This is a genomic window from Pseudomonas sp. B6(2017) (genome assembly GCF_002112765.1).
In the GTDB taxonomy this organism is placed as follows: domain Bacteria; phylum Pseudomonadota; class Gammaproteobacteria; order Pseudomonadales; family Pseudomonadaceae; genus Aquipseudomonas; species Aquipseudomonas piscis.
In genome coordinates this window covers 1-111086 of sequence record NZ_NEIQ01000017.1, presented here as the reverse complement: position 1 = coordinate 111086, position 111086 = coordinate 1, and the positions used below count along the sequence as shown (strand labels likewise).

Annotated in this window: 103 protein-coding genes and 2 pseudogenes (1 of these 105 running past the window's edge); 52 read left to right on the top strand and 53 right to left on the bottom strand. The window is 64.3% G+C overall.

Going from position 1 to position 111086, the window contains the following annotated elements; translation table 11 throughout:
- The 8 genes from CAG11_RS26060 to CAG11_RS26025 all read right to left on the bottom strand — a co-directional run.
- On the bottom strand, window positions 1-590 hold the 5' portion of the coding sequence (locus tag CAG11_RS26060; RefSeq protein WP_085598811.1) for a polyamine ABC transporter substrate-binding protein. It extends 517 nt beyond the left edge of the window; the window shows 590 of its 1107 coding nt (coding positions 1-590); its start codon is at window positions 588-590; its stop codon lies off the left edge, out of view.
- A 105-nt stretch (window positions 591-695) separates the two neighbouring features.
- Window positions 696-1727, bottom strand: a complete 1032-nt coding sequence (locus CAG11_RS26055; protein WP_085598809.1) for an AraC family transcriptional regulator — start codon at window positions 1725-1727, stop codon at window positions 696-698.
- A 137-nt stretch (window positions 1728-1864) separates the two neighbouring features.
- Window positions 1865-2143, bottom strand: coding sequence for an Ada metal-binding domain-containing protein (locus CAG11_RS26050; RefSeq protein WP_053131394.1), 279 nt, complete (start codon window positions 2141-2143; stop codon window positions 1865-1867).
- Entirely contained in the window at window positions 2140-2757 is a 618-nt protein-coding gene (locus CAG11_RS26045; RefSeq protein ID WP_085598807.1) for a DNA-3-methyladenine glycosylase, read from the bottom strand. Before CAG11_RS26045 ends, CAG11_RS26050 begins: the two co-directional genes overlap by 4 nt.
- A gap of 88 nt (window positions 2758-2845) precedes the next feature.
- Entirely contained in the window at window positions 2846-3769 is a 924-nt protein-coding gene (locus CAG11_RS26040; RefSeq protein WP_085598805.1) for an alpha/beta hydrolase, read from the bottom strand.
- Window positions 3770-3789: 20 nt separating this feature from the next.
- On the bottom strand, window positions 3790-6027 hold the full coding sequence (locus CAG11_RS26035; RefSeq protein ID WP_371857937.1) for a TonB-dependent siderophore receptor: 2238 nt from the start codon (window positions 6025-6027) through the stop codon (window positions 3790-3792).
- A 127-nt stretch (window positions 6028-6154) separates the two neighbouring features.
- Window positions 6155-7492, bottom strand: a complete 1338-nt coding sequence (locus CAG11_RS26030; RefSeq protein ID WP_085598800.1) for a sensor histidine kinase — start codon at window positions 7490-7492, stop codon at window positions 6155-6157.
- The gene (locus tag CAG11_RS26025) at window positions 7492-8184 is read right to left on the bottom strand and encodes a response regulator transcription factor (RefSeq protein WP_085598798.1); all 693 of its coding nucleotides are present in this window, start codon (window positions 8182-8184) and stop codon (window positions 7492-7494) included. Before CAG11_RS26025 ends, CAG11_RS26030 begins: the two co-directional genes overlap by 1 nt.
- A 194-nt stretch (window positions 8185-8378) precedes the next feature.
- On the opposite strand from CAG11_RS26025, the gene CAG11_RS26020 reads away from it, so the two are divergent.
- The 7 genes from CAG11_RS26020 (at window position 8379) to CAG11_RS25990 (ending at window position 13721) form a co-directional block, all read left to right on the top strand.
- Entirely contained in the window at window positions 8379-9074 is a 696-nt protein-coding gene (locus CAG11_RS26020) for a transcriptional regulator (RefSeq protein WP_085598796.1), read from the top strand.
- 5 nt (window positions 9075-9079) lie between these two features.
- On the top strand, window positions 9080-9865 hold the full coding sequence (locus tag CAG11_RS26015) for a PhzF family phenazine biosynthesis protein (RefSeq protein ID WP_085598861.1): 786 nt from the start codon (window positions 9080-9082) through the stop codon (window positions 9863-9865).
- Between the two features lie 98 nt (window positions 9866-9963).
- Complete coding sequence (locus CAG11_RS26010) at window positions 9964-10608, top strand: hypothetical protein (RefSeq protein WP_085598794.1); 645 nt, start codon at window positions 9964-9966, stop codon at window positions 10606-10608.
- Complete coding sequence (locus CAG11_RS26005; protein WP_085598792.1) at window positions 10605-11084, top strand: surface-adhesin E family protein; 480 nt, start codon at window positions 10605-10607, stop codon at window positions 11082-11084. Before CAG11_RS26010 ends, CAG11_RS26005 begins: the two co-directional genes overlap by 4 nt.
- A 10-nt stretch (window positions 11085-11094) precedes the next feature.
- On the top strand, window positions 11095-11403 hold the full coding sequence (locus tag CAG11_RS26000; protein ID WP_022644035.1) for a hypothetical protein: 309 nt from the start codon (window positions 11095-11097) through the stop codon (window positions 11401-11403).
- A gap of 36 nt (window positions 11404-11439) precedes the next feature.
- Window positions 11440-11784 (top strand): hypothetical protein, encoded by a 345-nt coding sequence (locus CAG11_RS25995; RefSeq protein ID WP_058435957.1) that lies wholly within the window; start codon window positions 11440-11442, stop codon window positions 11782-11784.
- A 329-nt stretch (window positions 11785-12113) separates the two neighbouring features.
- Window positions 12114-13721: an alpha/beta hydrolase gene (locus CAG11_RS25990; RefSeq protein ID WP_085598789.1), complete on the top strand. Its 1608-nt coding sequence runs from the start codon at window positions 12114-12116 to the stop codon at window positions 13719-13721.
- 36 nt (window positions 13722-13757) lie between these two features.
- Here the strand turns inward: CAG11_RS25990 and CAG11_RS25985 are convergent, their stop codons facing one another.
- The 3 genes from CAG11_RS25985 to CAG11_RS25975 form a co-directional block, all read right to left on the bottom strand.
- Window positions 13758-14432, bottom strand: a complete 675-nt coding sequence (locus CAG11_RS25985; RefSeq protein WP_085598787.1) for a hypothetical protein — start codon at window positions 14430-14432, stop codon at window positions 13758-13760.
- A 76-nt stretch (window positions 14433-14508) separates the two neighbouring features.
- On the bottom strand, window positions 14509-15063 hold the full coding sequence (locus tag CAG11_RS25980) for a UPF0149 family protein (RefSeq protein ID WP_085598785.1): 555 nt from the start codon (window positions 15061-15063) through the stop codon (window positions 14509-14511).
- Window positions 15064-15133: 70 nt separating this feature from the next.
- Complete coding sequence (locus tag CAG11_RS25975; RefSeq protein WP_022644041.1) at window positions 15134-15535, bottom strand: hypothetical protein; 402 nt, start codon at window positions 15533-15535, stop codon at window positions 15134-15136.
- A gap of 373 nt (window positions 15536-15908) precedes the next feature.
- Here CAG11_RS25975 and CAG11_RS25970 point away from each other — a divergent pair, with 373 nt between their 5' ends.
- From CAG11_RS25970 to CAG11_RS25955, 4 genes are all read left to right on the top strand, one after another.
- Window positions 15909-16127, top strand: a complete 219-nt coding sequence (locus CAG11_RS25970) for a DUF3079 domain-containing protein (RefSeq protein WP_022644042.1) — start codon at window positions 15909-15911, stop codon at window positions 16125-16127.
- A gap of 106 nt (window positions 16128-16233) precedes the next feature.
- Window positions 16234-16878, top strand: a complete 645-nt coding sequence (locus CAG11_RS25965) for a DUF2239 family protein (RefSeq protein ID WP_085598783.1) — start codon at window positions 16234-16236, stop codon at window positions 16876-16878.
- The gene (locus tag CAG11_RS25960; RefSeq protein WP_085598781.1) at window positions 16878-17777 is read left to right on the top strand and encodes an alpha/beta fold hydrolase; all 900 of its coding nucleotides are present in this window, start codon (window positions 16878-16880) and stop codon (window positions 17775-17777) included. The genes CAG11_RS25965 and CAG11_RS25960 overlap by 1 nt, the downstream gene beginning before the upstream one ends.
- An 83-nt stretch (window positions 17778-17860) precedes the next feature.
- Window positions 17861-18481 carry a LysE family translocator gene (locus CAG11_RS25955; protein WP_085598779.1) on the top strand — a complete coding sequence of 207 codons (621 nt, stop codon included), beginning with the start codon at window positions 17861-17863 and terminating at the stop codon, window positions 18479-18481.
- A 46-nt stretch (window positions 18482-18527) separates the two neighbouring features.
- Here CAG11_RS25955 and CAG11_RS25950 read toward each other — a convergent pair whose 3' ends face one another.
- Together CAG11_RS25950 and CAG11_RS25945 are read right to left on the bottom strand one after the other, a co-directional pair.
- Window positions 18528-19139: an AidA/PixA family protein gene (locus tag CAG11_RS25950; protein ID WP_158091441.1), complete on the bottom strand. Its 612-nt coding sequence runs from the start codon at window positions 19137-19139 to the stop codon at window positions 18528-18530.
- A 224-nt stretch (window positions 19140-19363) separates the two neighbouring features.
- Window positions 19364-20005, bottom strand: a complete 642-nt coding sequence (locus tag CAG11_RS25945) for an alpha/beta fold hydrolase (protein ID WP_085598776.1) — start codon at window positions 20003-20005, stop codon at window positions 19364-19366.
- Window positions 20006-20238: 233 nt separating this feature from the next.
- On the opposite strand from CAG11_RS25945, the gene CAG11_RS25940 reads away from it, so the two are divergent.
- A complete protein-coding gene (locus CAG11_RS25940; RefSeq protein ID WP_085598774.1) occupies window positions 20239-21432 on the top strand; it encodes a PrpF domain-containing protein in 1194 nt (397 codons plus the stop codon).
- Window positions 21433-21552: 120 nt separating this feature from the next.
- Here CAG11_RS25940 and CAG11_RS25935 read toward each other — a convergent pair.
- Window positions 21553-21806 (bottom strand): annotated as a pseudogene (locus CAG11_RS25935) (phosphotyrosine protein phosphatase).
- A gap of 171 nt (window positions 21807-21977) precedes the next feature.
- Here CAG11_RS25935 and CAG11_RS25930 point away from each other — a divergent pair.
- The 3 genes from CAG11_RS25930 (at window position 21978) to CAG11_RS25920 (ending at window position 23740) form a co-directional block, all read left to right on the top strand.
- Entirely contained in the window at window positions 21978-22535 is a 558-nt protein-coding gene (locus CAG11_RS25930) for a helix-turn-helix transcriptional regulator (RefSeq protein ID WP_053130558.1), read from the top strand.
- A 92-nt stretch (window positions 22536-22627) separates the two neighbouring features.
- Window positions 22628-23200: an HD domain-containing protein gene (locus CAG11_RS25925; RefSeq protein WP_085598772.1), complete on the top strand. Its 573-nt coding sequence runs from the start codon at window positions 22628-22630 to the stop codon at window positions 23198-23200.
- A gap of 33 nt (window positions 23201-23233) precedes the next feature.
- Complete coding sequence (locus CAG11_RS25920) at window positions 23234-23740, top strand: GNAT family N-acetyltransferase (RefSeq protein ID WP_085598769.1); 507 nt, start codon at window positions 23234-23236, stop codon at window positions 23738-23740.
- A gap of 11 nt (window positions 23741-23751) precedes the next feature.
- Here the strand turns inward: CAG11_RS25920 and CAG11_RS25915 are convergent, their stop codons facing one another.
- The 4 genes from CAG11_RS25915 to CAG11_RS25900 form a co-directional block, all read right to left on the bottom strand.
- Window positions 23752-26094 carry a penicillin-binding protein 1A gene (locus CAG11_RS25915; protein ID WP_085598767.1) on the bottom strand — a complete coding sequence of 781 codons (2343 nt, stop codon included), beginning with the start codon at window positions 26092-26094 and terminating at the stop codon, window positions 23752-23754.
- A gap of 41 nt (window positions 26095-26135) precedes the next feature.
- The gene (gene mrdA, locus CAG11_RS25910; protein ID WP_085598766.1) at window positions 26136-28058 is read right to left on the bottom strand and encodes a penicillin-binding protein 2; all 1923 of its coding nucleotides are present in this window, start codon (window positions 28056-28058) and stop codon (window positions 26136-26138) included.
- A gap of 157 nt (window positions 28059-28215) precedes the next feature.
- Window positions 28216-29907: a penicillin-binding protein 2 gene (locus CAG11_RS25905; protein WP_085598764.1), complete on the bottom strand. Its 1692-nt coding sequence runs from the start codon at window positions 29905-29907 to the stop codon at window positions 28216-28218.
- 76 nt (window positions 29908-29983) lie between these two features.
- Window positions 29984-30361, bottom strand: coding sequence for a peptidoglycan-binding protein (locus tag CAG11_RS25900; protein WP_085598762.1), 378 nt, complete (start codon window positions 30359-30361; stop codon window positions 29984-29986).
- Window positions 30362-30546: 185 nt separating this feature from the next.
- Between CAG11_RS25900 and CAG11_RS25895 the strand changes: the two genes are divergently transcribed.
- Window positions 30547-31458: a LysR family transcriptional regulator gene (locus CAG11_RS25895; RefSeq protein WP_085598760.1), complete on the top strand. Its 912-nt coding sequence runs from the start codon at window positions 30547-30549 to the stop codon at window positions 31456-31458.
- A 24-nt stretch (window positions 31459-31482) separates the two neighbouring features.
- Here the strand turns inward: CAG11_RS25895 and CAG11_RS25890 are convergent, their stop codons facing one another.
- The gene (locus CAG11_RS25890) at window positions 31483-32376 is read right to left on the bottom strand and encodes a LysR family transcriptional regulator (protein WP_085598758.1); all 894 of its coding nucleotides are present in this window, start codon (window positions 32374-32376) and stop codon (window positions 31483-31485) included.
- 203 nt (window positions 32377-32579) lie between these two features.
- Here CAG11_RS25890 and CAG11_RS25885 point away from each other — a divergent pair, with 203 nt between their 5' ends.
- Both CAG11_RS25885 and CAG11_RS25880 read left to right on the top strand, forming a co-directional pair.
- A complete protein-coding gene (locus CAG11_RS25885; protein WP_371857938.1) occupies window positions 32580-33617 on the top strand; it encodes an alpha/beta hydrolase in 1038 nt (345 codons plus the stop codon).
- Between the two features lie 134 nt (window positions 33618-33751).
- Window positions 33752-34867, top strand: coding sequence for an MFS transporter (locus tag CAG11_RS25880; protein ID WP_256578800.1), 1116 nt, complete (start codon window positions 33752-33754; stop codon window positions 34865-34867).
- Between the two features lie 96 nt (window positions 34868-34963).
- Here CAG11_RS25880 and CAG11_RS25875 read toward each other — a convergent pair whose 3' ends face one another.
- Window positions 34964-36013: a hypothetical protein gene (locus CAG11_RS25875; RefSeq protein ID WP_143494763.1), complete on the bottom strand. Its 1050-nt coding sequence runs from the start codon at window positions 36011-36013 to the stop codon at window positions 34964-34966.
- 143 nt (window positions 36014-36156) lie between these two features.
- Window positions 36157-36459, bottom strand: a complete 303-nt coding sequence (locus tag CAG11_RS33360) for a hypothetical protein (protein ID WP_143494761.1) — start codon at window positions 36457-36459, stop codon at window positions 36157-36159.
- A 642-nt stretch (window positions 36460-37101) separates the two neighbouring features.
- Here CAG11_RS33360 and CAG11_RS25870 point away from each other — a divergent pair.
- A complete protein-coding gene (locus CAG11_RS25870; protein WP_085598752.1) occupies window positions 37102-37551 on the top strand; it encodes a hypothetical protein in 450 nt (149 codons plus the stop codon).
- Between the two features lie 46 nt (window positions 37552-37597).
- Here the strand turns inward: CAG11_RS25870 and CAG11_RS25865 are convergent, their stop codons facing one another.
- The 5 genes from CAG11_RS25865 to CAG11_RS25845 form a co-directional block, all read right to left on the bottom strand.
- Complete coding sequence (locus tag CAG11_RS25865) at window positions 37598-38263, bottom strand: TIGR02466 family protein (RefSeq protein ID WP_085598750.1); 666 nt, start codon at window positions 38261-38263, stop codon at window positions 37598-37600.
- An 11-nt stretch (window positions 38264-38274) separates the two neighbouring features.
- A complete protein-coding gene (locus CAG11_RS25860) occupies window positions 38275-38589 on the bottom strand; it encodes a DUF2388 domain-containing protein (RefSeq protein ID WP_085598857.1) in 315 nt (104 codons plus the stop codon).
- Between the two features lie 305 nt (window positions 38590-38894).
- Window positions 38895-39563, bottom strand: a complete 669-nt coding sequence (locus CAG11_RS25855; RefSeq protein ID WP_177409201.1) for a hypothetical protein — start codon at window positions 39561-39563, stop codon at window positions 38895-38897.
- Window positions 39541-40185, bottom strand: a complete 645-nt coding sequence (locus CAG11_RS25850; protein ID WP_085598746.1) for a hypothetical protein — start codon at window positions 40183-40185, stop codon at window positions 39541-39543. The genes CAG11_RS25855 and CAG11_RS25850 overlap by 23 nt, the downstream gene beginning before the upstream one ends.
- A 68-nt stretch (window positions 40186-40253) precedes the next feature.
- Window positions 40254-40682 (bottom strand): hypothetical protein, encoded by a 429-nt coding sequence (locus tag CAG11_RS25845; RefSeq protein WP_085598744.1) that lies wholly within the window; start codon window positions 40680-40682, stop codon window positions 40254-40256.
- Between the two features lie 180 nt (window positions 40683-40862).
- Here CAG11_RS25845 and CAG11_RS25840 point away from each other — a divergent pair, with 180 nt between their 5' ends.
- Both CAG11_RS25840 and CAG11_RS25835 read left to right on the top strand, forming a co-directional pair.
- On the top strand, window positions 40863-41819 hold the full coding sequence (locus CAG11_RS25840; RefSeq protein ID WP_085598742.1) for an AraC family transcriptional regulator: 957 nt from the start codon (window positions 40863-40865) through the stop codon (window positions 41817-41819).
- 20 nt (window positions 41820-41839) lie between these two features.
- Window positions 41840-42103 carry a hypothetical protein gene (locus CAG11_RS25835; RefSeq protein WP_085598740.1) on the top strand — a complete coding sequence of 88 codons (264 nt, stop codon included), beginning with the start codon at window positions 41840-41842 and terminating at the stop codon, window positions 42101-42103.
- Between the two features lie 91 nt (window positions 42104-42194).
- Here the strand turns inward: CAG11_RS25835 and CAG11_RS25830 are convergent, their stop codons facing one another.
- Window positions 42195-42863 (bottom strand): phytanoyl-CoA dioxygenase family protein, encoded by a 669-nt coding sequence (locus CAG11_RS25830; RefSeq protein ID WP_085598738.1) that lies wholly within the window; start codon window positions 42861-42863, stop codon window positions 42195-42197.
- A 289-nt stretch (window positions 42864-43152) separates the two neighbouring features.
- Here CAG11_RS25830 and CAG11_RS25825 point away from each other — a divergent pair, with 289 nt between their 5' ends.
- From CAG11_RS25825 to CAG11_RS33350, 3 genes are all read left to right on the top strand, one after another.
- Window positions 43153-43467, top strand: a complete 315-nt coding sequence (locus CAG11_RS25825; protein WP_085598736.1) for a DUF3077 domain-containing protein — start codon at window positions 43153-43155, stop codon at window positions 43465-43467.
- A 222-nt stretch (window positions 43468-43689) separates the two neighbouring features.
- The gene (locus tag CAG11_RS25820) at window positions 43690-46161 is read left to right on the top strand and encodes a hypothetical protein (RefSeq protein ID WP_085598734.1); all 2472 of its coding nucleotides are present in this window, start codon (window positions 43690-43692) and stop codon (window positions 46159-46161) included.
- Window positions 46162-46897: 736 nt separating this feature from the next.
- Window positions 46898-47638 carry a hypothetical protein gene (locus CAG11_RS33350; protein ID WP_143494759.1) on the top strand — a complete coding sequence of 247 codons (741 nt, stop codon included), beginning with the start codon at window positions 46898-46900 and terminating at the stop codon, window positions 47636-47638.
- A gap of 238 nt (window positions 47639-47876) precedes the next feature.
- Here the strand turns inward: CAG11_RS33350 and CAG11_RS25815 are convergent, their stop codons facing one another.
- Entirely contained in the window at window positions 47877-48503 is a 627-nt protein-coding gene (locus tag CAG11_RS25815; RefSeq protein ID WP_085598732.1) for a helix-turn-helix domain-containing protein, read from the bottom strand.
- 73 nt (window positions 48504-48576) lie between these two features.
- Window positions 48577-50529, bottom strand: coding sequence for an FAD-dependent oxidoreductase (locus CAG11_RS25810; RefSeq protein WP_085598730.1), 1953 nt, complete (start codon window positions 50527-50529; stop codon window positions 48577-48579).
- A 214-nt stretch (window positions 50530-50743) separates the two neighbouring features.
- Here CAG11_RS25810 and CAG11_RS25805 point away from each other — a divergent pair, with 214 nt between their 5' ends.
- The 12 genes from CAG11_RS25805 (at window position 50744) to CAG11_RS25750 (ending at window position 66336) form a co-directional block, all read left to right on the top strand.
- Window positions 50744-51799, top strand: a complete 1056-nt coding sequence (locus CAG11_RS25805; protein WP_085598728.1) for an ABC transporter substrate-binding protein — start codon at window positions 50744-50746, stop codon at window positions 51797-51799.
- A 73-nt stretch (window positions 51800-51872) separates the two neighbouring features.
- A complete protein-coding gene (locus CAG11_RS25800; protein WP_085598726.1) occupies window positions 51873-52667 on the top strand; it encodes a class II aldolase/adducin family protein in 795 nt (264 codons plus the stop codon).
- Window positions 52668-52948: 281 nt separating this feature from the next.
- Window positions 52949-53587: a TetR family transcriptional regulator C-terminal domain-containing protein gene (locus CAG11_RS25795; RefSeq protein ID WP_085598724.1), complete on the top strand. Its 639-nt coding sequence runs from the start codon at window positions 52949-52951 to the stop codon at window positions 53585-53587.
- 83 nt (window positions 53588-53670) lie between these two features.
- Complete coding sequence (locus CAG11_RS25790) at window positions 53671-54387, top strand: response regulator (protein ID WP_085598722.1); 717 nt, start codon at window positions 53671-53673, stop codon at window positions 54385-54387.
- Window position 54388: 1 nt separating this feature from the next.
- Window positions 54389-55174, top strand: a complete 786-nt coding sequence (locus CAG11_RS25785; RefSeq protein ID WP_022644051.1) for an ABC transporter substrate-binding protein — start codon at window positions 54389-54391, stop codon at window positions 55172-55174.
- Window positions 55171-57441, top strand: a complete 2271-nt coding sequence (locus CAG11_RS25780; protein ID WP_085598720.1) for an ATP-binding protein — start codon at window positions 55171-55173, stop codon at window positions 57439-57441. Before CAG11_RS25785 ends, CAG11_RS25780 begins: the two co-directional genes overlap by 4 nt.
- 274 nt (window positions 57442-57715) lie before the next feature.
- Complete coding sequence (locus tag CAG11_RS25775) at window positions 57716-59056, top strand: amino acid permease (RefSeq protein WP_177409135.1); 1341 nt, start codon at window positions 57716-57718, stop codon at window positions 59054-59056.
- Window positions 59057-59386: 330 nt separating this feature from the next.
- Entirely contained in the window at window positions 59387-60178 is a 792-nt protein-coding gene (locus CAG11_RS25770) for an enoyl-CoA hydratase/isomerase family protein (protein WP_085598717.1), read from the top strand.
- Between the two features lie 52 nt (window positions 60179-60230).
- Window positions 60231-61391 (top strand): acyl-CoA dehydrogenase family protein, encoded by a 1161-nt coding sequence (locus CAG11_RS25765; RefSeq protein ID WP_085598715.1) that lies wholly within the window; start codon window positions 60231-60233, stop codon window positions 61389-61391.
- Window positions 61392-61412: 21 nt separating this feature from the next.
- Complete coding sequence (locus tag CAG11_RS25760; protein WP_085598713.1) at window positions 61413-63512, top strand: acetate--CoA ligase family protein; 2100 nt, start codon at window positions 61413-61415, stop codon at window positions 63510-63512.
- Window positions 63513-63522: 10 nt separating this feature from the next.
- The gene (locus CAG11_RS25755; RefSeq protein WP_068587061.1) at window positions 63523-65133 is read left to right on the top strand and encodes a 5-guanidino-2-oxopentanoate decarboxylase; all 1611 of its coding nucleotides are present in this window, start codon (window positions 63523-63525) and stop codon (window positions 65131-65133) included.
- A 27-nt stretch (window positions 65134-65160) separates the two neighbouring features.
- Window positions 65161-66336, top strand: a complete 1176-nt coding sequence (locus CAG11_RS25750; protein WP_068595681.1) for a pyridoxal phosphate-dependent aminotransferase — start codon at window positions 65161-65163, stop codon at window positions 66334-66336.
- Window positions 66337-66365: 29 nt separating this feature from the next.
- On the opposite strand, the gene CAG11_RS25745 is transcribed toward CAG11_RS25750, so the two are convergent.
- A complete protein-coding gene (locus CAG11_RS25745; RefSeq protein WP_085598711.1) occupies window positions 66366-66803 on the bottom strand; it encodes an Rrf2 family transcriptional regulator in 438 nt (145 codons plus the stop codon).
- Window positions 66804-66934: 131 nt separating this feature from the next.
- Here CAG11_RS25745 and CAG11_RS25740 point away from each other — a divergent pair, with 131 nt between their 5' ends.
- Complete coding sequence (locus CAG11_RS25740) at window positions 66935-67639, top strand: NAD(P)H-dependent oxidoreductase (protein WP_085598709.1); 705 nt, start codon at window positions 66935-66937, stop codon at window positions 67637-67639.
- Between the two features lie 150 nt (window positions 67640-67789).
- On the opposite strand, the gene CAG11_RS25735 is transcribed toward CAG11_RS25740, so the two are convergent.
- From CAG11_RS25735 to CAG11_RS25705, 7 genes are all read right to left on the bottom strand, one after another.
- Window positions 67790-68575 (bottom strand): hypothetical protein, encoded by a 786-nt coding sequence (locus CAG11_RS25735; RefSeq protein WP_085598707.1) that lies wholly within the window; start codon window positions 68573-68575, stop codon window positions 67790-67792.
- Between the two features lie 68 nt (window positions 68576-68643).
- Complete coding sequence (locus CAG11_RS25730) at window positions 68644-68991, bottom strand: DUF2493 domain-containing protein (protein WP_022644062.1); 348 nt, start codon at window positions 68989-68991, stop codon at window positions 68644-68646.
- A complete protein-coding gene (locus tag CAG11_RS25725) occupies window positions 68979-70688 on the bottom strand; it encodes a Na/Pi cotransporter family protein (protein ID WP_085598705.1) in 1710 nt (569 codons plus the stop codon). Before CAG11_RS25725 ends, CAG11_RS25730 begins: the two co-directional genes overlap by 13 nt.
- Before the next feature lie 27 nt (window positions 70689-70715).
- Window positions 70716-70916 (bottom strand): hypothetical protein, encoded by a 201-nt coding sequence (locus CAG11_RS25720; protein WP_085598703.1) that lies wholly within the window; start codon window positions 70914-70916, stop codon window positions 70716-70718.
- A gap of 125 nt (window positions 70917-71041) precedes the next feature.
- On the bottom strand, window positions 71042-73753 hold the full coding sequence (gene mgtA / locus CAG11_RS25715) for a magnesium-translocating P-type ATPase (RefSeq protein WP_085598701.1): 2712 nt from the start codon (window positions 73751-73753) through the stop codon (window positions 71042-71044).
- Window positions 73754-74043: 290 nt separating this feature from the next.
- Window positions 74044-74328, bottom strand: coding sequence for a hypothetical protein (locus tag CAG11_RS25710; RefSeq protein WP_031321607.1), 285 nt, complete (start codon window positions 74326-74328; stop codon window positions 74044-74046).
- 411 nt (window positions 74329-74739) lie between these two features.
- Window positions 74740-75090 (bottom strand): hypothetical protein, encoded by a 351-nt coding sequence (locus CAG11_RS25705; protein WP_022644067.1) that lies wholly within the window; start codon window positions 75088-75090, stop codon window positions 74740-74742.
- Between the two features lie 348 nt (window positions 75091-75438).
- Here CAG11_RS25705 and otnI point away from each other — a divergent pair, with 348 nt between their 5' ends.
- The gene (otnI, locus tag CAG11_RS25700; protein WP_085598699.1) at window positions 75439-76221 is read left to right on the top strand and encodes a 2-oxo-tetronate isomerase; all 783 of its coding nucleotides are present in this window, start codon (window positions 75439-75441) and stop codon (window positions 76219-76221) included.
- Window positions 76222-76235: 14 nt separating this feature from the next.
- Here the strand turns inward: otnI and CAG11_RS25695 are convergent, their stop codons facing one another.
- Together CAG11_RS25695 and CAG11_RS25690 are read right to left on the bottom strand one after the other, a co-directional pair.
- A complete protein-coding gene (locus CAG11_RS25695) occupies window positions 76236-76505 on the bottom strand; it encodes a hypothetical protein (protein WP_085598697.1) in 270 nt (89 codons plus the stop codon).
- A gap of 152 nt (window positions 76506-76657) precedes the next feature.
- Entirely contained in the window at window positions 76658-77395 is a 738-nt protein-coding gene (locus CAG11_RS25690) for an ABC transporter substrate-binding protein (protein ID WP_177409130.1), read from the bottom strand.
- Between the two features lie 184 nt (window positions 77396-77579).
- On the opposite strand from CAG11_RS25690, the gene CAG11_RS25685 reads away from it, so the two are divergent.
- Together CAG11_RS25685 and fabV are read left to right on the top strand one after the other, a co-directional pair.
- The gene (locus tag CAG11_RS25685; protein ID WP_085598692.1) at window positions 77580-78611 is read left to right on the top strand and encodes a lysozyme inhibitor LprI family protein; all 1032 of its coding nucleotides are present in this window, start codon (window positions 77580-77582) and stop codon (window positions 78609-78611) included.
- 209 nt (window positions 78612-78820) lie between these two features.
- Window positions 78821-80017: an enoyl-ACP reductase FabV gene (gene fabV, locus CAG11_RS25680; protein ID WP_022644073.1), complete on the top strand. Its 1197-nt coding sequence runs from the start codon at window positions 78821-78823 to the stop codon at window positions 80015-80017.
- Between the two features lie 58 nt (window positions 80018-80075).
- Here the strand turns inward: fabV and CAG11_RS25675 are convergent, their stop codons facing one another.
- The gene (locus tag CAG11_RS25675; RefSeq protein ID WP_068586723.1) at window positions 80076-80516 is read right to left on the bottom strand and encodes a hotdog fold domain-containing protein; all 441 of its coding nucleotides are present in this window, start codon (window positions 80514-80516) and stop codon (window positions 80076-80078) included.
- A 307-nt stretch (window positions 80517-80823) separates the two neighbouring features.
- On the opposite strand from CAG11_RS25675, the gene CAG11_RS25670 reads away from it, so the two are divergent.
- From CAG11_RS25670 to CAG11_RS25645, 6 genes are all read left to right on the top strand, one after another.
- Window positions 80824-81441: a TetR/AcrR family transcriptional regulator gene (locus CAG11_RS25670; protein ID WP_085598690.1), complete on the top strand. Its 618-nt coding sequence runs from the start codon at window positions 80824-80826 to the stop codon at window positions 81439-81441.
- Between the two features lie 83 nt (window positions 81442-81524).
- Entirely contained in the window at window positions 81525-82223 is a 699-nt protein-coding gene (locus CAG11_RS25665; protein WP_022644076.1) for an AzlC family ABC transporter permease, read from the top strand.
- Window positions 82223-82534, top strand: coding sequence for an AzlD domain-containing protein (locus CAG11_RS25660; protein ID WP_177409136.1), 312 nt, complete (start codon window positions 82223-82225; stop codon window positions 82532-82534). The genes CAG11_RS25665 and CAG11_RS25660 overlap by 1 nt, the downstream gene beginning before the upstream one ends.
- Before the next feature lie 67 nt (window positions 82535-82601).
- Entirely contained in the window at window positions 82602-83576 is a 975-nt protein-coding gene (locus tag CAG11_RS25655; RefSeq protein WP_085598686.1) for an SMI1/KNR4 family protein, read from the top strand.
- Between the two features lie 8 nt (window positions 83577-83584).
- Window positions 83585-84538: a GDP-mannose pyrophosphatase NudK gene (gene nudK / locus CAG11_RS25650; protein WP_085598684.1), complete on the top strand. Its 954-nt coding sequence runs from the start codon at window positions 83585-83587 to the stop codon at window positions 84536-84538.
- A gap of 218 nt (window positions 84539-84756) precedes the next feature.
- Complete coding sequence (locus CAG11_RS25645) at window positions 84757-87327, top strand: EAL domain-containing protein (RefSeq protein WP_085598682.1); 2571 nt, start codon at window positions 84757-84759, stop codon at window positions 87325-87327.
- A 28-nt stretch (window positions 87328-87355) separates the two neighbouring features.
- Here the strand turns inward: CAG11_RS25645 and CAG11_RS25640 are convergent, their stop codons facing one another.
- From CAG11_RS25640 to CAG11_RS25625, 4 genes and pseudogenes are all read right to left on the bottom strand, one after another.
- On the bottom strand, window positions 87356-88768 hold the full coding sequence (locus CAG11_RS25640) for an ATP-binding protein (protein WP_085598680.1): 1413 nt from the start codon (window positions 88766-88768) through the stop codon (window positions 87356-87358).
- Window positions 88768-90573, bottom strand: coding sequence for a DAHL domain-containing protein (locus CAG11_RS25635; RefSeq protein ID WP_085598678.1), 1806 nt, complete (start codon window positions 90571-90573; stop codon window positions 88768-88770). Before CAG11_RS25635 ends, CAG11_RS25640 begins: the two co-directional genes overlap by 1 nt.
- Window positions 90570-91556, bottom strand: a complete 987-nt coding sequence (locus CAG11_RS25630; protein ID WP_085598676.1) for a cytochrome-c peroxidase — start codon at window positions 91554-91556, stop codon at window positions 90570-90572. The genes CAG11_RS25635 and CAG11_RS25630 overlap by 4 nt, the downstream gene beginning before the upstream one ends.
- A pseudogene (locus CAG11_RS25625) lies at window positions 91546-91863 on the bottom strand (EAL domain-containing protein); the annotation flags it as partial. The pseudogene CAG11_RS25625 and the gene CAG11_RS25630, both read right to left, overlap by 11 nt.
- A gap of 421 nt (window positions 91864-92284) precedes the next feature.
- On the opposite strand from CAG11_RS25625, the gene CAG11_RS25615 reads away from it, so the two are divergent.
- Both CAG11_RS25615 and CAG11_RS25610 read left to right on the top strand, forming a co-directional pair.
- Window positions 92285-93643, top strand: a complete 1359-nt coding sequence (locus CAG11_RS25615; RefSeq protein ID WP_085598672.1) for an HD domain-containing phosphohydrolase — start codon at window positions 92285-92287, stop codon at window positions 93641-93643.
- Window positions 93644-93858: 215 nt separating this feature from the next.
- Window positions 93859-94515 carry a ribonuclease T2 gene (locus CAG11_RS25610; RefSeq protein ID WP_085598670.1) on the top strand — a complete coding sequence of 219 codons (657 nt, stop codon included), beginning with the start codon at window positions 93859-93861 and terminating at the stop codon, window positions 94513-94515.
- 45 nt (window positions 94516-94560) lie between these two features.
- Here the strand turns inward: CAG11_RS25610 and dapA are convergent, their stop codons facing one another.
- Window positions 94561-95421, bottom strand: coding sequence for a 4-hydroxy-tetrahydrodipicolinate synthase (dapA, locus tag CAG11_RS25605; protein WP_085598668.1), 861 nt, complete (start codon window positions 95419-95421; stop codon window positions 94561-94563).
- A gap of 600 nt (window positions 95422-96021) precedes the next feature.
- Here dapA and CAG11_RS25600 point away from each other — a divergent pair.
- Both CAG11_RS25600 and CAG11_RS25595 read left to right on the top strand, forming a co-directional pair.
- Window positions 96022-97587, top strand: coding sequence for a PAS domain-containing methyl-accepting chemotaxis protein (locus tag CAG11_RS25600; RefSeq protein ID WP_053131389.1), 1566 nt, complete (start codon window positions 96022-96024; stop codon window positions 97585-97587).
- A 93-nt stretch (window positions 97588-97680) separates the two neighbouring features.
- Window positions 97681-98265: a LysE family translocator gene (locus tag CAG11_RS25595; RefSeq protein ID WP_085598666.1), complete on the top strand. Its 585-nt coding sequence runs from the start codon at window positions 97681-97683 to the stop codon at window positions 98263-98265.
- Here CAG11_RS25595 and CAG11_RS25590 read toward each other — a convergent pair.
- Window positions 98258-99094, bottom strand: coding sequence for an AraC family transcriptional regulator (locus tag CAG11_RS25590; RefSeq protein WP_085598664.1), 837 nt, complete (start codon window positions 99092-99094; stop codon window positions 98258-98260). The genes CAG11_RS25595 and CAG11_RS25590 overlap by 8 nt on opposite strands.
- Before the next feature lie 47 nt (window positions 99095-99141).
- Window positions 99142-99645, bottom strand: coding sequence for a VOC family protein (locus CAG11_RS25585; RefSeq protein WP_085598662.1), 504 nt, complete (start codon window positions 99643-99645; stop codon window positions 99142-99144).
- Window positions 99646-99868: 223 nt separating this feature from the next.
- On the opposite strand from CAG11_RS25585, the gene CAG11_RS25580 reads away from it, so the two are divergent.
- Both CAG11_RS25580 and CAG11_RS25575 read left to right on the top strand, forming a co-directional pair.
- On the top strand, window positions 99869-101956 hold the full coding sequence (locus tag CAG11_RS25580; protein ID WP_085598660.1) for an EAL domain-containing protein: 2088 nt from the start codon (window positions 99869-99871) through the stop codon (window positions 101954-101956).
- A 110-nt stretch (window positions 101957-102066) separates the two neighbouring features.
- A complete protein-coding gene (locus CAG11_RS25575) occupies window positions 102067-103041 on the top strand; it encodes a sensor domain-containing diguanylate cyclase (RefSeq protein ID WP_085598658.1) in 975 nt (324 codons plus the stop codon).
- On the opposite strand, the gene CAG11_RS25570 is transcribed toward CAG11_RS25575, so the two are convergent.
- From CAG11_RS25570 to CAG11_RS25545, 6 genes are read right to left on the bottom strand one after another with little or no spacing between them, the layout of a single operon-like run.
- Entirely contained in the window at window positions 103032-103520 is a 489-nt protein-coding gene (locus CAG11_RS25570; RefSeq protein ID WP_085598656.1) for a hypothetical protein, read from the bottom strand. The genes CAG11_RS25575 and CAG11_RS25570 overlap by 10 nt on opposite strands.
- A gap of 57 nt (window positions 103521-103577) precedes the next feature.
- Window positions 103578-105188 carry an ABC transporter ATP-binding protein gene (locus CAG11_RS25565; RefSeq protein ID WP_085598654.1) on the bottom strand — a complete coding sequence of 537 codons (1611 nt, stop codon included), beginning with the start codon at window positions 105186-105188 and terminating at the stop codon, window positions 103578-103580.
- A 1-nt stretch (window position 105189) separates the two neighbouring features.
- Window positions 105190-106209, bottom strand: a complete 1020-nt coding sequence (locus tag CAG11_RS25560) for an ABC transporter permease (RefSeq protein ID WP_085598652.1) — start codon at window positions 106207-106209, stop codon at window positions 105190-105192.
- A 1-nt stretch (window position 106210) separates the two neighbouring features.
- Entirely contained in the window at window positions 106211-107284 is a 1074-nt protein-coding gene (locus CAG11_RS25555; protein ID WP_085598650.1) for a microcin C ABC transporter permease YejB, read from the bottom strand.
- Window position 107285: 1 nt separating this feature from the next.
- Window positions 107286-109139 (bottom strand): extracellular solute-binding protein, encoded by a 1854-nt coding sequence (locus tag CAG11_RS25550; RefSeq protein ID WP_085598648.1) that lies wholly within the window; start codon window positions 109137-109139, stop codon window positions 107286-107288.
- Complete coding sequence (locus CAG11_RS25545; RefSeq protein ID WP_085598646.1) at window positions 109136-110965, bottom strand: extracellular solute-binding protein; 1830 nt, start codon at window positions 110963-110965, stop codon at window positions 109136-109138. The genes CAG11_RS25550 and CAG11_RS25545 overlap by 4 nt, the downstream gene beginning before the upstream one ends.
- Between the last annotated feature and the right edge of the window lie 121 nt (window positions 110966-111086).

Below are 111086 nucleotides of genomic sequence, written 5' to 3'. Positions count from 1 at the left end.
GGGTCAAGGCCCAGGTAGTGCAGGGCCAGGGGCAGCATCTCGGTAGGCGAGTCGAGGAAGGTCACGCCGCACTGGCTGAGCTTCTTCAGGTTTTCTTCCTTGAACACCAGGTCCCAGCTGTTGACCGGCGCATCGTCGCCCAGCAGTTGGCGAACCTTGTCACGGTCATAACCGATCAGGTTGGTGCCCCACATGTAGGGGATCACGTAGCGGTTGCCCGGGTCGCTCTGTTCCAGCAGCTTCATCACCGCCGGGTCGAGGTTCTTCCAGTTCGGCAACTGGGCGCGGTCCAGGGGTTGGAAGGCCCCGGCACTGATCTGCTTGCTGACGAAGCCACTGGAGGGCACCACCACGTCGTAGCCGCTATTGCCGGTGAGCAGCTTGGCCTCGAGCACTTCGTTGCTTTCGAAGATGTCGTACTTGACCTTGATCCCGCTGCTGGCCTGGAAATCCTTGATGGTGTTGGGGGCGATGTATTCCGACCAGTTGAAGATGTTCACCGTGCGCTCGGCGGCTGCCATGGCACTGGAGGAACAGGTCAGGGCCAGGCCCAGGGCCAGGCTGGTGAACGCGGTATGCAGCGATTTCATGCGACAGCTCCATGTCTTGAAGAAAGCGAAACCTTCCGTGCGTTATTTTTCGCCGGAAGTGTCCCACAGAGAATGTTGGCAACGGTCAATAGGGGATATTTGACGTCATTCTTGCGAATTGTCTGACAGCGGACCCAGCTGGCCGGCCAATTGCCGGAAACGCCCCGGAGCGACGCCGCTCCAGCGTTGGAAGGCATGGCGGAAGCTGGCGGTCTCCTTGAAACCCAGGGCCTCGGCGATGCGGTAGATGGGCAGGCTGTGCTGTTCCAGCAACTGGCGGGCCCGGGTGTAGCGCAGCTCGTCGAGCAATTGCTGGTAGCTGGTGTCCTGGGCCCGCAGGCGCCGGCGCAGGGTGCTGGGCGAGCAGTGCACCTGGCGCGCCAGGCTGTCGAAGTCCGGCACGGCGTGCAGCTGTTCGTTGAGGATGCGCCGCACCTGGTCGATCCAGGTCGGGCGGGCGCTGAGTTCCTCGTTCAGGCGGATGCAGCGTTGCAGCATGTCGTTCTGGGTCACCAGGTCCGCCAGGGGCAGGCGCCGGTCCAGCCACTCCGGGTCGAAGCCGATGGCGTTGCGCCCGGCATTGAATTGCACCGGGCAGTTGAACGCCTGCTCGTAGCTGTCCAGGTAGGGCTGAGGCCCGTGCTTGAGATGCACTTCGCGCAGTGGCAGCGAACAGCCCAGCAGGTCCTGGCAGGTGACCCGGTAGGACGACATGCAGAAATCGGTGTTGAACACTTCCAGCTCGCTCTCGCTGTACTGGTCGGCGGTGAGCCAGGCCAGGCCGTCGCGCAGTTCCAGGTCGAGGTGGAAGAAGGTGCCCAGCAGCAACGGATAGCGCAGCGCCAGGGACCAGCCCTCGCGCAGGGTGGCGCTGGTCAGCAGGGTCAGGCCGAACATGCCGTAGGCGCAGATGTGCAGGTTGCGCCCCAGCACCAGCCCGAGGTCCGGGCGCAGGGCCACGGCATTGCCGAAGACGCGCATTTCCTGGCTGATATTGATCAGGCTGTTGGGCAGCTCCAGGTCTGCCAGCTGGATGCCGCTGCCCTCCAGCAACACCTGGGCCGGGACGTCGCTGTCGCGAAAAGCGTCCAGTACTGCTTGGGTGGTGTGCAGGGTGGTCAGGCGAAGGGCAGCCATCGACGATCTCGAAGCAGGAATCGGAAAGGCGAGACTTTAGGGGTTACGCAACGGGGGTTCAATCGACGATGCGACTTTTGTCGACCGATACCGGCATGTTCCGCTCGTATCGCCCCGTGCTACCGCCCGGAACCTGCCTATGGGCTCGCGCCCGACTCGCGCCAGGCGCGGTAGGCCTGGGGCAGGCAGCGAGCGCAGGGACGGTAGCCGGCGGCGAGCGCGGTCTGGGCATCGAGGAAGAACACTCGCTGGCGCACGTAGCCGCCCCGGGCGATGGCGGCCAGGGCGCAGGGGCAATCCAGGCGGCCATAGATCCGGCTGCGCCGATGACCGCCCAGGGTCCCGGGGCAGGGGCTGGACCAGGGCTGGCCGTGGCGGTCCAGCAGGGTCCAGTGCCGCGTTGCCTGGTCGCTCATGGCGCCGGTACCCGCCACAGGTACCAGGCGGCGGTGGTGCGCCAGGGGCTCCAGGTTTGGCCCAGTTCACGCATCAGGCGCGGGCTGGGCTGGCGCTCCAGGCCCTTGAGGCGCCGGTAACCCTCGCGTACGCCGAAGTCGTCCACCGGGAGTACGTCCTGGCGCTCCAGGCTGTAGATCAACAGCATCTCCACGGTCCAGCGACCGATCCCGGGCAGTTGCGTCAGCCGTTCGACCAGTTGTTCGTCGTCCAACTCCCGTGCAGCGTCCGCCGACGGCACCAGGCCGTCCAGGGTGGCCTGGGCGATACCCTGCAGGGTGGCCGCCTTGCGCGCGGAAAAACCGCAGCCGCGCAGCTGTTCGACGCTGCTCGCACAGAGCTGCCCGGGGCTGGGAAAGTCCTGGCCGGGAAACAACGCCCGCAGCCGGGCGAGGATCGCGTCGCCGGCCTTGGCATGCAATTGCTGGTAGGCCACGGCGCGCACCAGCGCCTGGTAGGGTTCGCGCTCCGGCCGGGGCTGGTGCAGGCAGGGGCCGATGGCGGCGATATGCCGGGCCCAGTCGGCATCCAGGGCGGCGAGGAAGGTGCTGGCAAAGTCAGGGCTGGCGGGCATCGGTGATCCGGGGCAAGGGTCGGGACGCCTGGCAGGTTAGCCGCTGCGTCCCGTCCTGGCACCCCGTCCCTTGCGCTGGAACTGGGCCTCAGTCCTTGTCCGGGGACAGGTACAGGCGCTCCAGCACATAGTGCAGGGACGCCGCCAGGGTCTGGCCGTGGCTGAGTTTCTCGAAGCTGTGGTACTCAAGGGCCAGCCCGGGGACCTGGGCCAGTTGCGTGCGCAGTTGCCGGGCCCGTTGGTCGGCGTCGGGGGCCGGAATCGACGTGGCGGCCTGGCGTGGGTCCCCCGGCTCGGCATCACCGCGCATCAGCAGCAGTTGCGCCCGATGCCCCTGCATGTGCTCAGCCAGCCCCCGGGCCTGGTCGAGGATCAGCCCATCGCCCCACCACAACGACGGGCTGGCGGCGGCGTAGTGGCGAAACTCCCGGGGCTGCTTGAACAATGCCTGCAGCACCAGCAGGCCACCATAGGAGTGCCCCCACAAGGTCTGCTGCGCAGGGTCGATCGGTACCCGGGCGGCCACAGCTGGGCGCAGGCGCTCGCGCAACAGTTGCAGGAACGCTTCGCCGCCACCGCTGGGTTGTCCGGTCAAGGGGTCTTGCTGCACTTCGCGGCCAGGCTGGCGTGGGGTGTAGTCGTAGGTCCTGGCGGTACGCTCGATGCGTAGCGGCGTCTGGTAGCCCACCGCCACCAGCAACGGCGCCTGGCCCTGGTCCAGCTGCTTGAGCTGCTGCGGGTCGAGGGCGCCGACGGCGGCGTTGCCATCGAGCATCCACAGCACCGGATAGCCGTGCTCGGGGGCGGCCTTGAGTGGTTGGCCGATCCATACCTGGTAGTGCCGCTGGCCGTCGGTGGAATCCAGTTGCAGGCTGCTGAAGCGATAGGGCAGGTCCTGGCGTTGCAGCAAGCTGCTGTCCATCCGCTGTTCGGGAGCCGGTTGGGCCGTCGCCAGGCCACTGGCGGCGGCCAGCGCCCAGCCCAGGGCCAGGCGCAAGGTCGTGGTTCTCATCAGGCTTTCTCGTTATGGGCTTAGAACGAAGCACTCAGGCTGGTGTACAGGGTGCGTCCCGGTTCGTTGTAGGTGGCGGCGCCGGCCCCGGCGATATCCACTACGCCCTGGGCATTGCCTTCGCGGTACAGGCGCTTGTCGAACAGGTTGTCGACCCCGGCGGTCAGGCTCAGGTTGCGGGTCAGGGCGTAAGTGCCGCTGATGCCGGCGATGGCGTAGGGGGCCAGTTGCTGGGTGGCGCTGCCGGTGACGCGGTCGCCGTGGTAGTCGAATTTCTTCGGCGTCTGCTTGCCGTACCAGGCCACGTTCATCTGCAGCGACAGGTCCTGGGTGGCTTGCCAGTCGAGCATCGAGTTGAGGGTGAAGCGCGGAGTCACCGAGAGGTAGTCGCCGGTCTCCTTGTTCTTCGATTGCAGCATGTAGGTGAAGTTGTTGTTCCAAGTCAGCTGGCTGGCCAGGGGCACGGTCAGGGTGCCTTCCAGGCCTTCGACCACGGCCTTGGGCACGTTTTCCCACTCATACACCGCGGCGTTCTTGTATTGCGCCGAACTGCCGCCGCTGGCCCGGCCGGTGGGGGCCAGGCCCGACTCGACCTTGTTCTTGTAGTCGTTGCGGAAGTAGGTCAGGCCGGCCACCCAGCCGTCGGCCTTGTACTCCAGGCCCAGCTCCTTGTTGACGCTGGTTTCCGCCTCCAGCTTGTCGTTGCCCCGCAGGTAGCAGCTGGTGGTCTGGCCATAGCAGCCCTGGCCACGGCTGTAGAGCAGGTAGTCGGGGTTGAGCTGGTACAGGTTCGGCGCCTTGTAGGCCCGGGCGATACCGGCCTTGAGGGTCAGGCTGTCGCTCAGGGCATGGGACAGGTTCAGCGACGGGCTCCAGTTGTCGCCGACGATGCTGTGGTGATCGAAGCGCAAGCCGGGGGTGAGCATGGTGCCGGGCGCCAGCTCGATGTTGTCCTCGGCGAACAGCGAGAAGATCTGCGCGCTGATCTGGCTGCTGCGGTTGTTCGAGGCCAGGCCGGGGATGGCACCGGCTTCCTTGGTGTCCTGGGTGTTGGAGCTGGGATCGTCGAGCTTCTGCTGCGTCCACTCGCTGCCCAGGGTCAGGGTCTGCTCGAAGCCTGCGTGCAGCGGCAGGTTGAGCTCGCCATGGGCGGTCAGGTCGCGCAGCACCGAGGTGTAGAAGTTGGCGTCGCTGAAGATGCCTTCGGTACCGCCGGCCAGGCCTTCGTTGATCCGTGTATTGCGGGTCTTCTCGTATTGCAGGTAGGCCATGGAACTGCCGAAGTCCCACTCGCCGCGGTGGGTCAGCGAGTAGGTCTGGCGGTAGGTGCGGTTGGTCTCGTGGCCCAGGAGGCTCTTCACGTTCTTGTTGCTGTTGGTGTTCTGGGTGTCGCCGGTATAGATGTTGCCCTGGCGGCTGAAGCCGGCTTCGAAGTCCAGGCTCTGGTCCGGGGTCAGTTGCCAGCTCAAGAGGCCGTTGAGGTCCTTGTTGCGCACGCCCTCACGGCCGGCGGGCAGGGTGCCGGCCTGCTTGCCGGTGCGCAGCGACTCATGGCCGGCGTTGATGTCGGCGTCGTCGGAGTCGGTGCGGGCCACGTTGCCATAGACCCGGTAGCTGAGGGTGTCGGTCAGTGGCCCGTTGAGGCCAAAACTCATGCGCTGGGTCGCGCCTTCGTCCTTGTGGGCGGGGAACGAGCTGTAGAGCGTGGCATTGCCGTGGGTCTGGCTGCCGGCCTGCTTGGTGATGATGTTGATCACCCCGCCGGCAGCGCCGTTGCCGTAGCGGGCGGCGGCCGGGCCGCGGATCACCTCGATGCGCTCCACCTGGTCGGCCGGCACCCAGTTGGTGTCGCCCCGGGTATCGCGCTCGCCGCGCCAGCCATAGCGCACCGAGTTGCGGCTGCCCACCGGCTTGCCGTCCACCAGGATCAGGGTGTTCTCCGGACCCATGCCGCGGATGTCGATCTGCCGGTTGTTGCCGCGCTGGCCACTGGTGGAGTTACCGGTGAGGTTGACCCCGGGCATGGTGCGGATGATCTGCGACAGGTCGTTGGCCGGCGGGCGCTTCTGGATGTCCTCGGCGGTGATCACCGAGACCCCAGGGGCCTGCTTGGTCTCTTCCTTGGCGGTGGCGACGATGCTCTGGGGCTGGAGTTCCAGGACCGGCTGCGGCGCCTCGGCATTGGCCGCCTGGACGGCATGGCTGAGCAGGCAGCAGCTGGACAGCAGGAAGGGCGCGAAAGGACGCATCGAGCGCATGGACATCGGTGATCTCCGGGACGAAAGCTGGAACAGGAAGATCACGAATGATAATGAATGCTATTTGCGAGTAAAGCGCATTAACTTTCTAAACACTTCGGCGGCGACGAGGTGGCAGCGCCTGCCTTCAGGCGGCCGGCAACAGCAGGTGCATGCACAATCCCGGATGGCCGTTGCTGGCCCAGATCCGCCCCTGGTGCAGCTCCACGGCGCGCTGGGCGATGGCCAGGCCCAGGCCGAACCCCTCGCCCTGGGCCGAGCCCAGGCGCTGGTAGGGCTGGAAGATCCGCTGCAGGTCCTGTTCGGCGACCCCCGGGCCCTCATCTTCCAGGCACAGGTGCCAGTGGCTGCCCTCGCGCCAGCCGCGCAGGCTGACCCGGCCGCCCTCGGGGGAGTAACGGATGGCGTTGCGCAACAGGTTCTCCAGGGCCTGGGCAATGCTGTCCAGGTGCACCTGGACCCGGCAATCGGCGTCCAGCAGGCAGGGCAGGCGCTCGAGGTTCCAGCCGCTCTCGAAGCAGGCGTCTTCGCGCAGGGCCTCCCAGATCGACAGCACCTGCACTGGCTCGGTGGACAGTTGCGGGCGTTCGGTGTCGAGCCAGGCCAGGTCCAGGGTGTCTTCCAGCAGGCGCTGCATGTCGAGGATCTCGCGGTCCAGGCGCTGGCGCAGTTGCTCCGGCGGTAGCCGGCTGTCATGGGCGATACGCAGGCGGGCCAGGGGCGTGCGCAGCTCATGGGACAAGGTCCGCAGCAGCAGGCGTTGCTGGGCCAGGCTCTGGCGCAGGCGCTCGGCCATGTGCTCGAAGGCCAGGGCCAACTCGCCGAGTTCGTCGCTGCGCCGGGCCAGGGGCGTACCCAGGCCCGGGCTCTCCAGGTCGTCGGCGCGCAGGGCATCGGCACGGTCGCGCAGGCGGTTCAACGGCAGCACCAGATGACGGTAGAGCAACAAGCCGAGCAGCGCGGCCAGCAAGGTCGGCACCACCCCGTGGCTGAGCACGTGGGTCCAGGGCGTGAGGCCGCTGGGCAGCAGGCGTTCGGGCAGCTGCAGCACCAGCCGGCCCTGCTCGGGATGCTCCGGGAACTGGATGCTGACGTAGGGCAACTCGTCCTGCAGGCGCCGGCTCATGGGCCAGTCCAGCTTGCGCATGAAGGTCAGGTGGCTGGCTTCCTCGGCGCTCAAGGGCGTACTGCCGAGGCTTTGCAGGCGCTCGCCGATCACCGCGACCCAGGTGTGTTCCCGGGCCGCCAGCTGGCGCTGGAAGGCATCGACGCCGCTGGTTCCTCCCTGGCGCCAGGCAGTTTCGGCCTGCTGAGCGTAGCCGGCCAGGTACTGGCCGTCGGCCGGGTCGAGAAAGTAAGTGCTGCGCTCGGCCGACAGGCCCCAGGTCCAGATGATCCAGGTCAGCAGCAGGCAGAAGCCGATCTGCAACAGCGCCAGCTTCCACAACAGGGGGTGGCGGCGCATCAGCCGCGGTCCGCTTGTACCAGGATGTAGCCGGCACCGCGCACGGCCTGGATCTGCAAGTGCTGTACGCCAATTTCGGCCAGCTTGCGCCGCAGGTTGCAGACGTGCACGTCCAGGCCGCGATCCAGGCGGGTGTAGATGCGGTGCAGCACCTGCTGGTAGAGGAAGGGTTTGCTCAGGGTCTGCCCGGGATGCTCGCGCAGGGTCACCAGCAGGCGGTATTCGGAGCCGGTGAGGCCGGCGGCGCGGCCTTGGCTGAGCACGTCCTGGGTCTGGTCGTCGAAGGCGAGCAAAGGGTCCTGGCGTTGGCTGGGGGCCGGCTGGACCCGGGCCATGCGCCGCAGCAGCGCATCGACCCGGGCATCCAGTTCGGCCAGGCTGAAGGGCTTGGGCAGGTAGTCGTCGGCGCCCCGGGTGAACCCGGTGATGCGGTCTTGTTCGGCGCCCAGGGCCGACATCAGCATCACCGGGATGCCTTGTTCGTGGCGCAGGGTATCGAGCAGGGCTAGGCCATCGAGGCCGGGCAGCATGATGTCCAGCAGTACCAGGTCGAAGTGCCCGGCGCGCAGTGTCGCCAGTCCTTCGTGACCATCGATGCAGGCACTGACGGCGAAGCCGCGCTGGCGAAAATGCCGGTCCAGGTCCTGGCGCAGCCGGGCGTCGTCTTCCACGAGAAGCAGATTGGGGGTCATGGGGTGGGGTACTTTGCGCAAGCGGCTGGAGAAAAGGCTTAAATGAGAACGTTTAACATCCGCGAATATTGCAGTAATGCCCCTGGCGATGCAATTGCCGTGATGGCCAGGGTTGATCGAGGTCGGGTAAACAAAAAGTTGAATATTCAACATTGCGTTGATATTTTTCGCCGAAGATTTTTCCCGGAGTGTCCATGAGCCAGCCTTCTTCCGCTGTCCTGGCCGAGCGCCAGCTGGTCTTGCAGGTACTGCGCAGTACCTTGCAGATGCTGGCCGGTGTGGTGGGGCCCCATGCGGAGATCGTCCTGCACGATCTCGACCAGCCCGAGCGCTCGATCATCGCCATCGCCAACGGTCATGTCACCGGGCGCCGGGTCGGTGGCCCGGTGCTGGGCGGACCGCGCCAGGACCTGGGCTTCGCCGCGGTGCTGCGGGCCTTGCACGACCGTTCCGGCAGCACCCCGCTGGTGCTGGAGAACTACCCGACCCTGGCGCCCGATGGCCGTGAGCTGCGCAGCTCCACCGTGGTCTTTCGCGACAGCGGCGGACAACCATTCGCCAGCCTGTGCAGCAACAGCGACCTGAGCGGGATCGCCGCGGCCCATGCCTGCCTGGGGCAGATGCTGGGCCTGGGCAGCGCGCCCGAGCCACGGGGCGATGAGCCCCAGGACATGGAGCAACTGCTGGCCCAGATCATCCAGGCGGCCTGTCCGGAGCCCGGGGCGCGGTTGACCAAGCAGCACAAGCTCGAAGCCGTGCGCCAGATGCAGGAGCGCGGCCTGTTCATCGTCAAGGGCGGGATCGAGAAGGCCGCTGCGGCCCTCGGCGTGACTCGCTACACCATCTACAACTACCTGGACCAGATCCGCGCCCAAGGCGCTGAGGAATGACCGCGATGCAGATCGATATCTTTCAAGTGGATGCCTTTACCTCCAGTGTCTTCGGCGGCAACCCGGCGGCGGTCTGCCCGCTGCAGGCCTGGTTGCCGGACGCGGTGCTGCAACGCATCGCCGAGGAGAACAACCTGTCCGAAACCGCCTACTTCGTGCCCAAGGACGAGGGATTCGAGCTGCGCTGGTTCACCCCGACGGTAGAGGTCGACCTGTGCGGCCATGCCACCCTGGCAGCGGCCTGGGTGCTGTTCGAGCAGTTGGGCGAGCAGCGCGACGTGCTGCGCTTTTTCACCCGCAGTGGCGAGTTGCGGGTCAGCCGCGAGGGTGGCTTGCTGTCCATGGACTTCCCGGCCAAGCAGCCCGAAGCGGTGGAGATCCCCGCGGCCTTGTTGCAAGCCCTGGGCTTGAGTCGGGCCGAGGCGTTGTATCGCACCGACGACTACCTGCTGGTGGTGGACGACGAGCGCCTGCTGGATGAGCTCAAGCCGGATTTCGTGGCCCTGGCCCAGTTCGGCGTGCGCGGCATCGCGGTGACCGCGCCGTCCCGGGAGTTCGATTTCGTTTCCCGCTGGTTCGGTCCCAGCGTCGGGGTCAATGAAGATCCGGTCACCGGTTCCGCCCACACCTCGCTGGCTCCCTATTGGGCCGCGCGCCTGGGCAAGAGCCAGTTGCGGGCGCAGCAGGGCGGGGCGCGCAAGGGCCAGTTGCAGTGCCAGGTGCTGGACAACGGTCGGGTCATCATCAGCGGCCATGGCGCGCTGTACCTGCGTGGCAGCATTTTCCTCTGAGGCGGTTCCCGGGAGCCTGGGCTCCCGGGATTATTTGTGTCGGAAGCTGGCGAGGTTTAGAGTCGCGATTTTTTCGCCTGACCCGGAAGCTTCTGACAATGGATTTGATCCGCGCCATCTCCCGCCATTCACCCAAGCCCCTGGCCCTTGTGTTGAGCCTGTGGGCCGGTAATTCGCTGGCGGCCAGCCTGAGCGACAGCCTGATGCAATGCCAGCCGGCGTTCTTCAAGGACCTGTACCAGCAGCGCGCTGAACTCGGCCGGGTAGTGGCTCTCAAGCACGATGACCAGCAAGGCATCGCCTGGATTCCGGTGCCCGACCGGCACGACAATGCGACCTCCACCGCCACCTTCTCCCGCCCACTGCAAGACAAGGGCCTGAAGTTGACCGGCTACTACGACAGCGTGTTCGACCTGGGCAGCGAGGGCATCTACTACTTCTGGGGCCTGGAGATCGATGCCAGCCGGGAAGCGGTGATGGCCGCCATGCCCCAGGCCGGCTGGCAGGAGGCTGGCGAGTACTTCATCTCCCGGCCGCAGATCAAGCCCAACGCCCAGGCGCCCTGGCAGGACAACCCGGCGGCGGTTTCCGAGATCGCCCCGGCCCCGGGCTCCGCGGAGAAGATCCTCATGCTCAGCGTGGAGCACGGCAAGACCCGCATGCTCTGTTCGTTGCAAGGCAGCGTCGATGCCACGTTGTTGCGCCAGGAGCGGCCAGACATGGCCCAGGGAGCAGCGCAATGAAGCGCCTGTGGTGGCTCGGTGGCGTGCTCCTGCTGGCGGGCTGTGCCCATGACCAGGCCGGCGATGCTGGCGCGGCACGTCCCGAGGCCATGTTCAAAGTGCTGGACACTCCAGAGTCGGCGACTTACTTCGCGGCCAACTCCCTGGCCCTGTACCAGAACAACCCGCATCTGCGGCAGTTCTACCTGGTCAACAACTACAGCAAGCCCACCGCCCCGGGAGATTCCAAACCCCTGATCCACAGCTCGCGGGTGGTGCGGATCATCAACTGCGAGCGCGATGAATCGGCGCAACTGGGCCGGGTGTATTTCTCCGAACCCTTCGCCCAGGGCGTGGAGGTCATGCGCAAGGAGGCCCACGCGCAATGGGCGGCCTTTCCCCGGCAGTCGGTGATCGGCGAGCTACGCAACATGGCCTGTGGCATCGATGCGGCACGCTTGGGCGCGCCGCCGTTCAAGGGCCCCCAGGGCGATTGAGGGCAGGGCGATGGCAGCAGGACCGATACGCGAGAACAACCGCAAGATCACGCTCACCGCAGACCAGGCGCTGCAAGCCCTGGCGCAGCTGGAGTTCATCGTGCTGTCGCTGCACCGCATGGGCAGCCATTACGTGGACAAGCCCGTGGCGGACTACCAGCGCGCGACCACCGACTTCATCGACAACGAGCGCGTCACCGGGCGTTTGGCGCAGGTGCGCAGGATCCTCACCGAGCCCTTCGACCTGACCCTGGGCGAGGACGACATGGATGACATCGAGCGGCATCTGCAAGGTGTCAAACCCTGGCGTCCGGACTAGGGTCGAGCCCCACCGACTTTTTCGCAGGATCAGGACATGTCCAGAATCAGCATCGCCTTGATGGCCCCCAGCACCGACCTGGCGCTGGTGAAGTTCCTCCACCAGCGTCTGGGCATGTCGCTGCGTATCGCCCGCGAGCACTTGGGACAGGGGCCCCAGGGGGTGTTCTACAGCGCCTGGCTGTTCCACAACGACCATGTGCAGCGGGAACAGGAAGTGCGCGACATCCTGGCTTTTTTCGGCGCTGCCCAGCTGCCCTTGCGGGTGCTGGAGTGCATCTCGGACCCGGACCAGGCCGGCCCCGTTGGCCTGGACGACGAGCAGATCGATGAGCAACTGCTGCTCAACCTGCTGGAGGCCTGCGATGGCTGTTATGAATGATTGCGCTCGCCTGCGACTTGCGGTCTCTGTGTTGCGCGGCATGAATGATCAAGTTGATTGCCAGCTAATTATAAGTTGGCTATTCGCTTCTGCTTAAGTTGCGTTGTTTACCAGTTTTCATATTCGACATTTCAGCATTGCATCAAACTATCAGTGTCGTTGCTTTGATTTTATTTATTTTTCTTGGATGTTTTCTGGTTAATGGCTATTTGATATTTGCTGACTATATTCAGGCTGTGGTCAACGGTGCGTGCAGTTGCTGCACGTCAGCCAAGAATAAAAAATACAACTGTCAGCAGCCGGGTCAAACATGACCCAGGGAGTCAGTCATGGCGAGTCTGAAGTGGGCGGGTATCTGGATCCTGGGTATCAGTATCGCCGGTTGTTCCGGGCCCGGTACGGTCATGGAACCCTATGAGTCGGCGTTGGACGTCGAGAGCACCAATGCGCAAGGTTTTCATTCCAGCTTGTACTTTCCCTCCGGCACGGCCCTGCATTACCCGGGCTACGTAGTGGCCCTGGAAAAGAGCCCGCAAGCGACGGTGGGTGGGCCCAAGCCCTATCCCCAGGTCAGTTTCGTCAAGAGTGGCCGGTACATCCAGGCCGAACAACCCAGCCGCTGGGGCACGTCCAGCCAGATCGAGCGCTTCCAGAACAGCGATCCCAAGGCGATGTTCGTGTCGCACATCATCAAGAACTCGGTAGCCAGGGACGATCGTGGCGGTAATGTTCCTTACTTCTCGAAAAGCCACTGCTTTGTATATAACGCTTATGCCGCCAAGCCCATATCCTTGACGCGAAAAGACTACGACCTGGCCAAGGTCAGCGATTGGCACGCCTGCGAAATCTCGACCAATCTCGACAAGGTAGATGCCAAGAAGTATCAACTTTATGATTATGGAAAGTACGCGCTGGTGTCATTGCAAGACAACTTGACCAAGGACCTGAAACAGGGCAACTACACCCATGTCCTGGTAATAGTGATGGGTTGGAACACCGCGCAACAGGAAGCCATTCGCAACTTCAACGACCTGACCGGCAACTTGATGGCGGCTTCGCTCGAAGCGGCCAGTGGCCAGCAGGAAAGTCCCATCGACCGCACCAAGGCGATCCAGCCGCTGGCCAAGGACCGTCCTGCAGGCAGCTTCCGCCCCCTGGTGATCGGGGTGACCTGGCCTTCCTACTGGTCCAACTCGTTCGGCAACGTGTTCAGTTACTCCAACAAGGCCAACGATGCCGACGAGATCGGTTTGTCTTGGTTGAACAAGCTGCTCAACGAAACCATCCCGCTCAGCCTCCAAGCTTCCGGCAGCCACGCCCGGGTGGTGGCCCTCGGGCACAGCTTCGGTGCTCGCGCCATGACCCGGGCGGTGTTCAGTTCGCCGGCACTGGTGCCCTTGCAGGGCGGCTTTCCCGACCAGTCCATGGTGAGCAGCCCGGTGGACTTGGCGGTCGGTCTGCAGGGAGCCATGAGCATCAACCGGTTTGCAGCGCAGCTAGGCAGTGAAGGCGCCCCTTACCGTGACTTCGCACGGCTGGACAAGACCAAGATCGTCTTGACCGCCGCCACCGAAGACTCGGCCACCGGCGCGCCTTTCGTGGTCTGGACCGACCCGGCCGGTTCCATCGGCTCCTACCGCAAGGCTTGCGCTGCGCCGGGCTCGCTGTATCAGCCGATATTCGATTGCATGACCGCCTCCGATACTTCCGCCACTCCCGGTGGCCGGTTCGAGGTCTGCAAGTATGGCCAGGCGGGATGTGTCGACCCGTTCGACGGCGCCGGCCAGGGGCACAAGGTGGCCTATATCGATGCGTCGAACGGCATCACCCAGTTCAACTCGCCCGGATCGGGTGGCGGTGCCCACAGCGATATCTACCGCCTGCCCATGGGGCGCCTGTTGTGGAAGCTGGTGGAGCAGTACGCGCCTGCTCGGTGAGGCGGCAGCAACGAGGCGCTGGGAGAGGGCGAGTGTTCAGACCTTCAGCGCCTTGAGCAGCGTTGCGAAGGCTGTCTTGCGCAGATGGGCCTCGTTCTTCCAGGTCGTCATGATGGTGCTCAGGGTGAGGTCGTCGATGGCGGGCAATGGGTACCACTGGCCCTCCAGGTACAGCTGGATGTCTTGCCGGGGAATGTGCAGGTTGTTGGCATTGCAGATGATGTACTGGCAGCTCTGATCGTTTTGGGTCAGGTCGACATGATTATGTCGGCCAACCAAGGCTGCAGTGGTCTTCCTGTAGCGGGTCAGCAAACACAGCAACATCTTGTCGGCACAAGTCACTGGCATGCCGTTATCGGCACGGACGACCTGGCGATGAAAACTGTTGATCTTGGCCTGCCCGTCGTTGAACGAGGCGTAGTAATAGAAGGCATGCACCAGGGCGCCGCCTGCGGCGGCCTGTAGAAGAGGCGGATTCTTCCTCAAGTCTTGGGTGATCCCGCCATCTGGGTTACGACAGGTCACGCGAAACTCGGTGGTAAAAAAATCTCCCCACCTATTGGCGGCCTCGGTTCTGTAGTAGAAGTCGCCCGCTGGATCCTGAGCGCAGGTCTGCATGGTTGCCAGCAAATCCGTGAGCGTCGGTGGGGCGGGCTCGGTGTGTGTTGCCGAGGCATTACGGCCAAACAGACGCTTGATCCATTCGATCATCGGGCATTCATCCTTGAAGAGCCGGGCTCGCCAGAGGGGCCCGGTGGGTGTGCAGGCCAGAGAGGCGGCGGTGGGATTAGCGCTGGCTCGACCAGTACTGGTGCAACTGGCGGGCGGCCGGTTCGATGCTCGCCACCTGCTGCTGGTGCAGGGCGATATCCAGGTCCGCCGGCAGCTCGAAGTGGTCCTGCTCGGCGCAGTCGATGATGGTCTGCAGCAAGGCGGTCTGCGGCGCCGGCATCTGCGGCCAGTTGCCCACCGCGACCCCGCGCAGGTAGCCGAAGCACCATTCCTCGGCCAGCAACAACGATTGGCCCTGGTGCTCGGTGGCTTCCAGGCGCGCCTTGAAGCCTGCGGCGTCGCTGTCCAGTTGCACCGCCAGGCTGTTGATGTGGCGCACGCACAGGTCGATGAACTGCCGGCATTCCTGCGGGGTTTCCCAGGCCGGGTTCTCGCCGCCCCAGATCGCCGGGAACCATTCGGCGATATCGACCTGGGCCGGGCCCGACACCAGGGCGGTGAAGTAGCCGTCCAGCTCGCAGGGGTTGAGTACCGAGTGGTCGTCGCCGTACTTGAGCAGGGTGTCTTCGAGCGTCTCGAAGTCGGCGGCGTTCAGGGGAGTGTTCTGCATGATGGGCATTCCAGGGAAAAACAGCGGCGATTCTCAAGCCTTGGCGTTGTGGCTGCAAGCACCGGGCGTTTCAGGCGTCGCGCAGCAGGTCTTGGGAGTCGAGCAGGCGGTAGGCGATTTCCGGACGGATCTCCATGGCCCGGCGAATTGCGGCGGGTATGTTCTGCCGGGTCTTGCGGCACAGTCCGGGATGCTCGACCAGGACGATGGCGATGCCGCGCATGCTGCGCACTTCATTGTCGCTGGGGGTGATTTCCAGGCGGATTCCCAGTTGCTGGTACATCCGGCGTTGCATGTGCTCCAGGTCGGCCAGGTCCTTGAGATTCTCCAGGCGCTGCACCAGGCGTTTTTCTTCCTGGCGCGTGAGATTGAGGATGCGCAGGTCGGCTCCGGGAGTGTCCAGCAACTGCTCGCGTTGGCAGACGCAGGCACCGGGCGGGCAGGGTTGGCGGATCGCGGGGCTTGGATTCATGGGGATCCATCATAGCGGCGGCGTTCCGGCTTTCGCAGCTAAATCTGCACCGGGCCGGCAACGGCTCGGCAGTCTTGGAAAAGGGGGGAGGGAACCCTCGCACCGCAGGGCTGCGGTGAGAGGGAGGTGGAACACAAGGAAGGGGTGTGGGCAGGACTATAGCGACGCCGAAAACGGCTCGTCATTAGTACAGATGGACTAGTTCGCGGACCGGTTCTGCCGATATGCCCAGTGCCAGGGCCGCTGTGCCCCGGGAAACCCCGACAGTCTTTACGGCCTCGCCACACTGGCAGGCCGGGCTTGATCGGGATCAAGGTCGCGGCGCATGGGACGTTTTAACGTGAAGCTCCTTTCCCCGGCACCGGGAGTTCCCATGGCCAAGCCCTTTCCCCTTTCCCCCAAGCATCCCGAGCGCATCTGCTGGGGCTGCGACCGTTACTGCGCCGCCAATGCCTTGTCGTGTGGCAACGGCTCGGATCGCACCATGCATCCTTCCGAAATGCTCGGTGAAGACTGGTATCTGCATGGCGACTGGGGTTTCGACATCCCGGCCAGCGCCGAGCCAGCCCCGCCGGAGCGCGATACCCACTGAACCGGGAAGGGCCGGAGACGGCGGATCGAATATTTTTACCCGGGTATATTGATCGGGTTTTTATTACCCGGGTATTATTCGGCTTCATCTTCATGAGACCGTTGCCATGTCCGACATCCTCACCAAACCTGTCACCGCCTTCCAGGCCCAGCGCTTGCTGGCCCGTGGCCCGTTGCTGGAAGTGGCCCTGGCGGTGCGCGACGCGTCCCGGGATCCGGCTTGCGCCAGCCTGCTGGTATTCGACGATGCTACGGGGCGGGTCATCGACCTCGACCTGCGGGGCAGCGAGGCCGAATTGACGCAACGCCTGGCACAGGCCCCTGCACCGGGTCGCGGGCGTTACCGGTCCGCCGCGGCTACCGAGACCGAGGTGGAGGTTGCGGCCGATTCGCCCCGTGGCCGTGGGCGGCCCAAGCTGGGGGTGATCGCCCGCGAGGTGACCTTGCTGCCACGCCAGTGGGACTGGCTGGCCAGCCAGCCCGGTGGTGCCTCGGCGGTGCTGCGGCGGCTGGTGGACGAGGCCCGGCGCAACCCCGATGCGGCGCAGCAACGACGCATGGCGCAAGAGGCTGCCTATCAGTTCATGCTGGCGCTGGCCGGGGATTTGCCCGGCTACGAAGAAGCCACCCGCGCCTTGTTCGCCGGTGATCTCGAGGGCCTGGGCCAGCAACTGCAAGGTTGGCCCGAAGACATCCGCGAACATGCCCTGCGCCTGGCCAATGGGGCCCAGCTCGCCGGGGCAGGGCAGTGATGGCCCGGCCGGGTGCCGGCCTGCAGTATGCATTGGTCAATGGCATCGAACTGGCCTGGGACAGTCATGGCGACGAGACCGCCGAGGCGATCCTGCTGATCGCCGGCCTGGGCACCCAGATGGTGCGCTGGACCTCGGACTTTTGCCGGGCCTTGGCCGCCCGTGGGTTCCGGGTGATTCGTTTCGACAATCGCGATGTTGGCGCTTCGACGCATCTGGTCGAGGCCGATGTTCCGGATCTTGCGGCACTGCTGGCCGGTCGGCCGTTGGCGCTGCCCTACAGCTTGCAAGACATGGCCGCCGATGCCCTGGGATTGCTGGATCACCTGGGCATCGAGCGAGCCCATGTGGTGGGGCGTTCCATGGGCGGGGTGATCGCCCAGGTCCTGGCCTGCGAATATCCGCAGCGGGTGCGCTCGTTGACCTCGATCATGGCCAGCAGCGGCAACCCGGCCTTGCCGCCGCCCGCGCCGCAGGTCATGGCCTTGCTGACGGCACCGGCGGCAGACCCGGCGCTCGACCTGGAGGGCCATGTTGCCCAGCGCCTGGCCCTGGCCCGCTGCATCGCCGGCAGTGTCCGGGCATTCGACGAAGCGGCCCAACGCGAGCTGGTGCTGGAGGAACTGCGCCGGGGCTGGAACCCTGCAGGTTTCATGCGCCAGCTGGCGGCCCTGGCCTGTGCTGACGATCGCCGGGCTCGGCTGGCCAGCATCCAGGCGCCGACCCTGGTGGTCCATGGCAGCGACGACCCGCTGGTGCCCGCGGCCTGTGGCGAGGACACCGCGCGTTCGATCCCCGGTGCCGAGTGGTTGCTGATTCCCGGCATGGGCCATGACCTGCCACCGCCCTGCCAACCCCAGGTGCTGGCGGCCATCGAGCGTACGGCGCGCCAGCGCTAGGGATGGCAGGTTGTGTGGCGCCCTGGCGCTCTTTTATACTCGCGGCTGACCCGCTTCGAAGCCCAGCCCAAGGTGCACCACCAATGAACCTCACCACCCTGGTTTTGTTCCTGCCTGCCTGTTTTGCGCTGAATATGGCGCCCGGCCCCAACAACCTGCTTTCGGTGAAGAACGCCACCACCTTTGGTTTTCGGGTTTCGTGCCTGGCCGGGGTGGGGCGCTTGCTGGCCTTCATGCTGATGATCGGCCTGGCCTCGGTGGGGCTGGCGGCGGTGCTGCAGGCCTCGGAGCTACTGTTCCACGGGATCAAGATTCTTGGCGCTGGCTACCTGCTGTACCTGGCATATCGGCTGTGGACGGCCGATACCCGCGTCGAGGTCGAAGGCCGGGACGCTGCAGGCGGACTGTTGGCCCTGGCCCGACAGGAGTTCCTGATCGCCATCGGCAATCCCAAGGCGATCCTGGTCTTCAGCGCATTCCTGCCGCAGTTCATCGATCCCACGGCGCCGGTGGCCGGGCAGTTCCTGATGCTTGGGGGCTTGTTCCTGGTGCTGGAGTGCGTGGCCATCGCCGCCTATGCCGGCATGGGCCTGCACATGCGCCGCTGGTTCGGCCAACCCGCCGGGCGCCGCGTGTTCAACCGTGGTTGCGCGGTCTTGCTTTCGGGGGCGGCGTCATTGTTGCTGCTGGCGCGGCGAGCCTGAGGCCAGCCCCTCTCCCAGGCGCAGAGAGGGGCTGGGGGCTGGAGAATTAGCTGATGACGAAGTAGGGATCCCAGGCGCAATAGCCGAGGATCTTGTCGTTGCCTACGATCATGAACGACCAGTTGTACCTCAGGTTGCTGCAGGCCTTGGCGGCACGCGCGCTCCAGTAGTAGGCCGTGACCTTCTGCGGGAACGGCTGCTCGCAGTAGCTGCCCGGAGGGTTGCTGTTGTTGATGATGGGCATCGGGGTGTTCGGCGAGACATTGGCGGTTATTTGATCCAGGTAGACATTCCTGTCTGTGGCGGGGTCAGGATTGGTCTGGGTGTACTGGTAGAGGATTGCCGAGTACTTCATGTCCTTGGTCAGGGTGGTGGTGCGCCAGTGGACGTAATCATCCTGGTTCAGGTCCACCGAGAGCTCGGCGGTGCCTTCACTGTTGCTGCCGCCGCTGACGTAGTTGCGGGTGGTGTACATGCAGACGACCTGGTCGGAAACCCGGGTGGACGAGTTGGGCATGTAAAAGCTGTACAGCTGAGTCGGTTGGTCGGGGTGTGGGCTCAGGCCGCCCGGGAAAACGCCCTGTTCGGCGCACTGCAAGATGGTGAGGGCATCGATGACGATCATGATGTCCACGACTTTTTCGTTTTCGTAGCTCATATCCAGCTCCCTGCTGTCAGGTTGGGCACCCGGTTGTCCAGGCGCATGGTTGATCACCTTTTCCGGGGGGCGACCACCGAGCATCGGGTCTCTGGCCCGGTATGCCGACAGCGGGCTGGATGCACTTCCATGAAGTCGCGAGTGGAATCTAGATCCTCAAGATGGTTAGTCAAATGGCCAGCCCCAAAAAGCGCGAGCGCAAGACGAGCGGTGCAAGGCCAGGGTTAGGCGCTCGCTGTGGCGCCCTCGGTCCGGTGGTTGCCCAGGAACTGATCGAGCCACTGCGCCACCTCAGTGGCATGGGTCAGGCCCAGGTCGTGCTCGGCCTCGGGCACGATGCGCAAGAGGGCCTGTGGCAACAGGCGGGCCAGACGCTGGCCTACCGCCACTGGACTGATGGGGTCGCGGTCGCCCCAGAGCAGCAGCACCGGCATGCACAACTCCCCCAGGCGCGGACCAAGGTCGCTGTGATCGTCGACAAACCAGCGGGGCAGTTGCGGGTAGGCCGTGCGGTAATCGTTGCGCCAGTCGGCGGCGTCCAGGTCGCTCATGTCCACGCCGCCAGAGGTGACGCTCAAGACCAGGTGGGTGACCCGCTCCGGTCGCTCAAGGGCCGCACGCACCGCAATGATGCCGCCCATGGATTGGGCCACTAGCGCTGTCGGCTGGTCGATGCGTTGCAGCACCAGGTCCACCAGATCGTCCATGCCCTGGACGTCTGGCTGTGCCGGGGTATCGCCAAAACCGGGCCAGCCCAGATGCACTTGGCGCGCCGGATGGCGCAGCTGCGTGGCCAGGGGTTGCCAGAATTGACGATTGCCCGAGGCTCCAGCCAGAAACAGCAGTTGTTGGGGGGCTTGTGACATGACATCGCTCCTGGTCCATGGGCGGCGGATAAAGCCTCGCGCTGACAGCAGGGCCGCGCGGCGGCGCTAGAAAATACGGTGCTCGGGTCCTGCGAGCAAGCGCTGCCGCAGGCGACAGCGGCTTGCCATGCTGGCGCCCCGGGATCGGCTGCCAGGGTTTATCATGCTGCGCCGCCGCTTGTTGCCTGCCCGACAAGGGGCGGCTCCTTTCGCCCACCGTGGAGGTGCCCGCCATGTCCGATCTGCACAAGCTGCCAGCCTGCCCAGCCAGCCTCCTTGAATTCCCGGTGTGCCACGCCCGTGGCGGCACCTCCACCGGGTTGATCCTGGCCCGGGAAGACTTGCCCAAGGACGAGGCCCTGGTGGAGGAACTGCTGCGCCACCTGATGGGCGTACCCCTGGCTGGCGAGTGGCCGGGCAACAGCCAGATCACCGGCCTGGGCCGGGGCGGCCCCACCAGCAACAAGGTGTTCATCGTCGAGCGTCGCCCCGGCCAGACGCGGATGATCAGCACCCTGGCGCAGCTGGCGGCGGGCAAGAGCACCATCGACTGGAGCGTCAACTGCGGCAACATGTCGGCGGCCCTGCCGTTGTACGCCTGGCAACGGGGCTGGTTGTCGCCGGAGGTCGATGACGGGCAGATCGAGATCTACAACAGCAATACCCAGACCACCCTGCGCGCGCGCCTGGGCTTCCACGCCGGCCGGCTGCTCAGCGACACGCGGATCCCCGGGGTCAATGGCCAGTTCCCCGGGGTCGATCTGTTCCTCGATGACCCGGTAGGCGCCAAGACCGGGGCGCTGTTTCCCACCGGGCAGCGCATCGATCTGCTTCAGGGCATCGCCGCCACCTGCATCGATGTGGCGGTGCCCATGGTCATTGTGCGGGCCACGGACTTGGGCAAGACCGGCCAGGAAACCCCGGCACAGCTGGACGCCGACCCGCTGTTCAAGGAGCGCCTGCTGGGGCTGATGGTCGAGGGCGGCCTGCGCATGGGCTTGCGTCGGCGCGACGGTGGCTTGCTGACGGCCGAGGAGCTGCGACGCAGCGAAACCATTCCCAAGATCTGCATCGTCAGCCCGGCCCGCGAAGGCGGTGATATCGCCACCCGCTACTTCACCCCGCAGAACGCCCATCCGTCCCTGGCGGTATCCGGCGGCTGTTGCCTGGCGGCGGCCTGCCTGGCCGAGGGCACCGTGGCCCAGCAACTGCTGGCCCAGCCCCGGCAATTGAACGCGACCCGAAGCGAGTATCCGCTGGCCATCGAAAACCCCGCCGGCATCCTCGAAACCCTGATCAGCGCCCGCGTGCATGGTGGCGAGCTGTCGATCGATGGCGCTGCCTATCGGCGCAGCGCACAGATCCTGCTCCAAGGCCGTACCCCGCTGTACAACGCCTCCCCGGAACTGCTCCAGGCGCTTCTGTAGTGGGTTATACGGTCGATCGCTGAAGGCCCTGCGGGCCTTGTCGCAGCTTCGCAGGCTCAGCAGCGGTTACAGGTTTGGTGTAGCCGCTGCCGCAGGCTGCGCACGGGCGCGCAGCGGCCGTCAGGATTCGGGCAGGAAGGGTGGCACCCGTTGTTGCAGCAACTGGATCAGTTGTGGGTCCATGAACTCGTAGTCATCGGGAATGTTCAGGCACACCACCTGTTGCTGGTGCAGGTGCTGCTTGAAGCGCTTGCGCAGTTTTTCCCGGTGTCGGGTTTCCATCACCAGGATCAGCCCGGCCAATCGGCGAATACCTGTTCGGCGGTGGGGCTGCGCAGCTTGTTCTGGCTGCAGACGAACAACACATTGAGCATTCTGCCGGGTTCCCTGGCTGATGGTGCCGCCGTGATGGCGGGCGAGGGCCGAGAGTTTTCGCGGCTTCGGCCCGCTTGTCCAGCGCTGGTGCGCTCGGTCAGGCCGATTTGCCGGCAGGCTGCGGCCCCGGGCAAACTGTCGCGTCTTTCCAGCCGGGACCTGTCGCTTTCATGTCCGCATCCTTGTTCACCTCCCCGCACCTGGGCCTGGCCTTGCGCCGCTGGCGCCTGCTGCACCGGGTCAAGCAGCAGCACGCCGCCGAGCTGTTCGGGGTGGCGCAGTCGAGCATTTCCCGCTGGGAAAACGGCCAGCAAGCCATGGAACCCAGCGAGCGCGCCAAGCTGGAGCAACTGCTGGCGGCCAACCTCAGCGCCGCCGCCGACCAGGCCCTGGCCCGGTTGGTGAACGACAGCCCGCGCGCGGTGCACTTGGTCTGCGACCTGACCCACCGCCTGCTGGCCTGCTCGGCCACTCGCGCCGGGGAGTTCGGCGTGCCCTTGAGCGAGTTGCTGGGGCAATCCTTGTGGGGCTTCTGCACCGAGGAAATCGTGCGCAAGGAGAGGGCCCTCGACGACCTCGGGTGGCGCGAAGTGCTGGCGCCCCCGGCGCTGGAGTTCTTCAGTGGCCACAACGATTCGGCCATCGTGCCCATTGCGGCCAGCCAGTGCCGCTGGACCCGCCTGAACCTGTCCGACGGCAACGCGGTGCGGCTGGTGGAAACCCTCTGACTCCAGCCTGCTCCGGCGCCACGGATATTTTATCCATGGCCTGTCGAATCCGGGCCGGCTAGGCTGGGCTGTCATTTCATCCAGGTTTAGCCATGAACGATCAACTCCTCGGCGGTCGCCTCGAATTCCTGCGCCAGGCGGAGCGCCTCAAGGACGTACTGCGCAGTGCCCACACCTCCAGCGGTCGCCAGGAAAGCACCGCCGAGCACAGCTGGCGCCTGTGCCTGATGGCCTTGCTGCTGGAAGACCAGCTGGGCGAGCTGGACCTTTTGCAAGTGCTCAAGCTGTGCATCGTCCACGACCTGGGCGAAGCCATCCATGGCGACATCCCGGCGGTGCGGCAGGCGGCCCACCCGGACAAGGGCCAGCAGGAGCGCGAAGACCTGCAGACCCTCGCCAGTTGCCTCGATGCCCCGGCCCGCCAGCGCATGCTGGCCTTGTGGGACGAATACGAGAATGCCAGCTCGGCCGAGGCCCGGGCGGTCAAGGCCCTGGACAAGCTGGAGACCCTGATGCAGCACAACCAGGGGCGCAACCCGGCGGATTTCGATTACCGCTTCAACCTCGACTACGGCCGCCGCTACACTAGCGCCACGCCGCTGTTCCGAGCCCTGCGCGAACAGATCGACCACGACACGCGGCGCCACATCGACGCGGCCGGCTGAGCGCCGGTCCCTTCCTGAGAGTATCCGCAGCCCATGAACCCGATCCTGCGCGCCGAACGTCCCGGCGATATCCCGGCCATCGAACAGCTGACCCGCGAAGCCTTTCGCGATGCGCCTCGCTCCAGCCATACCGAGCAGTACATCGTCAACGCGCTGCGCAGTGCCGGCGCGCTGACCCTGTCCCTGGTGGCCGAGGAGGGCGATGCACTGCTCGGCCATGGATCGATCTCCCCGGTGGTCTTCAGCGGTGGCGAGCCCGGCTGGTTTGGCCTGGCGCCGGTGTCGGTAGTGCCGGAGCGCCAGGGCCAGGGGATCGGCTCACGCTTGATCCGCCAGTTGCTGGCGCAGTTGCAGGAGCAGGGCGCCGCCGGCTGCGTGGTGCTGGGCGACCCGGCCTACTACGCGCGTTTTGGCTTCAAGGCCGGGCAAGGACCGGTATTGCCCGGGGTGCCCCCTGAGTACTTCCAGGCGCTGGCGTTCCAGGGCCGTTGCCCGGAGGGCGAAGTGCGCTTTCATCCGGGTTTCGAGGCCCAGGGCTAGGGGCGCGGGGTTTAGAACAGCTCCTGCAAGGTGCGCTCCACGGCCGGGTTCGAGGCGGGCGCGGTATTCTCCAGCGCCGGTGCGCTCTCGCTCTTGAACAGCTCCATGGCCGTGTGCGCGGCGTCCGCGGGCGCGGCCGTGCCATCTTCCAGGTGGATGCGCCGGGTGACGATGCCCGGAGGTTCGGGCTGTGAGTAGGGGGCCTTGCCTGCCAGGGCCTGGCCCATGTAGTCCATCCAGATCGGCAGGGCGATGGTCACCCCCCATTCCCGGCGGCCCAGGCTTTGCGGCTGGTCGAAACCGGCCCAGACGCTGGTCACGTAGTCGCCGTTGTAGCCGGTGAACCAGGAGTCCTTGGCGTCGTTGGTGGTGCCAGTCTTGCCGGCGATGTCCGGTCGCCCCATGGCGGCGGCAGCGCGCCCGGTGCCGCGCTTGATCACGTCCTGGAGCATGCTGGTCAGCAGGTAGGTGGTGCGGCCGTCCACCACCTGTTCGGCCACGACGGCTGGCGCCGGATTGCGCGGGCTGGGGGCGCAGCTCGGGTTGGCGGCGAAGAGCAGCTGGCCGTTGCGGTCCTCGATGCGCTCGATGAGGTAGGGCGTGACCCGGTAGCCGCCGTTGGCGAACACGCTCCAGGCCGCGACCACCTCCATGGGCGTCACCGAGGCCGTGCCCAGGGCCAGGGACAGGTTGCGCGGCAGATCGTCGGCGGCGAACCCGAAGCGCCGGATGTAGTCGAGGGTCGGGTCGATGCCCATGGCCTGCACCAGGCGGATCGCGATCATGTTCCGCGAGCGATACAGCGCCTCGCGCAAGCGGATCGGGCCGAGGAAGGTGCGGTTCTCGTTGCGTGGGCGCCAGGCCGGGCCGGCGTAGTCGCTGCCCAGCACGATGGGCGCGTCGTTGACGATGCTCGCCGGGGTAAAACCGTTGTCCAGCGCTGCGGCGTAGATGAAGGGCTTGAAGCTCGAACCCGGCTGGCGCTTGGCTTGCAGCACCCGGTTGAAGTGGCTCTGCTGAAAGTCGAAGCCGCCCACCAGCGCACGGATCGCGCCATCTTCCGCTGCCACCGACACCAGCGCACCCTGGGCCTTGGGCACCTGGCTGAAGGCCGGTGGCTGTGCATCTTGCTGTTCGACGCGGATCACATCTCCCACCTTGACCAGGTCGGCCGGTCGCGCCGGGGCGCGGCCCAATGCGTTGTGGCTGATGAAGGGCCGGGCCCAGGCCATGGTCGACCAGGGCACGGCGTGTTCCCGGCCACTGCCATCGACGATCACCAGGCTCTGGTCCAGGACCTGGATCACCGCCACCGCCTTCAGGCCGCCCAGGGTCGGGTAGGCCTGCAGCGCTTGTGGCCAGTCCGGCCGCGGCGTGCCACGCAGCTGGGCCTCGGGGCCGCGATAGCCGTGGCGCCGGTCATACACCTTCAAGCCCTTTTGCAGCGCGCTGTTGGCCGCCGCCTGCAATGGCGCGGTGACCGTCGTCACCACCTGCAGCCCTCGGGTGTAGGCCTGTTCGCCGAAACGCTCGACCATCTGCGCCCGGGCCATCTCCGCCACGTAGGGCGCGTCCACCTCGGGTTCCGGTGCGTGGTAGCGGGCCGTGAGCGGCTCGGCCAGGGCTGCCTGGTAGCGCGCGGCATCGATGCTGCCCAGCTCGTGCATGCGCCCCAGGATCCAGTCCCGGCGCTGCTTGGCCCGGGTCGGGTTGTTGATCGGGTTGAAACGCGACGGCGCCTTGGGCAGGCCGGCGATCATCGCCGTCTGGGCCAGGGTCAGTTGCGCCACCGGCTTGCCGTAGTAGACCTGCGCGGCAGCGGCGATGCCGTAGGCGCGCTTGCCCAGGTAGATCTTGTTGACGTACAGGTTGAAGATCTCGTCCTTGGACAGGCTGCGTTCGATCTGCAAGGCCAGCAGGATCTCGGTCAGCTTGCGCGAGAAGGTCCGCTCCTGGCTGAGGAAGAAGTTCTTCGCCACCTGCATGGTGATGGTGCTGCCCCCGGAGCGCACATGCCCGCTCCTGGCCAGCTCCAGGGCCGCGCGCAGCAGCCCCGAGGGATCGACGCCGACGTGCTGGCGGAAGTTGCCATCCTCGGCGGCCATGAAGGCTGCGAGGAAGTCATCGGGGATATCGGCGTTGGCGATGGGAATCCGGCGGATCTCGCCGAATTCGGCGATCAGCTTGCCCTCGTGGCTGAGGATCTGCAGCGGCTCTTGCAACTGCACGTCCTTGAGCGTCGCCACATCGGGCAGTTGCGGTTGCAGGTACAGGTAGGTGCCGCTGGCGCCGAGCACCAGCAGGCTGGCGATGGCCAGGGCACACCAGCCCAGGTTCTTCAGTAGTCGCATCAAAGGTTCCTCGACTGCGGTTGGCGATGGGCCCGGCATGGGCCTCAAAGGGTTGCGCTGGCGGCGCGCCGTGGTTCGCCGAGCGCCGCCTGCTCCCCGGCGGCCGGCACGGCGTACTCGGCCTTGAGCCGGCCGCTGTCATCCAAGAGCCAGGCGTCCATCACCTGGCGCACCACCGGGCCTGCCACCCGGGCGCCGGCCTCGCCGTTCTCGATCATCACGGCGACCACGATGGCCGGGCGCTGGGCCGGGGCGAAGCCGACGAACAAGGCGTTGTCGCGGTGGCGTTCATGGGTCTTGGCGCGGTTGTAGCGTTCGCCCTGCTTGATCGCCACCACCTGGGCGGTGCCGCTCTTGCCGGCGATCCGGTACTGCGCGCCACGGGCCGCCCGGCGCCCGACCCCGCGTGGGTGGTGCATGACCATCTGCATGCCCTGGATCACCCGGTCCCAGGTCTGCGGGTCCTTGAGGCGGATGTCCGGCAGCGGCTGTGGGTCGGCCAGGGCCTGGCCGCCGACCGACAGCGCCAGGTGCGGCCGGTGCCAGATCCCTCGACTGGCGATCAGGCTGGTGGCCTGGGCCAGTTGCAGGGGGGTGACCTGCATGTAGCCCTGGCCGATTCCCAGGATCAGGGTCTCCCCGGGGTACCAGTCCTGGCGGCGGGTCGCGCGTTTCCACTCCGGGGATGGCATCAGCCCGGGCGACTCCTCGAACATGTCGATGGACACCCGCTGCCCCAGGCCGAACTCGCTGAGGTAGTCGTGCAGCCGGCGGATGCCCAGCTTGTGCGCCAGGTCGTAGAAGTAGGTGTCATTGGACCGCATGATCGCGTCGTACATGTCCACCCAGCCATCGCCGCCGCGATTCCAGTTGCGGTACTTGTGCCGGTAGTTGGGCAGTTCGTAGTAGCCGCGATCGAACACCCGCTGGCTCGGGGTGGTCACGCCGCTGTCGAGCCCGGCGACCACCACCATGGGCTTGATGGTCGAGCCGGGCGGGTAGAGCCCGCGCAGGACCCGGTTGAACAGCGGCATGTCGGCGGAGTCGCGCAGGGCGGCATAGGCCCCGGCACCGATGCCCTTGACGAAGGGGTTGGGGTCGAAGCTCGGACGGCTGACCATGGCCAGCACCTGGCCGGTGTCCGGGTCCAGGGCCACCACCGCGCCCCGACGTTCGCCAAGGGCCGCTTCGGCGGCGCCCTGCAAGCGCACGTCCAGGCTCAGCACGATGTCCTGGCCGGGCACCGGCGGCTGGCGACGCAGCACCCGCATGACCCGACCCTGGGCGTTGGTCTCCACCTCTTCGTAGCCCATGCGGCCATGCAGCGCCTCTTCATAGAAACGCTCGATGCCGGTCTTGCCGATCAACTGGCTGCGCAGGTACTTGGCCGGGTCGAGACGCGAGTATTCCTGTTCGTTGATCCGCCCGACATAACCCACCGAGTGGGCGAAATGTTCCCCCAAGGGATAGACCCGCGAGAACTGCGCCTGGACGTCCAGCCCCGGCAGGTGGAACTGGTTCACCGCGATCAGGGCGATCTGCCGCTCGCTCAGGTCCGGCAGCAGCATCAGCGGCTCGAAGGCCCGCCCACGGCGTTGCAGCAGCTTGGCGATCCGCGCCTGTTGCCCGGCGTCCAGGTCGAGGATCCGGCTCAGGCGGGCGATGACCGTTGCTACGTCGCCGGCCCGCTCGCGGGTGAGGAACAGGTTGAAGGTCGGTACGTTGCCCGCCAGCAGCACCTTGTTGCGGTCATACACCAGGCCCCGGGGCGGCGGGATCGGGCGCAGGTGGATACGGTTCTTCTCGGACACCGCCACCTGGTAGTCGTGTTGCGTCACCTGCAGGACGTACAGCCGGCCCACCAGCGCGCAGGTCAGGACGATCACCAGCACGGCGCTGGCGATGATGCGGCGGTTGACGATCCGCTGGTTGCCGGCCTGATCGTGGAACGGGGTGTGCTCTGGCATCGAAGACTCTTGGGGCTGGGCAGTGACCGGCCAGGCGGATGGCCGGCCAGCATGGGGAACATTGGCGGTGGTCGCCGGGGGCAACCACGATCGTGGGTCGGAGCGCGGCGGGCCGTGGCGGTGGACGGATGCGCACAAGCATGGACATGGGCTGGCCTCAGCCCGGGTCCGGGGCGACCTGATTCAGGCGCAGGGTCTCGGCCATGATCCGGCTGAACAAAGGCGCCGCTACCAGGCCGCCGAAGAAACCGTGCTGGCGCGGGTTGTCCACCACCACCACGATCACGTAGCGCGGCGCGGCAGCCGGGGCGAAACCGGCGAACACCGCCCGGTAGGAGCGCGCCAGGTAGCCCTGGACTCCGGCACCGGTCTTGCGCGCCGTGCCGCTCTTGCCGCCCACCTGGTAACCCGCGACCCGCGCCCGGTAGATACCCCGTGGCCCCTCGACCACCTGCACCAGCATGTCCCGCACGCGGTTGGCCACCTGCGGCGCCATGGCCTGCACGCCCTTGGGCGGCGCCGATAGCCGCAGCAGCGACAAGGGCAGGCGGACGCCACCGTTGACCAGGGTGGCGTAGGCCCTGGCCAGTTGCACCGCGCTGACCGAGAGGCCGTAGCCGTAGGCGAGGGTAGCGGTTTCGCTCGGGCGCCAGGTTGCCCGGTTGGGCAGCACGCCGAGCCGTTCGCCGGGAAATTCAAGGCCCGTTGCCTGGCCCAGGCCCACCCGTTGCAGCAGGTCATGGATGCGTGGTGCGCCGATGTCGAAGGCCACCTTGCTGATCGCCACGTTGCTCGAGCGCACCAGGATGCCGGTCAGGTCCAGGGTTTCGCCGGCGGTCCTGGAGGCATCGCGGATGGTGTAGCGGCCGACCTTCAGGGTGCCGGTGTCGACGTGCACGCTGTCGCCGGGTTTCCAGCGCCCGCTTTCCAGGGCCGCCGCCACCGAGAACGGCTTGATGGTCGAGGCTGGCTCGAACACGTCCACCACGGCGCGGTTGCGCATCATTGCCGGGCTCAGTTGTGCGCGGTTGTTGGGGTTGTAGCTGGGCTGGTTGGCCAGGGCGAGGATCTCCCCGGTCTTGACGTCGAGGATCACCACGCTGCCGGCATCGGCGCCGTTGTCCTCGATGCCCTGGTGCAGCTCGCGATGGGCGATGTACTGCAAGCGCAGGTCCAGGGACAGCGCCAGGTGCTGGCCGGGTCGGGCCGGACGGGACACGCCCAGGTCCTGGATCAACTGCCCACGCCGATCCTTCAGCACCCGTTGCAAGCCATCGTGCCCGCGCAGCAGTGGGTCATAGGCGAGCTCGATGCCCTCGCTGCCGCGGTTGTCGATATCGGTGAAACCCACCACATGGGCCGCCGTCGCCCCGGCCGGGTAGAAGCGCCGCGACTCTTGCACGGCGTGCACGCCGTCGATCTTGAGCGCTTGCACCTGTTGCAGCATGCGCTCGGCGACTTGCGGTGCCAGGCGCCGATGCAGGTAGAGAAACGCCTTGTGGCGATTGCCCAGCAGCAAGGCCTCCAGGCGGGCTGGCGGGATTTCCAGGGCCTGGGCCAGGGCCGGCCAATGCGCGCGTTGTTCGAGCAGCTGCCGGGGGTTGGCCCACAAGGTGGTGACCGGGGTGCTCACCGATAGCGGCTGGCCGTTGCGGTCGGTGATCAGCCCCCGGTACGCGGGCAGGCCGATGTGCCGCAGGCTGCGGGCATCGCCCTGCTTGATCAGGAAGGCCTTGTCGGTCACTTGCAGTTGGATGATCCGCGCGCAGATCGCCAGGGCCATGCCGGCGACGATGGCCACGGCCAGGCTGAAGCGCCAGGGCTGGCGGGTGGTTGATGCTGGAGTCATGGGGCAGTGCTTTGCAGGCCCGCGGCGGGCAGTCGATGGCTTGAAGAGGTCGTACACGGCGGGTCCAGCCGTGGCGTCATTCGGTTAACCAGGCAGGGCTGGGGATGTGCAGCAACTTGAGGATTCGGGCATTGAGGCTGCCGGTCAGCGGCAACTCGCAGTCCATCTGGAACAGGAAGATCGCCTGGGCGGTCTGTTCACCTGCCACGCCATCGACCAGGCCCTGGTAGTAGTCCCGTGCGGCCAGCGCCCGTTGCAACTGGCTGATGACCTGCTGGCCGGATGCCGAGCCTGGGGCCTCCTGCATGCAGTGTGGCTCGGGCGCTGAGCAGGGGCCGGCGGTATCCGTTCCCGTTTCCTGGCTCGCCAGCGTTGCCGTCAACGCCCCGGCAGGCACCACCAGCAGCAGGGCCAAGGCCGCCAGGGCTGCGCCGTGCTTGGCATGCTGTTTCATGTCTAGTCCCCTGGTATCCGTCGTGCCTCCCTGGCGCCCATCGGGCCCGGGTTGCACCGGCTGCGGATATTCCTGTGTCGCTTGAAAAGCCTTATCGCTCAATCGCTTAGTGGGCGATAAAAGGTTATGGGGGACATTTTAAGAAGGCTAGAATATAGAGCAACGCGCTATATGGGCTATCTGATATGAATCCAGTTGATATCGAAGCGGTGGACCTCAACCTGCTTCGGGTGTTCGTCGCCTTGATCGAGGAGGGCGGGGCCAGTCGCGCCGCCATTCGCCTTGGGGTCACCCAGCCGGCGGTCAGCGCCGCCCTCGGGCGCCTGCGGGACATCTACGGCGATCCGCTGTTCGAGCGCACCGGCCGTGGCCTGCGCCCGACTACCCGGGCCAATGAGCTGGCGCCGCTGATCGGCGAGGCCATCGATCGTTGCCGCCTGGCCCTGAGCCTGTCGGTGGGCGGCCGGGAGACCCGTGGCCGGACCATCACCATCGGCCTTTCCGACGACAGCGAAATCGCCCTCGGGCAACAGATCCTGGCGGCGGTGGAGCAGCGCCTGCCCGGGCTGCGGATCATCTTCCGCCAGACCCACAGCGGCGTGGTGCAGGACATGCTCATGGGCCACAAGGTCGATATCGCCATCAGCGCCGGCGGCTTCTCGTCCCAACTGGTGACCCGTACCCGCCTGGGCCGGGGCAACTACCTGTGCATCGCCGATGCCCACAACTCGATCCCCCAGAGCGCCGCAGACTACGCGGGGCGCCCGCACCTGCTGGTGTCCTCGGCCGGCTACGTGGGCGTCGTCGACGAAGGGCTGAACGCCGCCGGCTACAAACGCACGGTCAAGGTCTCGACCTCGCACTTTGCCGCCGTGCCGTTCCTGCTGGTGGGCTCCAGCCTGATCACCACAGTGCCGACCCACGCCGCCCGGGCGATGGCGCGGATCACCTCGTTGCAAACCTTTCCCTGTCCCGTGCCGATGCCGTCCTACGAGCTGGAGATCGGCATGCGCGTGGGCAGCAAGCACGATGAAGCGATGCAGGTGGTCAAGGCCCTGATCCTGGATTGCATCAAGGAGCATTTTTTCCTGCAGTGAGTAGCGGGGGCGGGGCCAGGGGGTTCAGCCGCGGTATCTCAGGGCCTCGACCAACGCAGAGAATGCCGGCGAGGCCTGGCGCCGGTTGGGGTAGTACAGGTGGTAGCCCTGGAACACCGGGCACCAGTCGGCCAGGACTTCCACCAGCCGGCCATCGGCCAGGTACGGCGCGACCAGTTCTTCCGGCACATAGCCCAGGCCCAGGCCATCAACGGCGGCATTGAGCACATGCATGATGCTGTTGAATACCAGCTGTCCATCGGCCTTGACCGTGAACGCCTGGCCATCGCGTTCGAACTCCCAGGCATAGATCGTCCCCGATGGCCGGTGACGAATATTGATGCATTCATGGCGAGTCAATTCATGGGGTGTTGCCGGTGGCCGATGGCTCGCCAGGTACTGGGGCGAGCCCAACACCGCCAGCCGCCAATCGGGACCGATACGTACCGCGATCATGTCCTTGCTGATCGACTCGCCCAGGCGGATACCCGCATCGAATCGTTCCTCGACCACATTGGTGAACCCGTAGTCGACGTAGAACTCCAGGGTGATGTCCGGGTATTGCCGCAGGAAGCCGGCAAGCATGGGGCGCACGCACAGCTCGATCTGATCGTCGGTGCAGGAAATCCGCAGGGTGCCACTGGGCGTGTCACGCAGCTCGCCCAGGGCTTCCAGCTCGGCCGCGAGCTGCTCGAACAGCGGGGCGATCGAACGCATCAGCCGTTCTCCCGCCTCGGTCGGTGCCACATTGCGTGTGGTACGGGTTAGCAGACGGATGCCCAGCCGTTCCTCCAGGGTCCGGATCGTATGGCTCAACGCGGACGGGGTAACCCCGAGCCTGGCGGCGGCCCGGGTAAAGCTCTGCTCTTGTGCCACCGCGAGGAAGGCTTGCAGGTCATTGACTTTGGGAGAGGCCATTACTGAATTTTTCTCATAACTGCATAAAGATTATGCCTACTAATCAAGTTATCGCCGATGGGTCAAGCTCCGTTGACTGAAGTTCGAACGGAGCACTGACGATGAGCGAGACACCACTATCCCTGCTTGACGCGGACGGGGACTTTTGCCCTCAAGGGCTTGGGCGACGCGAGCTGGTAAAGACCGCAGGTGTCAGCATCGCCCTGAGCCTGCTGTCGGTTGCCGATGGTGCTGTCAGCGCCGCCGATGTGCGCTCGCCAGTCGACCTGCCGCAGGACGCTGCCAACTTTTATCAGAGTGACCAAGTCACCGTAGGTAGGGTGAGTTTCAGGAATTCATACAATCTCACCCTCGTAGGCAATCTGGTGATGCCCAAGCGGTTGGCCCATAGCGTCCCGGCGCCGGCGATCATCGTGGGCCACCCCATGGGGGCGGTCAAAGAACAGAGCGCCATGCTCTATGCCCAAAAACTGGCGGAGCGAGGTTTCGTCACCCTGGCGATCGACCTGCCGTTCTGGGGCGAGAGCGAGGGCCTGCCGCGCAATCAGGTAGCTCCGGAAATCTATGCCGATGCGTTCAGCGCAGCGGTTGATTACCTGGGCACCCGGGGTGATGTTGATCGTGACCGGATCGGTGTACTGGGGATCTGTGGCAGCGGCGGGTTTGCCATCAGTGCGGCCAAGATCGATCTGCGCTTGCGTGCCATTGCCACGGTGAGCATGTACGACATGGGGGCGGCGACCCGTCATGGCCTGGGCCATTCGGTCAGCGGCGAGCAGCGCCAGTCGAGGCTGGCCAGGGCCGCAGAGCAACGTTACGGCGAGTTTGCCAGCGCAACGATGCAGTTCCTGAATTACCTGCCGGCGCAGCTTGACCCGCAAACCGACGAGGTCACTCGGGAGTTCTGGGCGTTCTATCGCACGCCACGCGGCATGCATGTTCCCAAGGGTAGGACGCTGGAGCTGACGCAGAATCGGGCGCTGACCAGTGAGGTCCGATTCATGAATTTCTATCCCTTCAATGACATCCAGACGATTGCCCCACGCCCATTGCTGTTCATCACTGGCGATCGTGCGCACTCCAGGGAATTCAGCGAAGACGCCTACCGGCGTGCCGCCGAACCCAAGGAACTGGCTTGGGTTCCAGGTGCTGGCCACGTGGATCTGTACGACCGCGCGGGCCTGATTCCCTGGAACACACTCAGCTCTTTTTTCACCCGCCACCTGGCTCCGGTTGGTTGAAAAGCCTTGCCGACACACCCACCACTGGATGAGGTATGCCGATGACGGCTCAAGTATTCGATAGGCCGCCAGACGCAGCACTCGGCCGGTCTGGAACCCACACGCAGCCAGCCTGCTGGAGTGGCATCTGGGCGATGACGCTGTGCGTATTCGTGCTCATTGCTTCGGAGTTCATGCCCGTCAGCCTGCTGACGCCCATCGCCGCGGACCTGCATATCAGCGAAGGCCTGGCCGGTTACTGGATAGCCATTTCCGGCGTCTTCGCCGTGCTCACCAGCCTGATGATCCCCAGGTTGGCGGGCACGATGGATCGAAAGACGCTGTTGTTGCTGCTGACCGCCACCATGTGTGTATCAGGACTGGTTGTGGGCCTGGCGCCCAATTACGGGGTGTACTTATTCGGACGCGCCTTGATCGGCATCGTGATCGGCGGCTTCTGGTCACTGTCGGCGGCGACGGCCATGCGCCTGGTACCCGCGCCAAGCGTGCCCAGGGCCCTGGCGATCTTCAACGGCGGCAATGCGCTGGCCACTGTGGTGGCCGCGCCATTGGGCAGCTACCTGGGAAGTGTCATTGGCTGGCGAGGGACGTTCTGCTGCCTGATCCCGGTCGCGCTCATCGCCCTGGTCTGGCAATGGTTCAGCCTGCCCAGCATGAGGGTGGAGCCGGGGAGGGCGGCGGGCCCGGTCTGGCGACTGTTCAGCCGTCCCTTGGTGAGGTACGGGATGCTGGGTGCGGGGCTGTTCTTCATGGGGCAGTTCGTCCTGTTCACCTACCTGCGCCCGTTCCTGGAGATCGTTACCGGCGTGGACGTTGCCACGCTGTCGAGCCTGTTGCTGGTCATCGGCCTTTCGGGTTTTGCCGGAACCGTCGTGATCGGCGCGGTATTGAAAACCGGCCTATATCGTGTCCTGATCGGCATCCCGCTGCTGATGGCCGCCATTGCCCTGGCCCTGATTGTCCTGGGCAGTACAGTGCAAGCCGCTTTTGTCCTTCTGGCGCTGTGGGGCATGGTGGCTACGGCAGCGCCAGTGGGCTGGTGGTCGTGGCTGGCCGAGGTCTTGCCCGAAGATGTCGAAGCCGGTGGCGGCCTGATGGTGGCGGTGATCCAGTTCTCCATCGCGCTGGGCTCCACCCTCGGTGGCTTGCTGTTCGATGGCAGCGGTTATCGCCTGACCTTCCTGGCGAGCGCGATGCTGTTGCTGCTTGCAGCAGTTCTGGCCTGGTTGACCTCACGCCGGGCGCGGTAGGAGCGGGGAGAGTGGCCGGCCGTGTCCATGGCTTGCCCCATGATTGAGGTGGGGATGCCGGCTTTCGTCGGCATCCCGTGGTGCCGGGAAACATCCCTATTTTAGAAGATCATTGACGTCAGTGACCTGAATGGCAGTGACGGTGCCTTTCGCGCCATCGGCCCCATCGCCCCTGGTACCCAGGTTGATGGGATCGGGATATTCACCCGCAGCACCGGGCTGGCCGGGCTTGCACCATCCATTGGAGCCCGCCGCTCGACCTCCGGCACCATAGATGCCTCCCCGCCCGGGCATGCCGGCACTGCCACCCAGGCCACCTGCATTGACGATGTTCGCGTAGCTGAACAGCTCAAGCCCGGCTTGGGTCGAAACGATGACAATGTCCGCGCCGTTCCCACCGTTCCCGCCCTGGCCTCCCTGTCCTCCTTGCCCGGCATTGCCGCCGCGGCCGCCTCGACCGGGACCTTCCTTGCAGTCAAAAGCGCTGGTTGCTCCTTCCTTGCCAGGTGCTCCTTTGCCACCGTTGCCGCCCAGCCCTCCCTTGCCGCCACTGCCGCTGTTGATCCCCCTGACGATCAGGTTCAGGTTGATGAAACCGGGTTTTGGCTCTCCGTCGGGGCTGCTGATCTCGCCTGCGATGAGATAGATGACTGGCAGGTTCTTGCTTTCACCGTCCGTGCCCGGGCCTCCAGGCAGTCCCGGAGCACCCGGGTTGCCCTGCCTGTTGACTTCACCTGTGCCATTGGCGCCGTTGGGACCGGTGTCGCCGTCTCGCCCGTTCTGCACGGATGTATACCGGTCACGTTCTATCTTGGTGGGGCTGTTGGGTTTCAGGAACTTCCACTTCTTGGCTGCGATCACGATCCAGGGTGCCTCCAGTGACTTGAGCATCAGACGTGAGTCTTGCTGAAAGACCAGTTCATCGGCCTTCAGGATCTGCCCTGAAAAATTTTCCTCCCCCGACACGGGATAGATCGTGCGAGTCAGCGGTGCGTCTTTAATGGCTTTCGCGATTTCTGGTGGCAGTGCCTGCTCCAGTTTGGCGAAGTTCGAGAAAGTATTGGTTTCTTCTGCTAATACCCATTGACCAGACATCCACTGGCTCAATAGCAATGCCAGCAGAATCCTCGGTTGAAGAATGGCCATCATTTTTCTCCCCGGGCATGAAGTCATACATGCCCTCTGTGGTTCAAGTTGCAGTTGTGTCGATCTTTTTGATATGAGGTTTGCGATGAGGAAACACTGTCAGTGGTGATCCTCCAGCACTGACAGTGCATACGCATGGGTGTCTACTTGCTATCCAGCGGAATACTTACCCCTACGCCATAGCTGGTGTTGGACTGGGAACCTATTGTTCCATCGGGAATGGGAGCGCCTGAGCCGTTGACCGATGAACCGCCCGTTACGGTCGTGGAGCTGAATCCATTGATGGATGTTCCGCCATCGGTTGTGTAAATGGGCACGCTTGTTGTCTGGTTCACGATCTCCGTGCCACCGGGACCCGCTACGCCGTAGTTGGTGGTTGTGCCCAGATCATCTGCCGTTGCGGACAGAAGCGGCAAACATACCAGGAAGCCTGCTAAGTATTTCATCAGATGCTCCTTTCTTTTAACCGATCATCGTTAAGTAACTAACTCTCTCGCCGATCGGCAAGGTGGAGAGTAGAGGTAGTGCATTCGGGTTATATATTAAGTTTTGTCAGGTTGTAGGTTTGTTTGTGGTTACTATTTAAGAGCATGGGATAAAAAATTCCACTCTGCTTTTATTTGAAGTGAATTTTATTTTTTTGAATATTTTTTAGCTGCCGGCTAACTTGTTGAAAGTGTTAAGGGTTTCAGGTTTTAGTGGTGTTTTGTGCGTGAGGTCGATAAGGAAGGCTATAGGTCAAGGGTTTTTAAAAGTGAAATAATATATTTTGATGCATGGGATGGCTTGGGTAGGAACTTTGATTTTCAGTGTCGGATTTTATATACAAAGTTTTATTGCTTTTGTCGGTACCTTCTCGGGGGAGTAGATGCCAGTTGCATGGGGGCAGACTCGTCAATACCCGCTTAGGTATGTTGCAGGGTTGAAGCAACGGCTACTGATGGCCAGAAGTAGCTTTAGATGCATATTTGCTGGCACAGGCCGGTGGTCAGGGCGGCCTGTGATGGCCGGAGTGGGAAATGCTCGAGACCAGCTAGGCTTCGAGCAAGAGCGATGCAGGGTGCTGGATATCACGCAAGGAGCTGCCAATGACCGCTTTATCCTGGACCCAGGTCCGTGAAATGCCCGGCGAATCACTGGAGTTCGGCGCCGCCCATGTGCGTTGTGCCTGGCGCCGCCACACCCTGGCGGCGCACAAGTTCGCCAGCCTGGAGCATGCTTTCGTCAGCAGCCCCCACGCGCTGCCGAGGCTCTTGCAGGACGTGGGCGGCAACCCCAATGCCCGTCAGCACGAGGAGCGTGGAACAGCGGTGTTTGCCACGGTGTGGTACCCGACAGGGCAGTGGGCGATCTTGTGCGACGCGACCCGCGCCACCCTGGTGCCTCGCGCCGCAGTCGAGGCACTTGCGGCCTGCGGGCAACGCGATGACCGTGTTACCGAAGCGCTGCGGGTACTTTTTGCGGCAGCGCCGGCGAATCTTCTGCGGACGCTGGACGAGGCTTTTTATCATTTGAATATCGCGCGACCTACTGCCTGAAAGTTGCACCTGCCTGCCGATCAACGCGGTTAAATCGCACGTTGTTTCAAACACCGAAGTTGAAAGCGATGGATATTCTTGGCCGGTTGCCTGAATAGCGCTGTACCGAATGCAAAAGCCATGAGGGAAACATCAGGAAGGTGCCACTTTCCGGAACTTGGGTGATGCCAAAGCCCGCTGCCAGACAGTCCTTGATGCGCATGCGCAGTGCCGGGTTGTAAGTCGAGGCGATCATGCCCCTGGGGTCGATGAATTCGATATCGCCTCCCACCTGCAGTTGCTCTTCGCGCCCGCCGGTATCGACCCAGTAGACCCCGGACCAGAATGCCCCGGGATGCCCATGCAGTGCATTGGCATGGCCTGCCTGATTGACGTTGACCCAGGCGTTGATCTTCCACTCGAAGTTGGGTTCGACCAGGCCGTATTGTTCGCTGTGCACCGCAGTGAGTTGGCTGGCGAAGTCCTTGGCGAATTGCACCAGGGATTCGCAAGCCGTTCCTCCCCAGAGGTTGAAATCGCTCGCCGATTGCCAGCCGCCGTCGTTGCTGTGCTGCGTGCCGTGCAGGTCCTGGGCCATGCGGCTGTCGATCAGGGCCTTGAGTTGCACATTCAGCGCTTGGGCATCGGGGTGGCGCAGGCTCGCTACCGGCGTGGCGAACAGATGGCGGATATTGATCAGTTGCGGGTCCACGAGGGTGTTGGCGAAAGGCATGTAAATTCCATTTAAAGCGCCAGGATGGCTCTGGCTAGTTGCTGGTCCGAGAGTTGCGAGTCCCCCGTTACTTGGCGAATCCTGGCGAATGCCGCTTCAATGCGGCCCCCGCGAATATCGCCGTCACTGGCGACGAATGCCGCTGCGTCATCCTTGGCCGCCAGCACGATCTTGTCGTCCTTGAACGAGCCGCTAGTGCCTTTGGACGCACTCATGGTGAGGCTGACCGAAATATCGGTGGTCATGACGAAACTGGTGGCGTGGGCATGCATGCTCATCAGGCCACAAACAACACATAACAGGCGGGGAAAGTTTGGCCGTTTCATTGGATCTACGAAGGTTAAGTTGGGGTTAAATTCGGGGGTGAACCCTACCAACGGGTAACCTTCGGCAACCTCAGGGCTTTTGCTAAAGATTGTTAAAAAGTGCGATGGGCGGGTCTTTCTTGAACTTTGCAGGCAACTTTCAAGTTGCCCTCAACAGCCAGGAATTGATTATCGGCAACCGCCGCCTCGCGCGGCGAATTAAGTGCCGGATCGCCTATTTTCAGCGCTGTTGGCTGAGCGTTCACCGCCGCCTCTGCTGGTAGAGCAGCGGCGGGGCGCGGCAGCGGTTTCAGTCGGGGTAGGGGCTATGGCCTGGCGCCCAAGCGCTGCACCTCGGGGAACAGCTGGCCCAGGGTGCGGCGGGCCTGGGCCGCCTCCAGGTAGGCGTAGAGCAGGTCGGTCAGGTCTTCGAAGCCCAGGCGTCGGCCGTCGAGCATGGGATTGCACAGCCACAGGCGGACCCGCATGCCCGCCGCCACGCTCCGGGCGTTGGGCGCGGCCAGGGCCTTGAAGCCGGCCGGGGCCAGCTCTGGCGCGCGCTGGCCGGCGCTCACCGAGAACACCACGGCCAGGCTCAGGTGGCGCTGCTCCAGTTCGAAGGCATCGAAACAGGTCCAGGGCGTGGGTTCGGCGGCGTTGGCGAACTGCAGGCTGCCTGCGCTCAGTGCCAGCACCCGCTGGCCGTGGCGCCGGCGCAGGGCCTCGGCCCCCATCAGGCCGGCGAGCCCGGCGCCGAGCAGCAGCGCGCCAGGCCCCCAGAACAACAGCAGGGCCGAGTGCAACTGCCAGGCCGTGGGCAGGCTGGCCAACCAGCCGCCGATGGCCAGCAACAGCACCGAGAGCAGGGCCAGCAGGGCCGCCTGGCCCAGGCAGCGCTCATGAATCTCGCACTGGCCCTGGGGGCCGTCGGCGGCCGCTTGCAGTTGTTCCAGCAGCGCTTCCTTGCCGGCGTTATCCACGGCCTTGCAGCTCATCCAGTTGCTGCTGGGCGTTGGCGGCCTGGCAGTAGGCGTCCAGCAGGGCCGAGATGTCATCGACGCTGAGTTTTTGCCCGGCGCGCATCAGGCCGGCGGAGTGGATGCGGATCTGCGGTTGCGGGTCGCGCAGGGCCACGGCCTGGTTGCCGAACAGCTGGCGCACCGGGCGATGGCTGGGCAGCGGGGCGTCGGCGCGCAGGGTCAGTTGTTGCAGGGTTTGCAGCAGCTCGTCCTTGACCTGGATGTCCACCACGTCGGTGAGGTTGACCGGCGCGCTCAACGGCTCGGCGAACAACTGGCGCCGGGTCAGGCGCATGAAGACCTGCTGGCCGGCGTTGCGGTGCTGCCAGCTGACCACGGCGAACAGCAGGGTCAGGAACAGGCCGCAGAGCAGCAGGCCGGTCTTGCCCTGGTGCAGGCCCAGGGCCAGGGCGCCGAGGGACGCGAGGGTCAACAACGGGCCGAACACCTGGTAGCGGCGGGTGTTGGTGAACTCGCTCTGCTCGGGCACGCGCTCGATCACCTGTTGCAGCTCGGCGATCACTCGCTGGCGCTGGGCGGCCTGGGGATGCTCGGCCATGGGCGGGAGGGTGGAGTCGGGGTGTTGGGCATCGGTCATGGGGGAGCCTTGGATCAGGGGAGGGAACAAGCACGGGCTGCGCGCAGGAGCGCTCGCCCGCGTGAGGGTCATTGCGCCTTGAGGTAGTCGTTGAGGAAGGCCTGGGCATTGCCATAGCTGGACAGGTTGTCGTTATAACCCACCTTCAGCGGCTTGGCCTGGCCCGGCAGGTACAGCTCGCCATAGCCATCCTGGAGCACCAGCACCACGAACTTCTGGCCGTCGACCTGGGTGGAATAGCGCGTGTCGCGGGCGGTCTGTTCCACGTTCATTTTCTGGATGCGCATGTTCCAGTCGTGGTCGACGTCTTCCACCTGCACCAGCGCCTGGTTGGCGCTGCGCTCGCCGATGCGCAGGGTCCAGACCTTCACCCCATGCGGGCCGTTGTAGGCCACCATCTTGTCCGCCACCTGCGGACGTTCCTCGGCCTGGGCCATCCCGGCCACCAGGGCCAACGCCATGGCCCATGCGGCCGTCCATCGGCTATACAAGTGCATCCTTCACGCTCCTGAGAAATTGAAAAGGGGCAGCTATTGAAGTCGGCGCTGGCCGCGCTGCCAAGCACTGTGACCGTCGCGCACACTAAAAATGCCGTCGCTCACAAGTGGCGATGGGCAAAGTGTGAGTGGGTTACCATTGCCCCCCGCACACCAGGCAGTCATGGACACGCTTTACCGATGGAATGCTGGAACCCCTATCTCGACACCCAATTTCGCTTCGACCGGCCCGGCGCCCTGGCCCGTGCCGGGGTCTTCGATCCCACTGCCCGCCGAGTGATGGGCAGCGCCATCGGCCACTACCGCGCCCGCACCGTGCGCGCCCATGTGCAGTACTTCGACTGCAACCTGCAATTTCCCGAGCCGCTGCGCATCCACAAGGTGCTGCCAGACAGCCTGTGCATCGTCCAGGTGCTCGGCGGCCAGTGGCGGCACCGGGTCGATGGCCAGCTCAACCACTACACCCCCGGCGCGCCCCACGCCCTGGGCCTGAGCGAAACCATGGAAGCGGTGGACCAACTGCCCGCCGGCAGCCACGCCTGCCTCTCCGGGCTGCGCATCGCCGGGCATTACCTGCGCGAACTGGCCGAGGAAGACTCCAGCCTGCAACCCTTGCTCGGCCTGCTGGACGACGGCATGTGCTTCAGCGAATTCCAGCGCTGCCAGGCCCTGGGCAACCTGCTGCGACGGCTATACCAGTCGCCGTACCAGGGCGCCCTGGAGCGCCTGCACCAGGAGAGCCTGAGCCTGGCGGTGCTGGTGGAGCTGGCGGCGCACCTGCAAGGCCAGCGCCCCGGGCCACCGCCAACGGTACGTGGTCGCCTGGACCTGGCCCACGAAGCCCGGCGCCTGCTCGACGCCCAGCTGATCGAGCCGCCCGGCAGCCAGGCCCTGGCCCAGCAACTGGGCGTGGGGGAAACCACCCTGCGCCGGGCCTTCGTCCAGGTCTTCGGCCAGTCGATGCTGCAGTACCTGCGCCAGCAGCGCATGGAACTGGCCCGCACCCTGTTGCGCCAGGGCAAATGGCAAGTGGCGCAGATCGCCTATCGCCTGGGCTACGCCAACCCCGCCAATTTCAACCACGCCTATAAAGCCCACTTCGGCCATCCGCCAGGGGCGGAACGCGGCAAGCCCTAGTCTCTTGAGGATGACGAACCATGAGCAAATTGACTGCGCTGATCGCTGAAGCCAAGGCTGGCCTCTGTGTGCAGCAGAACATCCCCCAGGCCGCCTGGGAGGCCATCGCCCGGCAGTGTGGCGAGGCGGAAATCGTCGAGATCGAGGCGCGCATCGCTACGCTGACCGCCCAGCGTGAAGCGGTGGAGGAGTGGGATGGCGACACCCTGGATGACCTGTATTTCGCCATCGCCAACTTCACCCGCTTGTTGGCACTGGCCGTGGCCCATGGGCGCGGAGAGTGAGCGTGCCGGTTGACCGCGCAACGGATTAGTTCAAGGACAGCCTGAGTGAACGCCACACTTTGGCTGACGCACCCCAGGCGCCCGAGCCCACTCAGACAAAGTCCGCAGGCTCGAAGCGCTCGCTGGTATCCATGCGCACAAAGCGCAGGCCCAGCGTTTGCAGATGGGCCTCATACAACCCCTGGGCGCAATAGCTGATCAGCAAGCTGCGGCGGCGCGCGCCGCTGGGGTTCAGGCTGGCCCCATGCACCAGATCGGCATCGAACAGCAGAATGTCTCCCACAGCGCCCGAGAGCTGCACCGCATGGGACTCATCACTGAAATCAAAGGGCGCCAAAAGCTCCCCCGGGCGGTGACTGCCGGGCACGATGCGCGTGGCGCCATTGGCCGGTCCATAGTCATCGAGATAGACCAGGGCAATGGCCCGATCCCCGAGGCGCTGCTCCGACAGATCCCGATGCAGCGCCTGATGACCGCCCCCCGGCAACGGCTCGCGGCCCTCCACCTGAGCCAGAAAAAAACGCTCCCCAATCAACTCGCCGGCCACCGCCAGCACCGCTGGCAACCGGCAGACCGCCTGCACCCGCGCATCCAGATCCACCAGCGCATGACGCCAATCGTGGCCCCGAGGCACCGGCCATTGCTGCGGTGCAATCACCCCCGCCTCGAGCGTGGCCCGCAACTCATCCAGCCAGTTGGCGGGTACCGCCTGGCGCAGCAACTGGTAGCCGTTTTGATGGAGTTGTTCGCGGTCGATCATGAGGGGGCAGATGTCCTTATCCGGGCAGGGGCAGAGCATAACGGCTCGCCTATCCGAGCGACATAACCCGCTAAGGTTTAGTGGTTGCCGGACCCTAAGCAGAGCGCCTAGCCTGCTGCGGTCGCTGCAAAATCAGCGACCGGGCCTGAGAACCCGATCAGATACAGGCACATTGTTGATCAGGAGTTTCAATCATGTTTGCCGGTCATCTGTCTGAAATTTACTGCTATTCCTTTCGCCTTGCTCCGCTCAAAAACCTCTGCTGCCAGACCCTGGCGGGAGGTGCACGATGAGCCATTCAAACTCAATCAAAACCCAGGGTTTTGTCACCTTTGGCCAATGTGCCGATCCTGAACTAACGTTGTTTCGCGTCAATGCGGATGTGCCTTTGCAGCAGGCGCTGGAGCAGGCTTCGACGCTGTTGTACTACGCCCAGAAGTTAGCGCTGGATGCGGCTATGGAAGAGCAGGGGGAGCGGTATGCGTGGGCTGCGTACTTTTTGGCGGAGATGGGGAAGGCGGTGATTGATGATGCGGGGTTGGGGCTGCCTGAGGGGAGGAGGTGGGGTGGTGAGTTCAAGCTAGGGGAGGCGCGGAGCGGATAAATACTGTCGATGCTAGGCAGCAAGTGATGTTGTTTCGCAGTTGAGGTAGCTATTCGGCCAACATTAGGAGCTGGCTGTGTAGGTACCAAAATTGCTACTACATAATCCTCTCCCTAGAGTCTGATGTCGCGGTCACGCCGTTGAGTAAATAGCGTTATTTTCTTTTATTCAGTTTGGTCTAGAGTAAGTAAAACGATGTTCAACCAACCAAGGAGACAGAGCATGCGAGCACCGTTCGAAATGACTGAGGGCTTGGTTCGTCTTCGTAAGATTTTAGAAGAATTTCCTGTAGAGAGCCCATTCTGGAGCGAAGCTAATAATCGTTTCCAGTTTGTCGATAGGTTATTGATGGAATGCCTTGGTTGGGAGCGTCCGCATATAAAAGTTGAGCTTTTAGATGAGCTGAATGGAAAGGCGGATTATACTTTGGGTATGCCGATTAAGGCGATACTCGAGGCAAAAAAAGAGGCAATTAAATTTAATATACCTCCTTCAGGTTCAGCCAGTGCAGTTCGAAAGATCCAACCTCTGATTACATCCTCTAAAAGTTTTAAGGAGGCAGTAACTCAAGTTATTCCGTATTGCGCAATTCATGGGGCGCAGATAGCTATCGTTTGTAACGGACCTCAGTTGGCAATATTTCAAGCTATATCTCCTGGCTTTCCCCCTCTCGAAGGAGAGTGCTATTTTTTTAATGGCTTTCAAGCCTATATAGATTACTTTTCTCTGCTGTGGAAATTGCTTTCTCCAGAGGGTATCAATGAAAATTGTGCCAATCGAGATTTAGCTCTGCATCGTAATCCACGTATACCGCCAAAGGCATCTACAGTAATAGCAGAGCCTTTCAAATATCGTTATCGAAGCGACTTTCAAGAAAATCTGAGGTCGCTTTCCTCTCTGTTGTTAGAAGAGATTGAAGATAATCCAGATTTGAAATCTGATTTTTATAAGGAGTGCTATATTGGGGTTGAAGCAAATAATCGTCACTTGTTGCTGAGCAAAAATATTATTGCTGCACGTTATCGGCGCGCCGGGGAACAAGGTGTCGCACCATCAGCTTTAGATGAGATTACTGGGGTGGATGATAATGGTAATTTGCGAATTAGTGATCCGGCTCTACTCGGAAAAATGGGCTCGCGTCCGATAGTGGTAATAGGTGATGTTGGAGTAGGGAAAACATCTTTTTTTGAAAACTTATTTGAGAGTCTTTCGAGTAGTGATAAAGCGAGCACTTACTTTCTTAATATAAATTTAGGGATTAAGGCGACTTTGAGTTCTGATATAAAGTCGTATATTTTAAATGAAATGCCAAGAGTCCTGAAGGTGAAGTATGATGTGGATATTAATTCGGTGGCCTTTGTTAATGCGATTTATCATAGGGATCTGATAGATTTTGATAGTACGGTTAACGGAGAACTGAAGGATTTAAATCCACAGCAGTATAATCTTGAGCGCGCTAAGTTTCTGTCAGAAAAAATAGACCAGAAAGATATGCATCTCCAGGCATCTTTAGGGCACCTTTCTCGAGGCAGAGGAAAGCAAATAATACTGGTTCTAGATAATGCAGATCAACGATCTTTTGAAGTTCAGCAGGAAACATTTTTAATTGCTCAAGAGTTTGCTGCCTCTCGGAATTTATCAGTGTTCATAGCTTTGAGGCCTAGTACTTTTTATCTGTCTAAAACAACAGGTGCGCTATCCGCTTATCAAAATAAAGTATTGACAATTTCACCCCCGCCAGCCGATGAGGTTGTTCAAAAACGTTTAGTGTTTGCCGTTCGGGTAGCAGAAGGAAAAGTAGCTCCTGCTTCTTTACAAGGTATAAGATTGAACCTGAAAAACGTAGTTTTTTTTCTCAGTGCTACATTGAGGTCGATTAGGTCCAGCGACTCAATTAAACAGTTTCTCAGCAATGTGACTGGTGGTAATACTCGCTCGGTTATTGAATTGATTACTGGTTTTTTTGGTAGCCCTAATGTCGATTCTCAAAAAATAGTAAAGATCGAAGCGGAAAAGGGCGGATACAAAATTCCATTACATGAGTTTACAAAACACAGTTTGTTGGGCGAGTACGCATATTTCAATGCTCAATCGTCCTTTGTTGCCTGTAATGTATATGACGTTGTGAGTGCCGCTGATCCTCGTGAGCATTTTTTAGCATGCTTGATAGTCGCATATCTTAGTTCAAATGTCGGGGTTGTCGATAATGATGGCTTTGTAAGTGGTAGGAACATAATCACAGAGTTTTTGCGGCAGAACTATATTGAAGATCAAGTTAATAGGGTTTTGAAAACTCTAGCATCAAAAAGGTTGATTGAAACTCCGTATGCTCACTATCGTGAAATTCAAGTTTCAGAGCAAGAGCGCCCTGATCAACTCCACTACAGGGCAACTTCAGTTGGGATCTATCATGTGCGTCACTGGGCGGGCTCCTTTGCTTTTTTGGACGCAATGTCTACTGATACTCCTATTTTTAGTGAGGGCGTGCGGGATATTGTCTGTCAGTTGGCATCCTCTTTTTCGATAAGTGATAGGTACAAAAAAACTTTTGCTTTTAGAGAGTATTTAAAGGAGCAGTGGCTGCTATCTAGTATTGGTGTGAGTTATTTTGATTTTACAAGTCTTCTTAATGATCAGGAAAATTCGTTTCTAACGGTGCAAAGGCATATGGAAGGTCGGTCAGTATATCGATAGTTGTTTGGAGTGTGGATGTTTTGGGTGTGTTGAGTCTCGTTTTTTAGTTTGGGGCTTAAGGAGGGTTAAGTTTTTGGTTAATATAATTTTTGGTAAGTGTTTTTTGAAGGGGTACGGGTCTTGCGTTATTGATATGTTTTTAATTAACTTGATTGAGTTTTTGTCAAAAAATTTGGTGTTAGTGAAAGTTTGTTTTTAATGGGTTTGACATTGTTCAAAAATATGGTCGTATTGAATGGGTGGCTATTTTTTATGTAGGGTGCTCTTTAAGTCATGGCCTGCAATATCGATGGCGATTAGGTGACGTGATATTAAACTCGGGTGGCGGAGGAAGTTAAAGCGTCAGCGGCGTTATCACTCACAACACCACCGCATCCTCTTTTCTAAGGTTCCCATATTTATGCGGCTCCTGACTGGAAAAGTTCGTCAGTCTGTTTGTTGTTGGTGTCACACTGTTAAGTTCCAATTTTCCAAGTGTTTCTTGCGGTTTGTGTGTTCTGTTACGGTCTTGGTAGAAGTGTCTGGTTCCTAATTCTCAAAGTGGGTATAGGTGATTAAACTACTTTGTGGGTGTAATTCTAAGTTGAGAATTTGGTCGTCATGCAAATGATTGCTTCAGCTGGGGCAGGCAGTCTGTTTCTACTGTAAATTGTCAAGTCTCTTGAGTTTTTTTCTCTTTTAGCCCAATCTGGTATCCGTATTAGCACAACTAGAACAGTAATTAGACAGGTTTCGAATGGCTAAATGTTACCTCTGCGGTTATGTCAAGCCGCTTTTGCAATCGCACTCAATTCCGAATTCATATTTTAAAGCCATATTTAGAAAAAATAATGGAAAAGGAATATTGCTTAGTTCACAGGGTGATCCGGATCATAAAGCTAGCGATAGCGGAGACTGGGAGTTACTTTGCGAAGATTGTGAGCGTGAAATAAATGAAGGTTGCGAGAAATACGTGATCAATAGATTTAGATTCAAAAAGAATGCTGAGGAGTTCGAGCGCTCGATCAGGTTTGATGATGTGGTCTGCGCTAAGGTTGTAAGATTTTGTATTGCGATTCTCTGGCGGGCATCCATCTCTCCAGCAGTTTTGTTTCGGGGTTTCAAGTTGGGGCGTGATTTGGAGTTGGTGTTTAGGGAGTATTTAAAAAGCAATCTGAACTGTATTGATGAGAAACTTTTCTCTATATATATTTATAAGTTATTTGATCCTGCGGATGCTCTTAATAAGCTTGATGATTCCTTCGTTCTAGCGCCGGTAACGCATAAAAGAAAAAATTATGATCTTCATCAGTTTGTTGTTGAGGGATTTCTTTTTAATGTGGCTATCCCTGGTCTTAGGAGTAAAGAGAGGAGGAGTATTAATCTCGTAAAGTCGTGTAATAGCTTTATAATTACCCCGCGACGATCTTGGTTTGAAGAGAAGGAGCTGGCGGCTTTTTTGGCATTAAATGTCTATCGGGAGCGTCAAAATCTCTAGCTTTATTTGGTAACTATTTTTAAAAGGTTCGAGAGAGCAGCGGGTTGTGCATTATTGAGCAAATTGGAATTGTTTCAATTTGCTTATCTGGTTCTCTCGCGTCTGTGTTTAGTTGGTGCTAGCCCTTCGGTTAGTACCCTGCTGTAGCATCAACCTGTGCTGTTATATTTCGATGTATATATATTTCTCGCTTCGTGTCGCCGTTGTACAGCTCAATTTCCTCCTATACAACAATTCCTCAAAACGTCGGCGGCGTAATCACCCACAACACCACCGCATCCTCTTCCCCAGGGTTCCCATACTTATGCGGCTCTTGGCTGGAGAACCTGAAGCTGTCCCCCTCGCTCAGCTGGAAATAGCGCTCGCCCACCCACAGCTCGAAGTTCCCCGACAGCACATACCCGGCTTCTTCGCCCTCATGGCTGTAACTCTCCTTGCTGTAGGTGCCCGGGGGAAAGCGTGAGTGCAAGAATTCCAGTTGCTGGGTCGGTTGCGGGGTCAGCAGTTGGTCGACGATGCCGTTTTCGTAGTTCACCTGCAGCCGCTGTTTCTTGCGCACCACGTAGCCCTGGTCTTCGGGGGCGGTCTGGGTTTCGCTGGCGAAGAACCACTGGATGGTCACGCCCAGGCTGCGGGCGATGTTGAACAGGGCGGGGATGGAGGGGTAGGCGAGGTTGCGTTCCAGCTGGCTGATGTAGCCGGCGGTGAGTTCGCTCTGCTGGGCCAGTTCGCTCAGGGTCAGGCCGCGGCGTTTGCGCAGGCCGCGGATGCGCGTGCCAAGGAACTGCGGGCCGCCGGGGGCCTGGTGGTCGCCGCCGGGCTCGGGCAGGTGGCTCGCGGGCGGCGTCTTGCTGCTTTGGGTCATGGCGGGCTCCAGGCTTGGAAGGCGGGCGCGTCCCAGCGCCCGTCCTGCAAAAGCCCTGGAGTATAAAGCAGCCTCAAAGCGCCCAGGCGACTTTCAAGCCTTCGTGGATGGCTTCTTCGACGGTGCGCGGGGCCAGGCAGTCGCCGATGCGCTGGAAGGCCATCAGACCCTTGAGTTGCTCGCCCAGGTCGTCCACCGGCTGGTGGCCCTGGCACAGCACCAGGCTGTCGACGTTTTCCAGCAGCATCGGCTCGCCGCTGGCGGTGTGCTGCAGGTACACGGTGTTGTCGTCGCAGCCGTAGAGGCGGGCGTAGGGGATGATCGGCAGCCCCAGCTTGTGCAGTTCGCCGGCCAGTTGGTCGCGCACGTACAGCGGCAGGCTTTCGCCGCAGTGGGTGCCGTTGACCGCCAGTTGCACCTGGTGCCCGGCGCGCAGCAGGCGCTCGGCGATGCCCGGGCCGATCCAGTCGCAGCGCCAGTCGGCCACCACCACCGAGCGCCCGAGCTGGACCTCGTCGCGCAGCACTTGCCAGGCGTCCACCACTTGCAGCTCGCCGGCGCGCTCGAAATGGGGCCAGTAGGGGCGGGCGCCGGTGGCGATGATCACGTGATCGGGCTGTTCGCGCTCCACCAGGGCGCGATCGACCCGGGTGTTGCGCACCACCTCGACCCCGGCCAGTTGCATTTCCCGTTGCAGGTTGGTGCTGGCGCCGCCGAATTCGCTGCGCCGGGGCAGCAGTTGCGCCAGCAGCACCTGGCCACCGAGCTGGGAGCCGGCTTCGTAGAGGGTTACCTGGTGGCCGCGCTGGGCGGCGACGGCGGCGGCCTTCATGCCCGCCGGGCCACCGCCCACCACCAGGATGCGCTTGCGCTGTTGGGCCGGCCGAGCCTGGGCGTACAGCAGTTCGCGGCCGGTTTCCGGGTGCTGGATGCAAGAGATCGGCAGGCCCTTGTGGAAGTGGCCGATGCACGCCTGGTTGCAGGCGATGCAGGCGCGCACGTCGTCGACCCGGCCGCTGTCGCTCTTGTTGGGCATTTGCGGATCGCAGATCAGCGCCCGGGTCATGCCGCACACGTCGGCCTGGCCTTTGGCGAGGATGGCCTCGGCTTCCTGGGGCTGGTTGATGCGCCCGGTGACGAACAACGGGATTTGCAGCGCGGCCTTGAAGGTCCCGGCTTCGCGGGCCAGGTAAGCCGCTTCCACCGCCATGGGCGGGACGATGTGCACGGCGCCGCCGAGGGAGGCCGAGGTGCCGGCGACGATGTGCAGGTAGTCCAGTTGGTCTTGCAGGTGTTGGGCGGCGGCCAGGGACTCGTCCTCGGTCAGGCCCTCGGGGTCGCGTTCGTCGGCGCTGATGCGCAGGCCGATGATGAAGTCGTCGGCGGTGCTGGCGCGCATGGCCGCCAGCACCTCGCGGATAAAGCGCAGGCGCTGCTCCAGCTCGCCGTTGTAGCCGTCGCTGCGGCGATTGACGCGCGGGTTGAGGAACTGCGCCGGCAGGTAGCCGTGGCTGGCCACCAGCTCCACGCCGTCCAGGCCAGCCTGGTGCAGGCGCCGGGCAGCGTCGGCGTAACCCTGGATGATCGCGTCGATCATCTCCTGGTCCAGGGCCCGGGGCATGACCCGGAAGCGCTCGTTGGGCACGCCCGAGGGGGCATAGGCCACCGCCAGCAGGCCGTCGGCAGACTCCATGATCTCGCGCCCCGGATGAAACACCTGGGACAGCACCAGCGTGCCGTGGGCATGGCAGGTCTCGGCCAGGCGCCGGTAGCCGTCGATGCAGGCATCGTCGGTGGCCATCAGCACATGGCTGGTGTAGCGCGCACTGTCGTGGACCCCGGCCACCTGCAACACGATCAGCCCGGCCCCGCCTTCGGCCCGGGCCCGGTGGTAGGCGATCAACTGCTCGTTGACCAGGTTGTCGGTGGGCATCGAGGTGTCGTGGCCGCTGGACATGATGCGGTTCTTCAGGCGCTTGCCACGGATCTGCAACGGCGCGAAGAGGTGCGGGAAGGCGGTGGTCATGGCGCGGGCTCCAGGCTGGCCAAGGGCAGGGCGATGCCTTGGCGTTGTTATTGTTTGTCTATAAAAATTTACCGGTAGTAAAAAATCAACTTGTTTTTTTACTGATCCTTGCAGTAGCTTCGATTGGCGCCCCAGCCTGCGGGGCGCCCCTCACAACAATAAAAAAGGGCCGTGCCGGAGCTGTCCGGCAGGGCACCGTCACGAGGAATCACCGATGAAAGCGCTCACCCGCAAGCATGGTTGTTCGTTCCTGGCCCTGAGCCTCGCCCTGGCATTGGGCCTGGACAGTGCCCGGGCAGCCCCCGACATGGTCGTGGTGGGGTACGGCGGAGCCGGCCAGAAAGCCCAGGATGTGGCGTTGTTCCAACCCTTTGCCAAGGCCGATGGCAGCAAGCTGATCCAGAGCGAGTACAACGGCGAGATGGCGCGGATCAAGGTCATGGTCGACACCGGCAACGTCGATTGGGACGTGGTGCAGATCGAAGGTCCGGACCTGATGCGCGGCTGCGACGAAGGCATGTACGAACCCCTGGACTGGAAGGCCCTGGGCCACGCCGACGAGCTGATCGCCGATGCCGCCCAGCCCTGTGGCTCGGCTGTGCTGGTGTGGAGCGTGGCCATCGCCTACGACCGCAACAAGCTGGCCAGGGCCCCGGCCTCCTGGGCCGATTTCTGGGACGTCAAGCAGTTCCCCGGCAAGCGCGGCCTGCGCAAGCGCGCGGTGTACAACCTGGAGTTCGCGCTGCTGGCCGATGGGGTCAAGGTCGAGGACGTGTACAAGGTCCTGGCCACGCCTGAGGGGGTGGAGCGGGCCTTCGCCAAGCTCAGCCAGCTCAAGCCGTACATCCAGTGGTGGGAGGCCGGGGCGCAGCCAGCGCAGTGGCTCAGCGCCGGCGATGTGGTGATGACCTCGACCTACAGCGGCCGCATCGCCGCGGCCGCCCAGGACGGCGCGCCCCTGGCCGTGGTCTGGCCCGGCAGCCTGTATGGCATGGATTACTGGGCGATCATCAAGGGTTCCAGGCACGTGGCCCAGGCCAAGCGCTTCATTGCCTACGCCAACCGCCCCGAGGCCCAGGTCGACTATGTGCGCGCCATTCCCTACGGCCCCACCAACACCCTGGCCGCGGCCCGGCTCGACCCGGCGCTGGCCCAGTGGGTGCCGACCTCGGAGCAGAACCTCAAGGGCGCCCTGGCGATGAACGTGGAGTTCTGGGTCGATCATGGCGAGGAGCTGGAAGAGCGCTTCAACGCCTGGGCCAGCAAGTAACCCCAACGGGCTGGACGTCGGCGGACGTGCGGCCCTATCGTTTGCCAGCCCAACAGCCTGGAGGACTCCAATAATGAACAAGATCGTGCCCAGCCCCCACGCCCTGACCGAGCGCAGCGCCACCGAGCAGCGCCTGCGCGAAGAGCTGGCGGCCTGCTACCGCCTGATCGCGCACTTTCGCATGACCGATTTGATCTTCACCCATATCTCGGTGCGCCTGCCCGGGCCCGAGCATCACTTCCTGATCAACCCCTACGGGCTGATGTTCGAGGAAATCACTGCCTCCAACCTGGTGAAGATCGACCTCGATGGCCAGGCCGTGGAGCCTTCGCCGTACCCGGTGAACCCGGCGGGGTTTCTGATCCACAGCGCCATCCATGGCGCTCGCGATGATGCCCAGTGCGTGCTGCACACCCACACCAAGGCCGGTTGCGCGGTGGCGGCGCTCAAGTGCGGCCTGCTGCCGGTGAACCAGATATCCATGGAGTTCTATGGCCGGGTGGCCTACCACGACTACGAAGGCGTGGCCCTGGACCTGGCCGAGCAACAGCGGCTGGTGGCTGACCTGGGCGACAAGAGCGTGCTGATGCTGCGCAACCACGGCCTGCTCACCGTGGGCGAAACCGTCAGCCAGGCATTCTTGCGCATGTATTACCTGGAGAAGGCCTGCGAGATCCAGTTGGCGGCCCAGGCGGCGGGGGAGATCGTGCTGCCACCGGACGCGGTCTGCGCCCACACCGAGCGCCAGTTCAACGACCCGGGCCGGCCGTTGCAGGAGGGCGAACTGAGCGACCCGGACGCCATGCAACTGGCCTGGGCCGCGCTGCTGCGCCTGCTCGAGCGCATCGCCCCCGACTACCGCGATTGACCCTCCACCCCAGCGGCCGCAACACCAAGCACCGCAGCGCGGCAGGCAAACCGTGGATAACGATTGGCGGCTAGTGCCGAGCCGTGCGCAGCCTGCGACAGCGGCCACACGAGGCCTTAGCCGCTGTCGAGCGCAGCGAGGCTGCGCCAAGGCCCGCAGGGCCTTCAGCGATCGATCGGCCAACACCGTCCCGGCACCGCTGGGAATCTGGCCAGTTCACAAAGGCTTGTTGTACAGTCGTTCAACTGTCATTTCCCGCCATTGCCAAGGAGTCATGCCCCATGAACCAGCAAGCGCGCTTTTCCCGCCTGGAACCCGGGTTGCGCAAGGCCGAGCTGATCGAGGCGACCCTGACCTGCCTCAAGCTCCACGGTTTCCAGGGCGCGTCGATCCGCAAGATCAGCGCCGAGGCCGGGGTCTCGGTGGGGCTGATCAGCCATCACTATTCCGGCAAGGACGAGCTGGTGGCCGAGGCCTATCGCTCGATTACCGGGCGGGTCATGAACCTGCTGCGCGAAGCCATGGACCAGGCCGCGCCGGCGCCCCGGGAGCGTTTGTCGGCGTTCTTCCGGGCCTCGTTCTGCGCCGAACTGCTGGACCCGCAACTGCTGGACGCCTGGTTGGCGTTCTGGGGCGCGGTGAAGACCGCCGAGGCGATCAACCAGGCCCACGACCATTCCTACGCCGAATACCGCAACGAACTGGCCGGGCTCCTGGCCAGCCTGGCCGGGGACCAGGCCTGGGCCGACTTCGACGCGGACCTGGCGGCCATCAGCCTCAGCGCCTTGCTCGACGGCCTGTGGCTGGAGTCCGGGCTCAACCCCGGGACCTTCAGCCCGCAGCAGGGCGTGCAGATCTGCGAAGCCTGGGTCGAGGGCGTGCTGGCCAGCCAGGGGCGGGGCTTTCGCCAGCCGACATAGGGCTGTTGATCGGTTGTTCAGTAATGGCTAGGCTGCTGCGCACAAGGCGACACCTCTAATAAAAATAATCAGGAACACAGGCGATGACTCCTCGGGTATTGATCGTCGACGACGATCCGTTGATTCGCGAACTGCTCCAGGCCTATCTGTCCCAGGAAGGCTACGACGTGCATTGCGCCGCCACGGCGGAACAGGCCGAGAGCTTCCTCGACCAGCACACGGTCGATCTGTTGATGCTCGATATCCGCCTGCCCGGCAAGGACGGCCTGACCCTGACCCGCGAGCTGCGGGTGCGCTCGGAGGTGGGGATCATCCTGATCACCGGGCGCAACGACGACATCGACCGCATCGTCGGCCTGGAATGCGGCGCCGACGACTACGTGATCAAGCCCCTCAACCCCCGCGAGCTGGTGTCCCGGGCCAAGAACCTGGTCCGCCGCGTGCGCCATGCCCGCCAGCCGCCAGCGCCGGCCAGCCATCCCAGCCCGATCAAGCAGTTCGCCGACTGGGCCCTGGACACCGACCGCCGCCGGCTGATCGACGCCCGGGGCGGCGAGACCCTGCTGACCCACGGCGAATACCAGCTGCTCAGCGTGTTCCTGCGCAACAGCGGCCACACCCTCAGCCGCGACCAGTTGATGGACCAGATCCGCAACCGCGAGTGGGTGCCCAGCGACCGTTCCATCGACGTGCTGGTGGGCCGCTTGCGGCGCAAGCTGCATGACGACCCGGCCGAGCCGGAGCTGATCATCACCATCCACGGTGCCGGCTATCTGTTCACTGCCAGCGTGGCCGCCTGAGGTGCTGCGCCGCGCCTGGGCCCTGGGGCTGATGCTGCTGGCCGGCGCGGCGCTGGCCGAGCCCCGGCCGACCCTGAAATATTGCGACTACCCGGTGTACCCGCCGATCTCCTGGAGCGACGGCAGCCAGGTGCGCGGCCTGGCCCCGAGCCTGGTGCGCCAGGTGCTGGGGGACTTGGGCTACCAGGTGCAGGTGGTGGTGCTGGGCAACTGGAAGCGCTGCCTGCTGGATGCGGCCGCCGGCCGCGTGGACGTGGTGCTGGCCTACCGCACCGGCCAGCGCCAGCAGGGGTTGCGGTTCTCCCGGGTGCCGGTGCTGCGCGAGGAGGTGGCGCTGTTCGTCAACCGCCGCCACTTGCCGCGCTTCCAGCAGTTGCAAGACCTCACCGCCTATCGCGGCGGCCTGCTGTTCGGTGAGAGCTACGGCCAGGATTTCGACCGTGAGGTGGTGCAGCACGGCAACATCGAGTGGGTGTCCAGCAGCGTGCAGAACTTCGGCAAGCTGATCCGCCAGCGCATCGATTTCATCCCTCACGAGCGGCGTACCGGGCAGTTGTTCATCGAGCGCCTGCCGGGCGCCGAGGACATCGTCGCCTTGCCCCAGGCGATCAGCGTCGACTACCTGCGCCTGGCGGTGTCGCGCCAGTCGCCCTTGGCGGCGCGCATGGACGAGATCGACGCGCAGTTGCAGCGCCAGGTCGACAGCGGCGCGGTACAGCGCTGGCTGGACCAGAGCCAGGCCGACTACCGCGCCATGCTCAAGGCCCAAGCCGGTGCGGCGCCATGATTGGCCCACGGCCCGGCGGCCTGCTGCGGCGCCTGTTGCTGTTCATCCTGCTGTTCAGCCTGTGCTTCACCGTGCTGGCCAGCGCCGTGCAGCTGTACTTCGAATACCGCCGCGAGATGCGCGACATCGACAGCCGCATGGAGCTGATCCGCGCCGGTTACCTGGGCAGCCTGGAGCGCAACCTGTGGGACCTCAACCAGGAACAGCTGACGGTGCAGTTGCAAGGCCTGGTGGACTTTTCCGATGTGGCCCGGGTGCACCTGCTCAGCAGTGATTTCGACCTGCAACAGGGCAGTGCCGAGCTGATCGGGCCTTTGCGGGTGGAGCGCTTCGCCCTGAGCTACCAGCCGCCGTCCGGGCCGCGTCGCGAGCTGGGGGAGTTGCAGGTCAGCACTGACCTGGGGGCGGTGTACCGGCGCCTGTACACCACCGGGCTGGCCAGCCTGCTGTGGATGAGCGTGTTTCTCTGCGGCCTGGCGGTGGCGCTGTCCGGGCTGTTCTATCGCCTGGTCACCCGGCACCTGCAAGTCATGGCCGAATTCGCCCGCCGCGTGGCCGGCGGCGACTTGCAGCAGCCGCTGCACCTGGACAAGCGCCAGCACCCGAGCGGCGATGAGATCGACACCGTGGCCGGGGCCCTGGACGACATGCGCCGGGCGATTCTCGATGACATCCAGCGCCGCGAGCAGGACCGCCAGGCCCTGCAGGACAAGCGCGACGAATTGCAGAAAATGGTCCAGCGCCGCACCGCCAGCCTGATGCACGCCAAGGACGAGGCCGAGGCGGCCAACCTGGCCAAGTCGCGCTTTTTGGCCACCATGAGCCACGAACTGCGCACGCCGTTGAACGGCATCCTCGGCATGGCCGAACTCTTGCGCGGCGCGCCGCTTGCGCACCAGGACCGCCAGCGTTTGCAGGCCCTGCACAAGGCCGGCGAGGGCCTGCTGACGATCCTCGACGAGGTGCTGTCCTTCGCCCGCCTGGAGGAAGGGCAAAGCCGCCCGGAGGCCCGGGATTTTTCCTTGCGCCAGTTGCTGGAGGAGGTCAGCACACTGCTCGAACCCCGGGCCCGGGAGCACGGCACGCAGTTGCAGGTGCACGTCGACCCGCGCTTGGCCCCGGGGCAGCATGGCGCCGAGCAGTACCTGCGCCAGGTGCTGAGCAACCTGCTGGCCAACGCCATCCGCTTTACCGAAGGCGGCTGGGTGCGGGTCGAGGTCCAGGTGCTGGAGGACGGACCACAACGGCAACGGCTGCGCTGCTCGGTAGCCGATAACGGCATCGGTATCGCGGCCTCGATGCGCGACAAGATCTTCGAGCGCTTCGTCCAGGCCAGCGACGCGGTGAGCCGGCGCTATGGCGGCACCGGCCTGGGCCTGGCGATCTGCAAGCACCTGGTGCAGCAACTGGATGGGCGCATCGGCGTGGACAGCGAGCTGGGGCAGGGCAGTCGTTTCTGGTTCGAGCTGGCCCTGGGGGTCGGCCTGGGGCTGCCGGCGCCACCGCCGGTCGCGGCACCGGTGCCGGGGCTGAAGATCCTGGTGGTGGAGGACGTGGCGCTCAATCGCGAGGTGGCCCAGGGCTTGCTGGAGCGCGACGGCCACCAGGTGTGGCTGGTGGAGGACGGCGAGGCGGCGCTGGAGCTGTGCCAGCGCCTGGGCTTCGATTTGTTGCTGCTGGACGTGCAACTGCCGGGTATCAGTGGCATCGAGCTGTGCCGCGAACTGCGCCGGCGCCCGGGGCCCAATCGCCAGGCGCGGATCTTCGCCCTGACCGCCAGCGTCCAGCCGGCCCTGGTGCGCAGTTACCTGGAGGCGGGGATGCAGGGCATCCTCGGCAAGCCCTTGCAGATGGACAGCCTGCGCCAGGTCCTGGCCACTGCGGAGCAGGCCAGCGAGGAATTGGCGGCGCCAGCCCGGAGCGCCGAGGGCGTGCTCGACCAGGAACTGCTGGACACCCACCGCAGCCTGCTGGGGGAGCAGAAGTTGCAGGGGCTGTTCAAGGTCCTGGCGAGCACCCTGGACCAGCAACGGCCGTTGCTCGATGACGCCCTGGCGGCGGCCGACAGTACCCACGTGCAGCACCTGGCTCACCGCCTGGCCGGCAGTGCCGATTCCCTGGGCTTTTGCGAACTGGCCCGGGTGCTGCGGGCGCTGGAGGATGCGGCGGGGCAGTCCGGCGTCGCGGTAATGGCCGCCCAGGTACCACACCTGCAGCAGGCCTGGCAGCGGGCGCGCAGGGCCCTGGAACAACTGCTGGCGGCCTGACGTACAAAAACCTTACGACTTTTTACATCTTCGATCTTTTGCTTCAACGCGAACTTACATGGCTTTCCAATAATCGGTCGAGCCGCGCCCGCCGCGGCCTTCGAAGCTTATTGGAGATAATAATAATGAACCGCCTGCAAGCTGCTGCCCCATCCCGTCGTACCCCTTCCCAGCGCGCCCTGCGCCTCACCGACTGCTGAGGTGCGCCGTGACGACCACTACTGAACGCAAAGGCATCCAACTGACCCGGGCCTTGAAGAGCCGGCACATCTTCATGTTGTCCCTGGGAGGGGTGATCGGCACCGGGCTGTTCATGGGCTCCGGGGTCACCATCAACCAGGGCGGCCCCTGGGGGGCGATCCTGTCCTACCTGGTGGCGGGCTTCCTGATGTACCTGGTGATGGTCTGCCTGGGTGAGCTGTCGGTGCAGATGCCGGTGTCCGGCTCGTTCCAGGCCCACGCCACGAAGTACATCGGCCCGGCCACCGGCTTCATGATCGGCTGGGTCTATTGGATGAGCTGGGCCACCACCGTGGGCCTGGAGTTCACCGCGGCGGGCATGCTCATGCAGCGCTGGTTCCCCGGGGTACCGATCTGGTACTGGTCGGCGTTTTTCGTCGCCTTGCTGTTCGGCATCAACGCCCTGGCCACCCGCGCCTTCGGTGAGGCCGAGTACTGGTTCGCCGGGATCAAGGTGCTGGCGATCCTCAGCTTCATCGTGGTCGGGGTGCTGGTGATCTTCGGCGTCATCGACCTGCCCGGTGGCGCCCCGGCGCCGATGTTCGACAACCTCACCGGCGATTCGCTGTTTCCCAACGGCCTGCCGGCGGTGTTCGCGGTGATGATGACCGTGGTCTATGCCTTCCAGGGCTGCGAGATCATGGGCGTGGCAGCGGGGGAGACCGACCAGCCGGAAAAGAGCATTCCACGGGCGGTGCGCAACGTGGTGTTCCGAGTGCTGATCTTCTACGTGCTGGCGGTGATGGTGCTGGCGGCGATCATTCCCTGGCAGCAGGCCGGATTGGTGGAGAGCCCGTTCGTCCAGGTGTTCGACATGGTGGGCATTCCCTATGCCGCGGACCTGATGAACTTCGTGATCCTCACGGCGATTCTCTCGGTGGGCAACTCCGGGCTGTACGCCTCGACCCGCATCCTCTGGGCCATGTCCAAGAGCGGCATGGCGCCCAAGGCGCTGTCGCCCCTGAGTAAGCAGGGCGTGCCGCTGCGGGCCCTGGCGATCACCCTGTGCTTCGCCCTGATCTCGCTGATGACCAGCTTCATCGCCGCCGACACCCTGTTCATGGTGCTGATGGCGGTGAGCGGCATGGCCGGCACCGTGACCTGGATCGTCATCGCCCTGGCCCAGTACCGCTTCCGTCGCCAGTTCCTGCGCGAGGGCGGGCAATTGGAGCAGCTCAAATACCGCGCGCCGTGGTTCCCCCTCGTGCCGCTGCTGTGCATCGTCCTGTGCAGCTCGCTGTTCGTGTTCCTGGCCCTTGATGAAACCCAGCGCCCATCCTTGTACTGGGGCTTGGGTTTCATCGCCCTGTGCTACGGCGCCTACTACCTGGTGAACCGCAAGCGCCAGGCCCAGCCATTGGCCGCCGCCACCTGATAGCCGAAGGCCCTGCGGGCCTTGGCGCAGCCTCGCTCCGCTCGACAGCGGCTACAGGGTTTTGTAGCCGCTGCCGCAGGCTGCGTACGGGGGCGCAGTGGCCGCAAGGTCTGCATCTTTACCGGGTTGTAGTGGCTTGTTCGAAGTTGTAACAGCCGCTCGGTCACAAATCGTTCAAATCACTATTTATTCAATAAAAACAACAGGATGGATAGGTAATCCGGCCCTGGTCGGCGTACCCCTCGAGCAATTGCCGTCTTGTTGAACAGTCGTTTAGCATGGTTCGCAACTCACCTCCCTCATGCCAAATACAATCATTCGAGGACGCCCATGAGCACTTCATCGTCGCTGCTTTGCCAGATCGAGGCGGGTATCGCCTGGATCACCCTCAACCGCCCGGACCAGCGCAATGCCCTGGACATTCCCGGCCTGCGCCAATTGCACGGCTTGCTCGAGCGCTGCCAGGACGACCCGGCGGTGCGGGTGGTGGTGCTGGGCGGCAGCGGCCGCAGTTTTTGCGCCGGCGCCGACCTGGCCGAATGGGCCGAAGCCGAAGCCCGGGGCGCCCTGGAAAGCTACGGCTGGACCGAAACCGCCCACGCCCTGATGAGCTGCCTGCACAGCCTGGACAAACCCACCATCGCCGCCATCAACGGCACGGCCGTGGGCGCCGGCATGGACCTGGCGCTGTGCTGCGACCTGCGGGTTGCGGGGCAGTCGGCGCGGTTCAAGGCCGGCTACACCGGCATGGCCTATTCGCCGGATGCCGGTGCCAGCTGGCACCTGCCAAGGTTGATCGGCAGCGAGCAGGCCAAGCGCCTGCTGTTCCTCGATGAGCTCTGGAGCGCCGAACGTGCCCTGGCCGCCGGGCTGGTGGGCGAGGTCTGCGCCGACGAGCAACTGCACGCCACCGTCAGCGAACTGGCCGGCCGCCTGGCCAACGGCCCGACTTTCGCCTTCGCCCAGACCAAGCGCCTGCTGCGCGAAAGCGCCGAGCGCGACCTGCCCGCGCAACTGGCCGCCGAACTGGCCGCCGGCTTGCTGTGCGGGCGCAGTGCCGACGGCGCCGAGGCCCTGCGCGCGGCGACGGAAAAACGCCCGCCACGCTTTATCGGTCGCTGAGCCGCGACCCAATCCACTTATTTCGCACCGTCAACCCGCCACAGGTAGCGCCATGAACTTCCAACTCAGCCAAGAACAAGAAATGTTGGTCGATGCAGTCCGCAGTTTTGTCAGCAAGGAGTTGCTGCCCCACGAAGAAGCGGTGGACCGCGCCGACGAGGTCCCGGCGGAACTGGCCGCAGAGATTCGCAACAAGGCCGTCGCCGCTGGTTTTTATGCCTTCAACATGCCCGAGGAGGTCGGTGGCGGTGGTCTCGATTACCTGTCCCAGGCGCTGATCGAGCGCGAGCTGGCCAAGTGTTCCTGGGCCCTGCATGTGTTCGTCGCCCGGCCGTCGAAGATCCTCATGGCCTGCACCGGCTCGCAGATCGGCGACTACCTGCTGCCTTGCGTGCAGGGCAAGAAGATCGACTGCTTCGCCCTCACCGAACCCGGCGCCGGCTCCGATGCCAATGCGATCAAGACCCGCGCCGTGCGCGAGGGCGGCGACTTCGTGATCAACGGCGCCAAGCACTTCATCAGCCACGCCGGGCATGCGGATTTCGCCATCGTCTTCGCCGTCACCGGCACCTACGAGCACAACGGCCGCCAGCGCAATGCCGTGACCGCATTCCTGGTGGACCGCGACACCCCGGGCCTGACCATTCGCCGTGGCCCCAAGTGCGTGAGCAACCGTGGCTACCACACCTTCGAGATGTTCTTCGACGACTGCCGGGTGCCGGCCCACCAGGTGCTGGGGGAGGTGGGCAAGGGCTGGGAGGTGGCCAACGCCTGGCTCACCGCCGGTCGGGTGATGGTCGCGGCCAACTGCGTGGGCCAGGCGCAGCGGGCGCTGGATGCCTCCCTGCAATGGGCGGCGGACCGCAAGCAGTTCGGCCAGGCCATCGGCAGCTACCAGGGGGTGTCGTTCAAGCTGGCGGACATGGCCACGCAGATCCGCGCCGCCGAGCTCTTGACCCTGCACACCGCCTGGAAGATGGACCAGGGCAGCATGACCGACGGCGAGGCCGGCATGGCCAAGCTGTTCGCCAGCGAAGTGCTGGGCAAGGTGGCCGACGAGGCGGTGCAGATCTACGGCGGCATGGGCCTGATGGACGAAGGCCCGGTGGAGCGCATCTGGCGCAACGCGCGGATCGAGCGGATCTGGGAGGGCACCTCGGAGATCCAGCGGCACATCATTTCCCGTGAACTGCTGCGGCCGTTGCTGCGCTGAACCGCCTGGAGAACCTGCGTCATGTCCCAGACCCTACGTGACAACCTCAAGCGCCTGCTGGCGCCCCGGCACCTGGCCTTCGTCGGCGGACGAAGCATGGCCCGGGCCCTCAAGCGCTGCGCCGAGGGCGGTTTTGCCGGCGACCTGTGGCTGGTCAACCCGCAGCACGCGCAGATCGACGGCGTGCCCTGCGTGGCCAGCATCGACCAACTGCCTTGCGGCCCGGATGCGGTGTTCGTCGCCACCCACCGCGAGCTGACCCTGGACTGCGTCGCCCAGCTGGCGGCCAAGGGCGCGGGCGGGACTATCTGCTACGCCTCGGGGTTTGCCGAGACCGGCGCCGAGGGCCAGGCCCTGCAACAGCGATTGCTGCAGGCCGCCGGCGACATGGCCCTGCTGGGGCCCAACTGCTACGGCCTGCTGGATTACCTGCACGGCGCCGCCCTGTGGCCGGTGGCCCACGGCGGCCAGCAGGTCGAGCGGGGTGTGGCGGTGCTGACCCAGAGCGGCAACTTCGCCTACAACCTGTCCATGAGCGACCGTTCGTTGCCGGTGGCCTACATGGCCTCGGTGGGCAACCAGGCGCAACTGGGCATCGCCGAACTGATGGACGTGCTGCTGGACGAACCCCGAGTCACCGCCATCGGCCTGCACCTGGAAGGCCTGAAGAACGTGCCGGGGTTCGCCAAGGCTGCGTACAAGGCCCTGGAAAAGGGTATTCCGATCATCGCCCTGAAGACCGGGGTGTCGCAGATCGGCGCCGAGTTGGCCCTGAGCCACACCAGCTCGCTGTCCGGCTCCGATGCGCTGTACGACGCCTTGTTCCAGCGCCTGGGGGTGATCCGCGTCAGCGGCCCGGTGAGTTTTGTCGAGACCTTGAAGGCCGCGTCCTGCGGCCAGTTGCCCGCGGGCCCGCAGTTGATGGCCCTGGCCTGTTCCGGGGGCGATGCCGGGTTGATCGCCGACTACGCCGAGCGCAATGGCCTGGAGTTGCCCAAGCTGGCGAGCGAGCAATGCCAGGCGCTGGCCCAGGTGTTGCCGGGGTACGCCAACCTGGTCAATCCGCTGGATTTCACCACCGCGATCTGGGGCGATGCCCAGGCCTTGCAGCAGATGCTCGATACCGTGCTGGGCAGCGCAGCCGACAGCGCCATGCTGGTGCTGGATTACCCGGCCGAGTTCACCGGCGAGCGCAAGGAATGCGACCTGCTGCTGGAGCTGTTCTGCGCCGCGTTGCAACGCCATGGCAAGCGCGGTTTCGTCACCTCGGCCTTCCCCGAATTGCTGCCGGCGGCGGCCCGGGAGCGCCTGCATGCCCTGGGCATCCCGGCCTTGCAGGGGGTCGAGGACGGCCTGGCGGCCTGGGGCCGGATCGCCGCCTACCAGGGCCGGCGCCAGGCCTTGCTGGAACTGGGCGAGGCGGCCCTGGTGCCGCTGTGTCCCGAGGCCCTGGAGGGGACGGGCCAACTGCTGGATGAGTGGCAATCCAAGCAGGCCCTGCGCGAATTTGGCCTGCGCATTCCCGAGGGCCTGCTGAGCACTCCCGAGCAGGCGCTGAGCGCTGCGGCGGCGGTGGGTTATCCGCTGGTGCTCAAGGCGGTCAGCGTCGAGCTGCCGCACAAGACCGAAGCCGGCGCGGTGGCTCTGAACCTCAAGGACCCCGAGGCGCTGGGCGCGGCGCTGCGGCAGATGCGCGCGCGGATCGCCGAGCATGCCCCGGGGGTGGCCTTCGACCAGGTGCTGCTGGAGCCCATGGCCGCGCCGCCCCTGGCCGAGCTGATCGTCGGCATCAAGCGCGAGGAGCATTTCGGCCTGGCCCTGGTGATCGGCGCCGGCGGGGTGCTGGTGGAGCTGCTCAAGGACAGTCGCAGCCTGTTGCTGCCGACTCATCCGGGGGCGATCCGCCAGGCCGTGCTGCAACTGCGCAGCGCTGCCTTGCTGCAAGGCTTTCGCGGACGCCCGGCGGCCGACCTGGACGCGCTGGTAGCGGCCATCGGTGCGGTGGCCGACTACGCCTGCGAACACGCGGCGACCCTGCTGGAACTGGATGTGAACCCATTGTTGGTCGGTGCCCGCGGCACCGTCGCGGTCGATGCGTTGATTCGCCTTGGCCGGGTATGAGGAGAGAGACATGCACGAACAGACCTTGACCGGTGGCCAGGCCCTGGTGCGGCTGCTGGCCGGCTATGGCGTCGACACGGTATTCGGCATTCCCGGGGTGCACACCCTGGAGTTGTATCGCGGCCTGCCCGGCAGCGGCATCCGCCATGTGCTGACGCGCCACGAACAGGGCGCCGGGTTCATGGCCGACGGTTATGCCCGGGTCAGCGGCAAGCCCGGGGTGTGCTTCGTCATCAGCGGCCCGGGGGTGACCAACGTCGCCACGCCCATTGGCCAGGCCTATGCCGATTCGATCCCGCTGCTGGTGATTTCCAGCGTCAACCACAGCGCCAGCCTCGGCAAGGGCTGGGGCTCGCTGCACGAAACCCAGGACCAGCGCGCCATTACCGCGCCGATCACCGCGTTTTCGGCCCTGGCCCTGAGCCCCGAGGACCTGCCCGAGCTGCTGGCCCGGGCCTTCGCCGTATTCGACAGCGAGCGCCCGCGGCCGGTGCATCTCTCGGTGCCGTTGGATGTGCTGGCGGCCCCGGTGGCCCGGGACTGGACTGGCGAAGTGCGGCGGCGCCCGGCCCGTGGTCCCGCCGCAGCGGCGGATGTGCACCAGGCGGCGGACCTGTTGCGCCTGGCCAAGCGGCCGATGATCATCGCCGGCGGAGGGGCTTTGCACGCCGGCGCGGCCCTGCAGGAGTTGGCGACCCGGCTGGGCGCGGTGTGCTTCAGCAGCGTGGCCGGCAAGGGCCTGCTGGCGGACCGGGCGCCGCTCAATGCCGGTGCGACCCTGTGCGTGGAGCCCGGCTGGCAGTTGATCAGCCAGGCCGATGTGGTGCTGGCGGTGGGCACCGAGATGGCCGACACCGACTACTGGCGCGAGCGCCTGCCGCTCAACGGCCAGCTCGTGCGGCTGGACCTCGACCCACGCAAGTTCAACGACTTCTACCCCTGCGCCGTGGCCTTGCACGGCGATGCCCGGCAGACCCTGGAGGCCTTGCTCGAGGACCTGGAGCAACCGCCGGCGGACTCCAGCTGGGCGGTGGCGGCGGTGGCCCGGTTACGCCGCACCGTGGACGAAGGGCAGGGCCCCTTGCAGCGCATTCACCAGCAGATTCTCCAGCGGGTGGCGGCCGAGCTGCCCGAACGCGGCTTCATCAGCAGCGACATGACCCAACTGGCCTACAGCGGCAACTACCTGTACCCCAGCCAGGGGCCGCGCAGCTGGTTGCACCCCACCGGCTACGGCACCCTGGGCTACGGCCTGCCGGCGGCCATCGGCGCCAAGCTCGGCGCGCCCGGTCGCCCGGGCCTGGTGCTGGTGGGCGACGGTGGTTTTCTCTACACCGTGCAGGAGCTGGCCACGGCGGTGGAGGAACTGGACAGCCCGCTGGTGGTATTGCTGTGGAACAACGACGCCCTGGGCCAGATCCGCGATGACATGCAGGCCCTGGACATCGAGCCCATCGGGGTCTTGCCGCGCAACCCGGACTTCATCGCCCTGGCCCGGGCCTTCGGTTGCCCGGTGAGCCAGCCGGCCAGCCTCGACGAGCTGCAACAGGCGCTGCGCCGTGGGTTCGCCCAGCCCGGGGTGACGCTGATCGAGCTCAAGCACGCCTGTGCCCAGGCCTGACCTACATTTTTTGCCAGGAGTTTCGCCATGCGTTTTTCCAAGCTGACCCAACGTATCGCCGGCGATGGCGCCGCCGCCTGGGACATCCACTACCGGGCCCTGGCCAAGCGCGAGCGGGGCGAGCCGGTGTGGCTGCTGTCGGTGGGCGACCCGGATTTCGACACCCCGCAGCCCATCGTCCAGGCGGCCATCGACAGCCTGCGCGACGGCCATACCCATTACGCCGACGTGCGCGGCAAGCGTGCACTGCGCGAGGCCATTGCCCGCCGTCACCAGTCGCGTAGCGGGCAGGTGGTGCAGGCCGATGAGGTGGTGGTACTGGCCGGTGCCCAGTGCGCGCTGTATAGCGTCGCCCAATGCCTGCTGGACCCGGGGGACGAGGTGATCGTCGCCGAGCCGATGTACGTCACCTACGAGGCGGTGTTCGGCGCCTGCAATGCCCAGGTGGTGCCGCTGCCGGTACGCGCCGAGGAGCGCTTCCAGGTGCGCCCAGAGGACGTGGCCGCGCGCATCACCGGCAAGACCCGGGCACTGGTGCTCAACAGCCCGCACAACCCCACGGGGGCGAGCATTCCCCGGGCCACCTGGGAGGCGTTGGCGGCGCTGTGCATCGAGCATGACCTGTGGCTGATCTGCGACGAGGTCTACAGCGAGCTGCTGTACGAGGGCGAGCACGTCAGCCCGGCCAGCCTGCCGGGCATGGCCGAGCGCACCGCGACCCTCAACAGCTTGTCCAAGTCCCATGCCATGACCGGCTGGCGCCTGGGCTGGGTGGTGGCCCCGGCGCCCCTGGCCGCGCACCTGGAGAACCTGGCGCTGTGCATGCTCTATGGCTCGCCGGAGTTCATCCAGGACGCCGCCATCGTCGCCCTGGAGCAACCCTTGCCGCAGTTGGCGGCGATGACCGAGGCCTACCGCCAGCGGCGCGACCTGGTCTGCGATTGCCTGGCCGACTGCCCGGGTGCCCGGCCGCTGAAGCCCGATGGCGGCATGTTCGTGATGGTCGACATCCGCGCCACGGGCCTGAGTGCCCAGGCCTTCAGCGAACGGTTGCTGGACGAGCAGGGGGTGTCGGTATTGGCCGGTGAAGCCTTCGGTCCCAGCGCCGCCGGGCATATCCGCCTGGGCCTGGTGCTGGAGCCCGAGGCACTGCGCGAAGCCTGCCGGCGCATCGCCCGCTGCGCCAGCGATTGCCTCGCCTAGGCGGAGGATCGTCGGAAGGTCCTGTGGGGTTATGCGCGGTCGGTTTCCAGGGGCGGGTCGAAGGCCACGAACAGCTGGTCGGCGGTGATGTTGGCCAGGTCCTGGCGCATGTTGCGCTCCAGCAGGCTGAACAGCCGGGTGAAGACGTCGAACACCTTGCAGTGCTCTTCCATGCCAGAGAAGGGGTTGTCGATCTTCTCGGCGATCAGCGAGCTTTCCTGCACCGCGTCGTAGACGTCCTGCAGAGTGATCTGCGCTGCTGGGCGGGCCAGGGTCAGGCCGCCCTTGGGGCCACGGCAGGAGGCGAGGATGCCGGCCTTGACCATCTGCGACACCAGGTTGCGCACCCGCGCCGGGTGGATCTTGACCCATTTGGCGATGGTCTCGGTGCGCAGCTTCTGCGGCGCGTTGGCGGCCACGAAGGACAGGATGTAGGAAGCGGTGATCAGGCGGGTCGACTGGCTCATGGGTGTCTGCAAGTCCCTGGGAAGGCGCCAGTATGCCAGCGCTGGCCGTTCAACGACGCGATGAAAGCGATTGTGTGGAAAATAAAGTATTTGTTACGGTAACAATTATAAATAAACCCCGAGGAACCGCCATGAATGTGCTGATCGTCCACGCTCACCCCGAGCCGCAATCCTTCACCGCCGCGCTGCGCGACCAGGCTCGCAGCACCTTGGAGGCCCTGGGGCACCAGGTGCAGGTCAGCGACCTGTACGCCATGGACTGGAACCCGGTGGCCAGCGCCGCCGACTTTGCCCGGCGCGATAACCCCGAGTACCTGGTCTATGCCCTGGAGCAGCGGGTGGGGGTGAAGAACGGCGGGATCGCCGCCGACATCCAGGGCGAGCTGGACAAATTGCTGTGGGCCGATCTGCTGATCCTCAATTTCCCGGTGTACTGGTTCTCGGTGCCGGCCATGCTCAAGGGCTGGATCGACCGGGTGCTGGTGTCCGGGGTGTGCTACGGCGGCAAGCGTTTCTACGACCAGGGCGGCCTGGTGGGCAAGAAGGCCCTGCTGAGCCTGACCCTGGGCGGGCGCGAGCACATGTTCGGCCAGGGGGCGATCCACGGTCCGCTGGAGGACATGTTGCGCCCGCTCTTGCGCGGCACCCTGGCCTATGTCGGTTGCCAGGTGCTGGAGCCGTTCGTGGCCTGGCACGTGCCCTATATCAGCCAGGACGCGCGCGAAGGGTTCCTGGCCCAGTACCGCCAGCGCCTGGAGCGCATCGAAGAGGAGCAACCGCTGGTGTTCCCGCGCCTGGAACAGTTCGACGAGGCCCTGTACCCGTTACCGGCGTGATGGGCTTCGTGTAGCCGCTGCCGCAGGCTGCGCATGGGCGCGTAGCGGCCAAGGGGTTGGTGATTGCTGGAAGGACCTGGGGCCTTGGCGCAGCTTCGCAGGCTCAGCAGCGGCTACAGGGGTTGTAGCCGCGGCCGTGGGGGGATCGGCTCAGAAGCGCAGGGTGACACCGGTGGTCAGCCAGCGGTCGCGCTGGTCCGTCAGGTGCTGGCCCAGGATCAGGTCCAGGTCCAGGGCGTGGCCGATGTGCAGGCGCGGGCCGGCTTGCCAGGCTTGTTCGCCGCCGCGCTGGCCGTAGCGTTCGGCGATCAGGGTCAGGCTGGGCAGCAGTTCGTATTCCACCCCCGTGCCCCAGGTCCAGCGATGGTGCTGCTGGCCGTCGTCATAGGCGTGGCTCCAGCCGGTACTGAGGTTCAGGTGCAGCGCGTCGCTGGGGCTGAAGGTCAGCGGCAGGCTGAGGTCGCCGCCGTCGAAGCTGTGGCTGCGGTTCAGTGCCCAGTGGGCGGAACCGGCGAGCGCCAGTTGCAGGCCCAGGTCGTCGCGGTCCAGCAAGGCCAGCTTGACCTGGGGGCTGAGCTGGGTTTCGCCGTGCTCATCGGTTTCCTGGCGTTGCAGCGCGGCGCCCAATTGCACCCCAGGCAGTTGGCTGAAGGTGCAGGCCGGGACCAGCACGCTGTTGTGGTTCGAGCCTTGGCGGCGATCGACCTGGTACCAGAGGTCGACATTGCATTCGCCGGGGGCGTTGATCCCGCCGTTGTCCACCACGTAGGCGCCACCGGCCGCCTGGGCCTTGGAGCACAGGGCCAGGGTCGCGGTGGCGCCGGCGGTGATGGCCAGGAACAGCAGGTTGCGCTTGAGCATGCGGCTTTTGGCGACGGGCAGCGGTTGGCCCCAGGCGCGGGAGCGGGAGGAGCGATGCGGACGATGCTGGGTCATGGCGGATCTCACGGCTGTGGGCGCCGGGTTGGCGGCGCCCGGGGTTGGAGTCATGAAGTGGCGGGTGATCACTCACCCAGGCCCAGGGTCTGGATGCCCTGGGTCCGGGCTTGGGCCAGCAGTTCCTCGGTGTCGTCGCCACCGGGCAGGGCGAGGACGATGTCGGGGCGGCTGTCGGCCAGCATGAAGCGGTTGCGCAGGCGCTCGGCGTGCTTGCCGTGCAACTGCCAGTTGGGCGGGTAGCGGACGAGGTCGGCGCCGATCTCCCGGGCCCAGTCCTCGATCTGCGCCCCGAGGAACTGGCTGCCGCCATGGATCACCACCCGTACCGGGTGCAGGCGCTGGAAGGCCTCCAGCACCTGGCGGCAGCGGCGGCTGTCGGTGTAGTGGCGACCGGCGCAGATCAGGACGCGCATCGGCTGTCCTCCCGGGTGTCGTGCGATTGGCCGGGCAGGGTCTCGGCCAGTGGCTCGCCGAGATAGCCGTGCTCGATGTCACGCTCGCCGGCCCGCTCCAGCACTGGGTAGGCCAGGGCGGCGATGTGGTGGTGGACCCGCCGGTAGTCGCGCAGCAGGCGCTGGAAAATGTCCCCGGACTCGGCCCAGGCGCTGCGGTCTTCGCGCAGTTGGCGAAAGTGCTCGCGGCCGGCGGCGGCTTCCAGGCGGCGCACGTTCTCCTTGCGTGCCACCAGTTGATGGGCGGTGGCCAGGTCTTCGCGCAGGAACACCGTGACCGCCAGGCTAAGGCTGGCCAGCAGTTCCTGGTGCAGCGGCACCAGGGTCCCCAGCTCGAAGGCGGAGAACGGCTCGCTGCGGCGCAGGCGCCGTACCGCCAGTTGCGCCAGGCTGCTGCTGAGGATGTCGCCGGCGTGCTCCAGGTTGATCACCAGCAGCAGGATTTCCTGGGAGCGGTCGGCGTCCTGGTCGCTGATGCCTTCCTTGCCGATGTCCGCCAGATACGCGCGGATCGCCGCGCTGAGCAGGTCCAGGGACTGGTCGATCTGGCGGATCTGCTCGGCGTTGGCCACCTGCGAGGTGCGCAGCAGTTGCAGGACCCGGTCGAGCATGCCCGAGAGCATGTCGGCCATGCGCAGGGCCTCGCGGGCGGCATTGGCCAGGCCGATATTGGCCACTTCCAGCCCGGCCTCGTCCAGGTACAGCGGCATGCCCGGGTCGGTCACTGGCGGCGGGGCCGGCAGCAGGCGGGTCAGCAGCTTGCCCATGGGCTCGGTGAAGCCGATGAACAGCAGCCCCAGCACCAGGCTGAAGACGCTGTGCAGGTAGACCACCAGCAGCGCCCCGGGCAGCTGGCGCACGCCTTCGAGCTGGGCCAGCGGGCCGATCCACGGCAATACCAGCGCCACCCCGGCCAGGCGCACCAGCAGGTTGCCCAGGGGCAGGCGCCGGGCGACGTTGCCGCTGGCGCCCAGCAGCGAGGGCAGGCTGCCGCCGAGATTGACCCCCAGCACCAGGGCCATGCTGGTGGCCGGCGACAGCAGCCCGGTGCCGGCCAGCGAGGCGACCAGCAGCACCACTGCCACGCTGGAGTGGCACATCCAGGTCAGCACGACCGCCACCAGCAGCGCCAGCAGCAGGTCGCCATCCAGGCTTTGCATCACCAGGCGCAACACCGGGGTGTGTTCCACCGCACCCAGGGTGGCGCCGAGCGTGCCCAGGGCCAGGAGCATCAGGCCCAAGCCGATCAGCGCGGCGCCGATGCTTTCAAAGCGCGAGTCATCGCGCAGGCGCAGGCACAAGAAGCCCGCCAGCAACGCTACCGGGGCGGCCAGCGAGAGGTCCAGGCTCAGCAGCTGGACCACCAGGGTCGAGCCGATGTTGGCCCCCAACATCACCGCCAGCGCCGGGGCCAGGCCCAGGGTGCCGGCGGCGGTGAAGGAGCTGGCCATCAGGCTCACTGCGGTACTGCTTTGCAGCACCCCGGTGATGCCGACGCCGCACAGCAGCGCCAGCCAGCGGTTGTTCAGGTGTTGCCCGAGCCAGTGGCGCAGCGGGCTGCCGAAGCCGCGCAGCAGCGAGTTGCAGATCATCTGCGAGCCCCACAGCAAGAGGGCGATGGCGCCGGCCAGGTTGATCAGAAGGGTGGTTCCCGACATGAGGGTTCTCCCGGGACGGGTGCGGGTTCAGGCGATTGCCAGGCGCAGCGAGGCGCGGTTGATGGCGGCGCTCAAATCCAGCACGAAACGCATTTCCACGGCGCTCAACAGGCCCCGCACATAGAGACGGCAACCCAGGCGGGCGAGCAGCCGGGCACAGGCGCACAAGGCGCAGACCAGCAAGGCCTTGAAGCCGCGTTGCAACGAAGAAAAAGGCTTGAGGGACATGGCGACGCTCCTTTGGGACGAGCGCTGTCGGCGTCGGCACGGCGCGGGCCGCGCCGACGGTGGCAGCAGTGGGCTGGATGATCGCAAGCGACCGCCGGCGGGCGGCCGCGCCACGTTTCAGGCCCTTAGAACCACTGCTTGAAGCGGCGGATGTACAGGGTCTTCATGGTCTGGGCGACCACGCAGTAGCTGAGCAGGGTGCCCACCAGCCAAGGGAAGTACTCCCACGGCAGCGGCACCAGGCCGACCATGCTGCCCAGGGGCGAGAAGGGCACGTAGATCCCCAGCGCTATCACCAGTCCAGTAGCCAGCATCACCGGCAAGGCCGCGGTGCTCTGGATGAACGGGATCTTGCGGGTGCGCAGCATGTGCACCACCAGGGTCTGGGACAGCAGCCCCTCGATGAACCAGCCGGACTGGAACAGCGCCGCCATCTCCACGCTGTTGGCGGCGAACACGTACCACATCAGGGCGAAGGTGGTGATGTCGAAGATCGACGAGGTCGGCCCGATCCAGATCATGAAGCGCCCGATGTTGTTGGCGTCCCACTTGCGCGGCTTGGCCAGGTACTCCTTGTCCATCTTGTCCCAGGGCAGGGCCAGCTGGGAGAAGTCGTACATCAGGTTCTGCAGCAGCAGGTGGATCGCCAGCATCGGCAGGAACGGGATGAAGGCACTGGCCACCAGTACCGAGAACACGTTGCCGAAGTTGGAGCTGGCGGTCATGTTCAGGTACTTCATGATGTTGCCGAAGGTCTCCCGGCCCTTGATCACCCCTTCCTCGAGCACCATCAGGCTCTTTTCCAGGAGGATGATGTCCGCCGATTCCTTGGCGATGTCGGTGCCGCTGTCCACCGAGATGCCGACGTCGGCATCGCGCAGAGCGGGGGCGTCGTTGATCCCGTCGCCGAGGAAGCCCACGGTGTGGCCGTTGGCCTGCAGGGCCTTGAGCACCCGCGACTTCTGCAGCGGGGTCAGCTTGGCGAACACCGTGCGTTCTTCCACCAGCCGGCCCAGGACTTCATCGTCCATGTGCTCGATGTCGCGGCCCAGCAGTGGCTCGCCGGCTTCCAGGCCGACCTCGCGGCAGATCTTGGCGGTGACGATGGGGTTGTCGCCGGTCAGTACCTTGACCGCCACCCCGTTGTCGCGCAGGGCGGCGATGGCCGGGCCGGCGGTTTCCTTGGGCGGATCGAGGAAGGTCAGGCAGCCTTCGATCACCAGTTCGCGCTCATCGCTGGCGCTGTACTGGCTGCGGGTCTGGCCTTTGGACAGCTCCCGGGTGCCCACCAGCAACACGCGAAAGCCGTCGCGGTTGTAGCTTTCGGCCAGGGTCAGCAGTTGTGCCCGGCGCTCGGCGTCCAGGGCCACGGCAACGCCGTCCTGGCGCACCCGGGTGGCGGTCTCGAGCATTTCCTCCACCGCGCCCTTGCACACCAGGAGGTGCTGGCCATGGGCGTCAGCGAGGATCACCGACAGGCGCCGGCGCACGAAGTCGAACGGCAACTCATCGATCTTGCGCCAGGCGGCGGGTGGGGTGAAGCGCGGGTTCTCTTCGGCGAAGGCCACCACCGCGCGGTCCATCAGGTTCTTCATGCCGCTCTGGTGGTAGCTGTTGAGCCAGGCCAGTTGCAGTACCTGGTCGCAGCGTTGGCCGTCGATGCCCACGTGGTGCTCGAGAATGATCCGGTCCTGGGTCAGGGTGCCGGTCTTGTCGGTGCAGAGCACGTCCATGGCGCCGAAGTTCTGGATCGCGTTGAGGCGCTTGACCACCACCTTGCGCTTGGCCATGGCCGCGGCGCCCTTGGCCAGGTTGGCGCTGACGATCATCGGCAGCATTTCCGGGGTCAGGCCGACGGCCACCGCCAGGGCGAACATGAAGGCATCGGCCCAGTCGCCCTTGGTGAAGCCGTTGATCAGAAGCACCACCGGCACCATCACCAGCATGAAGCGGATCAGCAGCCAGCTGACGCTGTTGACCCCGCGGTCGAAGGCGGTTTGCGAGCGCGAGCCGACGATGGAGCGGGCCAGGGAGCCGAAGTAGGTACGCGCGCCGGTGGCCACCACCACGGCGGTGGCGGTGCCGCTGACCACGTTGGTGCCCATGAAGCAGATGTTGGGCAAATCCAGCAGGTCTTGTTGATCGGCGGCCTGGGCCTTGGCGGATTTCTCCTGGACGGCGCCCAAGGTGTCGTACTTCTCCACCGGCAAGGCTTCGCCGGTGAGCACCGCCTGGCTGATGAACAGGTCGCGGGATTCGATCAGGCGGATATCGGCGGGGATCATGTCGCCCGCCGCGAGCTGGATGATGTCGCCCACCACCAGTTCGCGCATCGGTACTTCGCGTACCCGGGCCTGCATGCCCATCTGCTCGCGCCGCAGGACCGCGGCGGTGGTGCGGACCATCGCCTTGAGGGCTTCGGCGGCCTTGGCCGAGCGGTGCTCCTGCCAGAAGCGCATCAGGCCGCTGGCCAGGACCATCACCAGGACGATGATGACGCCGGTGAGATCGGTTTCTTCGCCGGCCTGCAGCGGCAGCCAGAAGTCGGTGAAGAAACTGATACCGGTCAGGGTCATCAGCACATAGATGAAGGGGTTGTTGAAGGCTTGCAGCAGCTGCACCAGGGCGTGCGGCGGACGGTCGTGGGCGACCTCGTTGTGGCCGTCCCGTTGCAGGCGGCCTTCGGCGTCCAGTTCGGTGAGGCCGGCGGTGCTGGAATTGACATTGGCCAGGGTCACGGCCAGGCCGTTCTGGGCTTCACGGGCGGCGCGCATCGACAGCTTGTGCTGGTCGCCGGTGGCGTTGTGGTTGCGCGAAGTTGCGATTTTTACAGTCATGGGTGTGTGCTCCTGCCGCTTGCTGACGGCGCGACACACGAGCTACTCAACTAATCAAAGGCGAGCGAAAGTATGTCGAACCGCAGGTTGGCGATCGATTTTGATCTGGGCGTCTTTCAGGATTTAACGTTCGCTGCCCATGCAATGAAGTTGCATGGACAGCGAACCTACTACTGGCCTCTTCCATAACTTTCTCCAACATTTTCATTAACTTTAAGGCGATAGGGTGCCGACAAGTTCCTATATAAGGAATTCGTCTTTGAATAACGAAAGTTATTGGCGCCTGGAACTTAGGTGCGAGCCCCGAGATACAGGCCAAGGATCAAGGCGGCCTGGGTGAAGAGCCAGGCCGCGCCCCGACTCTGCGGGTCCTGGCTGTCGTCGAAGCTCCAGCGTTGTTGCAGTTGGCCGCTGGTGGGGCAGACACGCCAGTTGGCCCGCAAGTGCGTGGCGCAGGCAGCTGTGGTGCGAGAGAAAGGCGAGCGGGCCTGGGCCTTGGGCTCAGGGCGCAGCTTGACCCGCATGGTCGCGGCAAAGGCGCGAACACCGGGCATTACAGAGGAAGTGAAGGTCATAACAGTTGCCTCGCGACCGGACTGGCTCCGGAGGAGGCAAGTTACGTAGGAGCGTCAAGCTCTAGCGCAGCTCACCCGACCGTGGAGTCGAGTCCCGTCTTGTTCAGGGTTAAGTGCCTGGCGGTGCCCGAGGGCCGCGACCAGACAGCGTCTAGATACTGTGTCCATTGGCTTCTTTGGTGAGTTGGAAAAAAGGCCGGTTTGATCGGCCCGCGCAATTTACTCAGGGCGCTGCGGTGAGTCAAGTTCAAATTGCCCGATAATCAATGTTCGATGATGTTTTTTTCAGCTTAGGTTCAGGCGCGGGATAAGTAACTTGTGAACTTGAACATATGAAGTAGGTGGATAATAAAAAGTGCCCATGATCGAAAAGTATCATGGGCACTCAATAGTCACGAAGTTTCCAGGACCTCAATGGAGCAGGTGCTGGGAAATGTCCTTGTAGGTGGCGCTGTCAGTGGCGGCCATCAATTGCCGGCCATCCTTGAAGGTGCCGATGAAGGTCACCTCGTTTTCCGTGCCCGCGATCAGGTAGCCGGCCAGGGCCCCCACCGGACCCAACAACATGGCGCCGGCCAGGCCGTAGCCCAGGGCGTCGCGGTTGGCCACGGGACTTTCGCTGGCGATTTCCAGGGACTTGAACGCCGATGCCTTGACGTCGACCCCGGCACTGTTGAACACCGTCTTGAGCCTGAAGGTACCGTGCCGGTACTCACCGGTGCCTTGCAGGAAATCACCCGATAAAACCTCGATCTTTGCCATGTTGAATCATCCTTATCCAAGCATAACCAGACAGGCCATTGGGCTCGCTGTCATGGCGAGCGTCAACGGAGTTGCGATGAAGGGCACTACCACCAGTCAGCAGCCCTCGTGCATCCAGCCTCGGCCAGTGCTCCGCTGGCGATGCTGATCCAAGTCAGGGCTGTGAATGTTTGTAGCAGCCAGCCGACCAGTGCCCCGGGGCTTCCGACCAGCGGTGCGGCCAGCGCTGGCAGAAGGGGACGAGCGGTATGAAGAGCCAGTGGCCGGCCATTACCTTGCGGTGATTCGTGACGGTTGTATTACCCTGCGCCACTGATTGTCGTCCGCTCTCGGGTCCCTGGAGTCGCCATGCCTCGCTTCGCCGCCAACCTCAGCATGCTCTACCCGCAACACGCCTTTCTCGATCGCTTCGCCGCAGCTGCCGCCGATGGCTTTGTCGGCGTGGAATATCTGTTTCCCTATGAGCATCGCCCTGAGGAACTCAGGCAGCGCCTGGACGACCACGGCCTGCAGCAGGTGCTGTTCAACGCACCACCGGGGGACTGGGCGGCGGGAGAGCGTGGCACGGCCTCGCTGCCCGGACGCGAGCAGGAGTTTCGCGCAGGGTTCGCCCGGGCCCTGGAGTACGCCGCGGTGCTGGGTAATGCACGCATCCATGTGATGGCCGGATTGCTGGCCGACGAAGGCGAGCGGGCCCGGCACCATGGGGTCTACCTGGAGAACCTGGCCCATGCCTGCGCCCGGGCTGCCGAGGTGGGTATCACGGTACTGGTGGAGCCGATCAACACCCGGGACATGCCGGGGTTCTTCCTCACCCGCCAGGACCAGGCCCAGGCCATCTGCCGCGAAGTAGGGGCCGACAACCTCAAGGTGCAGTTTGACTGCTACCACTGCCAGATCGTCGAGGGTGACGTGGCCACCAAGCTGCGCCGCGACCTGGCGGGCATCGGCCATATCCAGGTCGCCGGGGTGCCGGAGCGCCATGAACCGGATCAGGGCGCATTGCATTACCCCTACCTGTTCCAGTGGCTGGATGAGCTGGGTTACGCCGGCTGGGTCGGTTGCGAGTACCGGCCCCGGGGCGACACCAGCGCCGGCCTGCAATGGCTGCGGGATTGGCAGGCGCGTTGATGCATTAGCCCGGGCTAGGGGCAGAAGGGGCAGTACAGGTTGTCCAGGAAGTCATCGCTGTGGATGTTCGCGTCCAGGACCTGCACCACCACCGGGCCGTGGCGCGGGCACTCCAGCACTTGCCCGGCGCCGCTGCGGGCGGGCTGTTCTGCGCTGAACTCGTTGCAGCCGCACCAGGGGCACTTTTGCAGGGGCTGTTCGTACTGCCCGAGGATCGCCAGTGTCCAGCCGCAGCCGGTGCAGCTCAGGCGGTGAAGGGCGCGGGCAGGGGTGAAGGTGGGCATCGATGGTTCCTCGGTAGGACGCTCCGGGCAGTGGCTTGAGCAAATGGGTCAATGGCTCCCGGGCCTGGCGGCTGTTGAACCGCAAAGAGCCGTGCCGCAAGAAGTGTTGGTGGGGCATGGGGCGATATTGATAGGGGCCGGTCATGCTCGGTTCAATCGGTCGATGTGCGTGGGCGGTCGATCTTCCAGCGCTGCTTGAGCCGTTGCAAGCTGCCATCGCGCTCCATCGCCTCCAGGGCCTGCTGCCAGCGGGCGACCTGGGCCGGGTCGACCTTGGGCGAGAAGGCGATATAGGCATCCTGGTGCATCAGCGGGATCTGGTAGCGCAGTTGTTCCAGCCTCATGCCTTGCTCGGCGGCGAAGGTGCCGACGCTCATGGTGTCGGCGACCACGTACTGCACGCGGCCGACCTGCAGCAGGCGCATCATGATTTCCGGGCTGTCCACGCCCCACAGGTTGGTCAGGCCCTGTTGCCGGAGGAAGCTGTAGACCAGCCACTTGCGCGGTACGGCGATCTGGCCCTGGGTCTGTTGCAGGTCGGTCACTGGCGTGGTGTCGTTGCTGCCGCTGTAGAGCGCAGTCTCGGTCTGCATCAAGGGCCCGACCCACTGGTAGCGGGTTTCGCGCTCGGCGGTGCGCAGGATGGTGAACACGGCGGTGTCGGCTTCCTCGCTGGCATCGCGCAGGGCCCGCAGCATCGGCCGTTGCTGGATCTGGACAGGGTCGCCACTGCGTTGCGCCAGGGCCTGCACCACATCGACGGCGAAACCTGCCATGTGCTCGCCCTGCTGGAAGTGCAGCGGTGGGTGGTTGTCGGTCAGCATGCGCAGCTCGCCAGCGTGGGCCGCAAGGCTCAATAGCGGCAACAGTGCCTGCAGCATCCATTTCATGCAGTGCCCTTGGAGTTTCAAAACGCAGAGCTTAGTACGACTGGTTGCCGCCTGTCGCGATAAACGCTGCCGGCCCTGGGCCTGGCTTCAGAGGGCGATGCCCGGGGCTTTTTTCGTCGGGATATCGCTGAAAACACGCCACTGCGGTTATTCTTGCGCCGCCTTTTCAGAATGGAATCGACCCATGTTCGCTCCCCTTGTTCGTCCCTTGCGAGCCTCTGGCTTGCTGTTCGCCGTCCTGGCCTGTTCCCAGGGCGTGCAAGCCAGCAGTTTCGATTGCGCCAAGGCCGCCAGCGCCAGTGAAAAGGCCATCTGCGCCGACGCTTACACCGCCAAGCTGGACAGCCGGCTGGGCAAGGCCTGGACGGCGACCCTGGGCGAGGCCAAGGACCCCAAGGCGCTGCGCCTGGGCCAGCGGGAATGGCTCAAGCAGCGCGACCAGTGTCAGGCCGACCTGGGCTGCCTGCGCAGCCAGTACCTGAGCCGCCTGATGGTACTGCGCTATGTGAATATTCCGTTCAATTGGCAGGGCACCTGGCAGCGGGTCTCGGTCAGCCCGTTCTACGGCGGTGAGCTGGTGATCCGCCGCGCCGGCGAAGACCGTCTGAGCTTCGACCTGTCGGCCATGGGTGGCGCCAATTCCGGTGCGCTTGCAGGCACGCTGCAGCTCAAGGACGGTGAAGCGCGCTACGGCGTCGAGGGCTGCACGTTGCGCTTCACCCCACGCAACGGCCTGTTGCAAGTGACCCAGGAGGGCGACCCCTATGCCTGCGGTGCCGGTTCGGGGGTGTATTACGACGGGCTCTACGTGGCCTCCCAGCAGATCCTGGAGAATCAGTACGATTTGCTGTCCACCGCGCTGGTGCGTACCGAGGAGGAAGACCAGCGAGCCCGGAAACTGCTGCAAAAGGACTACCAGACCCTGCTCGACAGCGGCTCGGTGTTCTCCCAGGACACCTCGGCCGAGCTCAAGGGCGCCGAGGTTACCGATATGTGGCTGCAGGGGCTGGCCAATACCAATGCGGCGATTTTCGTGCGCGGAGCTCAGGGACAACTGTGGGTCGCGCTGCTGGCGGTGGTGGGGCCCAAGGATGAGGTACGGGTGCGTTACTACACCACCGAGCCTGAGTGGAAGCACAGCCTGCCGGACGTGGTGCAGGCGTGGTACGAAGAGCGCACCAAGGGCAAGCGCCTGGCGCTGGACATGATGCCCTGACCCGGCGCCCTGGAATTTACGCGCGGGGATGCTGAAGCCTGCTCGCGCAGCTGCTAGAGTCTCGCCCCTGGCAGGCGGGACACCCGGTCCTGGCGGACAAATTCCAGCGGTTGGTGACGCGAAGCCCGCGAGAGCGTCTACGACTTGTGCAAGTGACATTGCCGCCGCCGTCATCGGCGCCTGGCACATTTGAAATTGGGAGAATCTGTATGGTCATCAAACCCCGCGTTCGCGGCTTTATCTGTGTGACGACCCACCCGGTCGGCTGTGAGGCCAACGTCAAGCAACAGATCGATTACGTCACCCAGCAGGGCGCCATCGACGCAGGGCCGAAGAACGTACTGGTCCTCGGCGCTTCCACCGGCTACGGCCTGGCAGCGCGGATCACTGCAGCCTTCGGCTGTGGCGCCAATACCCTGGGCGTGTTCTTCGAGCGCGGCAGCGTCGACGGCAAGCTGGGCACCGCCGGCTGGTACAACAGCGCGGCGTTCCACAAGTTCGCCGAAGAAAAGGGCCTGTACGCCAAGAGCATCAACGGCGACGCCTTCTCCGATGCGGTCAAGGCCGAAACCATCGAGACCATCAAGCGCGACCTGGGCAAGATCGACCTGGTGGTCTACAGCCTGGCCGCCCCGCGCCGCACCCACCCCAAGACCGGTGAAGTGCTGAGCTCGACCCTCAAGCCCCTGGGCAAGTCCGTGACCCTGCGCGGTGTCGACACCGACAAGGAAATCGTCAAGGAAACCACCCTGCAACCTGCGACCCAGGAAGAGATCGACGGCACCGTGGCGGTCATGGGTGGCGAAGACTGGCAGATGTGGATCGATGCCCTGCACGAGGCCGGCGTCCTGGCCGAAGGCGCCAAGACCACCGCCTTCACCTACCTGGGCGAGAAGCTGACCCACGACATCTACTGGAACGGCTCCATCGGCGAAGCCAAGAAGGACCTGGACCAGAAGGTCATCGGCATTCGCAAGGAACTCTCGGACCTGGGTGGCGATGCCCGGGTATCGGTGCTCAAGGCCGTGGTGACCCAGGCCAGCTCGGCGATCCCGATCATGCCGCTGTACCTGTCGCTGCTGTTCAAGGTGATGAAGGAGCAGGGCAGCCACGAAGGTTGCATCGAGCAGGTCTACGGCCTGTACAAGGACAGCCTGTACAACCCGAACCCGATCATCGACGAAGAAGGCCGCCTGCGCGCCGACTACAAGGAACTGCAACCTGAGGTCCAGGACCGCGTGAAGCAGCTGTGGGACGAAGTCACCAGCGATAACCTGTACCAGCTGACCGACTTCGCCGGCTACAAGCAGGAGTTCCTGCGCCTGTTCGGTTTCGAGATCGACGGTGTCGACTACGAAGCCGATGTCGATCCGGACGTGAAGATCGACAAGCTGGTCCAGCTGTAACCGCACTGCCCGCGTGACCCAACGCCCCTCCATCGTGAGGGGCGTTGTCGTTCATGGCTCAGGCCAGCTTCACGTTCATGGTGATCTGCGCGGTGAACACCGCTTGCTCCTGGCCATCGAAGGCCGTCACCGCCACCACCTTGTCCCCGGCGCTGGACCAGTCCACCGCGCTGCCGTCGGCCACTGCCCGGATATCGCCCTTGGCCTTGGCCAGGTAGGCCACGGTCATGCCCTTGGGAATCCACCGCGCACCGGCGGGAATCGACACATCGGTCATGACCCCGGCCGCCAGTTCGGCGGCATTGCACAGGGCGATGGCGTGCACCGTACCCAGGTGGTTGGTGATTTCCCGGCGAAACGGCACCCGCACCTGGCAGTGGCCAGCCTGCAACTCATCGATCAAGGGCGTGATGCTGGAGAAGTAGGGCGCCATCTGGCAGGCCATCTGGGTGAATTTTTCCGCCCCGGCGGCGTTGAACATGCTGAGAACCTGGCTCATGGAAATGCCTCGCTGTGGTAGGGAAACAGGTTTACAGAATAATATTCTGTAAAAGAACAATATTCGGTAAAAAGAAAACCTGTCAAGCTATGGGCCTTGGCAGGCCGTTGAAAAACGTCGGCGAGGCAGTCAGCGCAAGGCAAAAGCAGGCGAAAAAGCGCAATTTACGAGTGGTAAATGAGCACTTTGACCGGGCTGGCGCACCAGCTTGTTTTCAACGCAGCGAGGGCAACGCAGGTAGTTTTGAAACGGCCTGTTAGGCTCGTGCCTGCCCCATCCATTGACCCTGCAAGGAGCCAGATCCTACATGCCGGATACCGATCTGCTGGAACGCTGCTACCCGGGCCGTCGCGCCGAACTCAAGCGCAACATCCTCCAGCAGGCCCTGGGCTGCTTCAACCGACTGGGCCTGGAGGCCACCACCATCGAGATGATTCGTGCCGAATGCGAGACCAGCGTCGGCGCCATCTATCACCATTTCACTAACAAGGAAGGCCTGGTCGCCGCGTTGTTCTTCACCGCCCTGGACGACCAGGCGCAATTGCGCGACAGCTACCTGGCCCAGGCGCAGACCCTGGAGCAGGGCGTCCAGGCCCTGGTGCACAGCTATGTGGATTGGGTCGACGCCCAGCCGGAGTGGGCGCGGTTCCAGTTCCATGCACGCTTTGCCGTGACCCGCGGGCCCTTCAGCCAGGAGTTGGCCGAGCGCAACCGCACGCGCAACCGCAGCTTGCTGGAGTGGCTCAAGGCCCGCTCAGCGTCGGACGCTTTGCCGGCCATCCCGGCCGAACTGCTACCGTCCTTGATCATCGGCCAGGCCGAGAGCTATTGCCGGGCCTGGTTGTCCGGGCGGGTCCAGGGGCGTCCCCGTGAGTACCGCGAGCACTTGGCCGCTGCGGCCTGGCGCTCCATCGCCGGCCTGTAGCAGGCGCAAGTGCGCAAGATTGTTCAAGCCAGGACCGGCAGCGGCTGGCACAGTCCGGGTCCATCATTTGCGTGCGGGGTTCCATGTCCAGCGTTCTTCTACCGCGCGCCGCCTTCATCCGCGGCGCCATCGCCATCGTGCCCCTGTCCCTGGCCACCGCGCCCTGGGGCTTGCTGGCCGGCTCCATGGCCATCGAGGCCAATCTTTCGCCGTTGCAGGCCCAGGGCCTGTCGGGCATCGTGTTCGCCGGTGCCGCGCAGCTGGTGGCCATCGGCATGCTCAAGGGCGGGGCGGGGATCTTCTCGATCCTGCTGACCACCTTGCTGCTCACCTCCCAGCACCTGCTGTATGGCATGAGCATGCGGTCGGTGATCGCGCCGTTGCCGGGGCGCTGGCGCCTGGGCCTGGGCTTTCTGCTCACCGACGAGCTGTTCGCCCTCACCAGCGCCCACGACAAGCAGCAGTTCGACCGCTGGTATGCCCTGGGCGTGGGCCTGACCTTCTACGTGGCCTGGAACCTGTTCACCCTGCTGGGCATCGTGCTCGGCAAGAGCATCCCGGGGCTTGAACACCTGGGGCTGGACTTCTCCATCGCCGCCACCTTCATCGCCTTGATCACCCCCCTGGTGCGCAATGTGCCGACCGTGGTCTGCGTCGCGGTGTCGTTGTTCTGCTCGGTGCTGTTGAGCTACTGGCAGTGGGGTTCGGCCCTGGTGATCTCGGGCCTGGCGGGCATGACCGCGGGTTTTGTCTGCAACAAGCTGTATCGGGGGCGCGCATGATGGTCTGGGCAGTGATTTTCGGCATGGGCCTGCTGGTCTTCCTCAACCGCTACGTGTTCCTCGAACCGCGCCTGCCGCTGCGTTTGAGCAGCAATGCGCGGCAGTTCCTCGGTTTCGCGGTGCCGGGCATGCTCACCGCGATCTGCGGGCCGATCGTGTTCATGCCCGAGCACCAGTTGAACCTGCGGCTGGACAACCCCTACCTGCCGAGCTCCCTGGTGGCCATCGTGCTGGTGATCTACACCCGCAACACCTTGCTCAGCATGCTGTTGAGCATGGGCTTCTTTTTTCTCCTGCGCTGGTGGCTGTAGCGACCGATTGCGGTAGCCTGGGCACCTTTGGGCCCAGGCGGCCCGCCAACCGCAACGGAAGCACCGGATGAGCGAATTTCCCCATGACATCGACCTGGACCAGTTCTGGGGCCAGGATGATCCCGCCAAGCGCCTGCCACCTCCCAGCGACCAGCTGATCGCCGAACTGCAAGAGGAACTGGGCTACCGCTTCCCCGATTCCTATGTGGCCTTCATGCGCCTGCGCAATGGCGGGCGGCCCGAGCTCACCTGTTTCCCGGTGGAGCAGGGCACCTCCTGGGCCGAGGATCATTGTGCGATCGACTCGTTCCTGGCCATCTCCCGCGAGGGCGGCGACAGCCTGGGCGGACCCTCCGGCAGCCGTTTCATGATCGAGGACTGGGGCTATCCGGACCTGGGGATCTACATTTGCGACTGCCCGTCCGCCGGGCACGACATGGTGGCCCTGGACTACAGCGAGTGCGGGCCGCAGGGTGAGCCGCGGGTGGTGCACGTGGACCAGGAGGGCGACTACGAGGTGACTGTCCTGGCCCCGGACTTCGAGACCTTCGTCCGTGGCCTGGTGTCCTGGGAGGTCTACGACACCTCCGAGCAGGACTACCTGGATGACCTGGACAAGGTGGCCAACGCCGAGTTCTCGCCGATGCTGGCCGAGCTGCTGGAGCACTTCGCCCAGGTGCCGGACCTGGGCCCGCGCATCCGCCACATCGCCCTGGGCATCGTCCAGGACAAGCGCTACTTCGCCCTGCATGCCGACCCGTTGTCGCAACTGCTGTACGACTTGCAGTTCTGGCTGTACCAGGAACGCCACGGGGTCATCGGCAAGCAGCAGTACCTGCAGGACTACCGCGAGATGATCGCCTTCGCCAAGGGCTTCGGCAGCGGTGGCTACGCCCCTGACTTCATCAACGACTGGTGGCGGGCACGGATGGCCGGTGGCCAGTTGCTCCAGGTCGGTGGCGGTTTTGCCTTCAGTGCCGAATACCGCCAGCACCTGCTCGATCAATTGGCTGGCTTTCCCGCCACCCCACTGGTACTCTAGGAGCAGCCATGAGCGAGGCCTCGATCCGCATCACCGGCGAGCAGACCCTCTCCGACAACTGGTATGTGCTGAAGAAATACAGCTTCGAGCTGCGCCGCCGTGACGGCAGTTGGCAGGCCCAGACCCGCGAGGTCTATGACCGTGGCAACGGCGCCACCATCTTGCTGTACAACCTGGAGCGGCGCACGGTGCTGCTGACCCGGCAGTTCCGCATGCCGGCCTATGTCAACGATCACGACGGCTACTTGATCGAGACCGCCGCCGGGCTGCTGGACAACGCCAGCCCCGAGGTGCGCATCCGCCAGGAAGCCGAGGAGGAAACCGGCTACCGGGTCGGCGAGGTGCAGAAGGTCTTCGACGCCTTCATGAGCCCCGGCTCGGTGACCGAGCGCGTGCATTTCTTCATCGCCCGCTACCAGGCCGAGGACCGGATCGACGACGGCGGCGGCCTGGAGCACGAAGGCGAGGATATCGAGGTCCTGGAACTGGATATCGACCAGGCCCTGGGCATGATCCACAGCGGGGAAATCGCCGACGGCAAGACCATCATGCTCTTGCAGTACTTGCAGTTGCATGTGCTCAAGCCCCGCAGCCTGATGGTGCTGGTGGCCGGCCCTTACCGTTCCGGCACCGGTGACGACCCGGCGCTGCTGGCGCGCAATGTCGAGGCCATGGAGCAGTGTGCGGCGCAGGTGCTGGCCGCTGGGCATTTTCCGCTGCTGGGGGAATGGGTGGCCCTGCCCATGACGCGCCTGGCCGGCTCCACGGCAGTGGGCGATGAGATCTACCAGGCGCGGTTCCATGCCTACGCCGAACGCCTGTTGCAGCGCTGCGACGCGGTATTGCGGATCGGCGGGCCATCGACCGGCTGCGACGCCATGCTCGAGCAGGCCCGACGCCAGGGCCTGGCCATCTACCACGGGGTCGAACAGTTGCCGGTGCTCGGCGTCGAGCGCAACTGAGCCATTCCGGCTGCCCCTCCATCGCGCCAGCGACGCCCGGGTTCGCCCGGGCGTGCCGCCGGGTTCTGCCCATTCGTGTAACGCCAGGTGCGCGGCGCCTGCCAGCCCCGCGGAAAAATACTGTCTATCGTCTATAGGCAAGCGGGAGCTTCGTCGAACGCCGCGCGGGAGCCGCAGGGACGCGCCGGTCGATCTGTCGTCATGGCACCTGGAGCACTATGGAAAACCACGGTCCTGTTCTGCCCCAAGGGTTCAGCCCCTCCAACCAGGCGTTGACCCGGGTCACCTTGCTCAGCTGCTGCGGGTTGTTGCTGGCGCTGTTCCTGTTCACCACGGCGCTCCTGGTGTTCATCGCCCTGGAGCAGAACCGCAGCGCCGAGCAGCACAACCGCCAGGATATCGACAGGGCCCTGCAAACCCTGGCCAGTAACACCCGCACCACCATCAAGGACTACGCGTTGTGGGGCGATGCCTACCGGAACCTGCACCTGACGGTGGATATCGACTGGGCCTTCACCCGGCAGAACTTCGGCTCCAGCCTGTATCGCGACCTGGGCTTCGACGGCGTCTTCGTGATCGGTCCTGCCGGCACCACCCGCTATGCCCTGGTGGCCGGCCAGCTGGCCGCGATGGACGCCGGCGACTGGCTGGGGGCGCAACTCGCGCCGTTGGTGGCCCAGGCGCGCCAGACCCCGGCTGGGCATCCGGTCAGCCGCTATCTGTCCATCGGCGGCACGCCGGCCCTGGTGGCCGCCGATGTGCTGGGCACCGGCGGCGATCCCCAGGTTCGCGCCGACAACGGGCCGCAGTCGGTGCTGGTGTTCGTTGCCCGGCTCAACCCACCGCGCTTGTTGGCCATGGGCCATGGGCTGGAAATCGAGCAACTGCGGGTGGCCGGCGCCACGCTCCCTGGGAACCAGCCCCGGCTGGCCTTGCCCGACGCTGCGGGGTTCTTGCAGTGGCAGCCGGCCCGCCCCGGCCATCAGTTGCTGGTGGTGGTGATGCCGCTGTTGTTGCTGGTCGGGCTGCTGGTGGGATTGCTGGCGGTGTTCCTGCTGCGCCGGACCGCCCTGGCAGCCCAAGTCACGGACCGGCAGATGCACGAGCTGCAGGCCGGTCGCGCGGCCCTGGCGGCCAGCGAGGCGCGCTTTCGCGATGTGGCCGAGGCGGCCTCCGACTGGATCTGGGAAGTCGATGGGCAACTACGCCTGACCTACCTGTCCGAGCGTTTCCAGACGGTCACCGGGTTGTCCCGCGATGCGACCCTGGGCCAACCCCTGGATACCTTGCTCAGCAGCGAGCAGGGGTCGCTGTCGCAATGGCTGGCGGCACCCGGACAGTCCGCGCGGACGGTGCTGCAATGCACCTACCTGGACGGGGGGCGGCAGCCGCGGATCTGCCGCCTGTCGTTGCGCGCCTTGGCCGAAGGCGGGTTTCGCGGCACCGCCAGCGACATCACCGAGGAAGTCGCGGCCCGCCGGCGCATCGAATACCTGTCCCAGCACGACACCCTCACCGGGCTGGCCAACCGGGCGCGGATGCAAGAATTCCTCGAGGGCAAGCTGTTGGTGTCGCCATCCTTGCAGGAGCCGCTGCTGATGCTCAGCGTCGACCTCGATCGCTTCAAGCCGGTGAACGACCTGCTGGGCCATGGCGCCGGCGACCAGGTGCTGCACGAGGTGTCCCGGCGCCTGAGCCGTTGCCTGCGCAGCGAGGACCTTGTGGCCCGGGTCGGTGGCGACGAGTTCGTGCTGGTGGTGCCGGGGCATGTGGCCCAGGTGGAGATCGAGGGCCTGTGCCGGCGGGTGATCGAGCATATCGAGGCGCCGTTCTACGTGGCCGGCCACGAGGTGTTCATCAGCGCCAGCATCGGCATCGCCCGGGCCCCGGCGGATGCGACCCAGGCCGATGAATTGCTGCGCCTGGCCGATATCGCCCTCTACGAGGCCAAGGCCGCCGGGCGCAGCACCTGGCGTTTCTATGCGGCGCAGATGAACGCGCGGATCATCGAGCGCCGGCGCCTGGAGCAGGACTTGCGCCAGGCCATCGACCAGGGCCAGTTGCAGCTGCAGTTCCTGCCGCGCTACCGCCTGGCGGACCATCGGCTGGTGGGCGCCGAGGCATCGGTGCGCTGGGCCCATCCCCGGCACGGGCTGCTGGGGCCGGAAGTGTTCGTACCCATCGCCGAAGACAGCGGGCTGATCCTGCCGCTGAGCAATTGGGTGCTGCAGGCGGCCTGCCAGGCGGCCCTGGACTGGCCGCAAGAGCTGCCGGTGGCGGTCAAGGTGTCGTCCGCGGAGTTCCAGCGGGCCAGGCTGGTGGCGCGGGTCAAGGCGGCGCTGGAGCACAGTGGCCTGGCTGCGGGGCGCCTGGAACTGGAACTGAGCGACAAGCTCCTGCTGGACGACCGGCGCCAGGTGCTGGACATCATGCATGGGCTCAAGACCTTGGGCGTGGGCCTGTTGATGGATGATTTCGGCACCGGCTACTGGGCCTTGCAGCATCTGCAGAGCCTGCCCCTGAATGGCTTGAAGATCGACCGCAGCTTCGTCGCGGGCCTGGCGGGCAACGCTGCCGGGCGTTCGATCGTCCAGGCGATCGTCGACCTGGGCCACGCCTTGTCGTTGCGGGTGGTCGCCGAAGGCGTGCAGGACCAGCAACAGTTCCAGGCCCTGCGTGATATCGGCTGCGATGAAGCCCAGGGGCTCTACCTGGCCGGGCCGTTGACGGTGGACGCCCTGGCGCGCCAGCTCGCCGTGGAGCCGGACCAGTCGCAGTCGATGCATTGAGGCCAGTCAGCGGGGAACCTGGGTGCGATCAGGCCGGATCGGCGGCAGCGCCCTGGTGCACCGGCAGTTCCACGCGGAAGGTGCTGCCGCGGCCCAGCTGGCTTTGGACGGTGATCCGCCCCCCGTGTTTCTTGATGATGCCGTAGGACAGCGATAGCCCCAGGCCGGTGCCCTGGCCGATGGGCTTGGTGGTGAAGAAGGGATCGAAGATCTTCTGCAAATGTCGCTCGTCGATGCCGGACCCACTGTCGCTCACCTCCAGCCAGACCCACTGGCCCTCGACTCCGGTGCGCAGGGTGATGGTTCCGCGTTCCGGACCGATGGCCTGGGCGGCGTTGACCACCAGGTTCATCACCACCTGGTTGAGCTGCGAGGGCAGGCACTCGATGTCCGGCAACGGGTGGTATTGCTTGATCACATCGGCCTTGTATTTGATCTCGTTGGCGACGATGTTCAATGTCGAGTCTATGCCTTGTTGCAGGTTCGCCAGCTGCCACTGCTGGTCGGTGTCGACCCGGGAGAAGTTCTTCAGGTCCTTGACGATCTGCTCCACCCGGCCGATGCCTTCCTTGGACTCCTTGATCAGCAGCGGGATGTCCTGGCGAAGGAAATCCAGTTCGATGCTATCGCGCAGGCTGCCCAGGCGCTGGCGCAAGGCCGCGTCGACGATGGCTTCTTCGCTTTGCCGGTAGGCGTCGAGCATCTGGTCGATCTGTTCGAGGTATCCGGCCAGGCTGCCCAGGTTGGATGAAACGAAGCCGATGGGGTTGTTGATTTCGTGGGCGACTCCAGCGGCGAGCTGGCCCAGGGACGCCAGCTTCTCGGATTGCACCAGTTGGTTTTCCAGCTGCTTGCGTTCGTCGATCTCCTGGCGCAGGGCCGCTCCGGCCCGTTCCAGGTCTTCGGTGCGCTGCTGTACCAGATGTTCCAGATGATCCATTTGCAACTGTGCCCGGGCAGTCATTTCCCACTTGCGGGTGAGGGTGCTGGCCAGTTGCTGGACCTCGATATTGTCGAATGGCTTCTTCAGGATCAGTAGCCGATCGTAGCCTTGCAGGCGCTCCAGCAGTTCTTCCCAGGAGTAGTCGGAATAGGCGGTGCAGACCACCACTTGCAGGCGCTGGTCGCGCAGCCAGAGCTGCTCGATGGTCTGGGCCCCGTCCCAGCCCTGGGGCATGCGCATGTCGACGAAGGCCAGGGCATAGGGCCGCTGCTGTTCCATGGCTCGGCAAAGCTTGTCCAGCCCCTCCTGGCCACCATAGGCCGATTCCAGTTCGAAGGCCTGCTGGCGGCTCTTGCCCTGGCTGCCGAACAACTGGCTTTCGAGGTCGTCCAGGGCGTCGTTCGTAGCCGGCGCGGGAGCGAGGATCTTGCGAAAGTCCTCATGGATCGACGGGGTATCGTCGATGAGCAGGATACGGCGGTTGGTCAAGTCGTCCATCATCGGCCCTCGGCACTGGTCAGGGGGATGTCCAGGGTGAAGGTGGCGCCGGTCCCCGGTCCATCGCTGTGTACGCTCAGTTGCCCATTCATCTCTATCGCGGCCAGGGCGCAGCTGTGCAGGCCGAAGCCGTGGCCTTCCGTGCGGGTAGTGAAGCCGTGGACGAAGATCTTGGTCAGGTTCTGCGCGGTGATGCCTTCGCCTTCATCCTTGACCCGGATACGCAAAGTCCGCTCATCAACCACATGGGCGCTCAGGGTCAGTTTGCGCGAGTGCTCGTCCAGGCTGGACATGGCGTACTTCGCATTGCTGATCAGGTTGATCAGGATGAGCAACAGGCGATGCTTGTCGCCCATGATCGGCGGCACATCGGCATAGTCGCGGATCACCGTGACCTGGTGGCGAGTCAGGGCGCCGGAGTTCATCCGCAGGGCGTCATCCATCAGGTCGGCCACCCGCAGGGGCTCGACCAGGCGCGAGGCTCCGGCATAGGACTGCTGGGTGGCGACGATTTCCTTGATGTGGTCGACACTACGGCCGAGTTGGGCCAGTTCCTCGCCCATGCTTTGCTGTTCGTCGGCAATGGCTACCACCAACTGGTTGAGATAGCCGGGAAGCATCTTGCCTTTTTCGTCTTCGCAGAGGAAATGTCCCAGGTCGTCGCTGTGCTGGTTGATCAGTTGCATGGCCTTGCCCAGGCCCAGGGCCTTGCTGCTACGCAGCTTGCGGCTGAGGATCTCGCTGGAGATATTCACGCTGTTGAGCACGTTGCCAACGTTATGCAGCACATTGGTAGCAATTTCCGCCATGCCGGCCTGGCGTGCGGTATCCAGCAGTTCGCTCTGGGTTTCCTTGAGCTCTCGGGTACGTTCCTCGACCCGCTGCTCCAGATGTTCGTTGGCGCTTTGCAAGTCGGTGTTGACCCTGCGGATCACGGCATAGCTGCGTATCAGGCGCAGCGCCAGGTACAGGATCAACAACACCAGAAGCACCGAAAACACCAGCAGGTATTGATGGGTCCGCTGGTCCTGTATATCCGCCTGCAACTGGTCGCTGTTGAGCAGCACGGTGATGTCATCCAGGCGCTCGGCTACCGGGATCGAGGTGATCCGATCCAGCAAGTCGTTGACGATCGGCTGTTCCCGCAGAATCACCGAGACGTGGTTGCTGAGGATTTCCACCGGATCGTGCATCGCCTCGGGCAGGCGTTCCTTGTTCACCGCCAGCTTGTTCAGGCCCACCAGGATATCCGCCGCCTTGTCGTCGCTGGAGACCTGGGCGAACTCGAGGCTGCTGAGCAGCAAGTCGTAGGTGTCGATCGCGATGTTCTGCTGAGACATCCTTTGCTGGTCATCGAGGTCGGACAATTGACGCTGGATGTCATCCTCGGCACTGGGCAAGAAGGCCAGGGAGTTGCGCAATATCGAATTGTGCGACTTGAAGCGCTCCACCAGTGCGGCCTTTTCCCGGAAGGCCTGGAGAAACGCCTCTTGGCTGGTTCTCCAGGCTTGCGGGTTGCTGTGCGGCTGCCTGGAGACTTGATCGAACTGGATCCAGATCTGGTTGATCTGCTGCACCGGAGACACCAGTGGATCGTAATTGTGGGTGATGGCGATCCGCGCCTTGAGCACCTCGGTTTCCCATTGCGCGTTCAATTGCTTGATGTGCCCGACCAGGTCCCGGGACAAGGCGTAGTTGGTCGATGGGCCTGTCACCATCTTCAGGTAGAAGAAGCCGAGCGCCATGATCAGAGCCCCGGCCAGCAGGATCAGCAGTGTAGTGGGCAGGCGGCGAGACGGTTTCATAGGGGCTTGCCATCCCATTCGCCGGTCAGGGTCTTGAGAAACTTGACGATCAGGCTGGTATCCAGGGGGTTGGGCGGACGGCCAAGCTGGTACTTGAACATCACGTCCACCGCCTGCTCCAGGGTTTGGGCCGAGCCGTCGTGGAAATACGGCGCGGTGATCGCCACGTTGCGCAGGCTGGGAACCTTGAAGACATTGCGGTCCTGCTCGTCGCCGGTGATCAGGAAACGCCCCAGGTCTGCTTCGGTGGGGGAGCCGCGGGCGGCGAAGTAGTCGCCCATCACGCCGAATTTCTGGAACATGTTGCCGCCTATATTGACCCCCTGATGGCAAGCGATGCAGCCATAGTCCTTGAAGCGTTGGTAGCCATATTTCTCCTCCAGGCTGAGGATGTCGGTATTGCCCAGCAGGTACTGGTCGAAGCGTGAATTGCCGCTCAGCAAGGTCCTCTCGTAAGTGACCAGGGCGTTGCGCACATTGGCCGCGGTCAGCGCATCCGGGTAGAGCTTGGCGAAGGCCTGGCGATATTGCGGGTCCTGTTCCAGGGTCTGGAGCAGGCTTTCCCAGTTATTGCCCATCTCGATGGGGCTTTGCAGCACGCCGTCGACCTGCTCCTCGAGGGTTTCGGCGCGGCCATCCCAGAACTGGCGAAAATTCAAGGCGGCGTTGAACACGCTTGGAGCGTTGACCCGGGTGACCTGGCCTTTGATGCCTGGTGACCTGGGCTGTGCGTCGGCGCCACCCAAGTCCAGGCGATGGCAGCTGGCGCAGGAGCGGCTGTTATCCACGGACAGGCGCGGATCGTTGAACAACCGGCGTCCCAGTTCGACCCGCTGGGGATCCAGGGCAGGAGGCGGGGGCAGGGACTTGAGAGGTTCATCCAGGGGCGCTGCCAGCGCAAGCTGGCTGCCCCAGGCCAGCAGCAGGCCCAGCACGACGTGGGCGAAGTACCGGCGGCTGGCCGGCAGGCATTCACTGGGCATGACCGTTCATCCATGGGCGCAATGCCCGGTTGTCGAGCAGGCGGGCAACGTCCTCGGCCGGCAGGGCCCTGCTGAAATAGTAGCCTTGGCCTTCCTCGCAGCCTTGTTGCTGTAGGTAGGTCAGCTGCTGCGCGGTTTCCACCCCTTCGGCGATGACGCTCAGGGTCGCGTCGCGGGGGCCGTGGCTCAAGCCCTGGACGAAGGATTGATCGATCTTGAGCACATCCACTGGAAACTTGCGCAGGTAGCCCAGGCTTGAATAACCGGTGCCGAAATCATCGACGGCCAGGCCTATGCCCATGGTCTTGAATCCATTTCAAAGCCCCCCGCGGACCTGTTGTCCGATGGGCCGAACAGCAGGGCCTCGGTTGCGTCCAGGGGGCCCTGCGCAGTGCTGCACAGGATCTTGGCGAAGTCGTCGTGGATCGACCGGGTATCGTCGACGATGAGTATCCGGCGATTGATCCGTGTACATGGCGTCTTCATGCGGCGACGCTCGCCAGTCCACATCCACATCCGCTGCCAAACGGGCTCATCCTTCTCCCCTCATCCTGGACCTGTGCGCCGGACATCCAAAACGCGGCGTATGGAGCATAGTTAGCTCGCCGTCATTTCGCCTGTGGCCGGCATGGCCGTTGGGGAAAAATCATCTAGCCTTGAGTCGAATGCGGGCCACAGAGGGCGGCCCGTCCAAGGGTTCGCATCCACTCCTTCGTTCGAGGCAAGCCATGGAAGAACAACCAGCCCTGACTCCGGCCGAGCGGCCAAGGGTGCTCTTGGTCGACGATGAAGAACCGATTCTCAACAGCCTGCGTCGCTTGTTGCGCGGCCAGCCTTACGAGGTACTGCTGGCCAACAGTGGCGCCCAGGCTCTGGACATTCTGGCGCAGCAGCCGGTGGACCTGGTGATGAGCGATGCGCGCATGCCAGGCATGGACGGCGCCACGCTCCTGGCGAAGGTTCGCGAGGGCTACCCGGCCGCCCGGCGCATCCTGCTGACTGGGTATGCCGACTTGGACACCATCGTCAAGGCCGTCAACGACGGACAAATCCATCAATACCTGAACAAACCCTGGAATGATCAGGAGCTGTTGCTGGTGTTGCGCCAGAACCTCCAGTACCAGCAGGCCGAGCGGGAGCTCAAGCGCTTGCAGCAGCGGGTGCTGGAGCAGAACCGCGAGCTGAAGGCCAACAACGCTACCCTGGAACAACGGGTGGCCGCGCGGACCGCGGAGTTGCAACAGACTGCGGACATGCTGGACCTGGCCTACGAAGAGCTCAAGCACAGCTATGTGACCGCAACCGAGGTGTTTTCCTTGTTGGCCAATCTGCGCCTCCCGGCGGACAAGCAGACCAACCGCAAGATCATCGAATTGGTCAGGGCCTGCTGCAAGGATCGTGGCCTGGACGAAGCCTCGAGCCGCGACCTGACCATGGCCGCCGCTCTCTACAACATCGCCAAGCTGGGCTGGAGCGATGCCATGCTGACCGCACCGGCGGACCTGCTACGGCATTCCGAGCAGGAGCGCTACCGGGCCTATCCTGGACAGAGCGAATCACTGTTGATGGCCCTGGAACCGATGCAGGATGCCGCCCGGCTGATCCTGCATCACCAGGAGCGCTGGGACGGCAGCGGTTTTCCCCAGCATCTCAAGGGCGAGGCCATTCCCTTGGGGGCGCGACTGCTGAAGCTGGCCGTGGATTTCATCGAACTGCAGTCCGGCCTGGTCCTGGAGCGCCACTTGAACAGCGACGAAGCCTTGTTGTTCATCCGCAAATATTCCGGCCGCCTGTATGACCCGAACCTGGTGGAGGATTTCGTCCGAGTGTGCGCGGCCTATCTCGACGACGTGACGGTCGATGACCCGACGGTCAAGGTTCTGGGAACCCGTGAGTTGAAGGGCGGCATGATCCTGCGACGCAACCTGAATGCCGACAATGGCATGTTGCTGCTCAATGCCGGCAAGGTGCTGAGCGAACCTCTGGTACAAAAACTGATCGCCTTCGAGGCCATGGAGGGCGCGCGGTACAGCGTTTTCGTCGAGGAGCCGGATCCACCGGCGAACGCGAAGAACCTCTCTCCCTAGCCGCGGATCTTGCGCTTAACGCTGGGTTACGGTCCTGCTTTCGTCCGGGATCGCTGGTATCTTGGCGCGCCGGTGCTGGCCGGCTATCCGGGAGCGCCTTGGCGTTCCTGTCATGTTCCTGCAATGCCTGCATGCCAATAAGGATCCGCTATGTTTGATCTGCGCCGCCTCGAGACCGGGGCCGGAACGCGTCCGTTTTCCAAGGAGAGGTCACGATGAGAAAGCTTTTCACCCTGCTGGCAGCCCTGGTGCTGACCCTGGGGATGGTAGGGATCAGCGACGCGCGTTCGTCCAGGCAACAACGCGACTCGGTGGCCGGGAGCTTCGACTATTACTTGTTGAGCCTGTCCTGGTCGCCGACCTTCTGCCTGATGCATCCGGACAACGAGCAGTGCTCGGGCAAGGGCTACGGCTTCGTCCTGCACGGCTTGTGGCCGCAATACAGCCGGGGCGGCTGGCCGCAGTCGTGCCCACCCTTGACCCAGCTCAACCGCGAGGAAATCGCCAAGGGCCTGACCCTGTTCCCCACCGAGAAGCTGCTCAAGCATGAGTGGAGCAAGCACGGTACCTGCAGTGGCCTGGGCGCCATGGGTTACTTGGACAAGGCCGACCAGGCCCTGGGCAAGGTGAAGATTCCAGAAACCCTGCAACCCTCCACCAGCGTGCGTTACTACGAGGCGGCGCAAATTGCCCAGCAGTTGCGCCAGAGCAACCCGGGGATCACCGAAAATGGCGTGGCAGTCCTGTGCAGCGGGCCGGAGCTGTCCGAAGTGCGGGTGTGCCTGGGCAAGGACCTGGAGTTCGCCGACTGCGGCAAGGGCGTGAAGACCCAGTGCCGCTCCGGGCAGATCCGCATTCCTCCGGTGCGCTGAACGAGCTGCCGGCTCCTGCCGCGAGGGCTGGAGCCGGTTTGCGGGCTACAGGGCGGCCAGCAGGCGCTGCAGGCGCTCGGCGGTTGCTGCGCTGCAATCCTCCATCGGGGCCCGCAACTGCGCTTCGAGCAATCCCTGATGGGCCAGCAAGGCCTTGACCGGCGCCGGATTGGGCTCGCTGAACAAGCCCTGGATCAACGGCGCCAGGCGCATGAAGGTGGCGCGGGCGGCGTCCAGCTGCTGATCCGCAACCTGGCGCTGCAGCTGCACGAACAACTCGGGGCGGATATGCGCCGAGGCGGCGATCGCGCCGCTGGCGCCCAGGCAGAGCGCGTTGAACAGTTGCAGGTCCTCGCCGCACAGCACCTGCGCGTCGCCGCTGGCCAGCACTGCCAGGGTCTTTTCCAGATTGCCACCACAGTCCTTGACCGCCGCGACCTGCGGGTGGCGGACGATCGCCAGCAAAGTCTGCTGGTTCAGGGTCACGCCGGTGCGATACGGGATGTCGTAGATGATCAGCGGCACGCTGGACGCATCGGCGACGCAGCCGAAGAAGCTTTCAAGGGCAGCCTGGGACGGGCGGATGTAGTAGGGCGCCGGCACCAGCAGGCCGGCCACCGGACGTTCCAGGATGCGCTGTTGCAGGTCCAGCAGGGCCGGCAGGTTGTTGCCAGCCAGCCCCATGAGCACTTTCCCGGGGGGCGCCAGCTCCACCAGTGCGTCGAGCACCGCCAGTTGCTCGTCCTTGTCCAGGGCGGCGGCTTCACCGGTGGTGCCGCAGGCTACCAGCCCGGCCACGCCGCTCTCCAGCAGGTGGGCGGCGAGGCGGCGCAGGGCGGCGAAATCGATGGCGCCGTGGCGAAAGGGAGTGACGATGGGGACCCAGATACCGTGAAACGATGACATGCATATTCTCCTGGTGCTTGACCGTCGGGTCGTCGTCAGAAGAGTAGAAGGGCGGTCGGCAAGGGGGTGTTCCGTAGCGAGGTCCTGTCAGCTCATCTGACGGGACACAGCGCCCCGGTCACATGAGCGGCTGTTTCTTCGATTTGCGGCTGCAGGCCATCCACGCCGGGGCCTGGGCAACTTGGCCAATGGCGCGCGGAACGTGGAAGGTGGCGTGGGGCATGGTGGTGGCCGGCTCGCAAACAAGGCGCCCAGTTTCAGGAACCGTCCGGCGTTTTGTCAATCCTCCCCGGGTGCGGCGCAGGGTCCCGGGGCCAGGCTTGTGCTACACCATCACGAAGCTTTCTCTGAAAGGTTTTCAGTTGCCAGGCTACGTATTGATCCATGTCAAGAATCTTGCAGATTGTTGCCGGATCGTTCCTGTCCACACCGCACATTCGATAGCGCTCGCCAAGGCGCTATCTACACTCGACTCCACCGGCGCCGACTGCCGGGGAAGTCTTGCCGGGGGCAGGAGCAGTCTTCGAGTCATCGCAGGATGCGCAGTTGCGGTTCGATCATGACGGGCAATCAACAGACTTCCTGCGAGGTTTTTTCAAGGTGAAGAACAATCTCCCAGTGACCCAGCGCGAGCGGGTGTTCCCCGCCGAGCAGCGGCTCATCTCCGCCACCGACTCCCATGGCAAGCTGACCTACTGCAACGACGAGTTCGTCGAGGTCAGCGGTTTCACCCGCGAACAACTGATCGGCAGCCCGCACAATATCGTGCGCCATCCGGACATGCCGCCGGCGGTATTCGCCCATATGTGGTCCTACCTCAAGGACGGCAAGAGCTGGATGGGCATCGTCAAGAATCGCTGCCAGAACGGCGACCATTACTGGGTCAATGCCTATGTCACGCCGATTTTCAGCGCAGGCGTGATCACCGGCTACGAGTCGGTGCGGGTCAAGCCCGAGCGCGAGCAGGTCGAGCGGGCCGCGGCCCTCTACCAGCGCATGCGCGGCGCCGACATGGCCATGCCCTGGAGCCAGCGGCTGCTGGTGGCTGGCGAGATCCTGCTACCGCCGCTGCTCGCCCTGGCAGCCATTGCCCTGGCCAGCTGGCTGGGTGGACCCTGGGCCGGATTGGCTTGCGCCGTGGCCGGGCTGTTCGCCGTGCAGGCCCACGGCGCCTATCGCACCCGGCGGCTGCTGGCGCGCATCAGCGCGGTGTCCCTGGGCAGCTTCGATAGCGAACTGATCGCCCGCACCTATACCGATGAGCGTGGGCCGGTGGCGCGCCTGCAGATGATCCTGATCAGCGAGGCGGCGAAGATCCGTACCGCCCTGAGCCGTCTAGGGGACTATGCCAACCAGGCCGCGGAGCTGGCTTCCACCAGCCAGAACCTGTCGCGCCAGGCGGAGTCGGCCCTGGGCAAGCAGCGTGACGAGGCGGATATGGCGGCCACGGCGATGAACCAGATGGCGGCGTCCATCGCCCAGGTCTCGGTGCATGTGCAGGACACCGCCTCGGCGGCCGACCGGGTCAACGAGCTGACCCATGTCGGTTCCGAGGAAGCCCGGCGGACCCGGGTCATGATCGAGAAGCTGGCCGCTACCGTGGACACGGTCAGCCAGTCGGTCCAGGGCCTGGCCGACGAGACCCAGTCGATCCAGCTGGCGGCGAACATGATCCATTCCATCGCCGAGCAGACCAACCTCTTGGCGCTCAATGCCGCCATCGAGGCTGCCCGCGCCGGGGAGCAGGGGCGTGGCTTCGCCGTGGTGGCCGATGAGGTAAGGGCCCTGGCATCCAAGACCCGGGAGTCGACCCAGAGCATCCAGCAGATCATCGCTACCTTGCAGGAGGTGGCCAGCCAGGCGGTGGAAGTGGCGCGCCAGGGCAGTGTCGAGGCGCGCTCCGGAGTGGCCCAGGTGATCAGCACCGAACAGGCGCTGGACGGGATCAATACGGCGATGGAGCGCATCCAGCAGATGAGCCAGCAGATGGCCGCCGCTTCCGAGCAGCAGGCCCATGTGGCCGAGGAGATTTCCGGGCAGATCACCAATATCGCCCGGGTCTCGGACCAGAACGCCGATATCGCCGTGCACTCCTGCAGCATCGGCGGCGACCTCGAGTCCACGGCCCATGAGCTCAATGCCCTGGTCACGCGTTTCAATAGCTGAAAGACGATTGCAGGGTTGTTTTCTTCAATACGTGATGTTGCTCGCTTCGTAACCTGTGGGCGGTCGATTCGACCCGGACAAGAGAGGCGAGAGATGAGCGTAGTGTTTTCCATGGCGGCCTTTGCCCTGGCCGCGTCCATTACCCCCGGGCCGGTGAATATCCTGGCCCTGGGCAGCGGGGCCCGTTTCGGCTTCAAGGCCAGCCTGAGCCACGTCGCTGGCGCGACCCTGGGCTTTACCTTGCTGCTGGTACTGACGGGCCTGGGGTTGAACGAACTGTTGCGCCAGTGGCCGGCGCTGACCCAGGGCATCCGCCTGTTTGGCGTGGCGTTCCTGCTGTACATGGCCTGGAAGCTGGTCCGGGATGACGGTCGAGTGGCTACCGACGGCCAGGTCCGCGCACCTTCGGCCTGGTACGGTGCCCTGATGCAGTGGCTCAATCCCAAGGCCTGGCTGGCCTGCGTGGCCGGCATCGGGGCGTTTGCCGCCGACGGCGATACGCGGCTGGTCTGGCTGTTCGCCGCGGTGTATCTGGTTATCTGCTACCTGTCGATTGCCTGCTGGGCCTATGCCGGCAGTTTCCTGCGCCACTACCTGGACAATCCTGCGGGCATGCGCCTGTTCAATCGCAGCATGGCTGCGTTGCTGGCGGTCAGCGCGGCGTACCTGTTTACCTGAGGCCTTGCTGGTACTGCCCGGGCGTCGCGGCCAAGTGCTGCTTGAACGCCCGCTGGAAGTGTGCCTGGTCGGCAAAGCCGGCCTCCAGGGCCACCTCGGCGATCGATGCACCGCTGCGCAGGCGAGCCTGGGCGAACTGCACCCGCTGGTTGACCAGGTAGGCATGGGGCGGCATGCCGAACCGCTGGCCAAAGGCGCGGGTCAGGTAGGAGGCCGAGAGTTGGGCGGCCTGGCAGATATCTTCCAGGACCAGGGGCTCGGTGCAGTGCTGGCGGATGTAGCGGGCGGCGCGCTCGAGCTTTTCGTTGCTGTCCCGGGAGAGGCTGTCGGCCGGGTTCAGGCGCTGGTGCAGGTCACTGAAGAACGCCACGGCACAGTTGTGCTTGTGCAGGGTATCGCCGTGTTCGTCCACCAGGACCTGATATAGCGTCTGGAGCTCGGCAAACAATTGCGGATCGTCGCTGTGGGTGGCACTGAAAGGACGAAAACCCGAAGCCGCATCGAAGCCCAGCTCACGCTGCAAGGCGGTCAGCCAGGGGGTGTCGACGTAGAGCATGCGATAAGACCAGGGCTGGTCGTCGATGGGGTTGCAGGCATGCACCACGCCGGGGTTCATCAACACCACGGTGCCGGTTCCGACCCGCCACTGTTCGCCTTCGCTGAGGTAGGTGCTCTGGCCCGCGGTGATGCAACCGATGGAGAACTGCTCATGGGCATGGCGGTTGTAGCAGACCTTGTGTCCATCGGCGATGGACCGGGCCTCGATGAAGGGCAGGGCCGGGTCGCGCCAGAAACGCGGGGCGATGTCAGGGTGCAGGGCGCTCTTCATCAGGGCCGTCCATTGTCCAGGGTGTCGGCGATTGTAGAGGGGATGGCTCAGGATTTGCCATCGAAGGCGCGTTGCAGGCGCTGGATATCCAGTTTCTTCATGCCCAGCAGGGCTTGCATCACTCGTTGTGAGCGGCTCGGGTCGGGGTCGCACATCATCTGTGCCAGGACCTGCGGCACGATCTGCCAGGACAGGCCGAAGCGGTCCTTGAGCCAGCCGCATTGCTGGGCCTGTGGCGGGCCGCCAAAACCCAGGGCACTCCAGTAATGGTCCAGTTCGGCCTGGGTCCGGCAATGCACCTGCAGCGATATGGCTTCGTTGAAGGTGAAGGCCGGGCCGCCGTTGAGCGCGGTGAAGGCCTGGCCGTCGAGTTCGAACACCACGCTCATCACCGAGCCTTCGGGCCGGCCATGGAACTCGAAGCCGGCCTTGCCGTAGTGGCTGACGTGAGTGATGCGCGAGCGCTCGAAGATCGAGCAGTAGAACTGCGCGGCCTCCTGGGCCTGGTGGTCGAACCACAGGCAGGGCGTGATGGTCTGGATACGCTGCATGGCTCCGGCCCTCCAGCGCGAACACCTGCTACAAGCTTAGCCAATCCGGTGACTGACAGCAGTGATGCCTGGCGCCAATGAGAGCTTGCTGGCAGGGGGTTCTTCGGTGGTATCTTCGCGATCAGCTGCTGGTCGCGACAAAGTGCTGCAATGCCGGCTCGGAGCTAGGCAGGAAGCGCCTGCTGGTATCACCAGGTAATGATTGCAAAGGGGGAAGAAGCTGATGCGCGGACCGCGATTCAAGCTGTTTTTCACCCATCGCCTGGCGCTCCTGGCGGGTGCCGAATCCCTGCGTTCGATCCGCGAAGGCCTGCTCTGGCTATTGCCCTGCCTGCTGCTCTCGGCCTTGCTGCTGATCCTTGCGCAATGTGCCCAGGTCCTGGAGGCACCCAGGGAACTGGTGCAACTGCTGGCCGGCCTGCACGAGCGCATCAATTCGATCATTCCTCTGTTGGTGGCAGCGTCCATCGGCTACATGCTGGCGCTCCAGTACCGCCTGCCGCAGCTGCCGGTGGCTTTCCTGTGCCTGTCCTACGTGGTGATCGCCATCTACATGCTGCACGACTACCCGCTGGCGGCGGCGAGCTTCGTGCTGTTCATCGCCATCGCCTCGCCGCTGGTCAACGTGCCCATCATGGCCAGGCTGCACCGCCAGCGCTGGACCAGGCTGCTGGACGAGGACCTGGTGGGGCACAACCTCAAGGGCACCATCAACATGGTGTTGCCGGGGATCTTCACCTCGTTGTTGCTGGTGGCGGTCTTGCAGTCGCTGCTGCAGATCCAGGACTTCGCCTACATCCAGCAGCCGCTGGATCTCAAGGACCTGGGCAATCCCTACCTCAACGGCGTGGCGCTGACCCTGGGCAATTCGCTGTTGTGGTTCTTCGGCATCCACGGCACCCACGCCCTGCAACCCTTCATGGAGGTGATGGACCAGGCGGTAGCGCTCAATGCCGCGGACCAGGCCGCCGGCCAACCGCTGCGTTACGCCCTCAACAGCGGCCTGCTGGGGTGTTTCGCCTTCATTGGCGGTTCCGGCGGCTCCCTCGCGCTGGTGCTGGCTATCCTCGGGTTCTCCAGCATCCGCTCCCTGCGCCTGCTGGCCTTGGCGAGCCTGGCGCTGTCGCTGTTCAACGTCAACGAGCTGCTGTTGTTCGGCCTGCCGATCATCCTCAACCCGAGGCTGCTGGTGCCTTTCATGCTGGTACCCATGGTCAACGTCAGCCTGGCACTGCTGGTGGTGCAGCTGGGCTGGGTGAGCCCGGCGCTGGTGGAAGTGCCCTTCACCTCGCCGGTGCTGCTCAACGCTTACCTCAGCACCCAGGGCGACTGGGGCGCGGTACTCCTGCAACTGGTGCTGCTGGGTGTCGGCACCCTGATCTACATCCCCTATATCAGAAGTCTTGACCATCAGGGCGAGGCTGGCGAGCAGGTCTACCTGAAGACTTTCGACACCACGTTCCGTGGCCTCGAGGAACGCAGCCGGCTGTTCGAACTGGACCCGATGGTCGCGTCCTACAAGGAAACCGCCCGGCAGTCCCTGCAACTGGCGCGGATCCAGCAATTGAGCGAGTACGACTTCCACCTGGAGTACCAGCCCCAGGTGTCCAAGGACACGGGCCGCTGCACCGGTTGCGAGGCGCTGATGCGCGCGCGCGACGGCGATGGCCAGGTGCGCCTGCCCTGGGAGTTGCTGCAGTGGCTGGGCCAGGCCGGGCTGATGCCCGAGGTGGATTTCTGGGTCGCCTCCCAGGCGGTGCGCCAGCACTTGCTCTGGCGCCGCAATGGCTTGGAGTTGCCGATCACCATCAATGTCTCCAGCGCCACCCTGGCCTCGGCGGAGCATGGCGAGCGCTTGCTGGAAATCCTGGGCCGGGCCCGCGGCCAGGTGTCGGTGGAGATCACCGAGGATGCCCTGGTGGGCGACGCGCTGCGTACCTTGCGCTGGATCGAGCAATTGCACGCTCTGGGGGCGAAGGTCTACATCGATGATTTCGGTACCGGTTTCTCGGCCCTGAGCTACCTGCACCAGTTCCCGGTGGACGGCATCAAGATCGATCGCAGCTTCGTCCTGGCCCAGCGTGAGCCCCAGGGCGCCCAGGTCCTCAACGGCTTGCTGCGCTTTTGCGAGACCCTGGGGCTCAAGGTGGTGGTGGAGGGAGTGGAGACCCAGGAGCAGCTGGAGTTCCTGCAGTCGAGCTCGGAGCTGATTATCCAGGGCTGGTACTACAGCAAGGCGCTGCCGGGCGCGCAGGTTCCCGGGTTCGCCAGCCAGAGGGCCCAGGCCTCCCAGGCGCCCGGCGATGACTGATGCCCCGGGCCGTCGTGCCCTGGCCCCCGGGGGCAGGCGCAGGTCCGTTTTGCCCTGGCTCCGGGCATTTTGAACTACCCTTGACGTCTTAGCCGCGAATGGAGTCAGCGATGTTGTACCCAAGCAAACCCAACAATGAGGCCCTGCGGATCCAGACCTTGCGGGCGCTCAATGTCCTGGACACCCCGCCGGAGGAGCGTTTCGATCGCCTGACCCGGCTGGCCAAGCGCTTGTTCAACGTGCCCATCGCGTTGGTCAGCCTGGTGGACGGCGATCGCCAGTGGTTCAAGTCCTGCGTGGGCCTGGATACCAGCGAAACGCCACGGGATATCTCGTTCTGCGGACATGCGATCCTTGGCGACCAGATCCTCACGGTGTGCGATGCCGAGCAGGACGTGCGTTTCCATGACAACCCGCTGGTGGTGGGCGATCCCGGAATCCGCTTCTACGCCGGCTGCCCGCTGACGGTGGCCAACGGCAGCAAGCTGGGCACCTTGTGCCTGATCGACGTCAAGCCCCGGGATCTGGACGACGAGGAGCGGGCACTGCTGCGGGACCTGGCGCGCATGGCCGAGCAGGAGCTGGCGGCGGTGCAGATGGCCAGCATGGATGAGCTGACCCTGCTGTCCAACCGTCGTGGTTTCGAGGCCCTGGCCCGGCATGCGCTGGGCGTCTGCAAGCGCCTGGACAAGCCGGCGACCCTGCTGTTCTTCGATCTCAACGATTTCAAGCAGATCAACGACACCTATGGCCATGCCGAGGGCGATGGCGCGCTGAAGACCTTCGCCGACGTGCTGCGCATCGCCTTTCGCGAGAGCGATGTGGTCGGTCGCCTGGGTGGCGATGAGTTCGTGGTCCTGCTGACCGCCGCCGATCATGTGGAAACGTCGAACATCATGGCCCGGTTGCGCGAAATCCTCGATGAACGCAACGCCACGTTGAAGCGTGGCTACGACATTCGCTTCAGCGTCGGCCAGATCGAATACAACGCCGAGCGCCATCCGGACGTGGGGGCGCTGCTGGCCGATGCCGACAAGGCCATGTACCTGCAAAAGCAGGCCAGCAAGCGCCAGCGTCAAGACTGATCGGCAGACAGTGGCTCAGGCCCCGGAGCCTGGTTCGGCCGCGTCAGGCAGCGTCTTGGGATGTTGCCCTGATAGTAGGTACTGACCAGGAATTTCCCGGGCTTGTTGACCTTGAGATTGAGGAATTCATCACCGCAGGCGGGAAATCGCTCGACGAACTCGCCCTGCGTCGGGTCGTAGATGAACACCCGGTGGATCGTGTAGGTACCCATCCCATCATCGACATGCCAGATGGCGAAGTCGCCGGTCCCATCGAAGTTGAAATCGTCGAGCTCGATGTGCAGCGGCTTTTCGGCCTGCACCCGCAGTTCTCTGGATTGGGTGTGACCGTTGCGTTGTATTTCCAGGCTGACCTGCTGGCCATGCAGGGCAAGCGTGACGGTGGTGTGCTTGTCCGGCTGGAAAGTCGTCGGTTGGGCCTGGACGCTCATTGCGAAAAGACCACCCAGGGCCACCATGGCCCATTGTTTGTTATGCATGGATTCAGCATGTCCGGTGATGAAGGTTGGGGCCTGGCCGGCGGCCCCGGTTGCGGCTCATCCGGCGTTTGTCGGTGCCAGGAACGCGGCTTCCAGCAATTGCCGGGTGTAAGGGTGTTGCGGCGCGTCGAAGATCGTCCTGGCGTCGCCTTGTTCCACCACCTGGCCGTGCTTGATCACCATCAGTTGGTGGCTCAGGGCCTTGACCACCGCCAGGTCATGGCTGATGAACAGGTAGGTCAGGTTGTACTTGCCTTGCAGCCTGCGCAGCAGCTCCACCACCTGGCGCTGGACGGTGCGATCCAGGGCCGAGGTCGGTTCGTCCAGGAGGATCAGCCGGGGCTTGAGCACCAGGGCCCGGGCGATGGCGATGCGCTGGCGTTGGCCGCCGGAAAACTCATGGGGGTAGCGGTGGCGGGTCTGCGGGTCCAGGCCCACTTCCTCGAGCGCCGCGATGATCGCCTGTTCTTGTTCCTGCTCGGTGCCGATCCTGTGGATGCGCAAGCCCTCGCCAACGATCTGGCTCACGCTCATGCGCGGGCTGAGGCTGCCGAAGGGGTCCTGGAACACCACCTGCATTTCTCGCCGTAGCGGTCGTACCTGCTGCTGGGACAGACGGTCCAATTGCTGGCCTTCGAAGCGGATCAGGCCCTGGCTGGCAATTAGCCGCAGAATCGCCAGGCCCAGGGTCGACTTGCCCGAGCCGCTCTCGCCGACGATGCCCAGGGTCTGGCCCTGGGGCAGGCTGAAATGGATGCCGTCCACCGCCTTGACGTGGTCCACGGTGCGGCGCAGCAGGCCCTTCTTGATCGGGAACCAGACCTTGAGGTCATTCACTTCCAGTAGTGGCGCGCCGACCTGGCTGGCGACTGGCAGGCCACTGGGCTCGGCGGCCAGCAGTTCCCGGGTATAGGGATGCTGCGGGGCCCGGAACAGCTCTTCGCAAGGCGCCTGCTCGACGATCCGGCCCTTTTGCATGACGCAGACCCGATGGGCGATGCGTCGTACCAGGTTGAGGTCGTGACTGATCAGCAGCAGGGCCATGCCCAGGCGCGCCTGCAGTTCCTTGAGCAACTGCAGGATCTTCAACTGCACGGTGACATCCAGGGCAGTGGTGGGTTCGTCGGCGATCAGCAGTTCCGGCTCGCAGGCCAGCGCCATGGCGATCATCACCCGTTGGCGCTGGCCGCCGGACAGCTCGTGGGGCAGGGCCTTGAGGCGCTTGCGCGGCTCGGGGATGCCCACCAGCTCCAGCAGTTCCAGGGTGCGCTGGGTGGCGACCTTGCCGGTCAGGCCCTTGTGGATCGCCAGCACCTCGTTGATCTGCTTCTCGATGTTGTGCAGCGGGTTCAGCGAGGTCATGGGCTCCTGGAAGATCATGGCGATGCGGTTGCCACGAATATGCCGGATGCTCTTTTCCTTAAGGGTCAGCAGGTCGTGCCCGGAATAGTTGATGCTGCCCGACGGGTGCTGGGCCAGCGGGTAGGGCAGCAGGCGCAGGATGGAGTGGGCGGTGACCGACTTGCCCGACCCGCTCTCGCCCACCAGGGCCAGGGTCTCGCCGCGCTTGATGTCGAAGCTGATGCCTTCGACCACTCGCTGGCGCTGTTCGCCGGCGACGAATTCGACGGCCAGCTCGCGCACTTCGATCAGGTTGTCCTGGGTCATGTCATTTCCTCGGGTCGAAGGCATCGCGGGCGGATTCGCCGATGAACACCAGCAGGCTCAGCATCAGGGCCAGCACGGCGAAGGCACTCATGCCCAGCCAGGGCGCCTGCAGGTTGGACTTGCCCTGGGCCACCAGCTCGCCCAGGGAGGGCGCGCCGGGAGGCAGGCCGAAGCCGAGGAAGTCCAGGGCGGTGAGGGTGCCGATGGCGCCGGTGAGGATGAACGGCATGAAGGTCATGGTCGAGACCATGGCGTTGGGCAGGATATGGCGGAACATGATGGCGCCGTTCTGCATCCCCAGGGCCCGGGCCGCACGCACGTATTCCAGGTTGCGCCCGCGCAGGAACTCGGCCCGCACCACGTCCACCAGGCTCATCCAGGAAAACAGCAGCATGATGCCCAGCAGCCACCAGAAGTTGGGCTGCACGAAGCTGGCGAGGATGATCAGCAGGTAGAGCACCGGCAGCCCGGACCACATTTCCAGGAAGCGCTGCCCGGCCAGGTCCACCCAGCCACCGTAGAAGCCCTGGAGGGCGCCGGCGGTGACGCCGATGATCGAACTGAGGATGGTCAGGGTCAGGGCGAACAGCACCGACACCCGGAAGCCGTAGATGATCCGCGCCAGGACGTCGCGGCCCTGGTCGTCGGTGCCCAGCAGGTTGTCGCTGGAGGGCGGCGCCGGGGCTGGCACCCGCAGGTCGTAGTTGATGCTCTGGTAGCTGAAGGGGATCGGTGCCCAGAGCACCCAGGCATCCTTCTGGGCCAGCAGTTCGCGGATGTACGGGCTCTTGTAGTTGGCCTCCAGGGGGAATTCGCCACCGAAGGTGGTTTCCGGGTAGCGCTTGAGCGCCGGGAAATACCAGCCGTCGTCGTAGTGCACCACCAGGGGTTTGTCGTTGGCGATCAACTCGGCGCCCAGGCTCAGGACGAACAGCACCAGGAACAGCCACAGCGACCACCAGCCGCGCTTGTTGGCCTTGAAGCGCTCCAAGCGCCGGCGATTGAGGGGGGACAGGTTCATCTCAATGCTCCCGGCTGTCGAAGTCGATGCGTGGGTCGACCAGGGTGTAGGTCAGGTCGCCGATCAGTTTCACCACCAGGCCCAGCAGGGTGAAGATGAACAGCGTGCCGAACACCACCGGGTAGTCGCGGTTGATCGCGGCCTCGAAGCTCATCAGGCCCAGGCCGTCCAGGGAGAAGATCACTTCCACCAGCAAGGACCCGGTGAAGAAGATCCCGATGAAGGCCGACGGGAAGCCGGCGATCACCAGCAGCATGGCGTTGCGGAACACATGGCCGTAGAGCACCCGGCGCTGGGTCAGGCCCTTGGCCTTGGCGGTGATCACGTACTGCTTGTTGATCTCGTCGAGGAAGCTGTTCTTGGTCAGCAGGGTCATGGTGGCGAAGTGGCCGATCACCAGGGCCGTGACCGGCAGCGCCAGGTGCCAGAAGTAGTCGAGCACCTTGCGCCCCAGGCTCAGTTGCTCGAAGTCGCTGGAGGTCAGGCCGCGCAGGGGAAACCAGTTGAGGTAGCTGCCACCGGCGAACACCACGATCAGCAGGATGGCGAACAGGAATGCCGGGATCGCGTAGCCGATGATGATCGCCGAGCTGGTCCAGACGTCGAAGTGGCTACCGTGGCGGGTGGCCTTGGCAATCCCCAGGGGGATCGACACCAGGTACATGATCAGGGTGCTCCACAACCCGAGGGAGATCGAGACCGGCATCTTTTCCTTGATCAGGTCCACCACCTTGGCATCGCGGAAGAAACTGTCGCCGAAGTCCAGGGTGGCGTAGTTCTTGATCATGATCCACAGGCGTTCCGGCGCCGACTTGTCGAAGCCGTACATGTGCTCGATTTCCTTGATCAGCGCCGGGTCCAGGCCTTGGGCGCCACGGTAGCTGGACCCGGCCACCGAGACTTCGGCGCCACCGCCGGCGATGCGGCTGGTGGCGCCGTCGAAGCCTTCGAGCTTGGCGATCATCTGCTCCACCGGCCCGCCCGGGGCGGCCTGGATGATCACGAAGTTGATCAGGAGGATGCCCAGCAGGGTCGGGATGATCAGCAACAGGCGGCGAATGATGTAGGCCAGCATCTCATTGCACCGTTTCGGCCGCGGCCGCCTGGTTGTCCGGCGCCGCTTCCACGGCGGGCTGGGCATCGGGCTTGATCCACCAGGTGTAGATGCCGATGTCGTATTTGGGCGCGACCTGCGGGTGGCCGATGTGGTCCCAGTAGGCCACGCGCCAGGTCTTGATGTGCCAGTTGGGGATCACGTAGTAGCCCCATTGCAGGACCCGGTCCAGGGCCTTGGCATGGGCCACCAGGCTGGCTCGGGAGTCGGCGTTGATCAGGCTCTCCACCAGCCGGTCGATGGCCGGATCCTTGAGGCCGATGTAGTTGCGGCTGCCGGGCTTGTCGGCGCTGCTGGACATCCAGAATTCACGCTGCTCGTTACCCGGGGAGTTGGACTGCGGGAAGCTGCCGACGATCATGTCGAAGTCCCGCGAGCGGACCCGGGTGATGTACTGGGACACGTCCACCCGGCGGATCACCAGGTCGATGCCCAGGTCGGCGAGGTTGCGCTTGAACGGCAGCAGCACGCGCTCGAACTCGGTCTGGGCCAGCAGGAACTCGAGCACCACCGGCTTGCCCTGGGCGTCCACCATCTTGTCGTCGACGATATGCCAGCCGGCCTCCTGCAGCAGTTGGTAGGCCTGGCGCTGTTGGGCGCGGATCATGCCGCTGCCGTCGCACAGGGCCGGGGCGAAGGCCTGGGTGAACACCTGCTCGGGAATCTGCCCGCGTAGCGGCTCGAGGATCGCCAGCTCGTCCGGGCCCGGCAGGCCGGTGGCGGCCATCTCCGAGTTCTCGAAGTAGCTGCGGGTACGGGTATAGGCGCCGTTGAACAGCTGCTTGTTGCTCCATTCGAAGTCCAGCAGCAGGCTCAGGGCATGGCGCACCCGCACGTCCTGGAACAGCGGGCGCCGGGTGTTGAAGACGAAGCCCTGCATGCCGGTAGGATTGCCGTTGGGGATCTGCTCCTTGATCAACCGTCCCTGGGCCACGGCCGGGACGTTGTAGGCGTTGGCCCAGTTCTTCGCGCTTATTTCCAGCCAGTAGTCGAACTGGCCGGCCTTGAGGGCTTCCAGGGCCACGGTGTTGTCGCGGTAGTAGTCGCTGGTGATGGTGTCGAAGTTGTAGAAGCCGCGATTGACCGGCAGGTCGCGGGCCCAGTAGTCCTTGACCCGCTCATAGCGGATCGAGCGTCCGGCCTTGACCTCGGTCACCCGGTAGGGGCCGCTGCCCAGGGGTACTTCGAGGTTGCTCTTGGCGAAGTCGCGGTGCTCCCACCAGTGCTTGGGCAGGATCGTCAGCTGGCCGAGGATCAGCGGCAGCTCGCGGTTGTTGCTGTGCTTGAACTTGAACAGGACCCGCAACGGGTCTTCGGCGATCACCTGCTCGACATCGGCGTAGTAGCCGCGATACAGCGGCGAGCCGGCGTTGGTCAGGGTCTGGAAGCTGAACACTACATCCTCGGCGCGCAGCGGGTGGCCATCGTTGAAGCGTGCCTCGGGCCGCAGGTAGAAACGTACCCAGCTGTTGTCCGGCGCTTTCTCGATTTGCCCGGCCACCAGGCCGTACTCGGTGAAGGGTTCGTCCAGGCTCTGGGCCATCAGGGTGTCGTACACCAGGCCGATGTTGCTCTCCGGCACGCCCTTGCTGATGAACGGGTTGAGGCTGTCGAAGCTGCCGAAGCCGGCCATGCGGAAGGTCCCGCCCTTGGGGGCGTCGGGCTTGACGAAGTCGAAGTGCTGGAAGCCCGCCGGGTATTTCGGCGCTTCGCCGTAGAGGGTCACGGCATGTTGTGGCGTGGCCTGGGCGCAGCAGGCGATGACGCCGAGCAACAAGCCGCTAGTGCGCAGGAGCAGGGCACGCAGGGGCATCATTGGGTGGTCTCCAAGGACTTCAGCCACCAGGCGCCGAGACCCAGGGTATAGGGCGGCGTGGTGACGAAGGCGAACCGGTTACGGTAGGCCAGGCGGTGATAGTTGAGGTACCAGTTGGGAATCATGTAGTGCTGCCACAGTAGCACCCGGTCCAGGGCACGGCCGGCGGCCAATTGCTCATCGCGGCTCTGGGCCGCCAGGAGCTGCTCCAGCAGGTGATCGACGATGGGGCTGTCGATGCCCGCATAGTTCTTGCTGCCCTTGACCGCTACCTGGCTTGAGTGGAAGTACTGCCATTGCTCCAGGCCCGGGCTCAGGGTCTGGTTGAGGGTCATGAGGATCATGTCGTAGTCGAACTGGTCCAGGCGCTGCTTGTATTGCGCGCGGTCGACGGTGCGCAGGCGCGCGTCGATACCGATGCTGGCCAGGTTCTCCACGTAGGGCTGGAGGATGCGTTCCAGGTTGGGGTTGACCAGCATCAGCTCGAACCGCAGCGGTTGTCCGGCGCTGTTCTGCAGGCGCTGGCCGTTGAGCTTCCAGCCAGCCTCGCCCAGCAGTCCCAGGGCCCGGCGCAGGGTGTGGCGGGGGATGCCGCGGCCGTCGGTGCTCGGCAAGCTGAAGGGCAGGGTGAAGAGGCTGGCTGGCAACTGCTCGCGATAGGGCGAAAGCAGCAGCCATTCGCGGCCCTGGGGCACGCCCGTGGCGCAGAACGCGCTGTTGGGGTAGTAGCTCAGGGCGCGCTGGTAGGCGCCGCTGAACAGCGTGCGGTTGGTCCACTGGAAGTCGAACATCATGCCCAGGGCTTCACGTACCCGCGCATCGGCGAAAGTCGCGCGCCGGGTGTTCATGAACAGGCCCTGGGTCTGGGTGGGGATCTGGTGCGCCACCTGGGCCTTGATCACCTCGCCACGGCGCACCGCCGGGAAGTCGTAGCCGCTGGCCCAGTTCTTGGCCTGGTGCTCGATGTAGATATCGAATTCATCGGCCTTGAAGGCCTCGAACGCCACGTCGCTGTCGCGGTAGAACTCCACCTCGACCCGGTCGAAGTTGGCGAACCCGCGGTTGACCGGCAAGTCCTTGCCCCAATAGTCCTTGACCCTCTCGAACACCAGCTGGCGGCCCGGCTGCACCTGGGTAATGCGATAGGGGCCGCTGCCCAGGGGTGGGGTGAAGGTGGTGGCCTTGAAGTCGCGGTCCTTCCAGTAATGCTGGGGCAATACCGGCATTTCCCCCAGGCGCAGGATCAGCAGCGGGTTGCCGGCGCGCTTGAACACGAAGCGAATGCGCTGCGGGCCGAGGATGTCGACCCGCTGCACTTCCTGCAGGTTGGTGCGGTACTGCGGATGGCCTTCCTTGAGCAGCAGGCGGTAGGAGAACGCCACGTCCCGGGCGGTGATCGGCATGCCGTCGTGGAAGCGGGCCTCGGGACGCAGGTTGAACACCACCCAGCTGCGATCCTCGCTGTACTCCACCGAACGGGCGATCAGGCCGTAGCTGGAAGTGGGTTCGTCGCCGGAGGGCGCATAGAGGCCAGTGCCCACCATCAGCGGCTCGTTGAGCTCGTTGACCCCGTACTGCAGGAAGTTCGGCGTGGCCACCGGGCTGGTGCCCTTGAAGGTGTAGGGGTTGAGGGTGTCGAAGGTGCCGAAGGCCATGACCCGCAAGGTGCCGCCCTTGGGCGCGGCGGGGTTGACCCAGTCGAAGTGGGTGAAGCGGGCCGGGTACTTGAGCGTGCCGAACTGCGCATAGCCATGACTCTCGATGAGTGTCGCGCTTGCGGGAAAGCTCAAGGCCAGGCTGATGAGGAGCGGGAGCAGGAGACGCATCGAGTCAGAGATCCGATCCAGGCGGCTTGGGCTATGTGTCCAGTACAGTAACAGCTTGTATCGGCAGGAAAAAGCTCGTTCTGGCGGCGCGCGCGGATGGCGGCAGGAGGGGCTGGGGCGG

What these genes read in the sequence shown, in the direction of transcription:
- CAG11_RS25745 (WP_085598711.1), bottom strand. Translation starts at nt 66,803, where the DNA reads ATGAGCCAGTCGACCCGCCTGATCACCGCTTCCTACATCCTGTCCTTC.
- CAG11_RS25950 (WP_158091441.1), bottom strand. Translation starts at nt 19,139, where the DNA reads ATGAGCTACGAAAACGAAAAAGTCGTGGACATCATGATCGTCATCGAT.
- CAG11_RS25660 (WP_177409136.1), top strand. Translation starts at nt 82,223, where the DNA reads ATGGTCTGGGCAGTGATTTTCGGCATGGGCCTGCTGGTCTTCCTCAAC.
- CAG11_RS25990 (WP_085598789.1), top strand. Translation starts at nt 12,114, where the DNA reads ATGGCGAGTCTGAAGTGGGCGGGTATCTGGATCCTGGGTATCAGTATC.
- CAG11_RS25975 (WP_022644041.1), bottom strand. Translation starts at nt 15,535, where the DNA reads ATGAATCCAAGCCCCGCGATCCGCCAACCCTGCCCGCCCGGTGCCTGC.
- CAG11_RS25760 (WP_085598713.1), top strand. Translation starts at nt 61,413, where the DNA reads ATGTCCCAGACCCTACGTGACAACCTCAAGCGCCTGCTGGCGCCCCGG.
- CAG11_RS25735 (WP_085598707.1), bottom strand. Translation starts at nt 68,575, where the DNA reads ATGACCCAGCATCGTCCGCATCGCTCCTCCCGCTCCCGCGCCTGGGGC.
- CAG11_RS25960 (WP_085598781.1), top strand. Translation starts at nt 16,878, where the DNA reads ATGGCCCGGCCGGGTGCCGGCCTGCAGTATGCATTGGTCAATGGCATC.
- CAG11_RS25825 (WP_085598736.1), top strand. Translation starts at nt 43,153, where the DNA reads ATGAGCCATTCAAACTCAATCAAAACCCAGGGTTTTGTCACCTTTGGC.
- CAG11_RS25870 (WP_085598752.1), top strand. Translation starts at nt 37,102, where the DNA reads ATGACCGCTTTATCCTGGACCCAGGTCCGTGAAATGCCCGGCGAATCA.
- CAG11_RS25930 (WP_053130558.1), top strand. Translation starts at nt 21,978, where the DNA reads ATGTCCGCATCCTTGTTCACCTCCCCGCACCTGGGCCTGGCCTTGCGC.
- CAG11_RS25890 (WP_085598758.1), bottom strand. Translation starts at nt 32,376, where the DNA reads ATGGCCTCTCCCAAAGTCAATGACCTGCAAGCCTTCCTCGCGGTGGCA.
- CAG11_RS25755 (WP_068587061.1), top strand. Translation starts at nt 63,523, where the DNA reads ATGCACGAACAGACCTTGACCGGTGGCCAGGCCCTGGTGCGGCTGCTG.
- CAG11_RS26000 (WP_022644035.1), top strand. Translation starts at nt 11,095, where the DNA reads ATGGCAGCAGGACCGATACGCGAGAACAACCGCAAGATCACGCTCACC.
- CAG11_RS26040 (WP_085598805.1), bottom strand. Translation starts at nt 3,769, where the DNA reads ATGAGAACCACGACCTTGCGCCTGGCCCTGGGCTGGGCGCTGGCCGCC.
- CAG11_RS25575 (WP_085598658.1), top strand. Translation starts at nt 102,067, where the DNA reads ATGTTGTACCCAAGCAAACCCAACAATGAGGCCCTGCGGATCCAGACC.
- CAG11_RS25725 (WP_085598705.1), bottom strand. Translation starts at nt 70,688, where the DNA reads ATGTCGGGAACCACCCTTCTGATCAACCTGGCCGGCGCCATCGCCCTC.
- CAG11_RS25875 (WP_143494763.1), bottom strand. Translation starts at nt 36,013, where the DNA reads ATGGCCATTCTTCAACCGAGGATTCTGCTGGCATTGCTATTGAGCCAG.
- CAG11_RS25790 (WP_085598722.1), top strand. Translation starts at nt 53,671, where the DNA reads ATGACTCCTCGGGTATTGATCGTCGACGACGATCCGTTGATTCGCGAA.
- CAG11_RS25775 (WP_177409135.1), top strand. Translation starts at nt 57,716, where the DNA reads ATGTTGTCCCTGGGAGGGGTGATCGGCACCGGGCTGTTCATGGGCTCC.
- CAG11_RS25980 (WP_085598785.1), bottom strand. Translation starts at nt 15,063, where the DNA reads ATGCAGAACACTCCCCTGAACGCCGCCGACTTCGAGACGCTCGAAGAC.
- CAG11_RS25770 (WP_085598717.1), top strand. Translation starts at nt 59,387, where the DNA reads ATGAGCACTTCATCGTCGCTGCTTTGCCAGATCGAGGCGGGTATCGCC.
- CAG11_RS25945 (WP_085598776.1), bottom strand. Translation starts at nt 20,005, where the DNA reads ATGTCACAAGCCCCCCAACAACTGCTGTTTCTGGCTGGAGCCTCGGGC.
- CAG11_RS26020 (WP_085598796.1), top strand. Translation starts at nt 8,379, where the DNA reads ATGAGCCAGCCTTCTTCCGCTGTCCTGGCCGAGCGCCAGCTGGTCTTG.
- CAG11_RS25860 (WP_085598857.1), bottom strand. Translation starts at nt 38,589, where the DNA reads ATGAAACGGCCAAACTTTCCCCGCCTGTTATGTGTTGTTTGTGGCCTG.
- mrdA (WP_085598766.1), bottom strand. Translation starts at nt 28,058, where the DNA reads ATGCCAGAGCACACCCCGTTCCACGATCAGGCCGGCAACCAGCGGATC.
- CAG11_RS25550 (WP_085598648.1), bottom strand. Translation starts at nt 109,139, where the DNA reads ATGATGCCCCTGCGTGCCCTGCTCCTGCGCACTAGCGGCTTGTTGCTC.
- CAG11_RS25670 (WP_085598690.1), top strand. Translation starts at nt 80,824, where the DNA reads ATGCCGGATACCGATCTGCTGGAACGCTGCTACCCGGGCCGTCGCGCC.
- CAG11_RS25965 (WP_085598783.1), top strand. Translation starts at nt 16,234, where the DNA reads ATGTCCGACATCCTCACCAAACCTGTCACCGCCTTCCAGGCCCAGCGC.
- CAG11_RS25780 (WP_085598720.1), top strand. Translation starts at nt 55,171, where the DNA reads ATGATTGGCCCACGGCCCGGCGGCCTGCTGCGGCGCCTGTTGCTGTTC.
- CAG11_RS25905 (WP_085598764.1), bottom strand. Translation starts at nt 29,907, where the DNA reads ATGACTCCAGCATCAACCACCCGCCAGCCCTGGCGCTTCAGCCTGGCC.
- CAG11_RS25690 (WP_177409130.1), bottom strand. Translation starts at nt 77,395, where the DNA reads ATGAAATGGATGCTGCAGGCACTGTTGCCGCTATTGAGCCTTGCGGCC.
- CAG11_RS25570 (WP_085598656.1), bottom strand. Translation starts at nt 103,520, where the DNA reads ATGCATAACAAACAATGGGCCATGGTGGCCCTGGGTGGTCTTTTCGCA.
- CAG11_RS25840 (WP_085598742.1), top strand. Translation starts at nt 40,863, where the DNA reads ATGGAATGCTGGAACCCCTATCTCGACACCCAATTTCGCTTCGACCGG.
- CAG11_RS25995 (WP_058435957.1), top strand. Translation starts at nt 11,440, where the DNA reads ATGTCCAGAATCAGCATCGCCTTGATGGCCCCCAGCACCGACCTGGCG.
- CAG11_RS25580 (WP_085598660.1), top strand. Translation starts at nt 99,869, where the DNA reads ATGCGCGGACCGCGATTCAAGCTGTTTTTCACCCATCGCCTGGCGCTC.
- mgtA (WP_085598701.1), bottom strand. Translation starts at nt 73,753, where the DNA reads ATGACTGTAAAAATCGCAACTTCGCGCAACCACAACGCCACCGGCGAC.
- CAG11_RS25880 (WP_256578800.1), top strand. Translation starts at nt 33,752, where the DNA reads ATGACGCTGTGCGTATTCGTGCTCATTGCTTCGGAGTTCATGCCCGTC.
- CAG11_RS25850 (WP_085598746.1), bottom strand. Translation starts at nt 40,185, where the DNA reads ATGACCGATGCCCAACACCCCGACTCCACCCTCCCGCCCATGGCCGAG.
- CAG11_RS25590 (WP_085598664.1), bottom strand. Translation starts at nt 99,094, where the DNA reads ATGAAGAGCGCCCTGCACCCTGACATCGCCCCGCGTTTCTGGCGCGAC.
- CAG11_RS25675 (WP_068586723.1), bottom strand. Translation starts at nt 80,516, where the DNA reads ATGAGCCAGGTTCTCAGCATGTTCAACGCCGCCGGGGCGGAAAAATTC.
- CAG11_RS26025 (WP_085598798.1), bottom strand. Translation starts at nt 8,184, where the DNA reads ATGACCCCCAATCTGCTTCTCGTGGAAGACGACGCCCGGCTGCGCCAG.
- CAG11_RS26055 (WP_085598809.1), bottom strand. Translation starts at nt 1,727, where the DNA reads ATGGCTGCCCTTCGCCTGACCACCCTGCACACCACCCAAGCAGTACTG.
- CAG11_RS25740 (WP_085598709.1), top strand. Translation starts at nt 66,935, where the DNA reads ATGAATGTGCTGATCGTCCACGCTCACCCCGAGCCGCAATCCTTCACC.
- CAG11_RS25595 (WP_085598666.1), top strand. Translation starts at nt 97,681, where the DNA reads ATGAGCGTAGTGTTTTCCATGGCGGCCTTTGCCCTGGCCGCGTCCATT.
- CAG11_RS25560 (WP_085598652.1), bottom strand. Translation starts at nt 106,209, where the DNA reads ATGAACCTGTCCCCCCTCAATCGCCGGCGCTTGGAGCGCTTCAAGGCC.
- CAG11_RS25820 (WP_085598734.1), top strand. Translation starts at nt 43,690, where the DNA reads ATGCGAGCACCGTTCGAAATGACTGAGGGCTTGGTTCGTCTTCGTAAG.
- CAG11_RS25765 (WP_085598715.1), top strand. Translation starts at nt 60,231, where the DNA reads ATGAACTTCCAACTCAGCCAAGAACAAGAAATGTTGGTCGATGCAGTC.
- CAG11_RS25815 (WP_085598732.1), bottom strand. Translation starts at nt 48,503, where the DNA reads ATGACCCAAAGCAGCAAGACGCCGCCCGCGAGCCACCTGCCCGAGCCC.
- CAG11_RS33360 (WP_143494761.1), bottom strand. Translation starts at nt 36,459, where the DNA reads ATGAAATACTTAGCAGGCTTCCTGGTATGTTTGCCGCTTCTGTCCGCA.
- CAG11_RS25710 (WP_031321607.1), bottom strand. Translation starts at nt 74,328, where the DNA reads ATGACCTTCACTTCCTCTGTAATGCCCGGTGTTCGCGCCTTTGCCGCG.
- CAG11_RS25830 (WP_085598738.1), bottom strand. Translation starts at nt 42,863, where the DNA reads ATGATCGACCGCGAACAACTCCATCAAAACGGCTACCAGTTGCTGCGC.
- CAG11_RS25555 (WP_085598650.1), bottom strand. Translation starts at nt 107,284, where the DNA reads ATGCTGGCCTACATCATTCGCCGCCTGTTGCTGATCATCCCGACCCTG.
- CAG11_RS25705 (WP_022644067.1), bottom strand. Translation starts at nt 75,090, where the DNA reads ATGGCAAAGATCGAGGTTTTATCGGGTGATTTCCTGCAAGGCACCGGT.
- CAG11_RS25615 (WP_085598672.1), top strand. Translation starts at nt 92,285, where the DNA reads ATGGAAGAACAACCAGCCCTGACTCCGGCCGAGCGGCCAAGGGTGCTC.
- CAG11_RS25720 (WP_085598703.1), bottom strand. Translation starts at nt 70,916, where the DNA reads ATGTCCCTCAAGCCTTTTTCTTCGTTGCAACGCGGCTTCAAGGCCTTG.
- CAG11_RS25800 (WP_085598726.1), top strand. Translation starts at nt 51,873, where the DNA reads ATGAACAAGATCGTGCCCAGCCCCCACGCCCTGACCGAGCGCAGCGCC.
- CAG11_RS25925 (WP_085598772.1), top strand. Translation starts at nt 22,628, where the DNA reads ATGAACGATCAACTCCTCGGCGGTCGCCTCGAATTCCTGCGCCAGGCG.
- CAG11_RS25895 (WP_085598760.1), top strand. Translation starts at nt 30,547, where the DNA reads ATGAATCCAGTTGATATCGAAGCGGTGGACCTCAACCTGCTTCGGGTG.
- CAG11_RS25640 (WP_085598680.1), bottom strand. Translation starts at nt 88,768, where the DNA reads ATGGACGACTTGACCAACCGCCGTATCCTGCTCATCGACGATACCCCG.
- CAG11_RS25940 (WP_085598774.1), top strand. Translation starts at nt 20,239, where the DNA reads ATGTCCGATCTGCACAAGCTGCCAGCCTGCCCAGCCAGCCTCCTTGAA.
- CAG11_RS26045 (WP_085598807.1), bottom strand. Translation starts at nt 2,757, where the DNA reads ATGCCCGCCAGCCCTGACTTTGCCAGCACCTTCCTCGCCGCCCTGGAT.
- CAG11_RS26015 (WP_085598861.1), top strand. Translation starts at nt 9,080, where the DNA reads ATGCAGATCGATATCTTTCAAGTGGATGCCTTTACCTCCAGTGTCTTC.
- CAG11_RS25810 (WP_085598730.1), bottom strand. Translation starts at nt 50,529, where the DNA reads ATGACCACCGCCTTCCCGCACCTCTTCGCGCCGTTGCAGATCCGTGGC.
- CAG11_RS26005 (WP_085598792.1), top strand. Translation starts at nt 10,605, where the DNA reads ATGAAGCGCCTGTGGTGGCTCGGTGGCGTGCTCCTGCTGGCGGGCTGT.
- CAG11_RS25630 (WP_085598676.1), bottom strand. Translation starts at nt 91,556, where the DNA reads ATGCCCAGTGAATGCCTGCCGGCCAGCCGCCGGTACTTCGCCCACGTC.
- CAG11_RS25835 (WP_085598740.1), top strand. Translation starts at nt 41,840, where the DNA reads ATGAGCAAATTGACTGCGCTGATCGCTGAAGCCAAGGCTGGCCTCTGT.
- CAG11_RS26010 (WP_085598794.1), top strand. Translation starts at nt 9,964, where the DNA reads ATGGATTTGATCCGCGCCATCTCCCGCCATTCACCCAAGCCCCTGGCC.
- otnI (WP_085598699.1), top strand. Translation starts at nt 75,439, where the DNA reads ATGCCTCGCTTCGCCGCCAACCTCAGCATGCTCTACCCGCAACACGCC.
- CAG11_RS25865 (WP_085598750.1), bottom strand. Translation starts at nt 38,263, where the DNA reads ATGCCTTTCGCCAACACCCTCGTGGACCCGCAACTGATCAATATCCGC.
- CAG11_RS25795 (WP_085598724.1), top strand. Translation starts at nt 52,949, where the DNA reads ATGAACCAGCAAGCGCGCTTTTCCCGCCTGGAACCCGGGTTGCGCAAG.
- CAG11_RS25955 (WP_085598779.1), top strand. Translation starts at nt 17,861, where the DNA reads ATGAACCTCACCACCCTGGTTTTGTTCCTGCCTGCCTGTTTTGCGCTG.
- CAG11_RS25635 (WP_085598678.1), bottom strand. Translation starts at nt 90,573, where the DNA reads ATGAAACCGTCTCGCCGCCTGCCCACTACACTGCTGATCCTGCTGGCC.
- CAG11_RS25685 (WP_085598692.1), top strand. Translation starts at nt 77,580, where the DNA reads ATGTTCGCTCCCCTTGTTCGTCCCTTGCGAGCCTCTGGCTTGCTGTTC.
- CAG11_RS25920 (WP_085598769.1), top strand. Translation starts at nt 23,234, where the DNA reads ATGAACCCGATCCTGCGCGCCGAACGTCCCGGCGATATCCCGGCCATC.
- CAG11_RS25565 (WP_085598654.1), bottom strand. Translation starts at nt 105,188, where the DNA reads ATGACCCAGGACAACCTGATCGAAGTGCGCGAGCTGGCCGTCGAATTC.
- CAG11_RS25805 (WP_085598728.1), top strand. Translation starts at nt 50,744, where the DNA reads ATGAAAGCGCTCACCCGCAAGCATGGTTGTTCGTTCCTGGCCCTGAGC.
- CAG11_RS25970 (WP_022644042.1), top strand. Translation starts at nt 15,909, where the DNA reads ATGGCCAAGCCCTTTCCCCTTTCCCCCAAGCATCCCGAGCGCATCTGC.
- CAG11_RS25610 (WP_085598670.1), top strand. Translation starts at nt 93,859, where the DNA reads ATGAGAAAGCTTTTCACCCTGCTGGCAGCCCTGGTGCTGACCCTGGGG.
- CAG11_RS25750 (WP_068595681.1), top strand. Translation starts at nt 65,161, where the DNA reads ATGCGTTTTTCCAAGCTGACCCAACGTATCGCCGGCGATGGCGCCGCC.
- CAG11_RS25545 (WP_085598646.1), bottom strand. Translation starts at nt 110,965, where the DNA reads ATGCGTCTCCTGCTCCCGCTCCTCATCAGCCTGGCCTTGAGCTTTCCC.
- CAG11_RS25695 (WP_085598697.1), bottom strand. Translation starts at nt 76,505, where the DNA reads ATGCCCACCTTCACCCCTGCCCGCGCCCTTCACCGCCTGAGCTGCACC.
- CAG11_RS26030 (WP_085598800.1), bottom strand. Translation starts at nt 7,492, where the DNA reads ATGCGCCGCCACCCCCTGTTGTGGAAGCTGGCGCTGTTGCAGATCGGC.
- CAG11_RS25730 (WP_022644062.1), bottom strand. Translation starts at nt 68,991, where the DNA reads ATGCGCGTCCTGATCTGCGCCGGTCGCCACTACACCGACAGCCGCCGC.
- CAG11_RS25855 (WP_177409201.1), bottom strand. Translation starts at nt 39,563, where the DNA reads ATGAGCTGCAAGGCCGTGGATAACGCCGGCAAGGAAGCGCTGCTGGAA.
- CAG11_RS25845 (WP_085598744.1), bottom strand. Translation starts at nt 40,682, where the DNA reads ATGCACTTGTATAGCCGATGGACGGCCGCATGGGCCATGGCGTTGGCC.
- CAG11_RS26050 (WP_053131394.1), bottom strand. Translation starts at nt 2,143, where the DNA reads ATGAGCGACCAGGCAACGCGGCACTGGACCCTGCTGGACCGCCACGGC.
- CAG11_RS25585 (WP_085598662.1), bottom strand. Translation starts at nt 99,645, where the DNA reads ATGCAGCGTATCCAGACCATCACGCCCTGCCTGTGGTTCGACCACCAG.
- CAG11_RS25985 (WP_085598787.1), bottom strand. Translation starts at nt 14,432, where the DNA reads ATGATCGAATGGATCAAGCGTCTGTTTGGCCGTAATGCCTCGGCAACA.
- nudK (WP_085598684.1), top strand. Translation starts at nt 83,585, where the DNA reads ATGAGCGAGGCCTCGATCCGCATCACCGGCGAGCAGACCCTCTCCGAC.
- fabV (WP_022644073.1), top strand. Translation starts at nt 78,821, where the DNA reads ATGGTCATCAAACCCCGCGTTCGCGGCTTTATCTGTGTGACGACCCAC.
- CAG11_RS25665 (WP_022644076.1), top strand. Translation starts at nt 81,525, where the DNA reads ATGTCCAGCGTTCTTCTACCGCGCGCCGCCTTCATCCGCGGCGCCATC.
- CAG11_RS25900 (WP_085598762.1), bottom strand. Translation starts at nt 30,361, where the DNA reads ATGAAACAGCATGCCAAGCACGGCGCAGCCCTGGCGGCCTTGGCCCTG.
- CAG11_RS33350 (WP_143494759.1), top strand. Translation starts at nt 46,898, where the DNA reads ATGGCTAAATGTTACCTCTGCGGTTATGTCAAGCCGCTTTTGCAATCG.
- CAG11_RS25645 (WP_085598682.1), top strand. Translation starts at nt 84,757, where the DNA reads ATGGAAAACCACGGTCCTGTTCTGCCCCAAGGGTTCAGCCCCTCCAAC.
- CAG11_RS26035 (WP_371857937.1), bottom strand. Translation starts at nt 6,027, where the DNA reads ATGCGCTCGATGCGTCCTTTCGCGCCCTTCCTGCTGTCCAGCTGCTGC.
- dapA (WP_085598668.1), bottom strand. Translation starts at nt 95,421, where the DNA reads ATGTCATCGTTTCACGGTATCTGGGTCCCCATCGTCACTCCCTTTCGC.
- CAG11_RS25655 (WP_085598686.1), top strand. Translation starts at nt 82,602, where the DNA reads ATGAGCGAATTTCCCCATGACATCGACCTGGACCAGTTCTGGGGCCAG.